Origin of the sequence: Dactylosporangium sp. CA-139114 (assembly GCF_050955725.1) — a bacterium.
Taxonomy (GTDB): domain Bacteria; phylum Actinomycetota; class Actinomycetes; order Mycobacteriales; family Micromonosporaceae; genus Dactylosporangium.
In genome coordinates this window covers 5915595-6027336 of record NZ_CP192080.1, presented here as the reverse complement: position 1 = coordinate 6027336, position 111742 = coordinate 5915595, and the positions used below count along the sequence as shown (strand labels likewise).

Sequence of the window (111742 nt, the reverse complement as noted above, 5' to 3'; positions counted from 1 at the left end):
GGCTCTGCATCTTTCGGGTAGCCACACCGGATCACCTCGGTCCCCAGGCGGCGATCGCCTCCTGGGGAGACGTCGCGACCGCACACCCGGCGACGCGGTCCGTCCACGCGCGCACGATGTCGCGCAGCTGCGCCGGCTCCCGCACGACGAAGGGCAGTCCGAGCCCGGCCAGCACGCCGGGAATCCAGTCCAGGCGCTCCGCCCGCAGCCGGACGAGGACCCAGTCCGGGCCGGCGTCGGCATCGGGTTCGACGCCGGCGAGGCCGTGCGGCAGACGCGCCCGTACCTCGTCGGCGGTGCCCCGCACGGCGACGGTGACCTGATGCCGCCACGGCGTGCCGGCCAGGCTCGTCAGCACGACGTCGGCGGGCTGGAAGCCCTCGGGCACCGCGAAGGTGCCGTGCGCGATTCGTACCTCGGCGATGCGGTCGAGCCGGAAGGTCCGCAGTTCTCCGGACGCGGAGTCGGTGCCGGTCACGTACCAGCGCCCGGAGTGCGTCACGAGCCCGTAGGGATGCACGGTGCGCTCGCTGCGGCGTCCGGTGCGGTCGATGTAGCCGATGCGTGCGGGCCGGTGCTGCCGCGTCGCCTCCGCCAGCCGCAGCATGACCGAGGCCTCCGGCGTCGGCGCCTCACGCTCCGGTGCGGTGAAGTCGGTGCTCGCCAACAGGGCGTCGAGCCGGGAGGCCAGCCCTTTGGGCAGCACCCGGCGCACCTTGGCGGCTGCGGTTGCGGCCGCTTCCCGCGATGCCGGCACCAGGCCGGCTCGGCGGCCCGCCACCAGGCCGAGCAGGACGGCCAGGGCTTCCTCGTCGGTGAGCATGAGCGGTGGCATCCGGAATCCGGGCGCCAGCCGGTATCCGCCGTAGCGGCCGCGCACCGATTCGACCGGCACTTCCAGGTCGAGCAGATGTTCGGCGTAGCGGCGCACGGTGCGCTCGTCGACGCCGAGGCGTGCAGCCAGGCCGGAGACGGTGTGCGTGCCGCCGGCCTGCAGGATCTCGAGGAGGGCGAGCACTCGTGCGGTCGGCCGTGTCATGGTCGGATTCTTCCTCAATACCGGGCGGATCGTGCCCGGTATCGGGCCTAGCGTCTTGCCTACCAACCCGCGAGGAGGAGCAACGTCATGAAATTCGCGTCGGTTCGCATCATCACCGGCCAGCTCGACCGTCTCGTCGAGTTCTACGAGCAGGTCACGGGCCGGACCGCCCGCCGGTACACACCCGACTTCGCCGAGATCGTCCTGCCCGGGGCGACGCTGGCGATCGGCAGCACCGCCACGGTCAAGCTCTTCGGCGAAGGCTCGGCCGAGCCGGCCGCCAACCGGACGGCGATCATCGAGTTCCGCGTGGACGACGTCGACGCCGAGTTCACCCGGCTGCGCGAGACGGTCGGCGAGTTCGTGCAGGAGCCGACCACAATGCCCTGGGGCAACCGATCGCTGCTGGTGCGCGACCCCGACGGAACGCTGGTCAACCTCTTCACACCGGTCAGCGCCGAGGCGATCGCCCGGCAGCAGCACTAGACCGTCGCCGCGCTCAGCGCCGGCGTTGCCGGTCGTCGGCAATCGCGGCGCCGTGAGGTTGCCGGCCGCGGCCCGTGCGCTCCGGCGGCCGGGCACCGATGCTGGAGGTTCCTTCTGGTACGGCGCACGGGGTGGTGACGATGACGACTGGCGCGACCGCAGGCCGCCGGGCCGTCGCCGCCCCGCCGCGACAGCCGGGCGGCCACCGTCCGCCTGCGGCGTCGAGCCGGTGGCGGCCGCGAACCGGCGGGCGAAGGAGCGCTGGCTCATCAGCGCCCGGCCGGCCAGCGTCTGCACGGTCAGCGGGCGGTCGAGGTTGTCGCGGGCCCACGCCAGCACCCCGGCCAGCCGCTCGTCGTCGCAGTCGACCGGCACCGGCGCCGTCACGTACTGCGCCTGCCCGCCGTCGCGGTGCGGCGGCACGACCATGTCCCGGGCGATCTCGTTGGCCACCGCGGCGCCGTACTCGCGGCGCAGCAGGTACAGGCACATGTCGACCCCGGCCGCGCCGCCCGCGCCCGTGACGATGCGGCCCTCGTCGACGTACAGCACCTCCGGCAGCACCGTGACGGCGGGGAACCGCTCGGCCATGGCCGGGGCCCACCGCCAGTGCGTGGTGGCCCGCCGCCCGTCCAGCAGCCCGGCCGCGGCGAGCACGTAGGAGCCGGTGCAGTAGCCGGCGACGGTCGCGCCCCGCTCGTACGCCGCGCGGATCGCGGCCAGCGCCTCCGGGGCCGGCTCCAGCTCGAACGCGTCCCAGGAGGTCACGAGCACGAGATCGGCGCGGGCGAGCCGGTCCAGGCCGTGCTCGACCACCACCTGGAGCCCGCTGTCGGTCCGCACCGGGCCGGGCCGGTCGGCACAGACGGCGAAGTCGAACCCGGGGCTGCCCCGATGCCGGCGGTCGAAGCCGAAGATCTCGCTGACGATGCCGATGCCCAGCGCGCCGGTGCCGTCGGCCACATACGAGGCGACGCTCGTGAACGGGGTACCCACGCCACCCATGATGGCAGAAATCCAGCGATCCCATGCAGGTCTGCCACTGTTGGCGGGCGGCGGCCGGGCGCAGGCTGAAACCATGTTCGTCATCGATTGCCCCGCCCACCGATCCCGCATGCTGCTGTCCGAGCGCCGCATCCGCAGCCTGCGCAACACCGACACCGGCGTGCTGCTCGACCTCGAGTGCTACTGCGGCCACATCGAACGCATACGAACCGGCCGCGCGAGCCGGTGAAGCTCAGACGCTGCGGTTGGCGCGGCGCGGCGTCACCAGTGCGCGGCTTCGAGGAGGTCGTCGAGGATCGCCCCGGCGTCCTGGAGCAGGGACAGGTGGCCCGCCTCCGGGTCGAGGCGGGCCCGGGCGCCGGGGATGTGCGCGGCGAGCCAGGCGCCGTGCGACGGCGGCACCATGCGATCCTGGCCGCCCTGCCGGACCCGCACCGGCGTGGCGATGGCGAAGAGGTCGAAGCCCCACGGGCGCACGAACGCGAGGTCGTCGTCGCGCCAGCCGGCCGTACCGCTGGAGACGGCCGAACGAAATCCGGCGGCGACGGACTCGGCCAGCTCGCCGGTGAGGGCGGCGGCGTCGACCGGCGCGATGAGGTCGCCCAGCGCCGCGGCGACCTCGGACCCGGTCACCCTCGCCAGGGCGGACGCCTCGCGGCCGAGGAACGTCTCGAGCGTCTCGGGCCCGGCGATGGCCGCGCCGAACTCGACGATGTTCTCCGTGCCCATGCCGGCCATCCAGTCGAGTCCGGTCGCGTCGTGCGGCGCGAGGCCGGCCAGGGTGGCCGCGGCGGCGCACCGGGCCGGCAGCAGCGCCGCGCAGGCGAGGGCGTGCGGGCCGCCGCCGGACCAGCCGAGGGTGACGAACTCGTCGTGCCCGAGCCGGTCCAGCACCTGCGCCACGTCCCCGGCCGCGTCGGCGACCCGCCGGCCCGGCCGCGGCGTGGAGCCCGCGTAGCCGGGGCGGCCGCAGACGATCGTGCGCAGGCCGCGCTCGGCGGCCGGCTCCGTCAGCGACGGCATCGTGTGAGGCCCTGAGGGCGTCCCGAGGTGCAGCACGAGCGGGCGCCCGTCCCGCGGCCCGGCCACGGCGATCTCCAGTGATCGCCCGTCCGCCAACTCGATGAGCACCCCGCCATCGTAGAGCGGCTCAGCGGCAGGCCCAGCGGAAGGCCGCGCGCTGGTCGCTGTCGATCGCGATGCCGACCAGCGTGCCGCGCTGCGAGGCGCCGGTCACCAGCCAGCGCCCGACGTCCTCCGGCGCCGGCACGGGCGTGGTGCCCGCCTCCGTCCACAGGGTGACGGTCCGGGTATCGGAGAACACCACTGTGCCGTCGGTGAGCAGACCGGCCGTGCCCACGGTCGGCGGGCTCTGCTCGATCGGCACGACCTCGCCGGTGCGCAGGTTCCAGCGCGCCCAGGTCATCGGCGGCCTCGCGGCTCGCCGGCCGTTCGGCTGCAGCACCGAGTTGGCGACGTAGTTGACGGGGCCGGCCGCCCAGTCCCCGGCGATGTCGACCGCCATGCCGCCGGGCTTGCCCGTGGGCGCGGGCAGGGGCCTGGCGGTGCCGTCGGGCGACCACAGGTACGGCTGCGGCGTGGCGCCCACGCTGCCCACGATGCGGCCGTCGGCGGCGATGCCGTACGCGGAGGACTGCTCGCCGCCCGGCGTCGGCAGCAGCTGCGGGCGGCTCCACTGCCCGTGCCGCCACACGACGGCGTGGAAGGTGTTGCCGGGCATGCGGGCGTCGCCCACCACGTCGCCGGTGTCGTTCACCGCCTGGGCCCGGACGTTCAGGGCGCCCTTGGGGCGGCCGAGCGCGACGGTGGTGCCGGCGTCGATGACGTACCCGTCGGCGTCGCTGTCGTTCTCGACGTTGCCGACCACCGTGCCGCTGCCGTTGACGGCGGCGACGAAGATCCTGGGCACGGCGGTGAACGTGCGCGTCCCGCCCGGCCCGGACACGACCACCGGCATGTCGCCGGTGGAGTGGCTGGCGGCGATGTACCGCCCGGAGCCGTCGACCACCACCCACGCCGCCGGGCCGAGATCGGGCAGCGGCTCCGCCCCGCACGCGGAGACCGACGGCGAGGGCGTCGGGCCCACCGGGGTGGGCCGGGGTTGCGGGCGCGGCTGGGCGAGGGCGACGGCGCCGATGACGATCGCGACGGCGAGGCCGGCCCCGGCGGCGGTCAGGGCCCGGCGGCGGCGCACCCGCGCCCGGCCGCGCGCGATCACGGCGTGCTCGTCGACGCGGCTGTCCGGGACCGGCTCCCGGGTCAGGATCGTGAACGGGTTCTCGTTCATGCCAGGCTCCTCGTCGTCGCGGTGTCCAGGCGGCGGCGCAGGGCGTCGAGGCCCTTGGCGGTGTGCGCCTTCACGGTGCCCTCGGCGAGACCGAGGAGGTCGGCGACCTCGAGTACCGGAAGATCGCACAGGAATCGCAGCACGAGCACGGTCCGCTGCCGGTCGGGCAGCTCCCGCAGCGCCGCCCGCAGGAGCATCCGCTGCTCGATCTCGGGGTCGGCGGCCGCGACCGGGACGTCGGGCGGCGCGGCCCGCAGGTGCACGCGCGCGAGCCAGCGCCTGCGGTCCCGCAGGCACTCGCGGACGACCATGGTGTGGACATACCCGTCGAGGTTGCCGACCTCGTGCATGCGCGGCCAGCGCTGGTAGAGCACGGTCAGCGTGTGCTGCACCGCGTCGTCGGCCCGGTCCCGGTCGCCGAGCAGGTGATACGCGACGCGATGGAGCCGTTGTTTGCGGCTCGTGACGTACTGCAGAAACGCTTGTTCCCTGTCCGGGTGCACGTGGTGGGTCCCCTTCCCTGGGCCGATCCACCCCCTTCGAGTCCGGCGGCCCGGAAAAGGTTTACCCGCCAGGGTCACGTGCCGGAGGTGACCGTCGCCATCCGGGCCAGGGTCTCGCGCATGGTCGCGGCGAGGTCGCTCGGCTCGGGCCGGCTCACCCAGGTGCCGAAGGCGACCCGCACCACGACGATCCCCGTCTCCGCGGTCAGCGTCGCGTCGGGCTCGGGCACGCCGCGGCGGCGCAGCCCGTCGGCGAGGGCCGCCGCCAGGGTCGCCATCTTGATGAGCTCCCGCTCGTACAGCTCCGGGTTCGCCATGATCACGCAGTGCCGCCGCCGCGCGTGGGCGTGGTGGCGCCCGAGGAACTCGGCCGCCGTGTCCAGAGCGGCCACGACCGCCTCGAGCGGCGTCGCCGACGCCGGGGCCGACTCCAGCGCCTCCACCAGACCCCGCTGCAGCCGCTCGGAGCCCGCGAAGAGCACCTCGCGCTTGTCCGCGAAGTGGCGGAAGAAGGTGCGCGCGGTGACCCCGGCGCGGGCGGCGATCTCGGCGACGGTCGTCTGCTCGAAACCGCGCTCGACGTACAGCTGCAAAGCCGCCTCCCCGAGGCGGCCCCGCGCATCCGGCTCCCAGCGTCCCACGTCACACATCCTAAGCCATGTCACACGATGACATGACTGTGCTAGCGTTCTGATGTCATCAAGTGACATCGTCTCGTAAGGGGACTGCCATGCGCATCTTCGTCACCGGCGCCAGCGGCTGGATCGGCTCCGCCGTCACCGCCGAGCTCCTCGGGGCCGGCCACCAGGTCGTCGGCCTGGCCCGCTCCGACGCGGCCGCCGCGACCGTCGCGAACCTGGGCGCCGAGGTGCGCCGGGGCACGCTCGACGACCTCGACGCCCTGCGTGCCGGCGCCGCCGACTCCGACGGGGTCGTCCACCTCGGCTACAACCACGACTTCTCCCGCATGGCGGACGCCACGCGGACCGACCTCGCCGCGATCACCGCGCTCGGCGAGACCCTGGCCGGCTCGGACCGCCCGCTGCTCATCGCCTCCGGCGTCGCCGGCCTGCCCGGCAACCCCGCGACGGAGCGCGACTTCGCGGACCCGGTCGGCCACCCGCGCATGGCGAACGCGCAGGCCGCCCTGGCCTTCGCCGAGCGCGGCGTGCGCAGCGGCGTCATCCGCTTCGCCCCGACCGTGCACGGCGACGGCGACCACGGCTTCGTGTCCGTCCTGGTGGGCGTGGCCCGCGAGCGGGGCGTCTCGGCCTACATCGGCGAGGGCGGCAGCTGGCCGGCCGTCCACCGCCTCGACGCCGCCGCGCTGGTCCGCCTGGCCCTCGACAAGGCGCCGGCCGCATCGGTGCTGCACGCCGTCGCCGAGCAGGGCGTGCCCACGAGGGAGATCGCCGGGGCGATCGGCCGCGGCCTGGACCTGCCGGTGAAGTCGATCCCGGCCGAGGAGGCGGCCGCACACTTCGGCTGGATCGGCGCGTTCTTCGGCCTCGACTCCCACGCGTCCAGCGACGCCACGCGGGAGCTACTCGGCTGGACCCCGACCCACCCCGGCCTGCTCGCCGACCTCGACGCCGGCTCCTACTTGCGCCGCTGACCCGCTCGGTTTGCGGTTTCCGGAGTCGGATCGGTGGCTGTCCAGCGGTTCTTACGCCGGGTGAGCGTCGCCAGGCTGTTCTCCGTCCGTGAGCCGGGCCGTGACTCGCCGTCGGCGTCCAGCGCCGCGTTCGCGCGCCGGCCGGGCCGGCACGGCACCGGCACGGCCGGACCGGGCTGACCGGGTCGCGGCCGTTGCTCCTACGCCTGGAAGTCGCAGATCTTCCAGGCCCGGTTCTCCTTGACGAGATCCAGGGCGAGCTGCCCGTCCGTCGTGCGGCCGCTGCTCCCGGCCGACGTGATCGTGTAGCTGGTGTAGACGACCGCCGTGTCCCCGCTGACGGTTTCGCCGGTCACGTGCCAGTCGAGGATGCGGTTCCGCCCCGGTGCGGTGCCCGACGCGCCGGTGTCGGTCTGCCGCTTCAGCTTGTCCGACTCGCTCTTGCACAGCATGCCGGCGATCCTGTCGCGGTCCGGGTGGTCCTTGCGGGCCTCGTCGATGTACGCCTGGACGACCTCGGTGGGGGTGTCGACGAAAAGCTTCTGGAAGACGAAGTAGCCGCCGACCACGAGCACGATGACCGCGAGGAGGCCGCCGATGCCGATGAGCGCGACCGTGCCGCCGCGCTGCTGCGTCGCCGGGGGCGGCAGCGGCGTCGCCCATGGGACCGGCGGCTGGTACTGCTGCGTCAGCGGGTCCCGCACCGGCTGCTCGTAGGGTTGCGGGTAGGGCTGCTGCGGGTAGGGCTGCGGTTCGGGCGGTCCCCCCGGGTGCGTCACCGGCACATCGTATACAGCCGATCGACCGGCGGGACTTTGCGCGGCGACCGTCGGCGCCCCGCGCCGGCCGTGCGGGGCGGGACGCCGACGGGCCGGGCGACGTGCTATCCTTCCAGGTGTTGCCTGGCAGGCATCTGGTCCCCAGGCACTTCCGCCGGTGTAGTGTCCCGGCCACCCTTCACGTTCGGAGACTGTATGGCGGCCCGCCGCCCGAAGCTTACGCAAGCCCCCACAGCGCCCGCAGCCACGACGTTCGCAGAACTCGGCGTGCCGGCCACCCTCAGCGGTATCCTCGCCGACGCCGGGATCACCCGGCCGACGCCGATCCAGGCGGCCACGCTGCCGGACTCCCTGGCCGGGCGCAACGTGCTCGGCCGCGGCCGGACCGGCTCGGGCAAGACCTACGCGTTCGTCCTGCCGCTGCTGACCCGGCTGGCCGCCCAGCGCTCCCGGCCGCAGCCCGGCCGGCCGCGCGCCCTCATCCTCGCGCCCACCCGGGAGCTCGTCACCCAGATCCAGGCGGCGATGGCCCCGCTGGCCGAGGCGCTGGGCCTGCGCACGCTGATCATCTTCGGCGGCGTGAAGCCGAACCCGCAGATCGCGGGCCTGCGCGCCGGCGTCGACATCGTCGTGGCCTGCCCCGGGCGGCTCGCCGACCACGTGCGCGCCGGTCACGCGCGCCTCGACGCGGTGGAGATCACCGTGCTCGACGAGGCCGACCATATGGCCGATCTCGGGTTCCTGCCCGAGGTGCGGCGCCTGCTCGACCTGACCCCGCCGCGCGCCCAGCGCCTGCTGTTCTCGGCCACCCTGGACGCCGGCGTCGACGTGCTCGTGCGGCGGTACATGACCGACCCGGTCACCCACTCCGCCGACTCGGCGCTGTCCCCGGTCAGCGCCATGGAGCACCACGTGCTGCACGTGCGCGCCGACGAACGGTTCGAGGTCCTGGCCGACCTCGCCGCGGCGCCCGGCCGCACCGTCGTGTTCACCCGCACCAAGCGCGGCGCGAAGGTGCTGACCCGCCGGCTCGTCGCCGCCGGGGTGCGCGCCGTCGAGCTGCACGGCGACCTCGGCCAGCCGACCCGCAACCGCAACCTGACCGCGTTCTCCGACGGCACCGTGTCGACCCTGGTCGCGACGGACATCGCGGCCCGCGGCATCCACGTCGACGACGTCAGGCTGGTCATCCACGCCGACCCGCCGGTGGAGCACAAGGCCTACCTGCACCGCTCCGGGCGCACCGCCCGTGCCGGCGCCCAGGGCACGGTCGTGACCCTCATGACCGACAACCAGGTCGACGAGGTGCGGGAGCTGACGCGCAAGGCCGGCATCTCCGCCGCCACGGTGCGCCTGCGCCCGGGCGATCCGCACCTGGTCCGGCTGGCCCCGGGCGATCGGACCTTCGCGCCGCCACCGCCCCCACCGGCCGAGACGCCCTCGGCCGCGGCGCAGTCGCGGCCGCGCCGCGGCCCGCGCCGCCCCAACACCGGCGCCAACACCGGCGCCAAGACCGCCACCAAGGCCCGCACCACGGCCCGGGACACCGCCCCGAAGACGGCGGCAACCGGTCGCGGCGGCGGCAACCGCGCCACGGCGACCGCCGCGCCCTCGAGCGCCGCGGCGTTCTCCGCACGGTCCCGGGTCGGCGGGCGGCGCGGCGGGCGCTGACGGCCCTGGTCCCGGCGCCCGGCTGAGCGCCGGTCAGTCGGCCGTCACCGCCGGGAACGAGGCCCAGATGTGCTTGGCGTCGTCGGTGGCGTACCAGCCGACGTCCAGCGACAGCTGACGGGCCAGGTGCAGGCCGCGGCCGCCCGAGTCCAGCGGCTCGACGTCACGCAGCTGCGGGAACGCCTGCATGTCGTGGTCGGCGATGTCGAGCACGAAGCAGCCGTCGGCGAGCAGGAGGCGTACGACGCTCGGCGGCAGGCCGTGCACGAGCGCGTTCGTCGCCAGCTCCGACGCGACGAGCAGCACGCGGTCGGCCCGGTCGTCGAGCGCGGGGGCCGTGATGAGGTGCCGGGTCGTCAGCGTGTCCAGCAGCGCCTGGCGCAGCGCCTGCAGCTCGGCCACATCGGCGATGACCCACCGGCGCAGCTCCGTCGTCACCGGCGGTGGCGGGGACACAGTCAAGGTCGTCACCAGGCGGGAATACCCAGCGCGGCCGGGGTTCTACCCTTCGATCGACCACGCTGTTCGCTCCCCCGGGGGTTCACTCCGGCCGGGCGAGGGGCCGCGGTGCCGGGTCGCCGAGCGTGGACGTGTGAAGTCCTGGTGGCTGGTCGCGGCCGGCGCGGCCACGGTGGTGTTCGGGGCGGCGGTGCTCGCCTGGCCCCACGCGACGCTGCGGCTGCTCGGCATCCTGGCCGGCCTGTGGCTGCTGCTGATCGGGCTGCTGCACATCGCCGGGGCGCTGCGGGCCGCGGGACCGTCGCGGCGGGCCGGCGTGCGGCGGGTCGTCGACGGGTTCTTCGGCGTGCTGCTGGTGGTGCTCGCGATCGCGTCGCTGGGCTCGGCCCGCGCCGGCCTGCTGACGATGTCGGCGCTGATCGGGCTGGCGTGGCTGATCATCGGCTTCGGCGCGGTGCTGCTCGGCCTGGCCGCGACGGGCCGGACGCACGTGGGGCTGTGCGGGCTCGGCGCGGCGGCGGTCCTGCTCGGGCTCGCGTTCGTCACGTGGCCCGGCCTGTCGCTGCGCGTGCTGGTGCTGCTGACCGGCATCAGCGCGGTCGCCCTCGGCGCGGCCGAGATCACGATCGGGGTCCAGGCCCGCCGTCGCGCGTAGCCGGCGGCAAGCTCCTGCGGTCGCGGCGGTGCGATCGATGACCTCTGACGTCACCGCCTGGCGAGCCACCATGTGCGGGCGATCGCGGCCAGGGGCGGGGCCAGGAAGACGCCGCAGAGGCCGCCCAGGGCCGCGCCCACCACGGTCGCCGCCAGCACCGCGACCGGGTGCAGGTTGAGCGCGCGTCCGAACACCAGCGGGCGCAGGACGCCCTCGAGGATGTTCTGGGTGACGAGCACGACGACGATCATCCACACGGCCGTGGTGACCCCGCTGGAGCCGAGCGCGAGCAGGACCGCGAAGATCGCCGAGACCCAGGCGCCGAGGTACGGCACGAACGCCGCCACGAACGTGATGACGGCGATGGTGAGCAGGAACGGCACCCGCAACACGGCCGCGCCGAGCGTGATCACGGCCGCGTCCATGGCCGCGACGAGGGTGGTCCCGACCATGTACCGCCGCAGCTGCGTGGCCGCCCGCCGCACGAGCCGGTGCTCCGGGTCGGCCCACTCCGGCCGTCGCTCGATCGCCGCGACGAGGCGGGGGCCGTCGCGCAGGAGGTAGTACAACAGGTACGAGCCGGCCAGCAGTCCGACCGCGACCTGCCCGATGACGACCACCCCGCTGGCCACCGCCGAGCCGATGCCGAGCAGGGCCGTGCGCCACGGTGCCGAGCGCAGCACGGTCTGCACCGGGTCGGTGCCGAGCGCGCCGCGCAGCCGCCGCCCGGCCTCGGCCAGGGCCGGCTGCCACTGCGCCGCCTGCAGCGTGAGCACCCACACCAGCAGCGCGGCGACGAGCATGAGGCACAGCGGGACGACGAGCGCGCCGAGCAGCGTCGCCGCCGTGGGCGCGAGGCCGAGCCGGCGCACCCGGCCGACGAGCGGCTGCACCGTGACGGCGATGACGACCATGAGCAGCAGGGGCATCAGCAGCGGTACCAGCATCCCGATCACGAGCACGGCCAGCGCCACGCCCACGATGACCCCCGCGACCGACCATCCGGTCCGCCCGAGCCGCCGAACCCGTCCCTCGGCGGCGCTCACCCGCCCACCTCGTCCCACCGCGCGGTGATGAGCAGCATGCGCCGGGCGCTACCCGCGGCAACGCGTCTCAGCCCTCCCCAGGGCGCGACCACTCGGCGGCCTCACCCGTTCCGGCCGCACAGGATATGTGGAGTAGCCATGATCGAAAATGTGTGATCATGGGGGCCGTTGTCACGGAAGCCTCGCGGGAAGCGCGAGTTCTGTCACGACATGACACGACCCCGGCTTCCGCTGCCGAAGCCGACGTCCCGCGCCTCACGAATCAACGAATTTCAACGTTGCAACGCCATCGAAACCGCTTCGTAATCGCAGCGGGGATTGACATTTCTCAGTGAAGGCGCTTTCGTGACGTTTGGTTTCGTTGGGAGATGTTGGGTTTTCGGAGGTACTGATGGCACAAACGCTCAGCCGCCGCACCGCACTCAAGGGCCTGTTCGGGGCCGCGGCCGCGGGCACCCTCCTCGCCGCCTGCGGTGACGACTCCTCCGGCCAGCCGGCAACGGGCGGCGACAACGGCACGGGGCCGGTCACCTTCGGCTCGAACTACTCCGACGCCGCGCCGAAGACCGCGTTCGCCGCGCTCATGTCCCAGGCGACCGGCAGCACGAGCGTCCCGGTCACGGTGAACACGACCGACCACAACACGTTCCAGAACAACATCAGCAACTACCTGCAGGGCACCCCGGACTCCCTCGCGACCTGGTTCGCCGGCTACCGGCTGCAGTTCTTCGCCGCCCAGGGCCTGCTGACGCCCATCGACGACGTGTGGGAGAAGATCGGCGGCACCTTCAACGACGCCGCGAAGAACCTCTCGAAGGGCCTCGACGGCCACTACTACATGGTTCCGCTCTACAACTACCCGTGGGTCGTCTTCTACAACAAGAGCGTCTTCCGGTCCAAGGGCTACGAGGTCCCCGCCACCTGGGACGCCTTCATCACGCTGTCGAAGAAGATGCAGACCGACGGGCTCGTGCCGCTCGCGTTCGCCGACAAGGACGGCTGGCCCGCGCTGGGCACCTTCGACATCCTCAACCTGCGCATCAACGGCTACGAGTACCACATCAAGCTGATGAAGCACGAGGTGCCGTGGACCGACGCCGGCGTCAAGGCCGTCTTCGACCAGTGGCGTGAGCTCGCGCCCTACCAGCAGAAGGGCGCCAACGGCCGCACCTGGCAGGACGCGGCCAAGGCGCTGGAGAACAAGCAGGCCGGCATGATGTTCCAGGGCTCCAACCAGGTCGCGGCCAACTACGACGCCGCGAACCTGGCCGACCTCGACTTCTTCGTCTTCCCCTCGATCAACCCGAGCTACGGCACCGACTTCATGGACGCCCCGACCGACGGCTTCATCCTGCCCAAGAAGGGCAAGAACTCCGCGTCGGCGAAGAAGATCCTCGAGTACATCGGCACCTCCGACGCCGAGGCGAAGTTCCTCGAGACCGATCACTGGGACGTCGGTCTGGCCAAGGGCCTCGTCGCGCCGACGTACAACGACATCCAGAAGAAGTCCGTCGCCGAGATCGGCAAGTGCAAGAACGTCTCCCAGTTCATGGACCGCGACACCGTGCCGGACATGGCCACCGCGATGATCAAGCTCATCCAGCAGTTCATCGACAGCCCGACCCCCGACACCATCGCCACGATCCAGAAGAGCGCCGAAGACCAGGCGAAGACCATCTTCAGCTGATGACGCTCACGACACCCCGCAAGAGCGCACCGGCGCCGGCCTCCGCACCCCGGCGCCGGGGTCGCACCCGCACCCTCACCCGCCGGGACGTCGGCGTCGCGACCGCGATGCTCGGCGTCCCGCTCCTGCTCGCCGCCGCGTTCGTGTGGATCCCGGCCCTCGGGTCGGTGCTGCTGTCCTTCACGAAGTGGACCGGCGTCGGCCCGGTCCGGATGCGCTCCTGCGACAACTTTCCGTCCGCGCCCGGGATTCCGCAGCCCGGCTGCCTCAACGGGGTCAAGAACTACGAGCAGGCGTTCACGAACTATCCGGACTTCTGGCCGGCCGTACAGCACAACGCGATCTGGCTCGGCGTGTTCATCGTCTTCGCCACCCCGCTGGGCATGCTCTTCGCCGTGGTGCTGGACCGTGGCATCCGCGGCAGCCGGTTCTACCAGAGCGTGCTGTTCCTGCCGGTGATGCTCTCCCTCGCGCTCATCGGCATCATCTGGGAGCTCATCTACTCCCCGAACTTCGGGCTCATCAACACCCTGACGGGGCACAACCACAACGACAACCTCATCGACTGGCTCGGCGACCCGAAGCTCAACCTGTGGGCGCTGCTCGTCGAGGCCAGCTGGCGGCAGGCGCCGTACGTCATGGTGCTGTACCTCGCCGGCCTCAAGGCCGTGGACCCGGCGCTGCGCGAGGCCGCCGTCGTCGACGGGGCCAACGGCTGGCAGACGTTCTGGCGGGTGGTGTTCCCGGCGATGCGCCCGATCAACATCGTCGTGCTCGTGGTGACCGTCATCGAGTCGCTGCGCGCGTTCGACCTCGTCTACATCACCAGCAACGGCAACCCGCTGCGCGGCCTGGAGCTGCTGTCGGTCGCGGTGACCCAGAACATCGTCGGCGAGACCCAGCGCATCGGCTTCGGCTCGACCCTCGGCGTCGTGCTGCTGGTCATCTCGCTCATCCCGATCTCCCTGTTCCTGTGGCAGGCCTTCCGACGAGAGGAACAGCGATGACCCGCCGGGCCGCCTCCACCGCCTTCATGGTCGTGATGTCCGCGCTGTGGGTGACCCCGATCCTGTTCGCGTTGTACGTCGCGCTGCGGCCGATCAGCGAGACCAACAAGTACGGCTACGTCTCCCTGCCGCACACGCTGACCCTGAGCAACTTCGCCGACGCGTGGGCCCAGTCGGACATGTGGAAGTTCTTCCTGAACTCGGTGTGGGTCACGGTGCCGGCCGTGCTGGTGACCCTGTTCCTGGCCTCCACCGCGGCGTACGTGCTGTCCCGGCTCAGCTTCAAGCTCAACGTGGCGCTGCTGATCCTGTTCACCGCCGGCAACCTGCTGCCGCAGCAGGTCATCATCACGCCGCTGTACCGCATCTATCTCGCCCTGGGCATCTACAACTCCTACCTCGGGCTCATCGTCATCAACGTGGCGTTCCAGCTCGGCTTCTGCGTCTTCGTGCTCAGCAACTACATGAAGACGCTGCCCGCCGGCATCGACGAGGCCGCGCTGATCGACGGTGCCTCGCTGTGGACGCGGTACTGGCGGCTCACGATGCCCCTGTGCCGCCCCGCGCTGGCCGCGCTCGCGACGCTGCTCACGACGTGGATCTACAACGACTTCTTCTGGGCCATCACGCTGATCTCCACCGGCGACCGGCGGCCGATCACGTCCGCCCTGGCCAACCTCCAGGGCCAGTTCGTGTCCAACCAGAACCTGATCGCGGCGGCCGCCCTCATCGCGGCGATGCCGACCCTGATCGTCTACGTGTTGCTGCAGAAGCAGTTCATCGCCGGTCTGTCCCTGGGCTCCTCCAAGGGCTGACGCGGTTGCGGGCGCCTCAGCGGTCGGTGAAGTCGCCCGACTCGGCCGCGGGGCCGCTCGCGTCGCTCGTGGTGCCCTCGGCGGGGGAGCGCATGCCGCCGGTCGTCGCGTCGCCCGTGGTGGCCGGCGCGGCGCCCGGGCGGGCGCGGCGCTGCGGGGCGCGCCCGGACCCGCCCGGCCCCGCGCTGGAGCCCGTCGTGGTGCGCAGTCCTCCGCTGCGCGTCGGGCCGCCGTTGCGCCGGGTCTGCTCGCTGGCGGCCTCGTCGGCGCGCTCCTCCGGTGACGTCATACGGCGCCGTTTACCCGGCCCGCAACCCGCCTAACGCGTGACAAAGCGGGTAGGGGCGCGAGTATGAACGTGTCCTTCCTACGCCCGTTGTACGAGCGTCCCGGACCGTGGGCGTCGGTCTATCTCGACGGGACGCGGAACAACGAAGATCCGGCCGGCACCGTCGAACTGCGCTGGCGGGTCGCCCGGGAGGCGCTGCGGGACGCTCTCTGCGAGCCGGAGACCATCGAGGCGCTCGAGCGGGCGCTGCTCGCGCACACCGAGGAGGGCGGGCCGTACGGGCTCGCCGCGTTCGCCGCCGGCGGCGAGGTGGCGATGCTGCGGGTGCTGCCCGCGCCGCCGCGGCGCGCCATCGCGGCGTTCGGGCCGCTCCCGCACGTCATGCCGCTGCTGGCGCAGATGGGGGAGTCGATCCCGTACGTGCGGGTCCTGGCCGACCGCACCGGCGGGCGGATCGAGGCGGTGGACGCGGCCCGGCTCGTGCGCGGCGAGGCCGTCACGGGCGCCAAGCAGTGGCCCCTGCACCGGTTCAAGCCCGGCGGATGGTCGCAGTCGCGGTACCAGCGCGCCGCCCACGTCACGTGGGAGCGCAACGCCGGCGAGGTCGCCGCGGCGGTCGCGCAGGCCGCCGAGCACTGCGGCGCCGAGGTCATCGTGGTGGCCGGCGACCCGCAGGCGCGCCCCCTGCTCGTCGCGCACCTGCCGGAGCACTGGTCGGAGCGGGTCGTGGAGACCAACTCCGGCACCGGGGCCGCCGCGCTCGAGGACGTGACGGTGCAGGCGATTGCCGATCGCGCGACCGGGAAGGCGCGGGCGGTCGTCGACCACTACCGCAGCCGGCGGGGCAACGACGCGGCCGGGGACGGGCTGCCGGCCGTGGTGACCGCCCTGCAGCGGGGGCAGGTCGACACGCTGCTGCTCGTGGACGACCCGAGCTCGACCACGCAGCTGTGGATCGGGCCGGAGCCGGAGCAGTTGTCCTTCGACCGCGCCGAGCTGCTGGCGATGGGCGTGCGGGACACCCGGCGGGTGCGGGCCGACGCGGCGCTCGTGCGCGCGGTGGTGTGCACCGAGGCCGACCTGCTCTTCGCCGCGCCGGACGAGCTGCCGGTGGAGGGTGGGGTCGGCGCGCTGCTGCGGTACGCCGACGCGGGCACGCGCCGCCGCTGAGGGTCCCCCGATGCGATGGGGACATCGGCTGGATCCTGACGGCGTACCGGCTGTCGGCCTCGGTCCTCACGCCGATCCTGGGCCGCCTCGGCAAGTCGGTCCCGGCCTCGCGGTCCCGCCCTCCAGCATCCGCTGGTCCGCCCGCGCCTCGGTCCGGCCGGCCCGCGCGTGCTCCCGGTGCCGCGCGGCCTGCCGCCGGTGCTCCCCGACGTCGCCCAGCCCGGAGGCCGCCGAGCGGTCGTGCAGGTCCGCCGCGGTCTCGTGCGCTTCGGCGGCGGCCAGCGCGGCCGACGCCGCCCTTTCGGTGGCCCGGGTCGCGAGCCGCTGCGACTCCTGCGCCAGTTCGGCGGCCCGCGGGCACATCGCGGTGGCCGACTCGTCCGGCTCTCCCAGGGATCCTTCCGGCTCGATCCACTCGTGCCGCAGCTCCGCCAGCCGCGCCGCGGCCTGCTCGGCCCGCTCGCCGGCCTCCACGCCGCGCCGCTGCCCGCGCTCACCCGCCCTCGTGTCGCTCATGCGCCCCCACTACCCGCGTACGCTGGGCGAAATCGAACGCGGCAGGCGGAGGTGAGCGGGTGCACCCGGTGTAGCGACGGCCCCGGCCCGGGGCGTCACGGAGCCGGAAGGTGCCCGTGCATGAGCAGGACCGACAAGACCCGCCCCTGGTGGGTCCAGATGGCCGACGCGCCGATGCGCGCGTGCCGGCCGCGCCACGACCACCGATTCGGCCCCTGCACCCTCGCCGACGCCGTCACCGCCGCCACGGCGTCGCTGGGGGAGCGCCGCGACGGCTGCCACTGGGGCGCCACGGCGAGCTCCTGGTTCCGCCGGGTGGAGAGCCACGGCCACCGCGAGTGGGCGCAGTGGTGCCGCGAGGACCGCCGTCGCAGCCGCCACACCGCCCGCCGCGCCCTGCGCGACCATCGCCGCGACCGGCCGCGGCGCCCGCAATCGGTCACGGTCGATGACGTGGCCGCGCCCTGAGCCGCGCGAGCACGGCGTCGGGATCGTGCTGGACGACATCGGCGCGGCACCACCCGAGCCTGCCCGCCCCGGCCGACCACCGCAGCGCCGTTCCCCTGCCCAGCGGGGTCTGACCGGCTGTCGGCCAGGTCTTTCGCGACTTCCCGGGGGTCGATCGTGCCAAGTCGCGGCAGTTCGATGCCAGAAAGGTTTGATGTCGCGACTGATCGGTCACTAGGGGCGCCTGCTTCTCCGTACCGTTCGCGTTCATGAATCTGTAACTTCAGCGTTCCCGATTGATTGGAGGAACGTATGCCCGCCGACCTCGTGCTCGTGCTGGCCGAGCGCGACTACATGTACGGTGTCGGCGACCTGACCCTGCGTATCCGCCGCGTCGAGCGCGAGGCCCCGATCTCCTACGACGACGAGTGGTGGTACTACGTCCACGGCATGCAGCTCGGGCATGAGGGCCGCGAAGTCGGCGAGCGCGTCGTGGTCGTCCGCGGCCGCCGCCTGGTGCAGGCCGGGCTTCCGGTGGAATAGAGCGGTATGGACGCGTAGGCTCCGACCTGTGGCCGTCCCGACGTTCGCGGTGCGTCGCGACGACGTGCGCGATGCGGTCGTGCTCGCACTGACCGGCGCGCTCGACGCCTTCGGCGCGACCGATCTCGACGCGGCCGTCGACGCGGGGATCACCCCCGGCCACGAGCTGGTGCTCGACCCGCGCGAGCTGGAGCTTCTCGCCGCCGGTGGCGTCCGCGCGCTGTTGCGGGCCGTCGAGCCGGCCGACCGGGCCGGGGTCGCGCGGATGCTCGTGGGCGACGCGCAGGACGCCCGCCTCGTCATCGATCGCCTCGTCATCGATCGCCTCGGCATCGACGGCCGCCTCCCGCTCGCGGCATGACCGGCCACCACGTCCTGCGCTACGACGACGCCGACGAGCTGCGGGCCGCCCTCGCCGACCGGCCCGACGGCGCCTTCGTGGTGCTCGCCTGCCGCCCCGAGCACCACGCGCTGCTGCCCGACGGCCTGCGGCTGCCCCGCCCGGCCGTGCACCACCGGCCCGCCGCCGTGCTCGCCGCCCTGCGCCGGCTGCCGCGCCACCCGGCCCGACCGCTCGGCGCCCCGATCTGGCTGCTCGCCGAGCCCGACGTCGGCGCGACGCGCGCGGACCTGGCCCGGGCCGCGGCCTTCGAGGCCGCCCGTCCCGTCACGCTCGCGGGTGAACCGATGACGACGATCACCGCCTACCCTCGCGCCGAGACCCCCGCCCGGGTTTTCGCACCGCCGATGCCCGACGCGCCGGTGCCGGTGCCGGACGCGGCGGCGGCGCTGCGCCTGCCCCCCTCCCACGATCGCCGCGACATCGTCGGCATCCGCGCCCGGCTCAGCGCGTCGCTCGCCGACCTGCCGATCCTCGTGCGCACCGACTTCATCGCCGCCGTGAACGAGGTGCTGACCAACGCCTACGTGCACGGCGCCCCGCCCGTCGACGTCGCCGTCTGGGTGACCCGCGGCCGGGTCGAGTGCCGCGTCACCGACCGCGGCCCTGGCTTCCGCGACCCGCTGACCGGCTACCGCCCGGGCCCCGGCGGCACCCGCTCCGGCACCGGCCTGTGGCTGGCCCGGCAGGCCTGCGACGAGGTCACCGCCTGGCCGGGACTCGACGGCTTCACCGTGCGGCTCGCCACCGCGGTCGCACCCGGGCCGGCCCTGCAGACCCAGGGCGCCCTGGCCCGCGCCGAGGTCGCCGCCGCCCGCGTGCGGTTGCGGCAGTCCGGCCACCGCCGCCCCCGCTGACGCCGCGCGCCCGCCGGGTCCCGCCGCGGCCCCGGCGACGGACCAGGCCTGCGCGGTCGCGACGGGTGTCGCGATGTTCACGCGCGCCGCCTTGGCCCTCGCCGCGCCGCGGCTCCTACGCTGATCGGATGCTGACCGTACGCCCGGCCGCGCCGGACGACCTCGCCGCCGTCGCCGCGATCTACGCGCACTACGTCACCGAGACGGTCGCGACCTTCGACGAGACCCCGCCCTCCCTGGACGCCTGGCACACCCGCCTGGCCGACCTGGCCGCGCGCGGGCTGCCGTTCCTCGTCGGCGAGGCCGAGGGGCGCATCGCCGGGTACTCCTACGCCGCCCCCTGGCGCGCGAAGCCCGCCTACCGGCACTCGGTGGAGGACTCGGTGTACCTGGGGCCGCAGTGGGCCGGCCGCGGCTACGGCACGGTGCTGCTGCGGGCCGTGCTGGACGCCTGCGCGAGGGCGGGGCTGCGCCAGGTCGTCGCGGTGATCGCCGACACGGGCAGCGACGCGTCCGCGGCCCTGCACCGCAAGGCCGGCTTCACCGAGGCGGGGCGGCTGACCGGCGTCGGTTTCAAGCACGGCCGATGGATCGACACCCTCCTTATGCAGCACACGCTGCCGCAGCACCCCGCGGCGGACCCGGACCGCCGCTGACCGCTGCGGTGCGGCGCGTGATCGGCGGCACAAGGCTGCTGTTCCTATCTGGGTGGTAGCTATGATCGCCGCCATGCGTCCCGTGAACCTTCTCGTCGCGGCCGGGCTCGCCGGGGCCTTGGCCGTGCTGGCCGGCTGCGCGCCCGCCGACGAAGACACCGCGGCACCCGCCGCCTCCGCCGGGGCGAGCGCCGCCGGCTCCTGCGCCCCGGCCCAGCTCAAGACCGTCGCCGCGGGCAAGCTCACGGTCGGCACCGACGACCCGGTCTACCCGCCGTGGTTCGCCGACAACAAGCCCGAGTCCGGGCAGGGCTTCGAGTCCGCGGTCGCCTACGCCGTGGCGGAGAAGCTCGGCTACGGCAAGGACCAGGTCGCCTGGGCGCGGGTCACCTTCAACAACGCGATCGCGCCCGGGAAGAAGGCGTTCGACTTCGACATCAACGAGTTCTCCATCACCGACGAGCGCAAGCAGGCGGTCGACTTCTCCTCGCCGTACTACGACGTCACGCAGACCGTCATCGCGCTCAAGAGCTCGAAGATCGCGGGGGCCAAGAGCCTCGCGGACCTCAAGGGCGCCAGGCTCGGGGCCCAGGTCGGCACCACCAGCTACCGCTCCATCACCGAGGTGGTCAAGCCGGCGCAGCAGCCCTCGGTGTACAACAACAACGACGACGCCAAGAAGGCGCTGCAGAACGGCCAGATCGACGGGCTCGTGGTCGACCTGCCGACCGCTTTCTACATCACCGGCGCCGAGATCGACGACGCGGTCATCGTCGGGCAGCTGCCGCAGGTCTCGGGCACGCCGGAGCAGTTCGGGCTCGTGCTCGACAAGGGCTCGCCGCTCACCGGCTGCGTCAGCGGCGCCGTCGACGCGCTGCGGGCCGACGGCACGCTCAAGAAGCTGGAGCAGCAGTGGCTGTCGGCGACCCAGGGCGCACCGACGCTGGCGTGATGGAGCTGTTCGAGAAGTCTCCCGTGCAGCGGGAGCGGGAGGCGTACCGCCGCCGGCAGACGATCCTGTCGGTGGCGGCCGCCGCCGTCTCCACCGGCGTCGTCGGCGTGCTCCTGCTCGCCGGCATCACCGGCGCGCCCGGCTGGAAGCGGGTGCGGGAGAGCTTCTTCGACCCGCACACCGCCCGCACCGCGCTGCCCGCGGTGCTCGACGGGCTGTGGCTCAACATCGAGCTGCTGGTGTTCTGCGCGGCCGGCGCGCTGGTGCTCGGGCTTGGCATCGCGTCGCTGCGCACGCTGCGGCGGCCCGTGTTCTTCCCGCTGCGGGCCCTGGCCAACGGCTACACGTACACCTTCCGGGGCCTGCCCCTGATCATCACCATCTACGTGTTCGCGTTCGGGGTGCCGGGGCTGCGCCTGAGCGGCACGCCCTCCGTCCTCGTGCTCGGCGGCGCGGCGCTGGTGCTGACCTACGGCGCCTACATCGCCGAGGTGTTCCGGGCCGGGATCGAGTCGGTCCATCCGTCGCAGCGCGCGGCGGCGCGCTCGCTCGGGCTGACGTACCGCCAGACGATGCGCCACGTCGTGCTGCCCCAGGCCGTCCGGCGCGTCGCCCCGCCGCTGCTCAACGACCTCGTCGCGATGCAGAAGGACGTCGGGCTCATCTCCCTGGCCGGGCCGGTCGACGCCATCCGCGCCGCGCAGATCCAGACTTCGGTGTCGTACGACTACACGCCGTACATCGTCGCCGGTGTGCTCTTCGTCCTGCTGGCGATCCCGCTCGTCGCCGTGACCGACTGGGTGACCGTCCGGGCCGCCCGCCGCCAGTCCGGGGAGGTGACCCTGTGACCGCGGTCCTGTCCGTCGCCGGGGTGCACAAGGTGTTCGGCGACCGGCACGTGCTGCGCGGCGTCTCGCTCGACGTCGCCGAGCACGAGGTCGTCGCGCTCATCGGGGCCAGCGGCTCCGGCAAGTCGACGCTCCTGCGCTGCGTCAACCTGCTCGAACCGGTCGACGACGGCGTCATCCGCCTCGACGGCGAGGACGTGACCGACCCGCGGGCCGATCCGGACCGCGTCCGGCGCCGCATCGGCATGGTGTTCCAGGCGTTCAACCTGTTCCCGCACATGACGGTGCTGGCCAACGTGACCCTCGCCCCGCGGCGCGTGCACCGGGTTCCGGCGGCCGAGGCCCGCGACCGGGCGATGGCGCTGCTGGGCCGCATCGGCCTGGCCGACCTCGCGGGCGCCTACCCGGACCGCCTCTCCGGCGGCCAGCAGCAGCGCGTCGCGATCGTGCGCGCCCTCATGAACGCCCCGCGGCTGCTGCTGCTCGACGAGGTCACCTCGGCCCTGGACCCCGAGCTCGTCGGCGAGGTGCTGGCGCTCGTGCGGGAGCTGCGCGGCGACGGGATGACGATGCTGCTGGCGACGCACGAGATGGGCTTCGCCCGGCAGGTCGCCGACCGCGTGTGCTTCCTCGACGGCGGCGCGCTGGTCGAGCAGGGGCCGCCGGAGCAGGTCCTCGGCGACCCGCGCGAGCCGCGGACCCGCCAGTTCCTCGCCCGGGTCATCGCATCGGGGCGGCTCTAGGCCGTGTGTCATAAGTGCTTCGCGAGGCGGCGCAGCCAGATGTCGATGATGCTGATGGTTGTGGTGGTCTCGTACCGCACGGCGAGCTTTTCGTAGCGGGTGGCTACCGCTCGATGGGCTTTGAGCAGGTTGATCCCGCACTCCACGGCGTGGCGCTGCCGGTAGGCCACCAGGTCGAACGCTGGTGGCCTACCGCCCCGCGAACCGCGTGCGCGGCGGTGGGCGGCCTGATCAACTTTGATCGGGATGACGCACCGGATCGACCGCCGCCGCAGGTACTCCCGGTTCGCGCGGCTGCTGTACGCCTTGTCAGCCAGGACCCGGTCCGGGCGGACCCGCGGCCGGCCACCACCGGCACGGACCACCCGGATCCGGCGCAGCACCGTAGTGAACTGCGGGCTGTCCCCGCGCTGCCCGGCAGTCAGTACCAGCGCCAGGACTTTGCGGCCCTGCTCACAGGCCAGATGCAGCTTCGTGGTCCAGCCGCCCCGGGACCGGCCCAGCGCGTGATCACCCGGCTCCGCCGCGCCGTCCCCACCCGGCGGCTCGACCTGCAGATCGGGCCGCTTGCGGGCACCGGCGGCGTGCTGGTGCGCCCGGGTGATCGTCGAATCCACGCTCACGTCCCAGCCGATCAGACCCGCCGCGTCGGCGCGGCCCTGCACCACCGACAGGATCCGCGCCCAGGTACCGTCGCGCTGCCACAGCCGGTACCTGCCATAGATCGTGCGCCAGTGCCCGTAGCACTCCGGCACGTCCCGCCACGGCGACCCGACCCGGATCCGCCACCGAATCCCGTCAATAAGCTGCCGCTTACTCCACCTCGGCGGCCGGCCTGACTTCTTCCCCGTGGGCAGCAGCGGTTCCAGCAGCGCCCACTGCGCGTCGGTCAGGTCGAACCGCCTCGTCACCGCTACGCTGGCCACGAGGTCTCCGTGCAGATGGTTGTCTTGGTCGATAACCCATCTACCGGAGACCTCGCCACATATCGATCACCGACACGCCCGACCAGTCAACTCGCCACCACCACTACACGACCCACTTCTGACACACGGCCTAGCCGTACACCGGCGGCGTCGGAACGGCGTCGAGCAGCCGGCGCGTGCAGGGGTGGGCGGGCCGCTCGTACTGCGTCGTGGCCGAGTCACGGCTCGCTCCAGGCACCGGTTCTCCTCCCGCGGGGTTCGACGGCGCGAGTGTCGGCATCCCGCCGCCGGGCGCCTCCGGTCGGGCGGCGGCACGCAACTCGGCGGATCCCAGGTCGGCGCGTTAGGCTGGCGCGCAGCGCAGGGCAAGATGGGGGACGACGAGGACGTACATGGCCGAGAACTCGCAGGCGACGCTGACCGTGACCGCCGCGGACGACGCGGCCGGGGGCGTCGTGCTCACCGTGGCCGGCGCCCTCGACTACCACACCGCGGCGCGCTTCGGCGCCGCCGTCCAGCGCGCCTACGACGAGGGCGCGACGGCCGTCACGGCCGACATGTCACGCGTCGGCTTCACGGACTCGTCGGGGCTGGCGTCGCTGATCCGCGCGCACAAGGCGGCACACCTGATGGGCCGGCGCTTCAACCTGCGCGGCCCGGACCACAACCTGCGCCGCATCCTGGCCGTGACCGGCCTCGACACCGTCCTGAACATCACCGAGGACTGAACCGCGACCCGCGCCGGGATCCCGGGACTCGGGCGGCCGGGTCAGCGGCGGCGGCTGCGCAGCGCGAACACCGCGACGGCGGCCGTGGCGGCCGCGGCCGTCCCGACGGCGGCCATGGGCACCGGCCGGCGCAGCCTCGCCCGCAGCTCGGGATCGCGGACCGCGGCGTTGACGGTGCCGGCGGTCCGGCCCGCGCGCCCGGCCACCTCGCCCGCGACGTGCGACGCCTGAGCCCGCACCCGGACGGCGACGACACCGGCCCGGGTCTGCGCCCGCCCCGCGAGGGCCCGGACGCGGTCCCGCGCACGGCCCTTGACGTCGTTCGCCTTCTCCTTGAGGTGAGCGCTGACGCGCGCCTTGACGTCGGCCTTGGCCGCGAGCGCCTCCACCGTCTCGCCGAGCGCGGCGCGGGTGCGAGCGATCTCCGCGCGCAGCTCCTGCGCGTCCGGGCGGGGGGCGACGGTGGTCATGCCGCGGTGATGCCCCGGCCGAGCGATCGGTAAACGTGCACGCGACCGCGGTGGTGCCCGTGTGCCCGACGCGACCGCGCACAGCCGGCGCCGACTCGCGGCGGGTCACGGGTGGCGGTTGCGGTCGCGGCGGCCGTGGGGGACGGCGATGACGACGTACGCGGTGTCGTGGCGACGGGTGTCGACTGTGGACTGACGGTGGCGGGCGTGCGGCGCTGGCATGACGGGTTCCTCGCGACGGTGGGACGGACGGCTGGAGGGTGGCGCGTCAGGCCGGACACGGGTCTCGACACATTGCTGTCTAGTCCAAAGGTTTTATAGGTATGACGCTCGTGCTTGCCGTGGAGATCGATGGCGACGGCTCTCACTCCGCCGCCTGGCGCCGGGCCGCGTATCCGCCCGCCGAGCTGCTCACCGCGCGTCGCGTGCGGCACGTCGCCGAGATCGCCGAGCGGGCCGGGTTCGGGCTCGTGACCCTCGACGACGACCTGCTCCCGCCCGCCGCCGGGGGGCCGGCCGGGCGGATGGGGGCGGTCGAGGGGCCGCGTTCGTCGCCGCCGCCACGAGTGTGCTCGGCGTCGCCCCGGTCGTGTCGACCACCTGCACGGAGCCGTTCCACGTCTCCTCGCAGCTCGCCTCGCTCGACCACATCGCCGCGGGCCGGGCCGGCCGGGTCGTCGCCACCAGCCCCCGGCCCGAGGCGGCCGCGGCGTGGGGGCGTCCCGAGGCCGATCCCGTGCGGGAGGCCCTGGATGTGCTGCACGGCCGTCGGGCGCCGCTGAGGGGCGGTCGCACTCCTCGCGGCCGCCCGGCGGTGCCGAACGTCAGTCGCGCTCCTCGTCGCGGGCGGGCAGCTCGCTCAGCAGCGTGAACTCGAACTCGACCTGGGTGGTGTCCGGCGCGTCCTCGGGCGTGACCAGGTAGGACTCGACGCGGAAGCCGAGGTTGAGCACCTCGGCGGCGCGGATGTGCTCGACGAGCTCGTCGACGGCGGAGAAGTACGCGGTATACATCACGGCGGGCCCGGCGCCCGGCTCCTCGGCCGGCTCGGCGGACAGCGTCTCGGGGGTCTCAGCAGCGAATTCAATCGTCACGAGCCGCGAGCCTACGACACCCGCCCAAGATCCGCGACCGTTGTTGTCTATCAAACCAGTGGATAATATGGGGTATGGGCATGCATCTGCACTGGTATCTGCCGACCAACGGCGACAGCCGGGACATCGTCGGATCCGGGGACGGGTCGCAGCACACGCTCGGCGCCGTCGCCGACGGGTTGCGGCGGCCCGGCATCGACTACCTCGGGCAGATCGCGCGCTCGGCCGAGCAGCTCGGCTTCGAGGCGGTGCTCACCCCGACCGGCACCTGGTGCGAGGACGCCTGGATCACCACCGCCGCGCTCACCCAGGTGACGAGGACGCTCAAGTTCCTCGTCGCCTTCCGCCCCGGCCTGATCACGCCCACCCTCGCCGCGCACCAGGCCGCCACCTTCCAGCGGATCTCCGGCGGGCGGCTGCTGCTCAACATCGTCACCGGCGGCGACCCCGTCGAGCAGCGGCGCTTCGGCGACCACCTCGACCACGACCAGCGCTACGCCCGCACCGACGACTTCCTCGCCGTGCTGCGCGGGGTCAGCGACGCCCCGGAGCCGTTCGGCTTCGCCGGCGAGCACTACCGGGTCGAGCAGGCCCGGATCCCGTTCGAGCCGTGGCGGCCGCCGGCGATTTTCTTCGGCGGGGCGAGCCCGGCGGCGGAGCGGGTCGCGGCCCGGCACGTCGACACCTACCTCGCATGGGGTGAGACGCCGCCGCAGATCGCCGAGCGGCTCGAACGGATGCGCAAGCTCGCCGCCGAGGCGGGGCGCACGCTGTCCTTCGGCATCCGCTTCCACGTCCTGAGCCGCGACACCGCCGAGGCCGCGTGGGCCGAGGCCGGGCGCCTGCTCGACCGCATCGACGACGACCGGGTGGCGCAGGTGCAGCACGGGTTCGCCGCGGGGGAGTCGGTCGGCCAGCAGCGCATGGCGGCCCTGCACGGCGGCCGGCGCGACCGCCTCGAGGTGTACCCGAACGTCTGGGCCGGCTACGGGCTCGTGCGCGGCGGGGCCGGGACCGCGCTCGTGGGCAGCCACGCGGAGGTCGCCGAGCGCATCCGCGAGTACCATGACCTCGGCATCGATCACTTCATCCTGTCCGGGCAGCCACACCTGGAAGAGGCGTACCACTTCGGCGAGGGCGTCCTGCCGATCCTGCGCCGGGCCGGGTTGCTCGCGCACTGACGGGGTAGGGAGAACCGCATGGCTCTGCGCTGGATCGCGCCCGACTACGGCGGCCCCGAGGTGCTCACGCTCGTCGAGACCGAGGTCCCGCCCCCGCGAGCGGGCGAGGTGACGATCGACGTGCGGGCCGCGGGGGTGAACCCGGCCGACTACAAGCACATCGCCGCCGCCCACGGGGCCGGCCGCGAGCTGCCGCTGCCGATCGGCTACGAGGTCGCCGGGGTGCTCAGCGCGATCGGGCCGGACACCGAGATCGCGTCCGGGGGCGGCGCGCCCGGCGACGCGGTCGTCGCGTTCCGGATCAACGGGGGGTACGCCTCCCAGGTCACCGTCCCCGCGAAGGACGTCTTCGCCAAGCCCGAGGCGCTGGACTTCCCGGCCGCGGCGAACCTGCTGCTCGCCGGGACCACGGCGGCGGAGGCCCTGCACGTCGTGCGCGCCGCGCCGGGCGAGACGGTGCTCGTGCACGGCGCGTCCGGCGCGGTCGGGATCAGCGTGCTGCAGCAGGCTCGCCTCAAGGGCATCTCCGTCATCGGTACCGCGAGCGAGCACAACTTCGGCCTGCTCCGCCAGGCCGGGGCGCAGGCGATCGCCTACGGTCCCGGGCTCGTCGACCGGGTGCGGGCGGCCGCGCCCGACGGGGTCGCGGCGGTCATCGACACCGTCGGCACCGACGAGGCCGTCGACTCCGTGGCGCAGCTGCTGCCGGACGCGAGCCGGGCGGTCACGATCGTCGCGTCGGACCGGTCGCGGGACGCCGGCATCCGGGCGATCGCCGGGGCGTTGCCGGACAGCGCCGCGTACCGTGACAGCGTCCGCGCCCGCCTGCTCGGCTGGGCCGGCGAGGGCCGCCTCGTCGTGCCGGTGGCCAGGACGTTCCCGCTGACCGAGGCCCTCGCGGCGATCGAGCTGGTGCGCAGCGGCCACCCGGGCGGCAAAGTCGCCCTGGAGCCGTGACACCCGACCGGGCGGCGCTCGCGCGGCTGCGGCAGCGGCCGCCCTCGACGCCCCGCCGCTCGTCGCGCCGCTGCGGGACGCCGGCCCGGCACCGCAACTCACACCGCGTCCGGGAGCTGGCCGTCCCCGAGGCGGATCGTCGCCGAGCAGCCCCCGCCCGGGCGTGAAACGGATGGCGAGCGTGCCGCCCGCGGCCGCGACGGCCTGGGCGGTGAGGGCGAGCCCGAAGTGGCCCGGCCTCGCCGGCTGCCGCGGGTCGAAGCGGGCGCCGTCGTCGCGGACGCTCAGCCGCGGCGGCCCGTCGAGGGCGACCGTGCTCGGGCGGCCGTGCCGCACGACATTGCGGATCAGCTCGCGGGCGCCGCGGGCGAGCAGCAGGGCGCGCTCGCCCGGGCCACGAGGCCGAGCCGGTCAGCGGCCAACCGCGTCGAGCTGGGACTGGACGCCGAGCTCGGCGCGGGTGGCCTTGAGGTAGTCGCGCACGGCGTGCACGGACAGCTCCGGCACCTCCGACTCGCGCGGGCTGAGGCGGGGGACCGGTTCCGGCGCCGCGCCGTTGCCGCGGATCGCGTCTTGCGCTGAAGTGCACTTGAGCTCCTAGCCTCCGCGGCATGACCTACGTGATCGCGTTGCCGTGCGTGGATGTGTTGGACAAGGCTTGCCTCGACGAGTGCCCGATCGACTGCATCTACGAGGGGGAGCGGATGCTGTACGTCCAGCCGGACGAGTGCATCGACTGCGGCGCCTGCGAACCGGCGTGCCCCGTCGAGGCCATCTACTTCGAGGACGACCTCCCCGCCGGGCTCGGCGGGTACGTCGCCGTCAACGCCGAGTTCTTCGCGGCGATCGGCTCGCCCGGCGGGGCCCCGAAGGGAGTCTCCGTCGCGGGCGACCACGCGGTCGTCGCGGCCCTGCCGCCGCAGGTCCACGGGGACGGCCCCGCCTGAGGTCATGCGGGGTCGTCCCGCCCGCCCGGCTCGTGCAGCCGGACCGGACCCGGGCCGCGCGTGCGCAGGCGGTCGTCGGGATTGAGCAGGTCGCACAGGCGCATCGACAGGCAGCCGCAGCCGATGCAGGCGGTGAGCTGGCGCTCGAGGTTCATGATGTACCGCCGCCGGTCCTCCAGCTCGCGCTTCCACAGCCGCGACACCCGCACCCACTCCCGGTGGCTCGGCGCCTCGTCGGCGGGCAGGGTCGTGAAGATCTCCGCGACGTCGGCGAGGGAGATGCCGAGCCGCCGGGCCGCGAGGATGATCGCGATGCGCCGCAGCATGTGCCGCCGGTACAGCCGCTGGTTGCCGCGGTTGCGCTCGGCCGTGATGAGCCCCTCCGCCTCATAGAACCGCAGCGCGGAAGGGGCGACGCCGGTGCGGGCGGCGACCTCCCCGACGGTGAGCAGGTCATTCGGGTGCGCGATCGGCTCCCTTGACACCCGTGGACCGTAGAACCTCAAGCGGGGTTGAGATCAAGACCGGTCTCGTGGCCAGCGTACGCACGACGATCCGGTGCCCGCGGGCGGCGAGCTCGAGCAGGATCGCGGTCATCGGGAAGACGTGACCCCTTGGCGGGCGAGGTGCAGGCAGTGCTCGACCAGCACCCGCACGGCGGGCCGGACGTCATCTTCAGCACGCTGGACAAGGCGATGCAGTCCCTGACACAGCCTTGTGGAGCTGGCAGGTACGGTGAAGTCCGCCTATCCAGGGAGCGGCCATGGGCTCGTTCGAGTGGCTCGGAACGGCAACGACTGCGCTGGTCGGGGCGGCCGGCATCGGCGCGACGCTCTGGATCTCGATCAGCACCCGAAGGCTCGGCGGACGTCAGACGCTGGAGGCTGAGAAGCGGCAGACGTACACGGAGATGTTCGTTCGGGGCGATCAGGTCACGGCCGCGATCAAGCGTCTGGAGGTCCTGCGGCACACCTGCGGTGACGATGCCGGCGAGGCGGTCATCGAACTGGACACCCGCCGCATGGAGCTGAACACCGCCCTCTATCAGCTGCTGCTCGTGGCGCCCCCGGATGTCAGCGCCGCGGCCGTCGACCTGTACTACCGGTACCTCGACGAGGTGGAGCGCTTCCGCGCCGGCGAGGAAGGCCATCGGCCGGCGGGGTTGGCCGCGCTTCGCCGGCGGCTGCTCTATGCGATGCGCGTCGATCTCGGCAGATCCCCCCTCATCGTGGCGGACGCCCCGTCCATGCGCGAGGGCGCCTCGCCGGTCGCCGCGGCGTTCGAGCGCCGGACGTCGACGGAGGGGAAGAGTCCATCGTGACCGGGCGCCGCCGTGACACGGTCCTCGCGCTGCTGCGCCCCTGGCACGACGGGTCCGCGTCGCTGGTGTCGGAGGCGTCGCTCGGGCACGACTGGGCCCCGGTGACGCGGCTGACGTTCGACCGCGACCTGCCCGGCATCGGCCGGACCGCGGTGGTCAAGACCCGCCGGACGGACGGGGCCGGTCACGGCGGCCCCGCTCACCTGCGACGCGAGGAGGCCGCGCTGCGCACGGCCGCGCCCGCCGGGGTCACCGCGCGGCTGATCGCCGCCGACCAGGCGGACGGCGTCGTGGTCACCACCGATCTGGGGGACTGGCCGACACTGGAAGCCGTCCTGCTCGGCGCCGATGCGGACGCCGCCGCGCGGGCCGTGGTGGAGTTCGGCATCGCCGTCGGGCGGCTGCACGCCGGCACCGGTTCCGCGGGCGAACGGTACCGGCAGGCGCTGGCCGATCTCGGCGCGCCGGAGACGGATGCCGGCCCTGGACTGCCCTGGCCCGGCGTGGACCGGTGGCAGGAACCCTACAGCACCCACTGGGCGACGCTGCCCGCCGCCGTGGTGGACGAGGCCGATCGCGCCTATCGCCGCGAGCTGGCCGCGACCATGCCCGCTGACGTCCTCGTCCACCTTGACGAGGCGCTCGCGGTCGGCGCCGCGGCGGCGCTCGCCGTCCGGGTCCAGCGGCTGCCACTCCTGGCCGCCGCCGGACAGCCCTCGCCCACCCGCCGGCGCCGGCGAGCGCAGCTCGTGCAGCAGATCGGGGTGTTCACCCGGCTCGCCGAGCGGGCCGGGACGCTGCCGGCGATGGCGGAGTGGTTCGCCCGGCTGGCCTCGGCGATGACCGCCCGCTGGCGGGACGCGACAACCCCGCCGCCGGCGACGTTCCCCGCCTTCCGGTCAGCCCGGAACGGATGACCGACCGGTCACGCCGCCTCGATCTCGCGCAGGTGGTCGGCCAGCTCCGGGACGGTCGCGAGCACCTGGGGCTCGACGCTCGCCCGGATCAGGCCGGCCTCCTCGTCGCCCCGTTGCCCTTCGAGGATGACGACGAGGAAGTCGGGCGGGAGCGAGCGGTGGACGCGGCCCTGGCGAGCGGTCGCGGTCATCGCCTTGCAGACTCGGGCCATGGCGGCGTCGTGCGCCGCGTCGAGCGCGTCCAGCGCCGCGTCGCGCTCGGCGGCATCGCTCGCGGGCGTGAGGTATTCGTCGGTGATGCGCTGGTACCACGGGCCCATCGCCTCGCTCGCGGCGTCCAGGACGTCCCACCGCCACTCCGGCGGGGCGAACCGCGTCGAGTACCCGTGGCGCTGGTCCACCGCCGCCTCGGTGTTGGCGGCGAGGGCCGGCGGGAGCATCCTGTCGCGGTCGCTGTAGAAGAGATGGAAGGCCGCGGCGTACAGCCGCTCGCCCGGATGTGCCGCGGCGAGACCGGCCAGGGTGTCGCATCCGATGTCGTGCCAAGCCGTCTCGAAGGCGTCCCAGTCCACCGGCGCACGCTACCGCGTCTTCGCCGGCCGATGGCACGATCCGCCCGCGGGCCGGGAGAATTACCTGCATATCCAGCAGATCCGGGCACGTGGTCAAGCGGTCGGTACGCCTTGAACGGTCCAGGTCAGCGCCGTTCGAGCCATGCCTGGTAGTCGCGGATCCTGACGATCGCGGCATCGAGTTCGGCGAGGATGTTCGCTTCGGCTGTCGCGGCGCGAGCGGTGTCGAGCAGACGCAGCGGTGCATCGCCTGCCATCCACGCCTCGACGCGTCCGAGCTCGTCGCAAACAGGTACCACGTAGTACGCGACGAACGACGCCAGGTGCCGGGCGGCGGTCGTGGAAGGCGTAGCGGACCAGATATCGAGGTAGGGCTGCAGATCCTCGTCAAATCCGCTCAACGCCTCGACCATGTCGTCCGCGGCCATCGCGGTGGGCCAGCCGGCCAGGAAATCTCGCCACAAGGCGAACCGATACGCCTCGACGGCGGCCCGATCCTCAGCCCGCCAGCCGGCCGCAGCCGCCTTGAGCCGGCTGAGCGTCTTGTCCAGCAGCGTGGGGTCATCGAACGCGCCGAGCGCGAACAGCTCCAGGATTCGCGGCGCGAAGTGCAGCCAGTCCCGCTCGTCGCCCCACGTCCCGCCGGCCTTCCACGCTAACCGGCGCAGCTGCCCGGCCGACAGGTCCTGCAGCGGGACCACCTGCAGCACCCGGACCTCGTCCTCGTCCACGCAGTGCCGGCAGTACGACATGTCCGGATTCAACGGGTACCGGGCGCAGATCCGGTACAGCGCGGCCAGTGCCTGACGCACGCCCGGCTGCATGCACCCCCCGTCCCGCAACACCACCATCGCAGACCGGTCAACGATCTCCTCGCCCATCATGTTCCAACGGCGACACGCGCGCTGTCCAGCGTGACGGGGTTGCCACGAGACACCGACGCATCGGATACACGCCGGCCCAGGAGGGTTCCGATCGTCCAGTTCGGCGCCCGGCTCGCGGCTGCTTGTGGTGGCTAGCGCAAGATGATCGCGTCAATCATGAGCGACAAGATGTCTGAGGCGCCCGGAGCGTCGAGGTCGGTGAAGACGAACGCGAGCACGGCGCCGTGGCCGGCCCAGATGCACGTCGTACCGCGCTGGCCCTGGCTGGTGAATTACGAGCACCGTATGTGCGGGCTCGGTCGGCAGGAGCGACCTCGGCAGACCGCTGCCGGCCTGGTAGCCGCCCCCGGCTGCCGCCGCTGCCTGAACGGCTGACCGCACCGCGTCATCGACTACCCAGTCGATCCCGGTGTCAACGGGCAGGTTCCGCGTCAAGGCCGGCGAGATCGACGTCGAACGCGGTGCCGGCGGAGCTCGCCATCCCGACGTGGAGCAGGAAGGCTGCGGCGTGAGCGGAAGGCGCGAGGACTCAGCGGGCGGAGACCGGCTCGGACGACGGCCGCCATTCCCGCTTGATGAGCCCGTAGACCCACGAGTCGGAGACCTCACCGTCCACGATGCAGTCCTCCCGCAGCGTCCCCTCCCGCACGAACCCGAGCTTCTCCAGCACGCGGGCAGACGCCACGTTGCGCGTATCGGTCTCGGCCTGGACGCGATTCAGGTCCAGCGTGTCGAAGGCCCACCGCAGCAGGGCGTGCGCGGCCTCCGTCGCGTAGCCGTGGCCCCACGCGGCATCGTCGAGGCAGTAGCTCAGCGCCGCGCTGCGGTAGTCCGGATTCCACCCGCTCAAGCCGCACCAGCCGATGAACGCCCCGTCGGGGACACGATCCACGGCCAGCCGCGCCCCGGTGCCGTCCTCCGCCATCTGCCGGCAAGCCGTGATGAACCGCTCGGCGCGTGCGCGGTCGCTCCACGGCGGCGCGTCCCAGTAGCGCAGCACGTGGGCGCTGCTGTGCAGCCTGAAGAGGTCGTTGGCGTCCGCGTCGTCGAAGGGACGCAGCCGAAGGCGAGCGGTGTGCAGCGTAGGCGTGGGCAGCGACTCGCGCGTCATGGTCCCTCCGATTGGTGGCCGGACATGCATCAGTGCCGCTCTGTGCCGGCAGCATCCGCGAAGTTCCAGTGTGCGGGCGGGGCGCCGGTCGTGCGGGTGCCGACCAGTTCGTACTCGACCACGATCACCTCCGGGCCGGTGGGCTCGTGCACGACCACGATGCGACAGTTGTCGAAGCGTACCGGGAACGCCGCCCGGCCCGCCGCCGTGAACGCCGGGACCCGTCCGGTAGCCGCGAGGTACCGGCGTCGTAGCGGCCGCTCCTACGCTCGGGCGCGACTCGCGCGTCGCGCGCGGGCGAACCACGGGAGGACGCATGAACAAGGCGCTGCGGATCGCGCTCGCGACCGCCACCGCGGCCGCGATGAGCGGGATCACCCTCGTCGGCACGGGCGGGGCGGCCTGGGCCGCGGGCACGTGCAGCACGACCTACACGTTCCGGACCGACTACGGTTCCCAGACGGTCACGGTGTACGTCCCGTCGACGGGCAGCACCGCGGCGAGCACGACGTGCGACATGGGCCAGGGCGCCCAGAGCGCGGCCGTGAAGACCCTCCAGCGCACGCTCAACAACTGCTACTACGAGAGCCTGTCCGTCGACGGCATCTTCGGCGCCAACACGAAGGCGGCGCTCAAGCGGGCCCAGGCCTCGGAGGAGCTGCGGGGCAACGACGTCGACGGCGTCTACGGCCCGATCACCCGCGACTCCATCATGCACTACACCAGCCTCGGCGGGCACGCCTGCAAGTACTGGAACGGCCCGGGCGGGCTGTAACAGCGCCGGGCGCGGCGCCCGTGGGCCGGCGGGCGCCGCGCGGCACCGGTACGGGGCCGCAGTGACGCGCAGGCGCGCCTGGCGACGGCGTGGCCGGCGAGTCCGACGGCCGGGGCGGGCGGTAGCGTTGAAGATCGGATGGGGATAATCGCATACTCAACCGATCGGGAATATGCGCCGTGCGTCCAGTGAGGGTGGGGCCGTGAGTGATGTCGATGTCGCGATCGTCGGCGGGGGAGCGGCCGGCGCGCTGGTCCTCGCGCACCTCTCGCGGCTCGCGGCGGCCCGGCTGCGGGTCGCGCTGATCGACCGCGGCCCGGGGGACTTCGGCAGCGGCACCGCCTACCGCACGCAGGACCCCGCCCACTTGCTCAACGTGCGCGCCGCGGCGATGAGCGCGTGGCCCGGCGAGCCCGGCCACTTCACCCGCTGGCTCGCCGCCAACGGGTGGGACGGCGTGACCGGCGACGACTTCGCGCCCCGCGCCGCCTTCGGTGCCTACCTCGCCGCGCTCACCGCCGAGGCGGCCGGCGGCGAGCACGCCGACGTGCGCCTGATCCGCGGCCGGGCCAACGGCGTGCACCGCCATCCCGAAGGGTGGACGATCACCATCGACGGGGCCGCCCCGGTGGTCGCGACCGAGGTCGTGCTCGCCATCGGCATCGAGCCGCCGGCCCTGGCGTGGGTACCGCGCCGCCTGCGCGTGCAGCCCCGCTTCGTCGCCGACCCGTGGCGGCCCGGCGCGCTCGACGGCGTCGGCCCCGACGACCCCGTCCTCATCGTCGGCACCGGCCTGACCGCGGTCGACGTCGCCGTGTCGCTGTCGGCCCGCACCGGGCGCCCGATCACCGCCACGTCCCGCAACGGCCTGCTGCCCTTCGCCCACACCCGCGAGGTCCGCCCGCCGATGCCGCTGGAGGGGACCGAGCGGCCCGCCACCGTCAAGCAGCTGCGGCGGCTGGTGCACCGCCGCGTCCGCGAGTCGATCGCGGCGTGCGGCGACTGGCGCCCGGCGATCGACGGCCTGCGCCCCCACACCCAGGCGATCTGGGCCGGGCTGCCCGTGGCCGAGCGGCGCGAGTTCCTGCGCCGGGACCTGCGCCGCTGGGACAACGCCCGGCACCGCATGGCGCCCGACGTCGCCGACGCGATCGCCGGGCTGCGGGCCGAGGGGCGGCTCGCGATCACGACCGAGCACCCGTCGGTCGCCATCGCCGGCGCCGACCCCGGCACCTGGATCGTCAACACCACCGGCCCCGACCCCGACCTCGCCGGCTCGACGAACCCGCTCATCCAGCAGCTGTTCGCCGAGGGCTACGTCACCAGCGGCGCCCTCGGGATGGGCTGGGCCACCACCGACGACGGGCAGCTGCGCGACGCCTACGGCAACCGGGTCCCGGGGCTGTGGACGCTCGGCAGCACGCGCCGCGGTCAGCTGCTGGAGACCACCGCGGTGCCGGAGATCCGGGCCCAGGCGCTCGCCCTCGCCGAGCGGCTGGGCGACACTCCGTCGCCGCGGCGCGCTCCCGCCCGCCGGGTCCGCCGCGACCAGTACGGGCTGCCGGTCCTCACCACCGCGCGGGCCGCCGAGCACTTCGACGACGCCGTGCGGCGGGTGCTGCGCGTCCAGCGCGGCGCGGAGGAGGCCCTGGACGCGGCGACGGCGGAGGATCCGTCGTTCGCGCTCGCGCACACCGTCCGGGCGTTGCTGGCCGTCGAGGGGGTCATCGACGCCGACGCCGGCGCCGCTTTGGCCGAGGCCGAGCGGGCCGCCCGGGCGCGCACCGACGGCCGCACCGCCAGCCTGCTGGAGGCCGTCGCCGCCCGCGTCCGGGACAACGACCCGGCCGGGCTGCTCGCGCACATCGACGAGTTCCCCCGCGACGCCCTCGTCGTCAACGCGTCCGTCCCGACGATCGCGTTCGGCGGTGCCACGCAGGTGCCGCAGCACGCCTGGGCCATCGTCGAGCGGCTGGCTCCGGTGTACGGCGAGGACTGGTGGTACCTCGGCCTCCTCGCGTTCGTACGGCAGGAACAGCACCGGTGGGCCCAGAGCGCCGACCTCGCCGAGCGGGCCCTCGCCGCCGACCCGGCCGGGGGCCACGCCGCGCACGCCCGCAGCCACGTGTACTACGAGACCGGCGAGCACCGCGCCGGCCTCGAGTGGCTCGACGGCTGGATCGCGGGCCCGGGCCGCGACGCGTTCCAGGGCGCGCACTACTCCTGGCACGCGGCCCTGCACGAGGTGGCCCTGCAGCGCTGGAGCGAGGTCGCGGCCCGGCTGCGGGGACCGCTGTCGCCGCAGGCGGTCAGCGGCGTGCGGGCCCTCGTCGACTCCGCGTCGCTGCTGTGGCGGTGCCAGGTGCTCGGCGCCCCGCCGTCGCCGGTGCCGATCGAGGCGGTGCTCGGGGCCGTGCCCGGCCGGCTGCTGCGCGAGCCCCGGACCGCGTTCATCGCCTGGCACGCCGCCCTCGCGCTGGCCGCCGCCGGGGACCTCGACGGGCTGGAGGCCCTGCGCCGGTACGCCACCGCCCGCACCGAGCCGGCCTTCGACCTCGTCGCCGTGCTCGTGCGTGCGCTGAGCGCCTACCTCGCCGGGGACTACGCGCTGACCGTCGAGCTGATCTCCCGCCGCACGGGCGAGTGGGTGCGGCTCGGAGGCAGCGACGCCCAGCGCGAGAGCATCGACGACACGCTGCTCAGCGCCCTGGCGGCCCGGGACCGGCTCAGGCCGAGGGGGCCGAGGGGCTCCGCAGCACCGTGAACGGCAGCGTGCGCCGCCGCGCGAAGCCGAGCGACTCGTAGAGCCGGATGGCGCCGACGTTGTCGGCGGCCGCGTGCAGGAACGGCGTCTCGCCGCGCTCGCGGATGCCGTGCGCCACCGCGCGGACCAGCCGGGTGCCGAGGCCCTTGCCGCGGTGCCCGGGGTCCGTGCACACGGCGCTGATCTCGGTCCAGCCCGGCGGGTGCATGCGCTCGCCGGCCATCGCGACGAGGGCGCCGTCGTGACGTACACCCACATAATTGCCCAGCCGGTAGGTCCCGGGCTCCAGCGGGCCCGGCTTGGTGCGGGCCACCAGGTCGAGCATCTCCGGCACGTCGGCCGCGCCCAGCCGCACGGCACCAAAATCCGGCGCGGTCGTCAGGGCGGCGGTGGCGACGAGCTGGACGCCGTCGAGCTGGGCCACGACCGTCCAGCCGGGCGGCGGGGTCGCGAGGTCGCCCGCGAGCAGGACGGTCGCCCCGGGGCCGACGAGGGCGTGCAGGTCGGCCCAGACCGCCTCGTCCTGCACCGGTGGCACCGCGGCGAAGGGCGAGACGTCGGCCGGGTAGCGCCGGGCCCGGCCGGAGCCGAGCGCGAAGTGCGCGTGCGGGCCGGTCAGCGAGGCCCACGCGGCCCGGTCCAGCACGTGGACGCCGGCGTCGAGATCGGCGCTGACGCCGGCATTGACGCCGGCACTCGCCAGGATGTCGCTCACCCGGGAATCGTAGTCGGCGGGGGAGTGCTGCTCATGCGGGCTCCGATCAGCGGGTCGAGGCGAAGCGGCGGTCCGGGCGCGGGCCGTCCAGGGCGAGGTCGGCCAGGACCCGGCCGATCGCGGGCGTGAACTTGAAGCCGGCAGCGGGACCAGGCCGCCGACGAGCTTGGCGCCCAGGCGTTCACGGCGGCGACGACCCGGCGGGCGCAGTACGTCTCGCCCTCGGTGTGCACGAGCACCTTGTCCTCGCCGAAGACCTCGATCGCGCTCACCTTGGCCGAGTGCCGCACGACGGCGCCGCGCGCGGCCGCATCGTGCTGGAGCGCCGCGACCGCCCGGTCGGCGTGCAGGCGGCCGCTGCCGGGGAAGCGCAGCGCGCGTGTCTCGAACCGGATGCCGGGCCAGCGCCCGGCGGCCGCCCGGGCCACCGGGCGGCCATGCGGTCAGCAGCAGCGCTCGGCGATGGCGTCGACGACCTTCGGGTCCTCGGTGAAGACCGGGTCGCCCGGGCGCGGGTCGTGGAACACGATGTCGGTGAAGCCGAGCCGCTCGTAGCGGCCGACGAAGTCCTCGAACGCGTCGACGCTCGCCAGGGGGCGCTCCGCCGTGTTGCCGACGAGGAAGTAGCGCTCGAGCGCCCGGGCCGGCCGGCCGTGCGCGGCCAGCCGCTCGTCGAGGATCGCGGCCTGCCGGCGCACCGCCGCCTCGGTCGCGGCCGCGGACTGGTCGGCGGCGTTGGGCTCGCCGTAGGTGATCCAGCCCTCGCCGATGCGGGCGGTCAGATCGAGCGCCCGGGGGCCGGCGGCGGCGATGGCGAGCGGCACCCGGGGGCGCTGGACGCAGCCGGGGTAGGTGCGGGCCTCGTCGGCGGTGTAGTGCCGGCCCCGGTGGCTGTGGGCGGGCTCGCGCAGCACGGCGTCGAGCACCTCCGTGAACTCGACGAACCTGGCCGTGCGCTCCTTCGGCGTCGGTGCCTCGCCGCCGAGGACGGTCGCGTCGAAGCCGGTGCCGCCCGCGCCGACGCCGAGGGTGAGCCGCCCCGCGCTGATGTGGTCGAGGGTCATCGCGTCCTTGGCGAGCGTCACCGGGTGGCGGAAGTTCGGCGACGTCACCATCGTGCCGAGCCGGACGCGGGAGGTGGCCGCGGCGAGCCCGGTCAGCCAGGGGACCGTCGCGTGCCAGGGCTCGTCACGGTACCGCCGCCAGGAAAGATGATCGTAGGTCCACAGGTGCGCGTAGCCCAGCGACTCCAGATGCCGCGCCCGGGCGACGGTCTGCGGCCAGGGATCGGCGGGCAACAGCAGGACTCCGATGCGCACCCGGCGATTCTAGTCAGCGCGTGATGCCGAGCGTGGCGACGAGGTCCTCGTGCAGCTCGAACCACACGCGGTGGCACGAGTCCACCTCGATGCCGGTGATCCAGGCCGGGTCGGCGGCCGAGCGGTCCAGCGCCGTGGCGAACCGCTCGTGGTAGCCCGCGAACCGGTCCAGGCGCGCGGTGAGCGCGCGCTCCAGGCCGCGCAGCTGCCCGGCGAGCGCGTGGAACGTGTCCGTGCCCCGGTCGGTCCCGAGCTGCCACGCGGTGAACGCCGCGTTCGCGTGCGCGTTGAGCGGCACGAAGCGGTCGTGGACGTCGCCGACGGCATCGCGCGCGCCCGCCCCGTCGAGCTCGTCGCGCAGCTGGGCCTCGTTGTGCCGGCGCCCGCGCTCGGTGAGCGACCAGCCGCTCAGGCCGGCGAACGCGGACCGCGACACGTGGCCGTAGGCCTCGGCGTCGAGCAGGTCGTCCTCGGTGCGGCCGGGGTCGAGGCCGAACCGGGCCGCGACGGCCGCGGTGTCGGCGAACCCCTTGAGCCGCACGGCGTGCAGCACCAGCATCATGGCCGCTCCTCGGTGATGGTGCCCGCGGCGCCGTCGACCGTCACGACGGTGCCGTCGGCGAATCGGCGAATCGAAGGGCCCACGCCCACGACGGCGGGGATGCCGAACTCGCGGGCCACGATCGCCGCGTGGCACAGCACCCCGCCGGTCTCGGTGACGACCGCGGCCACGATCCGCAACAGTGGCGTCCAGGCCGGGTCGGTGGTCCGGCACACCAGCACGTCGCCGGGCCGGACGCGGCCGAAGTCGTCCACCGAGCGCACGATCCGCACCGGCCCGATCGCCCGGCCCGGGCCGGCGCCCAGCGCGGTGATCGGGCGCGACTGCAGCACCCAGACGCGGCCGTCCGCGATCGCCCACTCGACGTCCTGCGGCGCGCCGAAGAACTCCGCGCAGCGGCGGCCCAGGGCGGCGAGGCGTTCGCGTTCGGCGGGGGAGAGGCAGTCGTCGTCGGGCTGGACGCGCCCGGAGACGAGGGCGTCGCCGAGGCCCCGGGCCGCGTCGATGACCACGGTGTCGCGGCCGTCGCGGGGGTCGCGGGTGAACAGCACCCCGGCGGTGTCGGCGTCGACCATCTCCTGCACGAGCACGGGGACCGGCCGCTCGGCGATGCCGAGGTGGCGGCCGTAGTCGCGCGCCCGCCCGGTGCCGGCCGCGCACCGTGCGACCGCGTCCGGGACGTCGTGCCCGCGGACGTTCAGCAGGGTTTCGTACTGCCCGGCGAACGAGGCCCCCGCCGAGTCCTCGGCGAGCCCCGACGAGCGCACCGCGACGGGCCGGTCGCCGAGGCGCGACGCGATCGTCCCGGCGGCGACCGGCCCGACGACCACGAACCCGTCCGGCACCGGGAACCCGGCCCGCAGCAGGCGGCCGAGCGCGTGGGCCTTGCCGCCGCACTCCGCCCCGGCGTCGGCGAGCGCGACGATGCTCACGAGTCGAGCCGGCCGAGGACGCGCTCGTGCCGCTGCTGCGCCGCCTGCGCGGTGCGCAGCCCGAGCGGGCGCGCGATCTGCGTCCAGGTGAGCCCCTCGGCGCGGGCGACGAAGAGCAGCCCGGACTCGAGCTGGTCGAGCTCGGCCCGGGCCGCGGCAAGCAGGGCGATGGCGGCGAGCAGGTCCTCGGGCAGCTCCAGCGCGTCGCGGTCGGTGTTCGCCCGCCACAGCGCCTGCCGGATCAGCGTGTGGGCGTCGTGGGGCTGCCCGTCGGCGAGCCACGGCAGTCGCGGCAGGTCCCGCCCGCCGCGCTCGGTCAGCCGCCGCCGCGCCTCCTGTTCCTCGTGCACCCGCCCAGCCTGGACTTCAACAATCTGTTTGTCAACAAGCTGTTGAAGCCAGGCCGTGGTGGAGGGCCGCGAACAGCCGCTCGAAGCGCGCCCGATGCGCGTCGAGCAGCTCACTCCGCGGCTCGCCGGCGACGAGGCGGCGGGCGGTTCCGACGAGGATGGTGCTGTACCCCGCGATGAAGAATGCCGCGAACAGCGCCGCGTCGCCCGTGAAGCCCGCATCGCGCTCCAGCTCGTCCGCCAGCGTCTCCTGCAGCTCGGCGGCGATCTCCCGCGCCCGGGCGATCAGCGTCGGCGAGCCCGCGACGGTCGCGAAGAACGGGGTCGACCGCTCGTCGAGCCCGCCGAGCGGGTCGCGGGCGTCAAGGAGCCCGAGCGTGCGCTCGCGCAGGGACGCCACGACGTCCACGCCCGCGGCCCGGTCGCGGACCGCGGAGCGCAGCAGCTCGGCGGCCTCGGCCGTGCGGTCCAGGAACAGGTCCTCCTTGCGCGGGAAGTGCTTGAAGACCGTGACGCTGGAGACCCCGGCCTCCCGCGCGACCTCGGCGACGGTCACCGCGTCGAAGCCGCGCTCGAGGAACAGCCGGGCCGCGACCTCGGCGATCCTCGCCCGTGTCAGCGGTCCGCCGCGCTCGCCGGTCCTGGGCATCCGACCCCTCCACTATGTTGTGTGACTAAGCTTAGTCACTTAACTTAGACGCATGACCTCCCGTGCATTCGACCACGCCCCGCGATCGCTGCGGGAAGCGTGGACGGCCCTGGCCGGGTTGTCCGCGGTGTTCCTGTTCGAGATGCTCGACAACTCGATCCTCAACGTCGCGCTGCCCACCATCGGCCGTGACCTGCACGCCTCGACCACCGCCCTGCAGTGGGTCACCGGCTCCTACGCCGTCGCCTTCGGCGGCCTGATGCTCGTCTTCGGCGCGCTGGCCGACCGCTTCGGCCGCCGCCGCGTCATGCTCGCCGGGCTCGTCCTGCTCGGCGTCGCCGGCCTGGCCACCGCGTTCGTGAGCTCGGTCGAGCAGCTCCTCGCCGTGCGCGTGGCCATGGGCGTCGCGGCCGCGATGACGACCCCCGGCTCGCTGGCCCTGGCCTTCCGGCTCTTCGCCGACGACGGCCTGCGCGTCCGCGCGACGACCCTCATCTGCACCGTCGGCCTGATCGGGCTCGCGATCGGCCCGACGGCCGGCGGCTTCCTGCTCGCCGTCGCCCCCTGGCCGGTCCTGCTCCTGGTCAACGTCCCGGTCGCGGCGCTCGCGTTCCTCGGCGTGCGCTTCGGCATCGCCCCCGACGACCCGGCCGACCTGCACCGCGACCCGATCGACGTCGCCGGCGCCGTCCTCGGTACCGCGGCGATCGTCCTCGCCCTCCTCGCGCCCACCCTGTTCGTCGGCGACGGCGCCGGTGACTGGCGGCCGTGGACCCTCACGGCCGCCGCGATCGCCGCGGCGGTGCTCTTCGTGCTGCGCGAGCGCTCGGCCCGGCACCCGCTGCTGGACCTCAGGCTCGTCGCGCACCCGCTGGTCTCCAGCGGCCTCGCGTTCAAGGCCGCCGCCGGGCTCGCGACGGCCGGCCTCGGATACCTGGTGACCCTGCAGCTGCAGCTCGACTGGGGCTGGACCCCGGCGCTCGCCTCGCTCGGCATGCTGCCCCAGGTCGTCGTCCTCATCGCCGGCGGCGCGCTCATCCGCCCGTTCGTGGACCGCGTCGGCCTCGGCCGCGCCGCCTGGATGAGCGCCGCCGCGGTCGTGTCCGGCCTCGCCGTCTTCGGCGTGCTGGGCCGCCACGGCTACGCCTGGGTCGCCCTGGCCCTGGTCCTCGTGGCCGCGGGCATGCGCGTCGTCGGTGTCGTCGCCGGGGTGAACGTCCTGCGCGGCCTGCCGCGGGAGCGCACCACGATCGGCGCGGCGCTGACCGACACGGCGACCGAGGTGACCTCGGGGGCGGGGATCGCGGTGACCGGCACGATCCTCGCCGCGCTGTTCACGGGCGACATCGCCACGACGGGCTGGACGGCCCACCAGACGGCGCAGTTCCGGCAGGCCTCGACCGTCGCCGGCCTCACCCTGGCCGCCGTGGCCGCGGCCCTGGTCGTCTGGGGCTTCCTGCGCGCCCGCCGCGCCGCCCCCGTGGCGCCCGGCGCCGGGCCGGTCCTCGCGCCCGCCTGACCGGGCCGGTGCGCCCCCGCGCCGCGGTGCGGCGGGAGCCGGCCGCCGGGCGCTGAGCCGCGCGTGCGGCCCGGCGCCCCGGTCACGCCGCCTCGGCCCCGATCATCCGCAGCGCCAGGCCGGCGTATTCGCGGGCGATCTCGGCCGGGCTCGTCGGGCCGGCGGGGTCGAACCACTGCGGCAGCGAGGTGCACATCGTGGCGATCGCCCGCCCGGTCTCCAGCGGCATGGCGGTGTGCGCGTCGCCGCGCTCGACGGCGTGGGTGATCTCCTGGTCGATGCGGTGCTGCACCGCGTCCCGCCGGGCCGCGACGCGGCCGCGGTCGGGCTCGTCGATGCTGCGCATCTCGCTGGCCCCGATGAAGGCCAGCTCGGGCCGCGACGTGTGGAAGAGCGCGAGCGCCTCGACGAGGCGCGCCAGGCGGGTGAGGGGGCCGTCGGCGTCGGCGGTGGCCTCCCGGATGCGCCAGTCGAGCTCGTCCATCGTGAGATCCAGGATGCGGACCAGGAGCGCCTGCTTGCTCTCGTAGTGGTGGTAGATGCCGGGGATGCTCATCCCGGCCCGGGCCGCGATCGTGCGCATGGTCGTGCCGTGGTAGCCGGCGCGGACGAACTCCTCGATCGCCGCGGCCAGCACCGGGTCGACCTCCGAGGGCCCGAAGACCCGCCAGGCCCTCGGGGCCTCGGAAGCCTGGGCGGCGGGCGCGTTGTGCAGCAGGAACCCGGTGGACACGTCCAGCGCCGCGGCGAGCTGGAGCAGCCGCTGCACCGAGACGCCGGTCCGGTCGTTCTCGATCGCGCTGATCGTCGCCGCGCTGACGCCGAGCCGGTCCGCCAGCGCGCGCACCGACAGCCCGCGGCGCTGTCGTGCCGCCCGCATCCGGGTTCCCAGCGTGACCGCCACGTGTTCAGGATAGCTGAACAGCGACCAATCCCACATCCGCGTTCGCCAACAGAATCAATAGCCAGCACCGAGCGACCGTTCTATAGTGCTGCCGTGGACGTCACCGACCTGATCCGCCCGGGCCGGCTGGGGCCGCTCCTCGCGGGCGTGACCGGCGACGAGCGGTGGGGCCGCCTCGAGGCGCGGCTCATCACCGGCGGCAAGTCCAACCTCACCTTCGAGCTCACCAGCGCCGCCGGCTCGCTGATCCTGCGCCGGCCGCCGACGGGGCACCTGCTCCCGCGCGCGCACGACATGGGCCGCGAGGCGCGGGTGCAGCGGGCGCTGGCCGCGACCGGCGTGCCCGTGGCGGCGATCGTCCTCGAGCAGCGCGAGCCCGACCTGCTCGAGGTGCCCTTCTACGTGATGGAGAAGGTGCCGGGCGTCGTGATGACTGACGCCGCCCTGGAGGCGCACGTCGCCACCGCGGCCGAGCGGATCGCCGTCGCCGACGCGCTCGTCGACACCCTCGCCGTGCTCCACGAGGTCGAGCCCGAGGAGGTCGGGCTCGGTGACTACGGGCGGCCGCAGCAGTTCGTGGCCCGGCAGGTGCGCACCTGGACCCGGCAGTGGGAGTCCGCCAAGACGCACGACGTCGCGGCCGTCGACGCGCTCGCCGCGCGGCTGGCCGGGCACGAGTGGCCCGAGCCGGCGCGCGCCGCGATCGTGCACGGCGACTACCGGCTCGACAACTGCATCTTCGACGCGGCGGACCCGTCGCGGATCAACGCCGTGCTGGACTGGGAGCTCTCCACCCTCGGTGACCCGCTCGCCGACCTGGGCATGACCCTGTTCTACTGGGTGGAGCGCGGCGAGCCCCGGCTCAGCCTGACGCCGGGCCTGACCGCGGAGCCGGGCTTCCCCGGCCGCGACCACGTCGCCGCGCGCTACGGGCGCGCCTCGGGCCGCGACCTGGCCCAGCTGCACTGGTACGTCGCGTTCGCCCACTTCAAGTTCGCCGGCATCGCCCAGGGGATCGCCGCGCGCGCCGCCGGCGGCCAGATGGCCGGGCAGGAGTTCGGCGACCTCGACGCCGAGATCGAACGCATCGCGAGCCGCGGACTCGCCATCCTCGACGAAGGGACGCCGTGATGGACTTCGAGCTGTCGGCCAAGGCCCGCGACGCGTGCGAGCGCATGTGGGACTTCATGAACGAGGAGATCCTCCCGGCCGAGCGGGAGTGGCACGAGCACCTGCGCGAGCACGGCGAGCACTCCTACCCCCCGGTCATGCAGCGGCTCAAGGCCTCGGCCCGCCGGCGTGGCCTGTGGAACCTCTTCCTGCCCAGGCTCAGCGGCATGACGAACCTGGAGTACGCCTCGGTGGCCGAGATCACCGGGTGGTCGCCGGTGATCGCGCCGGAGGCGATCAACTGCCAGGCGCCCGACACCGGCAACATGGAGACCCTGGAGCTCTTCGCCACCGAGCGGCAGCGCGAGCAGTGGCTCGAGCCGCTGCTCGCGGGCGAGATCCGCTCGGCGTTCGCGATGACCGAGCCGCAGGTCGCCTCCTCCGACGCCACCAACATCGAGCTGTCGATCGTGCGTGACGGGGACGAGTACGTCATCAACGGCCGCAAGTGGTGGATCACCGGCGTGGCGGACGAGCGCTGCAAGATCTTCATCGTCATGGGCAAGACCGACCCGCGGGCGGCCTCGCACCGCCAGCAGTCGATGGTGCTCGTGCCGCGCGACACGCCCGGCCTGCAGATCGTGCGCCACCTGCCGATCTTCGGCTACCAGGACCAGCACGGCCACTCCGAGCTGGCGTTCACCGACGTCCGCGTCCCCGTCGCCAACCGGCTGGCCGAGGAGGGCGACGGCTTCCTGATCGCGCAGGCGCGGCTCGGCCCCGGCCGCATCCACCACGCGATGCGCGCGATCGGCATGGCCGAGCGTGCCCTCGCCCTGATGGTGCGCCGCTGCAAGCAGCGGGTCGCGTTCGGCACCACCCTGGCCGAGCAGGGCGTGGTGCAGGAGCTGCTCGCCAAGTCCCGCATCGAGATCGACCAGGTGCGGCTGTACGTCCAGCGCACCGCGTGGCTCATCGACCGGCACGGTGCCAGTGGCGCCCGCTCGGAGATCGCCGGCATCAAGGTCGCCGCGCCCGCGGTCGCGACGGCCGTCATCGACCGGGCGATCGAGGTCTTCGGGGCCGCGGGGGTGAGCGACGACTTCCCGCTCGCCTACTTCTACGCCTGGGCGCGGGTCCTGCGCATCGTCGACGGCCCCGATGCCGTGCACCGGCGCACCGTCGCGCGCGCCGAGCTCAAGCGCGAGTCCCCGGCCCAGCACTGAGGTTGACCCACGGATCAGGAGAGGCAGTCATGAGCACAACCCACGCGGGCAAGGCGGCGATCGTCACCGGCGCCAGCCGCGGCATCGGCCTGGCGGTCGCCGAGCGGCTCGTCGCGGACGGGGCGAAGGTCGTCATCACCGCGCGCAAGCCCGAGGCGCTCGCCGCGGCCGTGGCGAAGCTGGGCCCGGACAATGCCGCCTCCGTCGCCGGCGGCGCGGACGACCCGGCCTGCCAGGAGGAGGTCGTCGCCACGGCCCTGCAGCGGTACGGCCGCATCGACTACCTGGTCAACAACACCGGCATCAACCCGGCGTACGGGTCGCTGCTCGACCTCGACCCGGCGGCGAGCGCGAAGATCTTCGGGGTCAACGTGATCGCCGCCCTGGAGTGGGTGAAGAAGGTCCACGCGGCCTGGATGGGGGCCAACGGCGGCGCGGTCGTGAACGTCGCGTCGGTGGCCGGGCTGCGCGCCGCGCCCAACATCGCGATGTACGGGGCGTCGAAGGCCGCCCTGATCCACCTCACCGAGGAGCTCGCCCACGAGCTCGGCCCGGACATCCGGGTCAACGCCGTCGCCCCGGCGGTCGTGAAGACCCGCTTCGCCACGGCGCTCTTCGAGGGCCGGGAGGAGCAGGTGGTGCGCGGCTACCCGCTCAAGCGCCTCGGCGCCCCCGAGGACATCGCCGGCGCCGTCAGCTTCCTGCTCTCCGGCGACGCCGCCTGGATCACGGGCCACACCCTGACCGTCGACGGCGGGCTCACCCTCGGCGGCGGCGTGTAGGCCGGCCGGTCAGCCGGCCCGTGTCCAGCGGACCAGGTCCAGCGCCAGGTCCCCGTACTGCGCGCCGATCTCGTCGGGTCCCCACGCCCCGTCCGGCCGGTACCAGCGCGCCACGTCGATGCCCAGCGAGAGGATGGCGAGCGCGGCCAGGCGCGGGTTCGCCACGCCGAAGACACCGGCGTCGCGCCCGTCGGTCACCAGCCGGCGCATGAGCGACTCGATCTCGCGCCGCAGCCCGGCGATCTCGGTCGCGTGCTGCGGGCTGAGCGCCGCCATCTCGTACTGCACCACGCGCGCGTGGATCTGAGCGCGGGCGTGCCACGAGGTGAACGCCCGGACCACGTCGCGCAGCCGCCGGGCCGGGTCCGCCGGTCCGGCCTCGGCCGAGCTGCCGGTCAAGGCCTCGTCCATCACCTGCCGGACCTGGCGGTGCCCGGCCAGCGAGAGCTCGAAGAGCAGCTCCTCCTTGGTGCGGTAGTGCACGTAGACCGCGGCCGGGCTCATCCCCGCGGCCTCGGCGATGTCGCGTGTCCCGGTGCCGTGGAAGCCGCGGCGGGCGAAGGACTGCAGGGCGGCGTCCAGCAGCCGGGCGCGGGCCAGCTCGCCGCGGGCGTTGCCGGTGGTGCCACGGGTCATTGCGAGATCCTCCACAGTCCATTGACGCGCGCCCGGGTCCGCATGTTACCTGTTCACCAGAACTTTCTAAGCGGTCGCTTAGTTTGGAGCGGAGCATGACCGACGACAAGATCGTGGTGCTGGACGGGGCGAGGACCCCGATCGGCGACTTCGGCGGCGCATTGCGGGACGTCCCGGCGCACGAGCTCGGCGCGATCGCCGCGCGCGCCGCACTCCAGCGCAGCGGCGTCGCCGGCGCGGACATCGACGAGGTCGTGATGGGCTGCATCGGCCAGGTCGGCGGCGACGCCTTCAACGCCCGGCGGGTCGCCCTCGCCGCCGGGCTGCCGGCCGCCGTCCCGGCGTACACGGTGAACCGGCTCTGCGGGTCCGGACTGCAGGCGATCTGGTCCGCCGCCATGCAGATCCGCTGCGGCTCGGCGGACATCGCGCTCGCCGGCGGCGACGAGAGCATGAGCCGGATGCCGTTCTACGACTTCGGGGTCCGCGGCTCCTGGAAGCTGGGCGACCGGCGGCTGGTCGACGGCACGCTGATGATGCTCACCGACCCCGTGCACGACATCCACATGGGCGTCACCGCCGAGAACGTCGCCGCCCGCTACGGGGTCGGCCGGGCCGAGCAGGACGAGTTCGCGCTGCGCTCGCAGCGGCGGGCCGGGGCCGCCGCGGCGCGCGCGGCCTTCGCGGAGGAGATCGTCCCCGTCGAGGTGCGCACCCGCCGGGCCGTGACGGTCGTGTCCGAGGACGAGCACCCCCGCCCCGACACGACGCTGGAGGCGCTGGCGGCGCTGCGTCCGGCGTTCCGGGAGGGCGGCACGGTCACCGCCGGGAACTCCTCGGGGATCAACGACGGCGCGGCGGCGGTCGTGCTCACCCGGGCGTCGCTCGCCGCCGCCCGCGGGCTCGAGGCCAAGGTGGCGGTCGAGGCCGTGGTGACCGCGGCGATGGAGCCCGAGCTCATGGGCTACGCGCCGGTGCTCGCGCTGCGCAAGCTCTTCGAGCGCACCGGCACCGCGCCCTCCGACATCGGCACCGTCGAGCTCAACGAGGCCTTCGCGGCCCAGGCCGTCGCCGTCATCCGCGACGCCAAGCTCGATCCGGACACGGTGAACCCGTACGGCGGTGCCATCGCGCTCGGGCACCCCGTCGGCGCGTCCGGCGCGATCCTGACCCTGCGCGTCGCCCGGGACCTCGTCCGCCGCGACCTCGAACTGGGCGTCGTCACCATGTGCATCGGCGGCGGCCAGGCGCTCGCGGCGCTGCTGCGGCGGGTCGGCTGATGCCGCGCCGCCCGGGATCCCCGGCCGCTGCGCCCGGCCGCACGGCGGCCGCGGGCACATGGCCGGCCGGCTCCGACGAGATCATGAGCTGATCGCCCGGGAGCTCGGCTTCTGACACCAACCAGCCACGAGATCAGCCCACGAGAAAGGACCGACCGATGAGCGTCTCCTTCGACTTCACCGGGCGCACCGCGATCGTGACCGGCGCCGCGCGCGGCATCGGCCTCGAGATCGCCCGTCACCTGCGGCACGCGGGCGCCCGCGTGTACCTGCTCGACCACGACGCCGAGGAGGTCGCCAAGGCCGCCGCCGACGTCGGCGCGGACGGCGTGCCGACCGACGTGACCAGCACCGAGGCCGTGCAGGCCGCGGTGCGGCGCGCGGTCGACGACACCGGCCGGATCGACATCGTGGTCAACAACGCCGGCATCCTGCGCGACCGGGTGCTGTGGAAGCTCACCGACGAGGACTGGGACGCCGTGCTCGCGGTGCACCTGGGCGGCACGTTCCGGCTCACCCGGGCCGCCGTCGCCCACTTCCGCGCCCAGCAGTACGGGCGGGTCGTCAACGTCACCTCCTACACCGGCCTGCGCGGCAACGTCGGCCAGGCGAACTACGCCGCGGCCAAGGCGGGCATCATCGGGTTCACGAAGACGGCCGCCAAGGAGCTGGCCGGGTTCGGCGTGACGGTCAACGCCGTGTCGCCCAACGCCGAGACCCGCATGGTCTCCTCGATCCCGCCGGAGAAGAAGCAGGAGCTGGCCGCCGCCATCCCGATGGGCCGCTTCGCCGCGCCGAGCGAGATGTGCGCGGCCGTCGCCTTCCTGGCCTCGGCCGAGGCCGGGTACATCACCGGCACGGTCCTGCCCGTCGACGGCGGGATATCGATGTGATTGCCGCCGGAATGCAGGGCCTGTTCGAGCACTGAGCCGGGGCTGCGGAGAACATCGCGGGAACTTCACGGGCGGTCCCGTGTGCGCCGTGGCGACCGTCGGCTTCACGGTGACGGCGGCCTTCCTGCTGCCCGGCGACGGGCGGCTGCTCGGCCCGGCGGCGTACCGGATGCTGCGCCGCGCGAGCGGGTGGGCGGCCGGCTGGGCCGTCGCCTCCCTCGCGCTGCTGCCGCTGACGCTCTCGGACCTGCTCGGCCGGCCGGCGTCGCGGGTGACGTTCGCCGGGGTGCACAGCCTCGCGTGGTCGGTCTCGCAGGGACAGTCCGCCCTCGCGCAGGCGGTCCTCGCCGCCGCCGTGGCGGTCGCGGCCGGCTCGTGCTCACGCACACCGGCACGGCCGTCGTCGCCCTCGTCGCCGCCGTGCTGTGGGCCGGCGGCCTTGCCGCGCTCGTCACGCTGCGCGGCGACACGGTGCTCGCCACCACCGTGCGCGGCTACAGCCGGCTGGTGCTGGGCTGCCGGGTCGCCGTCGCGGCCGGCGCCGCATCCGGGCGGAGCTCGAGACGTGGGACGCGGCGGACACGGTGGGCAAGGAGTTCGCCGTCGGCCGCCGCCTCGCCGACGGCGCCCCGCTCACCGGACGGCACGAGCACGACCCGCTGGACCTGCGGGCGACGAACGCGCTCGGCTTCCCGGTCATCTCCGAGTTCTCCCACGCGGCCCGGGCGCACGTGCTCAGCGACCGGCAGTTCCTGCCCATCCAGCGCAACCTCGCCGAGGCGGACCTGCTCAACGAGCGGGTCACCCCGATCGGGTCGGCCGTGTTCGCGATCCCGCCCGGCTGCGAGGAGGGCGGCTGGATCGGCCAGTCCCTCCTCGGCTGACCGCGCCGAACGCGGCCGGCCGGCGCCCCGGGGCCGCGCGCCGCAGTGCATAGGCCGCGGGCGCGGGGGTAGCGCGCCGTGTGGTTCCCATCCGGGACGAGCACCACTCGTTCGCCGAGCCGACGCGACCGGTCGGACGGCGCTACGTCGTCTGGCTCATCATCGCCCAGTTCGTGTTCTACGTCGCGCTGCTCGGGCCCGCGATCGTCGGTATCGGCATCAAGGTGCAGCAGATCGTGCCCGGCACCGAGAAGACCTCCGCGCTCGGGACCGTCGCCGGCTTCGGGGCGCTGTTCGCGGTCGTCGGCAACGTGCTCTTCGGCCGGCTCTCCGACCGCACCATGTCACGGTGGGGGCGGCGGCGGCCGTGGATCGTGGCCGGGACCGTCGTCATGACCCTGGCCCTGCTCGTCATGGCGCTCGGCCGGTCGGTCGCGGTCGTCACGGCCGGCTGGTGCCTGGCCCAGCTCGGCGCCAACGCGACCCTCGCCCCGTTCATCGCCACCCTCGCCGACCAGGTGCCGACCTTCCAGCGCGGCAGCGTCTCGGCGCTGCTCGGCATCGCCCAGAACGTCGGCATCCTCGGCGGCACCTACGTGGCCCAGCGCTTCCAGCACCAGATCGTGATCATGTTCGTGGCGCCGGCCGTGGTCTCGGTCGGGGCCATGCTGGTGTTCGCCGTCGTCCTGCCCGACCAGCGGCTGCGCATCCGGCCGCCGCCGGCCCCGATCAAGGACTGGTTCTGGGTGAACCCGCTCGAGCACCGGGACTTCGCGCTCGCGTGGGCCTCGCGGTTCCTCATCACGCTGGCCACCTACATGTTCACCACGTTCCGGCTCTACTTCCTGCAGGACCGGGTCGGGCTGTCCCCCGGGGCCGCGCCCGCCGCCGTGACCGTCGGCGTGCTGATCTACACGGTCGCCCTGATCGCGTGCGGCTGGATCGCCGGGCGCATCTCCGACCGCACCGGGCGCCGCAAGATCCTCGTCGCCGGCTCGACGCTGCTGTTCGGCGCCGGCACCGCGGCGCTGTCGCACGTCACGACGCTCGGGCAGTTCTACGGCGTCGAGGCCGTGCTCGGCGTGGCCTCCGGCATCTACGTGGGGGTGGACCTGGCCCTCGTCATCGACGTGCTGCCCAATCCGGACGACGCCGGCAAGGACCTCGGCGTGTTCAACATCGCCAATGCCCTGCCGCAGACCGTCGCGCCGGTGCTCGGCGCGGCGCTGCTGGCGCTGGCGAGCGCCACGAACCAGAATTACACCCTGCTGTTGTACAGCGCCGGTGCCGCGTCGCTCCTCGGTGCACTGGTCGTACTGCCGATCAGAAAGGTGAAGTAGGCCGCGATGACCGACGAGCGGATCGAGACGCTCCTGGCCGGCATGTCGCCGGAGGAAAAGGCCGGGCAGCTGACCCAGTACTTCTACTTCAAGCTCCCCGGCGAGGCCGACCCGGCGCTGGGCTTCGACGCCGACGAGCAGCCGCGGGCGGCCGAGGCGGCGCTCGGGCGCGGCGGGGCGGGCGCGCTGCTGTTCGTCACCGACCCGGCCGAGGTCAACCGGCTCCAGCGGCTCGCGATCGACGGCAACCCGCAGGGCATCCCGGTGCTGTTCGGCTTCGACGTCATCCACGGCCTGCGGACGATCTTCCCGGTGCCGATCGCGATGGCCGCCTCCTGGGACCCGGAGACGATCGAGCGCGGCCAGACGATCGCGGGCCGGGAGGCGCGGGCCGTCGGCATCCACTGGACGTTCGCGCCGATGGTCGACATCACCCGCGACCCGCGCTGGGGCCGCATCATCGAGGGCGCCGGCGAGGACCCGTTCCTGGGTGCCGCCGTGGCCGCGGCGCAGGTCCGCGGCTTCCAGGGCGGCGGGATCATCGCCGGTCCCAAGCACTTCGCGGGGTACGGCGCCTCCCTGGGCGGCCGCGACTACGACGAGGCCAACATCTCCGAGTACGAGCTGTGGAACACCTACCTGCCCCCGTTCCAGGCCGCCGTCGAGGCCGGGGCGGGCAACATCATGACCGCGTACATGGACCTCAACGGCATCCCCGCCTCCGGCAGCCACTGGCTGCTGACGAAGGTGCTGCGGGACACGTGGGGCTTCACCGGGTTCGTGGTCAGCGACGCCAACGCGGTCAAGAACTTGCAGACGCACGGGTTCGCCGCCGACCCGGCGGACGCGGCGGCCCGCGCGGTCACGGCCGGCGTCGACCTCGAGATGGCCTTCTCGGAGCCCGCCTACGACCATCTGCCGGCGGTCCCGGCGGCGCGGGACGCGGTCGAGGTGAGCGTGCGGCGCATCCTGGAGGCGAAGCTGCGGCTCGGGCTGCTCGACGAGCCGTTCGTGGACGAGGACCGGGCCCGGGAGGTGCTGGCCGACCCGGAGCATCGTGCCGTGGCGCGCGAGGCGGCGCGGCGCAGTGCGGTCCTGCTGAAGAACGACGGCGACCTCCTGCCGCTCGACCCCGGGGCGTTCGGCTCGATCGCCGTGCTCGGGCCGCTCGCCGACTCCCGGCGCGACACGCTCGGCCCGTGGGTGTTCGACTTCGACCTCGCCGAGACGGTCACGGTGCTCGAGGGCATCCGGCGCGCGACCGGTGCCGAGGTCGCCTACGCCCAGGGCGTGCCCGTGACCCAGCGCGAGTTCCCGTCGATGTTCGACCAGTTCGGCGGCAACCGCCCGGAGGACCCCGAGGGGTTCGACGCCGACGCCGAGTTCGCCCGTGCCGTCGCGCTCGCCGAGTCCTCGGACGTCGCGATCGTGGTGCTGGGGGAGCACCAGAACATGATCGGCGAGGCCGCGTCCCGCTCCTCGCTGGACCTGCCGGGCCGCCAGCTGGAGCTGCTGCGGGCGGTCGCGGCCACCGGCACGCCGACGGTCCTGCTGCTGATGAACGGCCGCCCGCTCGACCTGCGCTGGCCGGCCGAGCACGTGCCGGCGATCATGGACATCTGGTACCCCGGCAGCCAGGGCGGCAACGCCGTCGCCGACCTGCTCTTCGGCGCCGCGTCCCCGGGCGGGAAGCTGCCGTTCACCTGGCCGCGCACGGTGGGCCAGGTGCCGATCCACTACGGGCACACGCGCTCGCACGAGCCGCAGAACCAGGGCCGCCGCTACTGGGACGAGGCGAGCACGCCCCTGTTCCCGTTCGGCCACGGCCTGAGCTACGGCCGGTTCGCCTACGAGAACCTGTTCGTCTCCGCCGACACCGTCGCCCCGGACGCCGAGGTCACCGTGTCGGTCGACGTCACCAACACCGGAGCGCGGCCCGCGCCGGAGGTCGTTCAGCTGTACCTCCACCAGCGCCACGGCCGCGCCTCCCGCCCGGTCCGGGAGCTGAAGGGCTTCTCGCGGGTCGAGCTGGCGCCGGGGGAGACCCGCCGCGTGGCGTTCACGATCGGGCCGCAGCAGCGGCGGTACTGGCACGCCGCCGTCCGCGACTGGGTCCTCGACACCACGACGTTCGACGTGTGGGTGGGCGGCAGCTCGGCCGCCGAGCTCGCCACGACCTTCGAGGTCCGCGACGTGTGACGGCCGTCACCGTCCGGTGGATGCCCCGGTTTGCGTACCGGGCGGAACGGGAACAGACGTCGGCAAGGCAACACCCCGGAACAATGGAGGCGTGACATGACTGTCGGCGGCATCATCTCCGCGCTCGTCGTCGGCTTGATCATCGGCGCGTTGGGGCGCCTGGTCGTGCCCGGCAAGCAGCACATCCCGATCTGGCTCACCATCGTCATCGGCATCGTCGCCGCGCTCATCGGCACGGCGATCGCCCGCGGTCTCGGCTGGGCCAACACGCCCGGCGTCGACTGGCTCGAGATCGTCATCCAGGTCGTGCTGGCCGCGATCGGCGTCTGGGCCGTCGCCGGTCTCTACGGTCGGCGCAGCGTTCGCTGACCCGACGACACCCGATGGCGCGGACCGGCTCCGGTCCGCGCCATCGCCGTGTCCGGCGTGGGGCCGACGCCGCCTCAGGGTGCGGACCCGCGTGCGCGGGACCCCGGCGTACGCGAGGCTGACCAGCACCGGCCGGGCGGCGGGGCGCCGGGCCGCGAGCAGGCCGGCCGTCACCAGCAGCAGCGCCGCGAACGTGCCGGCGGGGATGAGCCGCGGCAGGCGCGCGAGGCCCGCGGCGCCGGTGCCGGCGCTCAGAGCAGGGCATCCAGGAGCAGCCGCAGTCCCGCGGTGCCCGCGACCGCGGCGGCGATGCAGGTCAGGTGGGAGCGGCCGAGCGCGCGCAGGCCGGCGGCGAGGCTGAGGCCGGGCAGCAGCGTCCAGTCGAAGTCGCGCCAGCCCGGACCGAGCACGTCGACGGCGAGCAGGGCGGCGAGCAGCACGACCGGCAGCGCGTCGGCCACGGCCCGCAGGCGGGGCGGGAAGGCGCGGCCGCCGAGCAGTGCCGGCCCGATCGCCTTGTAGAGCGCATTGAGCAGGGCGAGGGCGACGGTCGCGACGATCATCGTGGTCACGGCTGAGGCTCCTCGGCGGGGGCCGGTGACCGCAGGGCGAGCGCGGCCGCGGTCCCCGCCAGGGCGAGGGCCACGCCGGAGGGCAGGAACCGGCAGGTGGCGGCGATGGCGGCCGCGACCGTGCCGGCCGGGGCCAGGCGCGGGCTCGCGCGCAGCGCGTCGAAGAGCAGCAGGCCGAAGAAGCCCGGGAAGACGACGTCGAGGCCGGTGGCCCGCAGCGCGGATCCGCCGGGCACGAGCACGGCGCCCAGGGCGGTGCCGAGGATCCACGCCGGCCACTGCACCAGGGTCGCGCCGAGCATGAGTCGCCGGTCGAGCTCGCCGCCGGGGCGCTGGGCGGCGACCCATGAGCCGTCGACGACCGCCTGGCCCTGCACCGCCCGGCGCAGCGGGCCGCCCGGCAGGAAGCGCGCGGTGGCCGCGGCCATCGGCACGAACCGCAGGTTCATCAGCGCCGCGCCGGCGAGCGCCGGGCCGAGGCCGCCCCCGCCGGCGAGCGCGGTGACGAGCGCGAACTGGGCCGAGCCGGAGAACACGACCGCCGACATGGCGATCGCCAGCCAGGCCGGCCAGCCGTGCGTCACCGCGAACGCGCCGAACCCGACCGCGAGCAGGAACGAGCCCGCCGCGAGCCCGACGCCGACTCGCAGCCCCCGGGACCAGCCGCCACCGTTGTCCATGCACCCTTCATCTCCGCCGCCTACATGGTCTAAACGGCTTTAGGGCATGTAGGCTGGCGGGCGTGTACCAATGGCGCTACATCGGCGGGCACCTGGCGCTCGACCTGTGCAACACCGTGTCCTGGCGGCTGGACCCAGCGCGCAGCGTCGACCGGCTCGGCACGGCCGCGCTGTTCGCCGACTGGTTCCGGACCGCGACGGGCCTGCCGACCGAGGCGGACCACGTGATGCTGGACCGGGTGCGCGTCCTGCGCGACGAGACCATCCGGGTCGTGGACGCGCACCTCGCGGGGGAACGGCCGGATCTCCGATTCGTCTACGACGCCTGGCTCGAGGCCCTGCGCCACGCCCGCCCGTCCGAGCGGCTGCCGGTCACCGTGACCGCCGACGAGCCGGTGCACCATCTCGCGCTCGCCGTGGCGGAGCTGCTGCGGCGGCCCGACCTGTCGGCGCTGCGCCGGTGCGACGGCGAGGGCTGCGGGTGGCTGTTCCTGGACACCACCCGCAACCACAGCCGCCGCTGGTGCGACTCCGCGGACTGCGGCAACCGGGCGCGCGTGCGCGCCTACAGCCGCCGCCGGGCGTGACCTACCTGGTCCACCCGGTGTCCACGTACTGCCGCTCACTGCGCAGCCCGAACGCCCCGAAGTTCGCCAGCCCCGGGCGCACGGCCGAGATCTGCGGCGTCTGGAACAGCGGCACGGAGTGCCCGGCCTTCCACAGCAGCGCGTCGGCCTGGTTGAGCAGCTCCACCGCCTTGCCCCGGTCCGTCTCCGCGCCCGCGCGGTCGAGCAGCCGGTCGATCTCCGGCGTGCCGACGCCGCCGTAGTTCTGGTCGCCGCCGGTGCGGTACACCGGGTCGAGCAGCGACGGGAACACGTTGTCGACCTGGCGGAACGAGGCCAGGTCGAAGGCGCCGACGTTGACGTACTTCGCGAAGTAGTCGTTCCCGGGCACCTTGCGCAGCTCGACGGTGACGCCCGCCTGGCCGAGCATGTTCTGCACGAGCTGCGGCAGGTCCGTGCTGCCGTTGCCGTTGACGACGTAGACGAGCTTGAGCGGCGCGCCGTCCTTGGCCCGGGTCCGGCCGTCGGCCGAGGCCTTCCAGCCGGCCTCGTCGAGCAGGCGCCTGGCCCGCTCGAGGTCGAACTTCCCGAACTCGGCGCTGGTGTCGCGGTACCCCTCCTGGCTCGGCATGAAGAAGTGGCTGCCGAGCGTGTTCACCTTGAACGGCAGCCCGGCGGACTGGGCCGCGGCGATCGCGCCGCGGTCCACCGCGTTCTGGACCGCCTGGCGGACCCGCTCGTCGGCGAGCGCCCCCGTGTGCCCGAGCGTCAGCTGCGTCTCGTCCCAGCGCCCGCCGGTGCGGATGACGGTGTTCGCGGCCCCGGCGAGGCGCTGGTAGGCCTCGGGCTGGCGGCCGGGCGCCTGGTCGATCTCGTTGTTGAGGTACGCCTCGGTGATCGCGGTGCTGTCCAGCGCCCGGTACACGATGGAGTCGAGCAGCGGCTTCGTGCCCCAGTACGACGGGTTCGGCACCATGGTGATCGTCTGGCCGGTCTTGTCGGCCGAGCCGATCTTCCACGGGCCGCCCCAGACCGGGATCTTCTCGATCCAGCCGGTGTTGAACTCCTCGGGCGTGTCGATCGCGCTGCCGGGCAGCAGCGGGTCGAAGAGCGTCTGCCAGTCGGCGTACGGCGTCTTGAAGGTCACCTTCACGGTGCGGTCGTCGGCGCCGCGCTCGACGTTCGCGATGGCGTCGTAGCCGGTCGTGCCCGAGAGCTGGAACCGCTCGTCGGAGCCGTTGCGGGTCTTCCAGTTGGTGGCGAAGTCCTGCCAGGTGATCGGCGTCGAGTCGCTCCAGGCGGCCTTGGGGTTCAGCTTGTACGTCACGATCTGTGTGCCCCCGGCGGTGCTCACGTCCGCCGCGGCGAGCACGTCGGGGTTGGCCGCCGGCACCCCGTTGTCATCGGCGAACCACAGCTTCGGCTCGGCCAGCGCCAGGATCGACGAGCCGTCGCCCTGGGTGCCGTCGACCTGCCCGACGTTGTACTGCGTGATCCACTGCTGGATCGAGAGCTTCAGCGTGCCGCCCTGCCGCAGGCTCTCGCGCGGCTGCGGGTTGATGTCGGCGCTGCCGGTCTTCGGCGCCGCGCCCTGCTGGCCCGGCCCGCTGCCGCCGCCGCAGCCCGCGGTCAGCCCGACCCCGGCCAGCAGCGCGACGAGGCCCAGCGCCGTGGAGTTCCGCATCGAACCCGCCTCCCTCATCCATACTTCGCAGACCGTCTATATATACATCTTCTGCTACCTTCATCAATACGATAGCCGTCAATGGGAGGTTCGGTGCTCGCGTTCCTCGCCCGCCGCGTCGCCTACTACCTGGTCCTGCTGGTCTCGGCCGCCTTCCTGTCCTACATCCTGGCGGCGACCGCCCTGTCGCCCCGCGCGTACTTCCAGGCCCGGCTGCCCCCGCCGCCGGCCGAGCAGGTGGACCGGCAACTGCACGCCATCGGGCTCGACGACCGCCGGCCGGTCACCGAGCGCTTCGCGGGCTGGGCCGGCCGGGCGGCCCGGGGCGACCTCGGCACGAGCATCACCGGCACGTCCGTCAACGCCGAGTTCGGCCGCCGGGTCGGGGTGAGCCTGCGGCTGCTCGCGCTCGGCACCACGCTCGGCATCGCCGCCGGGGTGGCGGCCGGCGCGTGGAGCGCCGTGCGCCAGCACCGGCTCTCCGACCGCTCGTTCACGGTGCTCGCGTTCCTGCTGCTGTCCACGCCGACGTTTCTGATCGCCCTGCTGCTCAAGATCGGCGCGCTGGCCGCGAACCGGGCCGCCGGGCGGCAGGTCGTCGCCTTCACCGGGGAGCGCTCGCCGGGGCTGACCGGCTCGGCGCTGACCCTGCTCGCCGACCGGGCCGGGCACCTGCTGCTGCCGACGCTGTCGATCGGGCTGGTCACGGTGGCCACCTACAGCCGCTACCAGCGCAGCGCCATGCTCGACGTGCTCGGCGCCGACTACCTGCGCACCGCGGCGGCCAAGGGCCTGCCCCGCCGCAGCGTCCTGGTCAAGCACGGCCTGCGCACCGCGCTCATCCCGATGTCGACGTTCTTCTCGTTCGGCTTCCTCGGCGTGCTCACCGGCGCCACCTTCACCGAGAAGATCTTCGGCTGGCACGGCATGGGGGAGTGGTTCATCGACTCGGTCAACAACAACGACGTCAACGCGGTCGTGGCGGTCAACCTCTTCGCCGCCGTGACCGTCCTGTTCGCCGGGCTCCTCGCCGACGTCCTGCACGCCGTCCTCGACCCGCGCGTGCGCCTCGGCGGCCGCCGTGGCTGACACGCTCGCCGCCGAGGTCGCCGACGAGGCCCGCCAGGCGTCGCCGACCCGGCTGCGGGTCGTCGCCGGGCGCCTGCGCCGCGACCGGGCCGCCTGGTCCGGCGCCGCCGTCGTCGCGCTGCTGTTCCTGCTCGCGTTCGCCGGCCCGCTGGTGACCCGCTGGTCGTACACCGACATCGACTACACCGCCCTGCGCGCCGCCCCCTCCGCGGCGCACTGGTGGGGCACCAACGGCATCGGCCAGGACGTGTTCGCCCAGACCGTCCGCGGGCTGCAGAAGTCGCTGCTCATCGGCCTCGCCGTGGCCGTCGTCGCCACGGCCCTGGCCGCCGCCGTCGGCGCGGTCGCCGGGTATGTCGGCGGCTGGACCGAGCGCGCCCTCGTCCTCGTCGTCGACCTGCTCCTGGTCTTCCCGTCGTTCCTGGTCATCGCCGTGGTGTCGCCCCGGCTGCGGGCCGGCGGCTGGGTCGCCTTCGTCGGCCTGCTCGCGATCTTCGGCTGGATGATCTCCGCGCGCGTCGTGCGGTCCCTGACGATCTCGCTCAAGGATCTGCCGTTCGTCCGCGCGGCCCGGTTCATGGGCGTCTCCACGCCGCGGATCATCGTCCGCCACGTCCTGCCGAGCACCGCCTCCTTCCTCGTCATCGACGCCACCCTCGCCGTCGGCGCCGCCGTCATGACCGAGACGTCCCTGTCGTACTTCGGCTTCGGCGTCCAGCCCCCCGACGTGTCGCTGGGCACCCTGATCGCGGCCGGCACCGCCTCGGCGGTCACCTACCCGTGGATGTTCTTCTTCCCGGCCGGTCTGCTGGTCGTCTTCGTGCTGGCGGTGAACCTGGTCGGCGACGCCCTGCGCGACGCCGTGGACCCGCGCTCCGGCCCGGCCCGGCGCCGGGCCCCGCACCCGATCGCGGCGCCGCCCCCGCCCGACGGTGCCGTCCTGGCCGTGCGGGGCCTGACGGTCCGCTTCGGCGACGCCCCGCCCGCGGTGCACGGCATCGACCTGACCGTTCGCCGCGGGCAGGTCCTGGGCCTCGTCGGGGAGTCCGGCTCCGGCAAGTCCGTGACCGTCATGGCCGCCCTGGGGCTGCTCCCGGCCGGCGCGGCGGTGTCCGGCAGCATCGTGCTGGGCGGCACCGAGGTCGTCGGCGCCACCGCGAGCACCCTGCGCCGCCTGCGCGGCCGGGTCGCCGCCGTCGTCTTCCAGGACTCGCTCTCCGCCCTGACCCCCGTGTACCGGGTGGGGGACCAGCTGGCCGAGGCGGTGCGAGCCCACCGCGACGTGTCCCGGGCGCAGGCGCGCCGCCGCGCCGTGGAGCTGCTGCGCCTGGTCGGCATCCCGTCGCCGGAGTTGCGCGCGCGGGCGTTCCCGGACGAGCTCTCGGGCGGCATGCGTCAGCGCGTGATGATCGCCATGGCCATCGCCAACGACCCCGACCTGATCCTCGCCGACGAGCCGACGACGGCGCTGGATGTGACCGTCCAGGCCCAGATCCTGCAGGTCCTGCGCGACGTGCGCGAGGCCACCGGCGCCGCGCTGGTCTTCGTGAGCCATGACCTCGGCGTCGTGGCCGGCATCGCCGACACGGTGGCCGTCATGCGCGGCGGGCGGGTCGTCGAAGAGGCCGAGGTGCGGCAGCTGTACCACCACCCGCGCGACCCGTACACCCGCGAGCTGCTGGCCGCCCGGCCGCGCCTCGACCGCCCGCGCGCCGCGCGTGAGCGCCCGCCCGGCCCGCCCGTGCTGCGGGTCACCGGCCTGCGGCGCACCTTCCCCGTGTACCGCGGCCGCGTCCTGCGCCGCCGGGCCACCGCGATCCACGCCGTCGACGGCGTCGACCTGACCGTCGAGCGGGGCCGGACCCATGCGCTGGTGGGGGAGTCGGGCAGCGGGAAGTCCACGACGCTGCTGGAGGTGCTGGCCCTGCGGCCGCCGGAGGCCGGCACCGTGGAACTGTTCGGCCGCACGGTCGGCGCGCGCCTGAGCGCCGCCGATCGCTCGGCGCTGCGCCGCCGGATGCAGCTGGTGTTCCAGGACCCGTTCGCCAGCCTGGATCCGAGGCTCCCGGTCGGCGACGTCATCGCCGAGCCGATGCTGGCGCAGGGACGTGCCCCGGCGCCGGCCCGGGCCCGGGTGGCCGAGGTCCTGCGGCTCGTCGGGCTGGACCCGGCGCTGGCCGCACGCTTCCCCCACGAGTTCTCCGGCGGCCAGCGGCAGCGGATCGCGATCGCGCGGGCCGTCGCCGTCGAGCCGGACCTGCTCGTGCTGGACGAGCCGGTCTCCTCGCTGGACGTGACCGTGCAGGCCGCGGTGCTGGAGCTGCTGGCCCGGCTGCAGGAGCGCCTCGGCCTCGCCTACCTGGTCGTGACCCACGACCTCGCCGTCGTGGCCGGCATCGCGGACGTGGTCAGCGTGATGTACCGGGGCCGGATCGTGGAGACCGGACCGGCGGGCGCGGTGCTGGGCCGGCCGTCGCACCCGTACACGCGGGCGCTGGTGTCCGCGGTGCCGGTGCCCGACCCGGACGCCGAGCGCGGCCGGGAGCGCATCCTGCTCGCCGGCGACCTGCCCGCGGCCGACGAGCGACCGGTGGGCTGCCGGTTCCGGGGCCGGTGCCCGTTGTACGCCCGGCTCGAACCCCTGCCGCGCACCCACTGCGAGACGCAGGAGCCGGCGATGACCGGCGGCGAGCACCGGGCCGCCTGCCACCACACGGCCCCGGGCTGAGCGCCGGGCGAGTTCAGCCCCGGGCCGAGTGCCAGCGCACCGGGGTGTCCGCCGACGGCCGCACGGCGCCGAGGGCGGACAGGTGCTCCAGGTGGGCCAGGGTCTCGGCCAGCGCCAGCCGGCGCAGCAGGCCCTGCAGGGCGTCCCAGCCGCGCGACCACGTGATCGCGGCCGCGATCGCCCAGCCCGTCGGCGACGCGAGGGTGCCGATGGCGTGCATGATCTCGGCGCCGCGCTCGTCGTGGTGGCGCACGAGGTCGGCGGCGCGGGCGTCGAGGGCGCGGAAGCGGTACTCGTGGGCCGGCAGCGCCTCGTCCGTGCCGAACTTGGCAACCAGCTCCAGCGAGTCCAGGTAGGTGCCGAGCGGGTTGCCGTCCGTGATCGCGTGCACGCCGATGTTGGGGCTGATCCGCGGCAGGAGGTGGTCGCCGGTCAGCAGCACGCCCGCGCCCGCCTCGTGCAGGCAGAGGTGGCCGGGCGTGTGGCCGGGCGTCCAGATCGCGCGCAGCTCGTGGCGGGCCAGGGGCAGCAGGTCGCCGTCCTCGATCGCGCGGTCGGGCTCGGCCATGCCCATCAGCTCTTCGACGCGCTCCGCCGGCATGACCAGCTCGTCGACCTCGGACTCGGGCGCCCCGTGGCGCAGGAGCCAGTCGCGGTCGGTCGCCGGGGCGCGGCCGCGGTCGCGCCACGAGCGGGCGGGCAGCGTCGCCGCCTCGGCCGGGTGCATGCCGATCCAGGCGCCGGAGCGCTCGCGCAGCCAGCCGCTCATGGCATGGTGGTCGGGGTGGACGTGGGTGACGACGACGCCGGTGACGTCGTCGAGGCTCGCGCCGGCCGCGCCGAGCCCGGCCGTGATCGCGGCGCGCCCCGCGTCCGAGTCCCAGCCCGGGTCGACCAGCAGCACGCCGGCGTCGTCGAGGAAGAGGTAGCTCAGCGTGTACCGCAGCGGGCTGTTCGGAATCGGCACGGGAACCGACCACAGGCCGGGGCGCACCCGCTCGACCGGCGGCAAGACCCGCCGCTGCCACGCCTCGTGCTGGTCCGTTCCGGTGATGATCACGAGTTGCCCCCGGTGTGCAGCAGGAAGTCGACCAGTCGCGCCGCGTCCGCCGGAATCGGGCCGCGCTTGTCCGCCGGTGTGCTCAGCGCGTGCATCATCGCGCCGCCGACCAGCGTGTCGAGCAGCAGCGTGACCGACACCGTGGCGGGCAGCTCCCCGCGGTCGATGCCGCGGCGCACGATGGCCCGGGCGGCGACGATCTGGGCCATGCGCAGCGCCTCGTACTGCTCCGCCACCCCCGCGATCGTCCCGACCTCGAGCGGCAGGCGCAGCGCCGCACGGCTGGACGGGCCGGTGTAGCGGTCGAGCACCTGCGTGGCCAGCTCGATCAGGTCGCCGCGCAGCGTGCCCGTGTCCACGTCGCTGACCCGGACGAGCCCGGCCGCCAGCGCGTCGGCGAGCAGCGCCTCCTTGGTGCTCCACCGCAGATACAGCGAGGCCTTGCCGACACCGGCCCGCCGCGCGACGGTCTCCATGGCGAAGCCGGCCCACCCGCTGTCGCCGAACACGTCGAGGGCGGCCCGCAGAATCCGCCGGTCGACCTGCGGATCGCGGGGCCTGCCCGGCGGTGCTGCGGTCGGCGCGCTCATCGGCACCATGGTATCTGAACGATCAGCGTTCAGATTGTCCATTGGATCACACGCGTGGCTCGCTCGAGCGTGCGGCCATTCCGTAGGCGCTGGTCTAGGTTCGAGGCGTGGACGATCCCCTGTTCGCCGCCGCCGGCGCGGGCCTGCGCGAGGCCTACGCGCGGGTCGACTGGGCCGCGACCCCGCTCGGGCCGGTGGCGTCGTGGGGACCGGCCCTGCGCACGGCCGTCGACCTGGCACTGCGAACGCGGTTCGCGGTCACGCTGTTCTGGGGCCCGCAGTCGGTGATGGTCTACAACGAGGCCTACGTGCCGATGATCGCCGACAAGCACCCGGCCGCCCTCGGCGCCCCGGCCCGGGAGGTCTTCGCCGAGGTCTGGGACGACATCGGCCCCATGATCGAGCAGGTCCTCGGCGGCGGCGGCGCCACCTGGGTCGAGGACCTCCGCCTGGAGATGCGCCGGCACGGCTTCCTCGAGGAGTGCTACTTCACGTTCTCCTACTCCCCGGTCATGGGCGAGGACGGCCGGGTCGAGGGCGTCTTCGACATCGCCTCCGAGACCACCACGCAGATCCTGGCCACCCGCCGGCTCCGGCTGCTCAACGCGCTGCACGACCGGCTCGCCGCCGTCGACCACCGCGGCGAGGTGCTCCAGCGGGCGCTGCCGGTGCTGCGCGCCGACCCGCACGACCTGCCCGGCGTGGAGATCGTGGCCGCGGACGGCAGCGATGCCGTCGTGCGCCCGACGGCGGACGGGAAGGTCGCGACGGTACGGCTGAGCACCCGCCGGTACGCGGCCGGCGACCTGATGCTGCGCACGACGCTCAACCCGCGCCTGCTCGCCGACGAGACCTACCTGATCTTCGTCCGGCTGGTCGGCGCCACGATCAGCCAGGCGCTGGACCGGGCGCGGCTGCGCGAGGCCGAGCGGCGGGCCACCGCGATCGAGCGGGAGATCTCCGAGACGATCCAGCGCAGCCTGCTCACGCCGCCGCCGGTGAGCCGGCATTACCACATCGCGGCGCGCTACGAGCCCGCCGTCGCGCACGCCCGGGTGGGCGGCGACTGGTACGACGCGTTCCCGCTGCCCGACGGCACCATGACCGTCGTCGTGGGCGACATCAGCGGCCACGACCGGTTCGCGGCGGCGGCCATGGCGCAGGTCCGCAGCATCCTGCGGGGCATCGCGCACACCCTGCTCGGGCCGCCCTCACGCATCCTGGCCGCGATGGACGAGGCCATGTCCGGCTTCGGCCTGAACACCTTCGCGACGGTCGTGCTGGCCCAGGTCAGCGCGAATCCCGAGCCGGGCGCCCCAGCCCCCTACACGCTGCGCTGGTCCAACGCCGGCCACCCGCCTCCGATCCTGCTCACCCCCGACGGCGCGGCGACCCTGCTGCGCCACCCGTCGGAACTCCTGCTCGGCACCGGCCTGCCCGCGACGCGCAGCGACCACTCGCTGACGCTGGAGCCGGGCAGCCACGTGGTCCTCTACACCGACGGCCTCATCGAGCGCCCGGGCCAGGCCCTCGACGAGGGCCTGCGCGGCCTCGCCGACCTGCTCACCGGCCGGCACGACCTGACCGCCGAGCAGCTGTGCGACCATCTGCTGGCCGCGTCCCGGGCCGGCGCCGGCGACGACATCGTCGTCACCGTGCTGCAGACGGGCCGTTGATGCGCCCCCGCTGCACCACCGGCTGATCAAGCCTGGCAGAGCCGCGTTAAAAAAACGTTGTACCGCGAGCGCCGCGCGTCAGCCGCGTTCGGTCTCCCGGTAACCGGGGCTCATGCCCTGGAGCGCGGCCAGGATCTGCACCGCCAGATACTTCGAGTTGCCGCGGCAGGCCGCGAGGCTGCCGGCGTTGAACCACAGGCCGCGCTGGGCCGTGGGGCGCCACACGTTGCGCATCTCGCCGCCGTCGTCCACGCCCCAGATCAGGCCCACCTTGTCCGCCACGGCGTCGCCGAAGAAGGCGCGGACCTCCTCCTGCTGGTTGCGGTACCCGGTCGCCAGCACGACGAGGTCGTACTCCCGGGTGCTCCCGTCGACCAGTTCGAGCCCCTGTGGGGTGAACGTCGCGATCTGGTCCGCCTGCAGCAGGCCGATCTCGCCGTCGGCGATCAGGTCGGAGCAGCCGACGTTGATGTAGTAGCCGCCGCCGCGGCGGTTGTACTTCAGGTGGAAGCCGGTGCCGTCCTCCCCGATGTCCGTGCGGAACCCGACGGCGTGCAGGCGGTCGAGGATGTCCTTGTCGGCCTCGAGCATGCGCTGGGCGAGGATCTGGTTGGCCTTGATCAGGGTCGGGAACGAGTTCGCCGCCGCGATGAGGTCGACGTCCTCGGTCGGGGTGCCCTCGGAGTAGAGGGCGTACACCATGATCCCGCTCGGTTCCAGGCTCACCACCGTCGTGGGCTGCCGCTGCACGATGTCCACCTCGCAGCCCAGGGCGTGCAGGTCCTGCGCCACGTCGTGCCCGCTCGTGCCCGTCCCGACGACCAGGGCCTTGCGGTTCTCGAAGCGGGCTCCGGAGGTGTACTGGGTGGAGTGCAGCACGTCGCCGCGGAAGTCCTCGAGCCCGGCAAGCCGCGGGCGGTTCGGTACGCCGCTCACGCCGCCGGTCGCGATGACGACGTGCCGGGGCCGCAGGACGCGCTCGGCGCCCTCGCGCCGCACGGTGACCGTCCAGATCTGCTCGTCCTCGTCGTAGGTGCCCCCGACGAACTCGGTCGAGGTCCAGACGTTGAGCTCCATGATGTCGGCGTAGTGCTCGAACCAGTTGCCCAGCTTGTCCTTCGGGATGTAGGTGGGCCACGTGTCGGGGTAGGGCACGTAGGGCAGGCTCGCGACCCAGGACTCGTTGTGCAGGGTGAGCGAGTGGTAGCGCTTGCGCCAGACGTCCCCGACGCGTTCGTGCTTGTCCACGATCAGGGCGTCGACGCCGATGGTGCGCAGCCGCGCCGCGATCGACAGGCCCGCCTGGCCCGCGCCGACGATCAGCACCTCGGGGGAGCGGTCGTCGTAGCGCTGCTCCTCCTGGCGCAGGTCGAGCCAGTTCTTGCCGCCGAAGGTCCGCGAGTAGGCCGTGCCGTGCGGCCGGTTGGCGCCGCGGCGCTCCTCGAAGCCGGTCAGCTCCTGCAGGGTGGTCAGCAGGGTGCGGGCGCGCAGCGGCTCCCCGGCGGCCAGGTCGAGCCGGACCACGCCTTCGCCGTGACCGAACGCGGTTTCGAAGGTGAAGAAGCCCTCGACCACGTCGTCTCCAGCGCGGACGGCGACCCGGGGTGCCGTGCGTGCGGGGGCCAGGGCGAAGCCGGACGCCTTCACGTCGTGATTGCGCGCGATGAGCTCGGCGGCGGCCTCCCGGGCACCGAGCGTGGTGCGGATGTCCCAGGTGAACGAGACGAGATCGCGCCAGTCGGCCTCGGGCAGGAAGAGATCGGCCAGCCGGTCCGGATCCTGGGCGTCCAGCGCGATGTCGAGCTTCTGAAGCCATTCGGTGACGGCGCTGAGGCACGCTGGTGCGGACATGTCTGAGCGGGACATCGGCCCTCCCGGAACCTTCATTGGTAGCCTTGGACACAGTAAGTTGAACATGGCGCCAGAGTCAACTTTTTGGTGCTACGCTGTCGCTTCGACCACGTCGATCGATATGGGATGGGGCTGTGCCAGCGACGGAGCAAGCCTTTCCGGTGAGTGCGCGGGGCCGCCGGACGATGAGCAAGCTGGTCGATGCGGCCGCTGTGGTGTTCGGGCGCAAGGGCTTCCTGGACACCAAGATCACCGACATCACGACCGAGGCCGGCGTCGCCAACGGGAGCTTCTACACCTACTTCGAGTCGAAGGAGGCGATCTTCCGCGCGGTCATCGACGAGGTGAACGAGCGGATGTTCACGAAGTCCCGGGTGCCCGCCGAAGCCGGCTCCAGCGCCTACCAGCGCATCGAGCACGCCACGCGGGCCTACGTGCGGGCCTACCGCGAGGAGGCCAGCCTGCTGATGATCCTGGAGCAGGTCGCGAGCTTCAGCCCGGAGTTCCGGGAGATGCGGCGGGAGACGCGGAAGGTCTTCCGCGCCCGCACCGAGCGCGGCATCCGCCGCTTCCAGGAGTCGGGCCTGGTCTCGCCGAGCCTGCCGGCGGACTACGCCGCGGCCGCGCTGACGTCGATGGTCAGCAACTTCTGTTACATGTGGCTGGTCCTGGACGAGGACTACGACGAGGAGACGGCCATCCTCACGCTGAGCCGGCTCTGGGCTCAGGCGCTGGGCATCGAGGTCGAACTGCGCGACCCCGAGCCCAACGCCTCCTAGGGATTCCTCCCGCACCGCGGCACCGCCCGCCCGGAGTTCAGCCGAGAATCCGGGCGGGGTTGGTCACGAGCATCGTGTGGATCTGCTCGGGCGTCACGCCCCGCTGCAGCAGCGCGGGCAGGACGTCCTCGTGCAGATGGTTGTAGTGCCAGTTCGGCAGCAGGCGGGCCTTGTCGGCGACGTCGAAGTTGTGCGTGAAGCACGACGCGTCGTGCGACAGCACCATCTGGTCGGCATAGCCCAGCGCGCAGAGGTCGGCGACGGTCTGCACCCGCGCCTCGAACGGCAGCATGAGGTCCAGTCCGAAGCGGTCCATGCCGATGAAGGACCCGGCGTCCATGAGTGAGCGCAGATAGTCGAGGTCGGTCGTGTCACCGCTGTGGCCGATCACCACGCGTTCGAGGTCCACCCCCTCCTTGCGGAAGACCGCCTGCTGGTCGGTGCCGCGCCGGGTGCCGGCGTGGGTGTGGGTGGAGATCGGTGCCCCGGTCTCGCGGTGCGCCAGCGCCGCGGCCCGCAGCACCCGTTCGACACCGGGGGTCAGGCCGCTCTCGTCGGTGGCGCACTTGATGATGCCCGCGCGGATGCCGGTGTCCGCGATCCCGGTCGTGAGGTCCCTGATGAAGAACTCGGTCAGCAGCTCCGGGCCGTCGATCAGCTTGCCGGGGCCGCGGAACTTGAAGAACATCGGGACGTCGTCGTAGGTGTAGAGGCCGGTGGCGACCACGATGTTCACGCGGACCTCCCGGGCGACCTCGGCCACCCGCGCCACGTCGCGGCCCAGGCCGATCACGGTGAGGTCGACGATGGTCCGCACGCCGAGCTCGTAGGCGCGCTCCAGCTTCTGGACGGCGTCGGCCCGGCGGGCCGCCTCGTCCCAGCGGCCCGGGTAGTTGCGCTCGACCTCGGTGTCGAGCACGAAGACATGTTCGTGCATCAGCGTCTGGCCGAGCTCACCCGAGTCGACGGGGCCGCGGATGGTGGGGACGGTGCTCATGGACGGCGCTCCTGTCAGGCGAAGGCGGGGAGGGTGCTGGAGCCGAGCTCGGCGATGGTTCGTTCCAGCCCGGGCGCGGCCAGGGTCTGCGCGGGCACCAGGACCCGGTCGACGCCGAGATCCTGCAGGAACCGGAGGGCATCGTGGTCCCCGAGCCGGCCGGGGTCCTTCGTCCACCGGGCCGTGATCTCCAGGCGGCCGTCGCGTCCGGACGCTTCGAACTCCGTGCGGGCGAAGTCGACCAGCGGCGCCACCGCCTCGCGGTCGTAGCCGCCCGGGAAGAACCCGTCGCCGATGCGGCCGGCCCGGCGCGCGGCCACCTTGGTCGAACCGCCGATGTGGATCGGCACCGAGCCCCGGGGCGGTGAGGGCTCGCAGTGGACGAGCTCGAAGGAGAAGAACCTTCCGCGGTACGTGCGGGGACCCGGCCGCCACAGCTCGCGCATCACGGCGATCGACTCGTCCATCACCGCGCCGCGCTGGTCGAAGTCGGCGCCCAGGGCCTCGAACTCCTCCCGGAGCCAGCCCACCCCGACGCCGATCTCGACGCGACCCCGGCTGAGCCGGTCGAGGGTCGCGATCTCCTTCGCCGTGATCAACGGGTTGCGCTGCGGGACGGTGATGATCCCGGTGCCGAGGTGCAGCCGCGTGGTCGCGGCCGCGACGAACGCCATCCAGATCAGGGGGTCGGTGAGCGGCAGGTCGTGGCCGAACCAGAAGCGGCCGTCGGGCGTCTCGGGGTACCGCGGCTCGTAGACCTCCGGGATGATCACGTGCTCGACGGTCCAGAGGGACTCGAAGCCGGCCTCTTCGGCCCGGCGCGCGAGATCGAGTGCGCGCTCTGGCTCGGCGAACTCGCCGACGTTGCAGTGGCTGATGCCGAATTTCATGCTTCGCTCCCGGCCTCGGATTATGTCTGGCACCACTTGACTCTGGCGCCAAGTTCAACTTAGCTGTGACTGCCACCACACTGTCAAGGCTTTCGGCTCGACCAGAAGGAGGGGACGTGCGAGATCCGCTCGGGCGACCACGCGACCGCAACGGACCGCATGGGGGCCTGGATGCGCTCTTCCACCCGCGAGCGGTCGCCGTCCTCGGCGCCTCCGGCCGGGAGGCGAACCCGTTCGCCCGCCCCCTGCACTACCTGGCGCAGTTCGGGTTCACCGGCGAGCTCTACCCGGTCAACCCCGGATACGCGGAGCTCGCCGGCCGGCGATGCTACCCCTCGCTGGCCGAGCTGCCCGGCCCGGTCGACCTGGTGCTGATGCTGATTCCGGCGGCGCGGGTGCTGCAGGAGCTGCCCGCGGTCGCCGCGGCGGGTGCGCGCGCCGCCGTCGTCTTCGCCTCCGGCTTCGGGGAGTTGCGGGAGGGCCAGGCGCTGCAGGCCCAGCTGCGGGAGACCGCGCACAGCCTGGGCGTGCGGTTGCTCGGCCCCAACTGCCAGGGCGTGGTGCACACCGGCGAGGCCATGTTCGCAACGTTCACCGCCGCCCTCGAGTCCGGCCCGGTCGCGGCCGGCGGCCTGGCCTACGTCGGGCAGAGCGGCGCGGTCGGCGGCTCGATCCTCAGCCTGGCCCGCGAGCGCGGCCTCGGCATCGCGGCCTGGGCGAGCACCGGCAACCAGGTCGACCTCACCGCGGTCGAGCTCGGCCGCTACCTGCTGGAGGAGGACGAGGTCCGGGTCCTCTCCATGTACCTCGAGGCCGCGGTGGACGACGACGACTTCCGCGAGCTCGCGCGAAGGGCCGTCGAGCTGGACAAGAAGCTGATCGTCCTGCGCTCCGCGGTCAGCGCCGCCGGTGCCCGCGCCGCGGCCTCGCACACTGGCGCGATCGTCGGCGACGACGCCGGCTACCGGGTGACGGTCCGCGAGTTCGGCGTGGTCGAGGCCGAGGACGTCGACGACTTCGTGGCGCTCGCGCACGGCCTGACCCTCTCCCCGCCGATCGCCGGCGAGCGGGTCGCCATCGTCACCACCTCGGGCGGAGCCGGCAGCCTCGCCGCGGACCAGCTCTCGGCCGCCGGCTTCGCCGTCGACGACCTCCCCGAGCCGACCCGGGCCGAGCTGCGCGGCCTGGTGCCCAGCTTCGGTGCCGTCGACAACCCGGTCGACGTCACGGCGCAGATCTTCCGCGACAGCGACCCCTCGGACTTCGTGGACGTCTGCGACCGGGTGTACCGCTCGGACGGGATCGACGCCGTGATGATCACGCTCACGCTCGTCACCGGCACGCTGGCCACCCGCATGGCCGAGTCGTTCGTGAAGACCTGGCGCGACCTGGCCAAGCCCATGGTCCTGGTCTGGATGGCGGCCCGCGAGCAGACCGCCGAGGCGCGCGACATCCTGCGGGACGCGGGCTGGCCGATCTTCGACTCGACCCGCCAGGCGGCACGGGTGCTGTCCGCGCTGCGCCGCCCGGCCGCGACGGAGCACGGCTTCACCGCGCCGGAGTTCCCGGTCGCCGAGATCCAGCGGGCGATGGCCGGGACCGGTGCGGTGGTCACCGAGTCCGAGGGGGACGCGCTGCTCGGGCTCGCCGGGATCGCCCGGCCCTCCTCGGTCCTGGTGCGTTCGGTGGACGAGGCGCGGGCGCTCGCCGCCGAGGTCGCCGGGCCGAGTGTGCTGAAGATCCAGGCGAGCGGCGTGCTGCACAAGTCCGAGCGCGGCGGCGTGCGCCTGGCCGTCCCGGCGGATCAGCTCGTGGCGACCTACCGCGACCTGATGACGGCGTTCGCGGCCGAGCAGCCCGCGGGCGTGCTGGTCCAGCATATGGCGCCGGCGGGCGTGGAGCTGATCGTGGGTGTGACCCGTTCCGCGGGCGGCCTGCCGATCGTCACCGTGGGCCTGGGCGGGTACGCCACCGAGATCTACCGGGACGCGGTCTCGGCGTTCGCCCCGGTGTCCCCGCAGCGGGCCGAGCAGATGGTGCGCTCGCTGACCGCCGCCCCGCTGCTGACCGGTTTCCGCGGCAGTCCTCCGGTCGACCTGTCCGACACCGCACAGGCCATCTCCCGGATCAGTCTCCTGGCGGTCGCGGCCGGCGGGCGCCTGAGCGACCTGGAGGTGAACCCGCTGCGGGTGACCCCCGACGGCCGGGCGATCGCCCTGGACTTCCTGCTGCTCAACCGGCCGGACCCCGCGCACGTTCCATCCAACGGACCCCGTGAAGGAGAAGCCCGATGACCCCCTCGGTCACCTATGAGCGGCACGGCAACGTCGCGCTCGTGACCATCTCCAACCCGGCGATCAAGAACGCGCTGACCATGGACATGGCCCAGCAGCTGGCGGATTGCTGCGAGCGGATCGACCGGGACGACACGCTCGGGGCGGCGGTGATCCGGGGCGACGGCGGGACGTTCTGCTCGGGAGCGGACACGAACTCGTGGCGGGACTCCTACGCCGAGGACGCCGTGAGCGACCGCGCGTACGCCGAGACGGACCAGATGTACGGCTCATTCGTCCGGGTAGGACAGCTGCGGGTCCCCACGGTCGCCGCGGTGCGCGGCGCCGCCGTCGGCGCGGGGCTCAACCTGGCGCTCGCCACCGACCTTCGGATCGTGTCCCGCGACGCGCGGCTCATGGCCGGATTCCTGCGCGCGGGCATCCACCCGGGCGGCGGCTTCTTCACGATCCTGAGCCGGCTGGCCGGCCGGGAGGCCGCCGCCGGCATGGGCTTGTTCAGCGACGAGATCGACGGCGACCGGGCCCGCGAACTCGGCCTGGCCTGGCGATCGGTGCCGGACGACGAGGTCGAGTCCACGGCACTGGAGCTCGCCGGGCGCATCGCCGCCGACCCGCTCCTGGCGACGCGGGTCGTGCGCTCGTTCCGGCTCGAGACCTCCGACCAGCGGCTTCCGTGGCCGGTCGCCCTGGAGCTCGAACGCGGGGTCCAGCTCTGGACGCAGAACCGCCGGCTCAAGCGCCTGGCGGCCGCCGAGCACACCGAGGCGGGCACGTCATGATCGATTTTACGGCCTCCCGGCTGACGGAGGCGGAGATGACGCTCCGCGACGAGGTGCGTGCGTTCATCGCCGCCGCGCGGCGGGAGAACCGCTTCTCGGTCGGCCTGGGCATCAACGCGGAGGCGAACACCGAGTTCAGCCGCGAGGTCGCCCGTCGCGGCTGGGTCGGGATGGTGGTGCCCAAGGAGTACGGCGGCCCGGGCCGCAGCGCGGTCGACCGCTTCGTGGTGGCCGAGGAGATGCTGGCCGCCGGGGCCCCGATCAGCGCCCACTGGGTCGGCGACCGGCAGACCGCGCAGATCATTCTGCGGTTCGGAACCGAGGAGCAGAAGCGGCGGTTCCTGCCCGCGATCGTCCAGGGCGACGTCTGGTTCTGCCTGGGCATGAGCGAGCCCGGCAGCGGCTCGGACCTCGCGTCCGTGCGCACCCGGGCCACCCGGACGGACGGTGGCTGGCTGCTGAACGGGCAGAAGGTGTGGACCTCGGGCGCGCACTACGCGGACTTCGCCGTGACCCTCTGCCGGACCTCGGCCGAGGGCAAGCACGCCGGGCTCAGCCAGCTCATCGTCGACCTGCGGGCCGACGGCGTCACCATCCGCCCGATCCACCTGCTCAACGGCTTCCACCACTTCAACGAGGTCTACTTCGACGACGTCTTCGTCCCCGACGACATGGTGCTGGGCGAGATCGGTGACGGGTGGCTCCAGGTCACGTCCGAGCTGGCGCACGAGCGGTCCGGCCCCGACCGGTTCATGTCGGTGGTCCCGGTGCTGGAACTGGTCTACGCGGCCCTGGCCGAGACCAGCCCGCCGGAGGAGACGGAGCACCTCATCGGGCTGGTCACCGCGCGCTACTGGACCCTGCGCAACCTGTCGCTGTCCATCGCCCGGGCCCTCGACCGGGGCGAGACCCCCGCCGTGGAGGCGGCCCTCGTCAAGGACATCAGCACGCAGTTCGAGAACGAGGTCGTCGAGATCCTGCGCAGGCTCGTGCCGGACGAGCTCGATCCCTCGGCCGGAGGGCTGCGGTCCCTGCTCGCGGACGCCGTGGTGACGGCCCCGACCTTCACGCTGCGCGGCGGCACCAACGAGGTGCTGCGCACCGTCATCGCCAAGCACCTGGCCCGCTCGTCGAGGAGTGACTGATGTCGGAGACGTCCGAGATGCTCGACCAGGCGCTCGCCGCCATCCTCACCCGGTCCGGCTCGGGGCCCGCGCAGCGGGGCGCGCCGTGGCCGCAGGCCACCTGGTCGGCCGTGGAGGCCAGCGGATTCGCCTACCTCGACCTCGACGAGCACGGCATCGGGCTGGAGGAGGCGGTCCGCATCGCGATCTGCGTCGGCCGGCACGCCGTCGCGATACCCCTGGTCGAGACCGCCGGCCTGGTGTCCTGGCTGCTGGCCCGGTCCGGCCTGCAGCGCCCGGAGGGCCTGACCCTCAGCGCCGTGTCGCATCCCCTGGACGACCTCCGGGTGACGCCGCTGCCCGGCGGTGACGCCGAGGTCTCCGGGACGCTGCACCGGGTCCCGTGGGGACGCAGGGCGGAGCACCTGATGGCGGTGGCGGACTTCGGCGGGACTCCGCGCACGGTGCTGCTGCCGCGCCCGGCCGAGGTCCGGGCCGGGGAGAACCTGGCCGGGGAGCCCCGCGACACCGTGCTGTTCGACCGGCAGCGGCTGCCCGCCGCGGCGATCGCGCAGGGCGCCGGGCCGTCGCCCACGGAGCTGCGCGCCCGCGGCGTCCTGCTGCGTGCCGCGTCCGCCGCCGGCGCGATGCAGCGGGTCCTCGCCGTGGTGGTGGCCTACGCCGACACCCGCGAGCAGTTCGGCAAGCCGATCCGGACGTTCCAGGCGGTGCAGCACCACATGGTCGACGTGGCCGAGGCCGCGGCCGCCACGATGCTCGCGGTCAACGCCGCGGTGCTGGCCGATCCGGGGGAGCGGCTGCTGGCCGCCGCCTCCGCGGGCGTGACCGCCAAGGAGGACACCCGCAGGCTGAACCGGTCGGCCCACCAGGTCCTCGGCGCGATCGGCGTGACCGGCGAGCACGAGCTGCCGGCCTTCACCACGCGGCTGTGGAGCTGGCAGGCGGAGTTCGGCAGCAGCCGGGACTGGTCGGTCTTCATCGGCCGTGCGGCGCTGAACAAGAGCCTGCCAAGCCTCTGGAGCCTGATCTCCTCGACCGAGGAGGCCCACGCCGGGCGCGCCCTGGGCGAGGCGGTCCCGTGGTAGAGCACCGATCCGATCTCCTGGTCGACGTCGGCGCCGACGGCGTCGCCGTCGTCCGCCTGAACCGACCCGAACGCCGCAACGCCCTGAGCCGCGGGCTGCTGAGCGACATCACGGCCGCCTTCACCGACCTCGACCGGCGTCGCGACGTCCGGGTGGTGGTGCTGCGCGGCACTGGTGGGCAGGCGTTCTCCGTCGGCGCCGATCTCAAGGAGATGCACGACCGGGACACGGCCGAGCACCTGCCCTACGAGCCGATGCGCGAAGCCACCCGCAACCCGTACGAGACGGTGCTGGAGTGCCGCAAGCCGACCATCGCGGTCCTGGAAGGCTGGGTCGTCGGCGGCGGGCTCGAGCTGGCGATGGCGTGCGACCTGCGGGTCGCCGCGGACACCGCGCGGTTCCTGATGCCCGAGTCCAAGGTGGGCCTCGGCGCCAACTTCGGCAGTCAGATGCTGCCGCGGCTGGTGCCCGCGGGCTTCGCCTTCGAGGTGCTGTACCTCGCCGAGCCGTTCGACGCCGCCACCGCCCTGCGGATGGGGCTGCTCAACCGGGTCACGCCGCCCGAGGAGCTCGACGCGACGGTGGACGCCCTGGCCGCGACCCTCGTGTCCCGGGCACCGATCACCCTGCAGCGGTACAAGGCGATGGTCCACCTCGGCTCGTCGCTGCCGATCGCCACCGCGCTGCGCCTGGACCCCGGTCCCAGCCCCTACCTGAGCGAGGACCGCGCGGAGGGCACCGCAGCCTTCAGCCAGAAGCGAGCTCCCCAGTGGTCCGGCCGCTGAACGCACGGATCGCGACACCCCGCAACACCCCGGTTCCACTGCTGTGAAGGGAACAGCCATGAAGACACCCCAACGGTTCCGCGCCATACCCCGCACCGCCGCCATGGCCATGGCCGTGGCCGCCAGTCTCGTCCTCGCCGCCTGCGGGGGCGGCTCCTCGGGCAGCGGCAAGGGCGGCGGCGACATCAAGGTCGGCGTGATCGCCGCGCTGACCGGCATCGCCGCGCCCTACGGCGTCCAGAGCGTGAACTCGTTCCAGATGGGCGTCGCCGATCTCAACGCCGCCGGCGGGATCAACGGGCGCAAGGTCACGGTGGAGGTGCTCGACAACCGCTCGAAGCCCGAAGAGGTGCCCGCGCTGATGCGCCGGCTCGTGTCCGGCGGTGCGAACGTCATCGTCGGCGCGTCGTCCAGCCCGGTCACCGTCACCGCGGCGCAGACCGCCGACCAGCTCAAGGTGCCGCTGATCGTGCCGATGGAGGCGGCCGACAGCATCATCGGCACCGGGCGCAAGTACGTCTTCAAGCTGGCCCCCTCGATCCTCGCCGACAACGGCTGGGCGGCGCAGTCGGTCCGTGCCGTGATGCAGGGCGCGCAGAAGAAGGGCGAGACGCCGAAGACGGCGATGCTGATCTACGCCAGCGCCGGGGCCTACCCCGACGCCGAGAAGGCGTGGACCGGCACCTTCCAGAAGGAGTACCCGGGCGTGAAGGTGCTCGACTCCATCTCCTACGACGAGGCCACGACGACGGACTTCGCCCCGCTGGTCAGCCAGGCCAAGAACGCGAACCCCGACATCCTGCTGTTCGGCGGCAACCCGCAGGGCGTGTTCCTGTTCTATCCGGCGCTCGCCCGTTCCGGCTGGAAGCCCAAGGCGACCGTCGGCGTGCTGGGCGGGAACACCAACGCGCAGTTCATCCCGACGGTCGGTGCGATCTCGGACGGCGACGTCGCCGGCAACTACTGGACCTCGCTGCTCAAGTCCGCCGACGGTGCCAAGCACACGCCGCAGAGCTACTCCGAGGACTACAAGGCCAAGTACAACGGGCAGACGCCCGACGGGGTCGGCGCCTACTACTACGCCTCGGTCGGTGTGCTGGCGGACGCCCTCGCCTCGGCGAGCAACCCGGACGACAAGGAGTCGATCACGTCGGCCCTGCGGTCGGTGGACATCTCCGGCATCAACGGCGACAAGCACGGGCTGTGGATCATCAGCCACGGCGTGAAGTTCGACGCCAAGGGCACGAACGAGCGGGCGACCGGCCTGGTCACCCAGATCCAGGGCGGCAAGTACGTCCCGGTGTTCCCGGCGGACGCGGCCGCGAGCGCGACCGTCTACCCGAGGCCGTAGGCGGATCGGGGGACCATGATGAAGACGGCCCTGTCGGTCGAAGGATTCAGTGTCTGGCGCGGACGGTCGCAGATCGTGCGGTCCGTCGACCTCGAGGTCGGCCAGGGTGAGCTCGTCTGTCTGCTCGGCTCCAACGGAGCGGGCAAGACGACCCTCACCGAGGGGCTGCTCGGCATCATCCCCGCCCGCGCCGGCAAGCTGGAGTTCGACGGTCGCCCGATCGCCGGCCTCCGGCCCTGGCACCGGGTGCGGGCGGGACTCGTCCTGGTCCCGCAGGAGCGTTCGCTGTTCGTCGGCATGACGGTCGAGGAGAACCTCCTCGTCGGCGCGGGACCGCGGGCCAAGGCGGGCCCCTTCGACCTGGCGGCCATGTACGAGCTGTTCCCGCGCCTGAAGGATCGGGCCGGCCAGCTCGCGGGGACCCTGAGCGGTGGCGAGCGCAGCATGCTCGCCATCGCCAGGGGTCTCATGCTCCAGCCCCGCACGCTCGTGCTCGACGAGCCCTCGCTGGGCCTGGCCCCGGTGATCGTGCAGATCATCATGAAGACGATCGGCGAGATCAACGCCGCCGGTGTCGGCGTGCTGCTGATCGAGCAGAACGTCCACCAGGCCCTCGCGCTGGCCTCCCGCGGCTACGTGCTGGAGGGCGGAACGATCGTCGCGGCCGGCACCGCGGAGTCGCTGCTCGCCTCCAGCCTGCTGGAGAGCGGATATCTCGGAACCACGACCAGCACACGAGAGGAGGCCAGGTGATGGCCGTTGTCCAGATCGCCGTTACCGGGGTGCTCCAGGGGCTGATCTACGCCCTGATCGGGCTCGGCCTCTACCTGATATTCAACGTCATGCGCGTGGTGAACTTCGCCCATGGCTACTTCGTCCTGATCGGCATGTACGGTGTGCTGTCGCTCAAGCCCAGTTCGCTCGCCGACTTCGTCGTGGCCCTGCTCTTCGTCGCCGCGATCGGGGCCGCCTTCGGCTATCTCGTCGAGCGCTTCCTCATCGAGTCGACCCTCGACAAGTCCGGCCACGCGCAGCTGGTGATCACCCTCAGCATCGGCGTGGCCCTGCAGTACGTCTTCCAGGTGCTCTTTCCCGAGCCGTACCAGACCATCCGCAACCCCTGGCCGATGGAGGCCATCAACACCCTCGGCATCACGATCAGCTTCGCCCGGCTGGCGGCCGGAACCGTCAGCCTCGTCCTGGCCCTCGCCCTGTCGTGGCTGATCTACCGCACGCGCCTGGGCGTCTACATGCGGGCGTGTGCCGAGAGCCTGCACGGTGCCATGCTGGTCGGCGTCAACGTCCGCCGGGTGTACCGCTCGACCTTCGCGCTCGGCGCGGCCGCCGCGGCGGTGGCCGGCGGGCTGCTGATCCCGTTCCAGCCGGTGTCGCCCCTGTACGGCCTGGAGCTGACGGTCAAGGCCTTCATCGTCGTCGTGGTCGGCGGCAGCGGGGCGCTGTGGGGGACGGTGACGGCAGGCATCCTGCTCGGGGTGGCCGAGGCGGCCAGCAGCGTCTACGTCAGCGGCTCGCTGGCCTCGTCGGTGATCTACGGCGTCTTCCTGCTGGTCATCCTGTTCCGCCCGCAGGGCCTGGCCCGGAAGCGGGTGGCCCGGACATGAGATCCCTGCGTGCACTCGTCTCCACCCCGCTGAACCGGGCGAACACCCTCGTCGTGGCCGTCGCGCTCGTCGTGGCGGTGACCTTCCCGCTGTTCGCCGACGAGCCGATGATCGGTGTCGGCTTCGTCGCCCTGGTCTTCGCGATGCGCAACCTCACCTGGAACATCGCCGGCGGCTTCACCGGGCTGCTGTCGCTCGCGCACGCCAGCGCCTTCGGCATCGGCGCGTTCTCGGTCGCGGTGCTGACCTGGGGCCACGGCATCAACATCTGGCTGGCGATCGCCGTGGGCATCCTGCTCTCGGCGGTCATCGGCGCGGCGGTCAGCCTGGTCATGAGCCGGTTCGGCGTCAACGCGCTGTTCTTCACGCTCGGGACCCTGGCCCTGGCGGTCGCCATCTCCGGCATCGCGGCCACGTGGAGCGTCACGGGCGGCGTGAACGGCCTGCAGAACCTCACCACGGAAGAGGGCCTGCTGCACCTGCAGTGGTTCACGGACGCCGCTCCGTTGTACTACGTCGCCCTCGTCGTCCTCGTGCTCCTCACCGGCGGGGTGGCGTGGATGACGCGCCGCACCCGCTTCGGCCGTTCGCTGCCGTTCATCCGCGAGGATCCGGTGCTCGCCGCGAGCATGGGCGTCGCGGTGATCCGCAACCAGGCGATCGCCATGGGTATCAGCATGGGGCTGACCGCGATTCCGGGTGCGCTCATCGCGCAGTACACGAACTTCGTCAGCTACGACTCCGTGCTGTCGGTGGAGGTCGGCGTCGCGATGCTCGTGGGTGCGATCATCGGCGGCTCGGCCACGCTGGCCGGGCCGATCGTGGCCGGGATCGGCATCGCGGTGCTCGAGGAGCTGCTGCGCATGTTCGCGGTGTCCAGCTCCAACGTCTCCAGCTACACCCAGATCGCGTACGCCATCTGCGTCATTCTGATCCTGCGGTTCGGCGGTTCGGGCATCGTCGCGCTGTGGAACCGGTTGATCGTCCGCCTGTTCGGCACGGGCCGGGCGCACGACCCGGAGTCCGAGACCCCGTCCGGCCGGTCGACGCCCGACCGTGCCCCGGCCCCCGAGGTGGTGAGCGAGCATGCTTGAGGTCCGGGCGATCGCCAAGAACTTCGGCGGTCTCAAGGTGCTGCAGGACGTCTCCTTCACGGCCGGGCCCGGGATGGTGACCGCCCTGATCGGTCCCAACGGCGCGGGCAAGTCGACGCTGGTGAACCTGATCGCCGGCGTGCTGCGCCCGACGAACGGGACGGTGCTGCTGGACGGCGGCGACATCACCGGGATGTCGCCGGCGAAGGTGTTCGAGGCGGGCGTCGCCCGGACCTTCCAGGTGTCGGGGAACGTGGCCGAGCTCAACGTCTTCGAGTGCGTCGCGCTGGCGGCCTACCGGCGCGCCCGCGGCTACCGGGAGGCGAACCGGCTGGCTCGCGAGCAGCTCGAGCGGTTCGGCCTCTGGCAGTACCGGTGCGAGGCGATCGGGGACATCCCGTCGGCGATGGTCCGGATCGTCGACTTCGCCCGGGGCCTGGTGTCCCAGCCGAAGGTGCTGCTGCTCGACGAGGTGATGGCCGGCCTGACCCCGCACGAGGTGGACATCGTCATCGAGCGCGTGCGGGAGTGCCGCGCGGAAGGCATCGCCATCGTGATGATCGAGCACGTGATGCAGGCGGTGAACGCGCTCGCGGACAAGGCCGTGGTGCTCAACCACGGCCGGATCGTCACCGAGGGGGCCCTGGCCGAGGTGACCGCCCACCCCGACGTTCGTGAGGCGTACCTGGGCGCCGCGTGACCCGCGACCCGCGCCCCGTGACCCGCGGGTCACGGGGCGCGGGTCACGGGTCACGCTGCCGCGCAAGCGAATGGGGTCGGGCGTGCTGTTGCGCGACCCGGCCGGCCGGGTGCGGCGGTGAGCCGCTCGCGTGCGGCCGGTCAGGCGCGCAGGCCCGCCTCGCGCAGCAGGGCTTCCCGCTGCGGCTCGGGCAGCCGGTCCACGTACAGCACCCCGTTGAGGTGGTCGGTCTCGTGCTGCAGGCAGCGGGCGAAGTAGCCGGTGCCGGTGACCGTGATCGGGTTGCCGTCCCGGTCCTGCCCGGTGACGGTCGCGACCGCCGCCCGCGGCAGCGCTCCGCGCGGGCCGGGCACGGACAGGCAGCCCTCGTCGCCGTCGGCCGGCTCCGACAGCGGCTGCAGCACCGGGTTCACGATGTGCCCGACCTGCCGCACGTCGTCGGCGTCCGGGCAGTCGTAGACGAACACCTGCCGGTCGACGCCGATCTGGTTGGCCGCGAGCCCCACGCCGCGCGCCGCGTACATCGAGGCGAACATGTCGTCGATGAGCTCCCGCAGCTCGTCGTCGAACACGGTCACGTCGGCGCAGCGGCGGTGCAGGACAGGGTCGCCGTAGGACACGATCGGGCGGGCGGTCGGCATTGATCAACCGTACCGCGCGCCCGGCCTCGCTCACGGCCGCGCCCGGTCACGGGAGCACGGTCACCGGCCGGCGGCCGCAGCGCACGAGTCGCACCGTGACCGACCCGGCGATGCGGTGCGGGGCGCCGGCCGAGCGGCCCGCGACGACCGCCGTCCGCCTGGGATACGGCGCTCGGCGGCGTCGCGGATCACACGGGAAAGCATAACGCCAGAATATAAGTACATGATATAAAAGTGGTGTGTCCAAGATCCTTGACGGGGTGGCGCTCGCCAGCAGCCTCGAGCGGGTCGTCTCGCTCCTGCGGCGGCTGGCCCCCTCGGACCAGGTGTCGCTGACGAAGGCCGCCACGCTGCGGACGCTCGACGTCCACGGCCCGTGCCGCATCTCCGAGCTCGCGGCCCGCGAGGGCATCACGCAGCCGGCCATGACCCAGCTCGTCTCCCGGCTGGAGCAGGACGGCTACGCCGAGCGCCGCTCCTGGGCCGACGACGCCCGGGTCGTGATGGTGCACCTCACCCCCGACGGCGCCGACGTGCTGCGGCACCGCCGCGACACCCGGGCCCGGCTCCTGGCCGACCTCGCCGATCGCCTCGGCGACGAGGACCGCGCCGCGCTCGCCGCCGCCCTGCCCGCCTTGGACCGGCTCGTCACCACATATCAGACCCTCCCCGGGAGCACCTCGGTATGAATCAGCACACTCCGGCGGCCAGCCCGTTCCGCCAGCCGAAGGCGGTGTGGGCCGTCGCGTTCGCCTGCGTCGTGTCGTTCATGGGCATCGGCCTCGTCGACCCGATCCTGCCCGCGCTGTCGACCAAGCTGCACGCCTCGCCCAGCCAGGTGTCGCTGCTGTTCACCAGCTACCTGCTCGTGACCGCGGTCGCGATGCTCATCACTAACATGGTGTCCAGCCGCATCGGCCCGAAGCGGACCCTCATCGCCGGCCTCGTGATCATCGTCGTGTTCGCGGGCCTCGCGGGCACCTCGGACTCGATCGGCGGCATCGTCGGCTTCCGTGCCGGCTGGGGCCTGGGCAATGCGCTGTTCATCGCCACCTCGCTGGCCGTCATCGTCGCGTCCGCGAGCGGCGGCTTCGGCGGGGCGATCATCCTCTACGAGACGGCGCTGGGCGTCGGCATCGCGGTCGGCCCGCTGCTCGGCGGCACGCTCGGCGGGATCAGCTGGCGCGGCCCGTTCTACGGCGTGAGCGTGCTGATGTTCATCGCGCTCCTCGCGACCATCTTCCTGGTGCCCAAGACGCCGAAGCCGGCCGAGCGCACCTCCGTCGCGGCCCCGCTCGCCGCGCTGCGCCACCGCGGGCTGCTCATCATGAGCCTGACCGCCGTGCTGTACAACTGGGGCTTCTTCACCATGCTCGGCTACGCCCCCTACCCGATGCACCTCAACGAGCACAAGCTCGGCCTCGTCTTCACCGGCTGGGGCCTGCTCGTCGCGATCTTCAGCGTCGCCGTCGCCCCGCGGCTGCAGCGACGCTTCGGCACGGCCAAGACGCTGTACGCCAACCTCTTCCTGCTCGGCGTCGTGATGACCGTCATCGCCGCGTTCACCGACTCGCCCGCGACGGTCATCGTCGCGGTCATCGTGTGCGGCGCCTTCATCGGCATCAACAACACCCTGACCACCCAGGCGGTCATGACGGTGGCCCCGGTGCCGCGGCCGGTCGCCTCCGCCTCCTACGGCTTCGTGCGCTTCATCGGCGGCGGCCTCGCCCCGTTCGTGGCCGGCAAGCTCGCCGACCACTACAACATCCACGTGCCGTTCTACCTCGGCGCCGCGACGTTCGTCCTCGCCATCTTCGTGCTGGCCACCGGCCACCGGATCCTCACCGACGCCGAGAACGCGGCGGCCGGGGCCGGCGAGTCCGAGCCCACCGGCGAGATCATCGCCGTCGGCCGCATCGGCGCGGCCAACGGCAACCGGCCCGTCGTCGTGGCCGTCGACGCCGGGCAGTCCGCGCCCGCCGTCCTCGCCGCCGCGGCCGAGCGCGCCGCCGAGCTGCACGCGCCGCTGGAGCTGCTGCACGTCCACGAGATCGCGGTCGTCGGCGACGAGGCGGTGGATCGGGAGACGTACGAGCAGGCCCGCACCCGGGTCGAGACCCTGCTGGCCGAGCTGGCCACCCGCGGGGTCGCCGCATCCGGGCACGTGCTGCGCAGCGTCGCCGACCACGGCAACGCCGGCAGCCTGATCGCCCGCCACGCCAGGGCCGTCGACGCCCAGCTGGTCGCGATCGGCGGCTCGTCGCACGGCGGCGTCGCCCACCTGCTCGACGGCAGCGCGAGCGAGCGCATCGTCGCGGAGTCGGGCTGTGAGGTGCTGGTCGTCCCGCCGGTCACGCTTGCGGGGTAGTCCTCGCGGCTGGTCGGTGCTCCTCCGTCCGGGGTGCGTATTTCGTGCCCCGGACGGTTTGCGGGTCACTTGTTTCGTTTTACGGTTACTCCATGATGACCGTCGAGTCCCGGCACGACCTCGAACGGGAAGTGACCTGGATCACCGTCGCCGGGGAACTGACCGTCGAACGCAAGCACCGCCTCCGCACGACCATCGGCAAGGCGCTCGTCGCCTGCCCCCGCGCCGTCATCGTCGACCTCAGCGGCTTCGACGACCCGACCGGCACCGCCGCGCCGCTGTTCCACGCGGCCCAGGGACGAGCCCTCCGCGACCACGGCGTGTGCCTGCTGTGGGTGCTGCCGCGCCGGGGCGTGCTGCGCGCCCGGCTCGCCAACCCGTTCTGGCACCGCGTCCTGCGGCTCTACGACACCATCGCCGAGGCCGAGGCGGCCGTCGAGCTCGGCCCGCCGCCCCCGAGCCGGTTCACCGAACTGCTCGAGCCCGACGGCTTCGCCCCGAGCCGCGCCCGCCTGGTCGTCCACGACGCCTGCATGGCCTGGAACCTGCCGCACCTGGCCACCGTCGCGCGCCGGATCGTCTTCGAGCTCGTGCACAACGCCGCGACCCACGCGGCCACCCCGCTCGTCCTGGTCGTCAGCCGGCGCGGCGGCTTCCTGCACCTCTCGGTGCGCGACGGGGACCCTCGGCCTCCGACGGTGCTGCCGAACACCCGTCGCGCGGGCCTGCGCGGCGACGGCCTGCGCATCGTCGAGCGCAACGCCACCGCATGGGGCTGCCTGCGCGGCGCCACCGGCAAGACCGTCTGGGCCGCGCTGTGGCTTCCGCCCGCGTCGCGAGGTTGACCGATATGTTCGGTAGGCCGGGCTGATGGGTATCGGAGTGGTCGGTCAGCAGCCACTCCCAGGGAGCCCCCCATGCCTACCGAGCTGCAAACGCTGGGCCGTCACGCCCGCCCGCTGCACGGCGTCCTCGGCTGGTGGGCCGTGACGAGCTTCGGCCTGCTGAGCGTGCTGGTCGCGACCCTGGCCGCGCTCTGGCCGTCGCCCCTGCGTGCGGTCGGCGCCGCCGTGCTGGGCGCCTGGCTGCTCTTCACCGCCTTCGGCCGGGCCGGCGGCGGTCTGCTCCTGCGCGCCCGCTACGGCGGCCCGCTCCTGCCGCTGGCCGGCCCCGCCCTGCTGGCGCTGGCCGGCGTCATCCTGCTCCGCCTGCCGGCGCGGGACCCGTCCGTCGGCGTCTCGGTGGCCGCCCTGGCGTTCGGCATCGCCGCGGCCGTCGACGGCGCCGCCGCGCAGCCCCTGCCGAGCCTGCCCCGCACCTGCCTGCGCGTGCGCGCGGCGAGCGGCCTGGTCGCCGCCATCGCGGTCGCCGCGGCGCCGGTGGTGGGCCTGATCATCGCCGCGGCCGTCATCGGCGTCGGCGAGCTCGTCCTGGCGGTGCGGCTCATGCCCGAGGCGGAGCGCCTGGCGCAGATGCTGGACCGAACGGAATCCCCGGCGGACGGCGAGCCCCTGCTGGCCCTGGACGACGACTGATCCCGGAAACCGCCAACGGGGCCGCACAGCGCCATCGGCCGGTAGCGGACGCCTCGTCGACGACCGCCTCAGCCGAGGCGTCCACCTCCGGTGTCTTCGTCGAACACGGTGATCTCGACCCGCGCGGAGTTCCGGTGCTGTACCTTCTCATCGAATGGTTGATCACACCAACTCTTGATGATATAAAGAGTTGGTGGACGATGAAACGACGGGAGACGCGTTCTTCCGCCTGTTCGGGGAAACGGCCACCCAGCTCAAGCAGGGATTTGCCCGCTCAATCGGGAGCAGTGCGCAGCGGGTGCAGATCCTTGTCCGCCTGCACCGCCACGGCGAAACCAGCCACAGCGAACTACGTCAAGCGCTCGGCGTCGACGGAGCGAGCATTACGCGGCTGGTCAAGGAGCTCGAACGCGACGGGCTGGTAGTTCGCCGCCTCGACCCGACCGACAACCGCTACACGCTCGCTGCACTCACCCCGGCCGGCACGCGGTTCGCCGGTGACTTGCGGCAGCGGCACCAGAGGTATCAGAAGCGGTTGCTCGACGGCATCAGCGACCAGGATCAGCAACGCGTGCTGCAAGTGCTGGAGCGGCTGCGCGACAACCTCGTACAGGAGGACACGTGACAGACCAGGCGCGGGCAGTGGCGATGGGCATGTACACCGCGTTCAACAACCACGACTATGCTGCGGCACTGGAGATCCTCACCGACGACTTCTACAGTCATCCGCTAGGAACTACCGGGCCACGAAGCATCGTTGAATCCTGGCAGCGATTCCACGACGCGTTCCCCGAAGCCCGCGTCGAGGTCGAGGACATGGTCGTCGACGGCGACAGCGTCGCCACGCGGTTGAGCGTGCATGGGATACCTGACCAGGCACCAATGATGCTCGAGATGTACCGGATCCGCGACGGTCGGATCGCCGAGCTCTGGGCGTTGACGTCACTGCGACGCGACGCCTGAGCCTCCGCCTCGACCGGTGAGAGGACGGGAACCTCCCAGGGCGAAGATCTTCTGAAGTTCCGGAACTCGGCATGATCGCATGCACGCTCATCGGCAGATCCACGCGCCGAACCGCCAGCCGGGCCGTCGCGGTCCTCAGCGCGCGGATTGCGGCTATGTGCGGAGGCCCGATCGGACGCGCCCACGAGCTAGGGCCGTCGTGGAGTGCGGTTCCGCGCGCATCAAGGTGCGATCGTCGCGGGCAGCTCGTACCGTTCGCGGCGTGCATGTGGTGACGCTGGTCTGCGGTGACCCGGGCGGTCCGTGCCCGATGTGCGGCGCCGCGGCGGCATTCCATGTTGCGGAGGCGGTCGAAGCGGGCCGGGTCGTGTGGACGACGACGTCGCGGTGCACCGACTGCGACTACGTCGGCCAGGACCGTGCTACGCCGGCGGTGTTCGACCGCGTTGACGCCGTCGTCCGGCAGACCCTCCTTGCCCGGGTCGGGCTCACCCGGCTTCGCGCGGACCCAGGCCAGAACCGAGACCAACGGCGGCGAACTCTCACGGTGTTCCGTCGGCAGGGAGCAACGATCGCCGAGGTCGCCGACGTGTACGCCGCCCTCACCGGCCCGGGACTTGCCGGAACGCCCGCCGAGATGGCGGTCCTGGCCGGACACCTGACCGCCGAAGGCATCCAGGTGACACTGGAGCACTCCAACGAGGACCACGACGGAATCACGTAACCCTCCGGCCCTTGCGAACAGGCCCAACAACGCACGATCGGCGGAGATACGGATGTCGGCCGGTCGGATGACGCCGGTGCGGTGATGGATGTCTAGGCTGCGTCGGGTGTCGGCTGTGTCGGTGAGGGTTCTGGCCACGGTGCTCGGGGCGGGAGCGTTCGCGGCGGGGGTGCTCGACAGTTTCGTGCTGCAACCGCTGTCGTGGCGGATCGAGCCCTTTGGGCTCGGCGTGGCGCTGGGGTTGTTCGGACTGCTGGTCGCGGTCGGCGGCGCGCCGCTGCTGTTCCTGCTGCTGACCCGGCGCCTACGGCACCCGCCGGCGGCGTTCGGGGCCGGCCCCGACGGCGGGTTCACGGTGGCGACGGCGTCGCGGTATCCGGCCGCGACCGGTGTGCTGCTGCTGATGGCGGCCGGGACGCAGGTGCTGGCCGAGCGGGTGCCGGACACCGACCAGGTCCGGCCGACCGCGTTGTTCGGGTCGGCGTGGGCATCCGGTGCGCTCGTGGTGACGCTGGCCGCCGTCGGCCTGGCGTACATCTGGCTGCTGCGCTACGGCCTGACGCTGACCCCGGACGGCATTACGGTGCACACGACGCTCGGCTCGTGCCGGGTGCCGTGGCCGCAGTTGTGCCCGGACGCCCCGCTGGTGCCGGGACGTCGTGCGCGGACGATGACGGTGCGGTACCGGCGCTCCGACGGCCGGACGCGCACCCTCCGTCTGTCGCCGTCCTACCTGGACGTGGACCCGGTGTTCCTCGGCTCCGTCATCCGTCACTACGCCGAACAGCCCCAGCATCGCGCCCGGATCGGCACCCGCCAGGAGCTCGAACGCCTCCAGGCCGGCTTCGCCGCATGGCACGGCATGCCGTACTACTGGCGGTCGACCCTCACCGCCGCGGAGTCTTGAGGGAGTACACCGCCAGGCACGCTTGAGGCTGGATCCCGTCGACGTTCACGCCGTCTCGTCCGACTCTGGCGCAGGCCGTCCTGCTGCTCGCGGGCGCAAACAAAGTTCGCCCGCCTGCGACCGGCAGATCATGAGGTGATGGCGTGATGACCGACATGCTGCGTGACAGGATCCGCTGCGTGTATCCGGCCCACGAGAACCGTCGAATCGTGGTCAACGAACGAGGTCTGGCGCTCGTCGAGAACGGCGCAGGCGAATGGCTCATCTACGGCGCGGCGGACGGGCCGGTCCACTCCGCCGCCGATCACCTGGCGTGGCTGCTGCCACTGCTCGAAGGTCGGCCGGCCGATGTCGTCGCCACACTGTCCTCGGCCAGCTCCAGGAGCGAGACGCTGCTCTCGCCCTGCTGCGGTTCGCCCTGACCCCGTGGGGCCGCCACTGGCCGGGCCTTGCCCCTCACGTGGCTCGAAGCCGGCTGGCCAAGCACCGGTCTGCTCGATGTGCTCGCCGAGATACGTAGCAATCCGCAGCTGCCCCAGCCGTTACGTCACCGCGCTTTGCGCCCGTGACGGCAGGCCAGGACCGAAGTGTGACTTTCCGACAACGCTCATGCTCGGCGGCGTGACCGGACACCTGGTCGAGGTGCCCCCATGCCAGAGTGTCGAACAAAAGCAGTCACCGAGCGTTAGGAATCCGTCATGTCGTTGAACCTTCGAGCCTCGGTCCGCGCGATCATCCTCGACGAGGACGACCGGGTCCTGCTGTGCCGATTCGTTCCGCCTCACCCGGCGGTTCCGAACGGGGCACACGCCGTCTGGGCTGCTCCAGGCGGCGGCCTAGAACCAGGCGAGGACGGGCTGTCCGCGCTGCGCCGTGAGCTGCGAGAGGAAACCGGCTTGGTCGCCGTCATCGATCCGCCGCACGTCTGGCATCAAGTAGTCGTTGCCGCAGATCATGCGCCCGGCTTCGACGGTATCGTGAACGACTATTTTCTCGTCCGCACCAAGCATTTCGAGCCTCGAGGCGAGTTCACCGCGGACCAACTCGCTGCTGAGCACCTCGCCGCCTTTCGATGGTGGCAGCTCTCGGAGATCGCCAGCTACACCGGACCTGACCTGTTCTCGCCCCGTGACCTTGCCACGCAGCTGACCGAGTTGTTCACGTCCGGCATACCCTCCGATCCGGTCACGCTCGGTCTCTGACGGCGGATCCCGCCACGTCACAGCGGATGCGGCATGAGCCCTGCTCACCACCCTCGCCAAGCAGTTCACCGTCCGTGATGAGCACCGGCCGGCCGACATGCACCGACGGCGGCAGCGGTGCGCACGTGGCGTGGTCCATGATGTTGGTCGTGGAGATCGAGCTCGTCACCGGAGACATCACCGCCGAGCGGGTGGACGCGATCGTCAACGCCGCGAACTCGTCGCTGCTCGGTGGTGGCGGGGTGGACGGTGCGATTCACCGCAGGGGTGGCCCGGCGATCCTGGAGGAGTGCCGGGCCTTGCGGGCGAGCCGGTACGGCCGGGGACTGCCGGTCGGGCAGGCCGTGGCGACGACCGCGGGGCGGCTCCCGGCGCGCTGGGTCGTCCACACCGTCGGGCCGGTGTGGAGCGCCACCGAGGACCGCTCCGCGTTGCTGCGCGACTGCTACCGCAACTCGCTGGGCGTCGCGGCCGGGCTCGGCGCGGCGTCGATCGCGTTTCCGCTGATCTCCTCCGGCGTGTACCGCTGGCCGAAGGAGGACGCCGTCATCCAGGCGTTGACCGTGCTGCGGACGCCGCCGCCGGCCTTTGCGCGCATACGTCTTGTGCTCTTCGACGACGACACCCGCCAGGCCGCCGAACGAGCCAGACTGACGCTGCATGGTCCGCTCACCCCGCCGCTGGCCCAGGACTCCGACGAGCATTGAACGCGGCGGCCGTACACCTCATTCACTGGCCGGGCGGGAAGTCGGCGGCGCGGGCGGCGGCCTCGGACCGGGCGATGTCGCGCATCGTCTCGCGCAGCGCCGACGTCACCCTGTCGTACGCGTCGCTGCCCAGCACCAGCCGGCGCGGCGGCGGGTCCTCGGCCATCGCGGCGATGACCGCGCGGACCCCCCGGACCGGGTCGCCGGGCTGCTTGCCGTCCTGGCCGATCATCTCGGACCGCACGTCGTCCAGCATCCGGCGGTAGGCCGGCACGGTCTCGGTGAGCGGCTCGTGGGCGAACCCGGCAAACGCGTTGGTGCGGAAGGACCCCGGCTCGACCGCCAGGACGCGGATGCCCAGCGGCGCGACCTCCTCGCGCAGGACCGCCGTCGCCGCCTCGACCGCGTGCTTCGCGGCGCTGTAGGCGCCGAATCCGGTCACGGCGCGCAGGCCGGCGAGCGAGGACATGTTGACGATCCAACCGCGGCGCCGCTCGCGCATGCCGGGCAGCACCGCACGGGTCACCGACAGCAGCGCGAAGAAGTTCAGGTCGAACGTGCGGCGTACCGCATCCTCGGGCATGCCCTCGATGGAGCCGTACCATCCGCGCCCGGCGTTGTTGACCAGCACGTCGATCCCGTCGAAGCGCTGCTCGGCCGCGGCCACCGCGGCGCGCACCTGCGCCGTGTCGGTGACGTCCAGCGGCAGGACCAGCACGCGGTCGCCGTGCGGCCGCGCCCATTCCCGCAGCTCCTCGGGGCGCCGCGTGGTCAGCGCCACCCGGTCGCCCGTCTCGAGCGCGGCGTCGGCGTAGGCCATCCCGAAGCCGCCCGGCGTCCCGCCGGTGATGAACCACGTCCTCATGGCTCGATGATGAGCCGGACGATGGAGGAGCCGCGCAGGGTGAACCGGTAGTGCAGGTCGACCACCCCGCCCGGAAAGTCGCCCTCCAGGCGCTGCGTCACGTCATACCGCTCCTCCCCGAGCCGGGTGGCGTGGAGCAGTTCGGTGGTGTACGTGTACTCGGCCGCCGCGCCGGCCAGCCACGCGCGGATCTCGGCGGTGCCGTGGTGGCCGCGGCCGTCGTCGGTCACGACGGCGTCGGGTGCGAACGAGGCGATCGCGCCCTCGACGTCCCGGGCGTCGTGCGCGGCCAGATATGTCATGATCACGGGGGGAAGGTCCATGAGTGCAACGGTGGAGTCTCGCGCAGGGGGAGGGTCAAGACTGCAAGCCATGCGCCGAGGACTGACCATCGGGGAGTTCGCCACGCTGACGCACCTGAGCGTGCGGACGTTGCGCCGGTACCACGAGGCCGCCCTGCTCGTGCCCGCCGCCGTCGACCCGTTCACCGGCTACCGCTACTACGCCGCCGAACAGATCCCGGCCGCGCAGGTCATCCACCGGCTGCGCGAACTCGACGTGCCGCTGGCCGAGGTGAAGTCCATCCTCGCCGCCGACCCCGAGCGGCGCGCGGAGCTCATCGCCGGGCACCTGCGCCGGCTGGAGGCGGAGCTCGATCGCACCCGGGCCGCCGTCGTGTCGCTGCGGCGGCTGCTGCGCCCCGACGCGCAGGACCTTCGGGTCGAGCTGCGCTCGGTGCCCGCCCGGACCGTCGCCGCCGTCCGCGGGCACGTCACGCTCGAGGACTCGACGCGGTGGTACGACGCGGCGATGGCCGAGCTCGATGCCGCCTTCGGCCCGGCCGGCCGCACCGGCCCACCCGGCGGCCGCTACGCCAACGAGCTGTTCACCGCGGGCGCCGGGGCGATGACGGTGTACCGCCCGGTGCGTGAACCCCGCGCGAGCGGCCGCATCGAGGTCGTCGAGCTGCCACCGTCCGACCTCGCCGTCGTCGTGCACTGCGGCGGGCACGACGACATCGACGTGACGTACGGCCGCCTGGGATCGTGGGTGGTCGAGCACGCCCTGGCCGTCGACGGCCCGATCGACGAGACCTACCTGGTCGGCCCCCGCGACACCCCGACCCCGGCCGACTGGCGCACCGAGATCGGCTGGCCGGTGTTCCGCCTCGGCCCCGGGGGACTGGCTTAGGATGCCGTAGGACACCGGCAGGGGAGCTGAGATGGCGTTCGTTTCCGGACGGGCCACGGCGGTCCGGGCCGTCGCGGCGTTGCTCGGCATCGGAGCGCTCGAACTGCGCGCGCTCGCGAGCGACCTGCGCCAGGGGGCGATCGCCGCGCACGAGGTGGCCGACGCCATCGCGCGGATGCAGATGATCGCCGACGTCACCCACGACTTTCCGCTGCTGCTCATCCGGCCCGGGTTGCTCGGTCGCGAGCGAGCCGCCCGCGAGGCGCTCGTGTGGCGCTGGGGTGTCTCGACCGACGCCGCCCGCGGGTGGATCGAGGCCGCGCTGGCCGATGCCGGGCCGCAGTTCCGCCGCTACCCGGCGATGCTCGAGCGCGAGCACCAGAGATGGATGGCCAAGAATCCCCTCCGGCGCGTGCTGCGGTGACAGCTCTCGGCCGGTGAGATTCTTCACATTGACGGAGTCGGATACGACCGACCGTTAAGGCGCCTGCCCAGGTGACCAGGGCTCCGTTGCCGGGTGGTCACATCGAGTAGCCGCGATGAGTAAGCGTATCCACCGGGATCAGCGCCCGGGGCCGTTGACCGGATTCCCAGCGAACTCCTAGCCTTCCCTCCGCACCGTCCAACTGATCACGGGGGAGTGGCCGGCGTGGATATTCGTCTGCCCATTTGTCGTGCGCACGTGCGGCCGCACAAGGCCTTCGGCGTCCTGTCCGCGCTGCTCAGCCTCATCGTGACGCTCCTCGTCGCGCCGCCATTCGCCGGGCCGGCGCACGCCGCGCCCAAGACCCCCGCCTGCCCGGCGACCGCGCCCGACGCGAAGACCGCGCGGGACCGGGCGGCGGCGTGCAAGGGCCGCGTCGAGGTGCTCGGCGGCCGCACCGAGCGGGCCCAGGTCTTCGCCAACCCGAACGGCACCTTCACGTCGAACGAGGCGATGGTCGTGCAGCGGGTGCGCACCGCCGGCGGCGGCTGGACGGCCCCGGACCCGACGCTGCGCAAGACCTCCTCCGGCGGCTACGCGCCCGCGGCGAGCTGGCTCGGCACCACGTTCTCCGGCGGCGGCACCGGCCCGCTGGTGACGCTGCGCCGCGGCTCCGGCGAGCTCTCGCTGTCGTGGCCGTCCGCGCTGCCGGAGCCGAAGGTCGCGGGGAGCACCGCCACCTACGCCGAGGTGCTGCCCGGCGTCGACCTGCGGCTGACCGCCGAGGTCGAGGGCTACTCCGAGGTGCTGGTCGTCAAGACGCCCGAGGCCGCCAGGCAGCCGGCCCTGGAGAACGTGCGGTTCCGCACCGCGACCAAGGGGCTCAAGGTCAAGACCGGCGACTCCGGCTCCGTGTCGTACCTCGACGGCAGCGGCTCGCCGATGTTCGCCTCCGGCACCCCGGCGATGTGGGACTCCTCCGGCGCCATCCCGGCCGACGCGCGCAACGCGACCGCGCAGAGCCGCAGCGCGCGGATGCCCGTGACGGTCGAGGGCGGCGACGTCGTCGTCCGGCCCGATCTGCAGGTGCTGCGCGGCGGCGCGACGAAGTTCCCGGTCTTCATCGACCCGGCCTTCAACGCGAGCGCCTGGACGATGATCAACAGCCGCTTCACCACGCAGTCGTACTGGAGCTACGACCGCAACGGCTGCCCCGCGCCCTTCAAGAGCGTCCCCTGCGCCAAGGTCGGGTACACCGACGAGGGCCAGACGATGATCTACCGCTCGATCTTCCTGCTCCCGACGGCCTCGTACGTCGGCAAGCACGTGCTGGACGCCAAGTTCTCGATGGACCTGCTGCACTCGTGGACCTGCAGCGACACCCGCACGAGCCTGTGGTGGGTCGGCGGGATCGACGCCAACACCACGTGGAGCAACCACGCGGGCAGCTGGAGCTCGCTGCAGTCGTTCGTGGACAACCACACGTGCAACCTGACCCGGGTGCGCAGCGAGTGGGGCATCACCGGGCTGATCCAGTCGGCGGCCGGGCAGTACTGGAACGGCGTCACCATCGGCCTGCGGGCCGGGGACGAGGCCAACCACAACGCGTGGAAGAAGTTCGACGCGGGCACGGCGCTGCTGACCGTCACCTACAACTCCTACCCGAACGCGCCCGACCAGCTGACCGTCTCCGGCAGCGCGTGCGCGACGGGCACGGGCCGGCCGGTGGTGAAGACGGTGACGCCGGAGTTGCGCGCCCGCACCAGCGACGCCGACGGTACCGCCCAGACCCACCGGGTGTCGTTCTGGTGGTGGCCCGTCGGGGGCACCCGCAACGACAACGACAAGGTCACGCAGACGGCCGTCACGCCCGGCACCACCGCCATCGTCAGCATCCCGCCGGGCAAGCTCGTCAACGACGGGGTGTACCAGTTCCAGGCCCGCTCCTACGACGGCACCGACGACGGCCAGTTCTCGCAGGTGTGCGAGTTCAAAGTGGACACCGCGCCACCCGGCCCACCGTCGCAGGTGACCTCCACCGACTACCCCAGCGACGGGCAGCGCCACGGCGGCGCGGGCATCGGCGGCACCTTCAAGTTCTTCCCGCCCGCGACCGTGCCGTCGGACTTCGCCGGCTACGCCTACACCCTCGACACCGGCACGACGCCGCCGAACGCCAAGCGGGTCGTCGCGGCCGCGGACAACACGGCGACGGTGAGCATCACGCCGCCGACCGATGACGCGTTCACGCTGCGCGTGTGGACCAAGGACACGGGCGGCAGCTACTCCACGCCGACCACGTACACCTTCAGCGTCAAGGCCGGCGCCGGCCCCGACGCCCGCTGGCAGCTCGACGAGGGCACCGGCACGAGCGCCGCGGACTCGACCGGGCACGGCAACCCGATGACCCTGTCCAACCCGTCGTGGATCGCGAGCCGCGGCGGCACCGGCAAGGCGCTCGCGTTCAACGGCACCAACACCACCGGCGCGACCGGCGGCCCGATCAACACCAAGTCGCCGACCACGAACACGGCCACGACGGTGCACACCAACGCCAACTTCACCGTCACCGCGTGGCTGAAGGTCGACGCGCTCGATCCCGGCGGCAAGAACTACGCCGCGGTGGCCCAGGAAGGCACGCGAACCTCGGCGTGGGCGCTGGGCTACAACGGCCCCGTGGACCGCTGGCGGTTCGCGATGAACGGCTCCGACGTGGACGCGCCCACCGTGTACTCGGTGCTGTCGGACGCCCCTCCGACGCCGGGGAAGTGGACGTACCTCGTCGCCACGTACGACGCCTCGACCCACACCACGCGGCTGTACGTCGACGGTGTCCTGCAGTCGGCCACCGGGACGATCAGCGCCGCGTTCGACCCCAGCGGCCCGGTGGTGCTCGGCCGGCGCAAATGGGCCGGCAATGCCGACAGCTTCTTCAAGGGCGGCGTCGACGACGTGCGCATCTACGCCCGGGTCGTGCCCGCGGCCGATCCCGAGCTCACCAGCCAGCTCAACCCCGAGAAGCCGACCATCACCATCCCGGCCGGCCAGACCCCGACGATGAACCAGCCGCTGCAGGTCACCTTCAGCGGCGGGGGCGACCCGGCCGTGACGGCGATCAAGTACAGCCTCGGCGCCGCCGGGCTCGGCTCGACCGCGACCCTGCCCACGCCGGGCGGCCAGGTCACGGTCACCGTCACCCCGCCCGCCACGGGCCAGGTCACGCTGTTCGCCGCGGCCGTCGCGGGCACCCACCAGAGCGACATCGCCACCGCGTTCATCACGGTCGGCACGCCGCCGGCGATCACCGGCACGGTCGTCGACCCGGTCAGCGGCAACGCGGTCTCCGGGGCGACGGTGACGCTGCGCCCGAGCGGCACCACCCGGGTGACCGACGCGTTCGGCGTCTACGAGTTCACCGGCCTGACGCCGGGCACCTACACCGTGTCGACCGCGGTCGGTGACGCGTGCGGGCTGTACGCCAGCACCGAGGTCGTCGTCACCGGGCAGACGTATGTGGACCTGCTGCTCTACCCGCAGTCCGACGTGTTCGGGTACACCTGCCTCGCCCAGACCCAGGCGTTCGAGCCCGGTGACACGCTGCTCGGCCTGAGCGGCGACGACTCGACGACCCAGGTGTCCGTGCCGTTCGCGATGCCCTTCTACGGGCACAGCTCGTCCACCGCCTGGGTGTCGACGAACGGCTTCCTGGCCTTCGCCGACCCGAGCGCGGCGGGTGACGCGGCGACCGGCGCCGCCATCCCGCAGTCGGCCGCCCCGAACGCGCTCGTCGCGCCGTTCTGGACCGACCTGGTCGTCGACGGCAGCGCGAGCGTCCGCACGAAGACCGACGGGGCCTTCCCGAACCGGCGCTTCATCGTCGAGTGGCGCAACGTGGCGCTCTTCGCCAGCAGCAAGCGGGTCACGTTCGAGGTGATCCTGTCCGAGAACGGCGACATCGCCTTCAACTACGCCGACATCGACGCCGACGACGCCGAGCGTGGCGGCGAGGCGACGGTCGGCATCGAGAGCACCGGCGGCGAGTACGGCCTGCAGTACGCCTTCCACCAGCCGATACTCCAGTCCGGCAAGGCGGTGCTCATCGACTACCCGCTCGACGCCCAGCCGATCGGCACCGGCTACGTCACCGGCACCGTGACCCGCAACGGCGCCCCCGCCGCCGGCCTCACCGTGTCGCTGCAGCCGCAGGGGCTCACCACGACGACCGCGAACGACGGCACGTACGCCTTCGCCGCCGTCGAGGAGGGCGGGTTCAGCGTGTCCACGGTGGACGGTTGCGCCACGGCCGCCGCGAGCGGCCACGTGTCCGGCCCGACCGTCGCCAACCTGGCGCTGGCCGCGGTGCCGGACGAGTTCGGCTACACCTGCACCACGTCGACGCAGGCGTTCGTGCCGGCCAATACGACGGTGCTGCCGATCGTCGACGACGACGCGCACACCCCGGTGACGCTGCCCTTCCCGGTGACGTTCTACGGCCAGACGTACACCAGCGCCTGGGTCTCGGCCAACGGCTTCGTCAGCTTCACCGACCCGGGCTACGAGAACCCGGACGTGCGGGCCGCCCTGCCCAACGCGACCGGCCCGAACGCCGCGCTGTACCCGTTCTGGGACGACCTGGTCCTGGACGGCAGCTCCAGCGTCCGCACCGCCGTCGTCGGCTCCGCACCGAACCGCAGGTTCGTGGTCGAGTGGCGCGACATGTACCTCTTCGGCAACACGTCGCGCCGGGTCACCGTCGAGGCGATCATCGCCGAGAACGGCACCATCACCTTCAACTACGCCGGGCTGGACAACGCCTATGAGCGCGGCCTCGGCACGGTCGTCGGCATCGAGAACGCCGATGGCACCATCGGCCAGACCTACTCCGCCTTCCGTGATGCGCTGGCCGACGGCCGCGCCATCACCTACACCCCGCCGGCCGCGTGACCGCCGTGCCCGTCGTCGAATCCCGGAGGAAGCCGGTGTACCCCTCGCTGCCCTCGTCCGTCCCGGTGCGCCACCGCGCCCGCAACGGCCTGCTGTTCACCCTCTCGGCGCTGCTCGTCGTGCTCGTTGCCGGGCAGCAGCCGGTGTTCGCCGCTCCGGCCAGGCCGTTCACGCCGGCGGCCGCGGCCAAGGTGCCCAGCGTCAAGACGAAGGCGGTCACGGCCGGCAAGCCGGTCAAGGACACCACGAAGAAGGCCCAGGACAGCCCGGCGCCGGTCTGGCCGGGCGCGTCCGCGGTCGACGTCGGCGTCGGCGCCACGGCGGCGGCCGCCTCCGGCCCGGTCACCATCACGACCCCGGCCACGACGAAGCAGGCCAGGACGATCGGCGCGGCCGGCATCGCGATCCCGGCGAAGGTGCACGTCGAGGTCCTTGACCAGCAGGCGTCGCGCAAGGCGAACGTCCGGGGCCTGCTGCTCAAGGTCGGCCGGGCCGACGGCGGCAGCTCGGCGAGCGCCGTGGGCGTGAAGGTCGACTACAGCCGGTTCGCCACGGCCTACGGCGCCGACTGGTCGAGCCGCCTCAAGCTCGTCGAGCTGCCCGAGTGCGCGCAGACGACCCCGGACCGGCCCGAGTGCGCCGCCACCGACGTGCCCAGCCACAACGACGCCCGCACGAAGACGGTCAGCGGCGACGTCGTGCTCGCCGCCGGCGCGAAGACGCTCGCGCTCACCGCCGGCTCGTCGGGCGCCTCCGGCAGCTACGGCGCGACCAGCCTCTCGGCGTCGAGCACCTGGTCGGCGGGCGGATCGGCCGGCGACTTCTCGTGGTCGTTCCCGATGCGCACCCCGCCGTCGCTGGGCGGCCCGTCGCCGACGCTGCAGATCACGTACTCCGCCCAGTCCGTCGACGGCCGCATGGTCACCTCGAACAACCAGCCGTCGATCGTCGGCGAGGGCTTCGAGCTGTCCACGAGCGGCTACATCGAGCGCCGGTACAAGACGTGCGCCGAGGACCCGAAGACGGGCGGCAACCAGGCCGCGAAGACCGGCGACATGTGCTGGGCGACCGACAACGCCACCATGAGCCTCAACGGCAGCGGCTCCGAGCTCATCAAGGACGGCTCGGACCCCAACCGCTGGCACCCGCGCAACGACGACGGCTCCCGCATCGAGCACAAGACCGGGGCGTCCAACGGGGACAACGACGGCGAGTGGTGGGTCGTCACCACCGTGAACGGCACGCAGTACTGGTTCGGCCGCAACCAGCTGCCCGGCGCGCCCGCGGGCACCACGACCCAGTCGACGTGGACCGAGCCGGTGTTCGGCAACGACACCGGCGAGCCGTGCCACGGCGCCACCTTCGCGGCGTCGTCGTGCACGCAGGCGTACCGCTGGAACCTCGACTACGTCGTGGACCCGCACGGCAACACGATGTCGTACTGGTACGGCATCGACCGCAACTTCTACAAGAAGAACAACAGCACCGCGACGCAGTACGACCGCGCGGGCTACCTCGACCACGTCGACTACGGCACCCGCGACGAGAACCTCACCACCGCGGGGGACTGGACCACCGGCACCGACACCGCGTTCAGCGGGCACGCGGCGGCCCGGATCAGCTACGCCTACGCGGACCGTTGTCTGGCCACATGCGGTACCAAGGACAAAGCCCACTGGCCGGACACGCCCTGGGACCTCAACTGCGACAGCGGGGCCTCCTGCTCGCAGACCTCCCCGTCGTTCTGGACCACCCGCCGCCTGGCCTCCATCACCACCAAGGTGTGGGAGGCGACGACCTCGCAGATGCGCGACGTCGAGCGGTGGACGCTGACCCACACGTTCCCGGACCCGCAGGACGGCACCCGCGCCGGCCTGTGGCTGGACAAGGTCTCGCACAGCGGCCTCGTCGGGCCGCCCGGCACCTCGACGGACCTGCCCGACGTGAGCTTCGTGCCGACCCAGATGCCCAACCGCGTCGACGGCGTGGACGCGTCGCCCTCGATGAACTGGAGCCGGCTGACCGCCATCAACACCGAGACCGGCGGCCAGATCCAGATCGTGTACTCCGCACCGGACTGCTTCGTCGGCACCCGCATGCCCGCCGCGCCCGAGAACAACACGCTGCGCTGCTACCCGGTGCGATGGACCCCGGACCCGATCACCGGCGAGATCACCGACTACTTCCACAAGTACGTCGTGGACAAGGTCATCGAGAACGACCTGACCGGCGGCTCCAAGCGGGTGCTGCACCAGTACACGTACATCGGCGACCCGGCCTGGCACTACGCCGACGACGACGGCCTCATCTCCAGCGACCAGAAGACCTGGAACGTCTGGCGCGGCTACGCGAAGGTCGGCACCTCGGCCGGCGAGGCCCCGACCGCACCCGGCAACCCGGACGAGCGCACGTACAGCGAGACGCTGTACTTCCGCGGCATGAACGGCGACCACCTGCCGTCGGGCACCCGCACGGTGAACGTGGTCGACTCCGAGGGCGGCAGCGTCCCCGACGACGACGCCTACTCCGGCATGATCCGCGAGTCCCGCACCTTCAACGGCGTCGGCGGCGCCGAGGTGACGGGCGCCATCAACGACCCGTGGCAGTCGGCCGCGACCGCGACCCGCACGATCAACGGCGTCACGACGACGGCGAAGTTCACCAACACCGCCGCGGTGCACAGCCGCACCGCCCTGGACGCGGGCCGCGGCTACCGCCGCTCGTCGACGAAGAACACCTTCGACTCGCTGGGCATGGTCGTCACCGCGACGGATTATGGCGACGACGCGGTGACGGGCGACGAGCAGTGCACGACGACGTCGTTCGAGCCGCGCAACACGACGGTCTGGCTGATGACGGCGCAGCAGCGCACCCAGACCTTCGCGCTCGACTGCGACAAGGTCGCGACCGGTCCGATCACCGAGGCCGACGTGATCGGCGACAGCCGCCTGTACTACGACGGCGCGACGACCTTCGGCACCGCCCCGACGAAGGGCGACGTGACGAAGAGCGAGGCGCTAAGCGTGTGGAGCGCGACGAGCCCGCAGTATTACCAGCTGAGCCGCTCGGCGTACGACGCTCTGGGCCGCGTCCACGAGTCCTGGGACGCGATGGACTACCACTCGCAGACGGACTACACGCCGGCGACGACGGGCCCGGTCACCCAGACGGTCGACACCAACCCCCGCGGCTGGACGACCACGACGACCCTCGAGCCCGCCTGGGGCCTGGCGACGTCCACCGTGGACCCGAACAGCCGCCGCACCGACATGACCTATGACGGCCTCGGCCGCATGACGGGCGTGTGGCTGCCGGACCGCTCGAAGGCCGCGAACGACTCGGCCAACATGACGTACGACTACCTGATCCGCACGAACGGCGCGAACGCGGTCACCACGAAGACCCTGAACCCGTCGGGCGGCTACACCACGTCCTACTCGTTGTACGACGGCCTGGTGCGCGAGCGCCAGACCCAGACGGACTCGCCGTCGGGCGGCCGCCTGCTGACCGATGTCTTCTACGACACGGCCGGGCGCCGGTCGCGCAGCTTCGGCGTGTACCACGACGCCTCGGCCGCCCCCGGCACGACAATCGTCGCCCCGGTCGACGAGGGCCTGACGATCCCGACCCAGTCACGGATGCTGTACGACGGAGCGGGCCGGGAGATCGCCGAGATCTTCCAGCCGTACAACGCGGAACGCTGGCGCACGTCGACCTACTACGGCGGCGACTACACTGCGATCACCCCGCCGTCAGGCGGTACCGGCAGCCTGACGCGCACCGACGAGAGCGGCCGCACGACCGAGCTGTGGCAGTTCGCCACGCAGATCCCGGGCAACCTGAACGCGAACCCGAGCACGTACGACAAGACGACGTACAGCTACAACCGCCGCGGCCTGATGTCGAAGGTGGTCGACCCGGCCGGCTTCGAATGGACCTACGACTACGACCTGCGTGGCCGCAACACCTCCTCGAAGGACCCGGACAGCGGCACCACGACCAAGGAGTACGACAACGCCGCCCGCCTGACGAAGACCACCGACAGCCGCGGCAAGATTCTGGTCACCACCTACGACAACCTGAGCCGCAAGACGGGCCTCTACCAGAACTCGGTGACCGCGGCCAACCAGCTCGCAGGCTGGACCTACGACACGACGAAGCTCGAGGACGGCGTCACCAACGCCAAGGGCTACGCGACGGCGTCGATCCGCTACGTGAGCGGCCAGCAGTACAAGACAACGGCCGTGCAGTACAACAACCGGTATCAGACGACCGTCGCCACCGTCAGCATCCCCGCGTCGGAGACCGGGCTGGCGGGCGACTACACGTACTACACCGGCTACAACGCCGACGGCACGGTCAACAGCGCCAGCTCGCCCGGAGTGGGCGACCTACAGTCCGAGACCACGATGTTCGGCTACAACGCGCTGGGCATGGTCGACAACCTGAGCTCCTTCTACGGTGCCGACCAGCGCCGCTGGCTGGTGGAGCGCACGTCGTTCAACGCGCTGGCCCAGCCGACGCAGTACAGCCTGTTCAACGGCACGGTGACGACGGACGACAACGACAGCGGCGACCCGCGCACGTACCTCAGCCGCTCCTACGAGCTCGAGACCGGCCGCCTGGCCGGCCTGAAGACCGACCGCGACCAGGTCTCCCCGAACACGGTCGCCGACCTGCATTACTCGTACAACGACTTCGGGACCATCACGAAGATCGCAGACACCCCGGCGGGCGGGACGGCGGACAACCAGTGCTTCACGCACGACCGCTACGAGCGCCTTACGGACGCCTGGACCCCGAACTCGGGCGACTGCTCGACCGGCCCGACCGCGACGACGGGCGGCCCGGCCCCGTACCGGGTCCACTACGACTACGACACCATCGGCCGGCGCACGGGCCAGACCCAGTACGGCACGGTCGCAGGCACGAAGACCACGACCTACACGTACCCGACGGGCACCGTCCCGGCGGACATCGTTCGCCCGCACACCCTGACGGGCGCGAGCACGACGGACAACACCGGGACGCACACCGCGTCGTATACCTACGACAACGCCGGCAATACGACGGGCCGTCCGGGCGCCAACGGCAACCAGACCCTCCAGTGGGACGCCGAGGGCAACCTGACGAGCGTCACGGACACCGCGGGCAGCACGACCTTCCTGTACGGCGCGGACGGCAATCGCCTGATCCGCAAGGACGTGACGGGCAAGACGCTCTACCTGCCGGACATGGAGGTGAAGTACAACACCCAGACGGCGGGGAAGAGCTGCACACGGTACTACTCCTTCGGTGGCACGGTTGTCGGTCAGCGAAACTCGAACGGATTGACCTGGCTGAGCAGCGACGGCCAGGGCACGGCAGACGTGTCCGTGGTAGCGGCGACGCAAACCGTGACAGTGCGCCGCCAGCAGCCCTTCGGCGAGCAGCGCGGCGCCTTGGTGACGTGGCCCAACGAGAGGGGCTTCGTCGGCGGCACCAACGACCCGACGGGCCTGGAGCAGGTCGGCGCCCGCTACTACGACGCCACGATCGGCCGCTTCATCTCTACGGACCCGGTGGTCGACAACACGGATCCGCAGCAACTCCAGAGCTACGCATACTCGGAAAACAGCCCGGTCACGCACAGCGATCCGACCGGCGAGCGCACCGACGAGCAGTACTACGGCAAGAGTGGCGCCGCCAACATGGAGCGCTACGTCGACCCGGCCGAAATGGAGCGACTCCGTCAACAGGAGCTCGACCGGCAGAAGCGCGCCAAGGAGGCCCAGCAGAAGGCCTACTGCAAGGCTCATCCCATCAAATGCGGTCTCAAGAAAGCCGTGACCTCCACGGTCAACTGGGTCGACGAGCACAAGGCCGAAATTATCGGCAATATCGCCGGGTTCGCGGTCGGGCTCGGCTGTGGGGCGCTGATCGGCGCAACCGGGGTGGGCGCGGTCGCCTGCGGCGCCCTTGCCGGGGCCGTCACGAACATGGTGACGTACGCGATCCAGACGAAGGTTGAGCACAAGGGCAACTTCTCGTGGGGAGGAATGCTCAAAACCGGTGCTCAGGGCGCCATCGTCGGCGGCCTCATGGGCGGGCTGGGGCAGATTGCCGGTCCGGCATTGAAGGCGGGTAAGGCGGCCCTGATGAGCGGTGGGGGTTTGAAGGCTGCCGCACAGGCCGGCGGTAAGGCTGCCGCGGCCGAATCCCGCGCGATCGCCCAGGGTGCGAAGAACATGTTCAAGGGCGGCACGCCGAAGACCGGTAGCCCGCGCGGCTGCAGCTTCACCGCCGACACCAGGGTCCGGATGGCGGATGGCAGTCGGAAGGCCATCAAGGACGTCCGGGCCGGTGACAGCGTCTCTTCCACCGATCCGCGGACCGGCAAGACCGTGCCGCACCAGGTGGTCGCGGTATACCTCAATCACGACAACGCGTTGACGGATCTGAAGGTCAAGTCATCCGACGGTTCGATCGCCACGGTGAGGACTTCGCAGAACCACCCGTTCTGGGACAGCGGTCGCCAGGTTTGGGTAAGTGCCGGGGATCTGCTTCCAGGCGCAACATTGAACGACGGAAGCGCTGCACCGCCCGAGATCGTGGACGTCCACAGCTACGTCGGATCGCGCAACATGTATGACCTCACCGTCGCGGACGTCCACACCTACTACGTCGAAGCCGGTGGCGTTTCGGTCCTGGTGCACAACTGCGGTCCGGATGATGAATTTGTCATTGAGGACCATGTCATGCCGCGGCACACGGCGGGCGGCGCCGAGAATGGACCCGGAGTGGCCACGTTCGCACCTGGCCTCAGCACAAAAGAGGCTCTGGTCAACCTTGCTTCGAACTCGAAAAGATTTATCGGCAAGGTCCAGCCGGCGACCGGGCGGGCACGTTGGATTATCAACACCGGAATGCACATGGGCATGGACGAGAAGGGCTTGCCGACTCAGCTTTTGACGATCATTCGAGAGACCCCGGGCGCATGGACTCCGGGTGACCTGGTAACAATGCATCCCGGCTTGCCGCGGGACCTGATGCATTAGTTCGGCTGGCCTGATTTCTCGTTGGACGGCCAGGTCTTGCGTTTGCCGTCGCCTTGCGCGGTATCATGGCGATCGTTGGGACCTGGCTCGTTGGGATGGCAATGATCGCGGTTGAGTGTAGAAACGCCCGGGGAGAAGTCATCTCCCGGATCAGTGTGGACTCGTTCTTCAATCCAGTCCTCCTCGGTGTTGATCAAACGGATTTTCCGATGCTCGCTGGAATAGACCCGTACGGGGACACCTTCTTCAATTATCTCCAAGTCAAGCGGTTGCTGTTGGAGCTCGACGTGTATGCACCTGAACACAGTGAATCGGCAGCGTTCTTTGCCCAATTGACCGACGTGTGCAATGAGGCGCTGGCGAAGCCCCACCGCTTCTTGCGCTTCGTCGGTGACTGAACGTCCCGTGGTTGCCACCTGGAAGCGACTAGGTCAGGAACTGCGGAACGCGGGGCTGCCGGTCACCGGCGTCTGGCAGGTCGTCAAGATGCGGACTCTCGTGCCGGCGTTGCGGCGGATCGCCAAGGCGAGTCCGTGAACGATTCCCGTCCTCCGGGCCGCGATCGATGACGACACCGTCGCGATTCAGGCGATGGACGCCTTGGCCGGCGTTGATCCGCAAGACTCCGTCGAGCTGCTGGAAGCCAAGCAGCGGCATGCCGATGCGGCCATTGCCGCTGCTGCCCGTAAGGCGGTCGAGTCGTCGAGTGCTAAGGCCAAGTCTTGAGTATCCAACGCGCCGATGCGATCGGTGTCAGCGACGGGCGGCGGTTTCACCTGCTCGACTATCGACATGGAGACAGCCAGGCGCTGGTCCGCAGCCTGCCTGAGCCGGACGAGGGCGACGGCGATGGCGGCGCGCCGATTCGGGTCATCGACTTCCTCTTTGCCGGGGTCGTGGGCGGAGTTTGAGATCGGGGGCGGGGCGCCGAGCCCGTTGGGCTCGGAGGACGCGTCCCATCGGGAACTCCACCCGCCGGTTGGCGGCATCGTCCAATCCGCGGACTGACGTGCTGTGGAACGCTGATGCCCGGCGGCGCCGTTGCCACCGTCGAGACCTGGCGGCTGATGAGGGGTGGTTCGGTGCCGATCATCTCCGGCAGGGCGACGGCGGTGCGCGCCGCGGCTGCCCTGCTGAGCATCGGAACGTTGGAGATCCGCTTGCTGGCCCGCGATCTTGACCGGGACGAGGACGGGGGGACGCGCCGCGCGGATCCGCATGATCGCCGAGATCCTGCACGGGTTCCCGCTGTTGCCGGTGCTGCACGCGTGGCCGTTCGGCCGCGAGCGCAACGCGAAGCGGGAACTCGTCTGGCGCTGGGGCGCCTCGCCGCCGCAGGCCCGCGAGTGGATCGTCGCCGCACTGCAGGAGGCGGGGCCGCAGTTCAGCGGATACCCGCAGATGCTCGAACGCGAGCACCGGCGCTGGGCCGCCGAACACCCATCGCAGCGGACACCGGAACCACAGGAGTCCGCGGCGCCGACGCGCGAGTGGCGCGACGAGCAACTCGCGATGGTGCACGGCGCGGACCTCGACATCGCGACCGATGCCCTGCTCGAGCTCGCGCATCGCGAGCCGGACCGCGGCTGGACCGAACGGCTGCTGCTCCAGATCATCGACGGCGACGCCGACGCCCAGCTGCGAGCACTGGCGGTCACCTGCCTCGGACATGTCGCGCGGCGGCACCGGGCGATCGACCGGGAGACGGTGCTGCCGGTGTTGCGCGAACTCCTGGACGATCCGACGCTCGGCGACCGCGCCCGGGAGACGATCGACGACATCGAGACCTTCGCCTCCGGCGCCTGACCCTTCGCGGTCCTCGCCCGCGGACCAGCGAGCGCGCGGCCTACAGCAGGCCGTCGAGTACGGATTCGATGCCGTTGCGGATTCGCGTCGGGCTCAGATCCAGGGTCCGGCGCTGGTGCTCCAGCACGTTCGGCTGGAGCAGGGCCAGCAGCGCGCTCGCCAGATAAGGCGCGTCCAGGTCGCGATCCAAAGACTCCAGCAGGCGTACCAGATGCAGGTGGTACGTCGGGTAAGGGCCGCTCCCGTGCCCCTGCGCCGCCTTCTTCGCGGCCAGCAGGCGCAGGTCCCACTGCTCCTCCTGCAAGTCCAGCAACGCGAACACGAACGCGCGGATTCGCGCGGCCGGCGGTGCGCCCGGGCCCAGCGGTGGCGGGCCGGTCAGGAAGGCCTCCTGGAAGCGCACCTCGTGGTCCTCCAGCAGCGCGTACGCGAGTGCCCCCACGTCGCCGAAGCGGCGATAGGCCGTACCGACGCCGACGCCCGCCTCCCGGGCGACCTCGTCGAGCGCCAGCGCCGCCACGCCCCGCGCGGACACGATCCGCGATGCCGCCTCCACCAGCCGCTGCCGGTTGCGCGCGGCGTCCGCCCGCTCGGCCGGGGGCTGGTCGATGAGCGGCAGGGGGGTCGGCTTGCGGCGGGTCACGTGACGATCCTCGCATCCCTTGTAAGTGGAAGAAGTTCCACTTAGGCTCCGAGTGTAACCGGAAAGAGTTCCACTTCTTGGAGGCGTCATGGGTGCGAAGGTCGCCGTCATCTACTACTCAGCCACGGGAAACGTGCACGCGCTGGCCGAGGCGGTCGCGGAAGGGGCGCTCGAGGCCGGCGCCGAGGTGCGGCTCCGGCGGGTGCCCGAGCTTGCGCCGGACGCCGCCATTGACGCCAATCCGGCCTGGCGGGCGCACATTCAGGCGAATTCGCACGTCGAGGTCGCCACGCACGACGATCTGACCTGGGCGGACGCCTACGCGTTCGGCTCACCGACGCGGTTCGGCAACGTCGCCGCGCAGCTCAAGCAGTTCATCGACACGACCGGCGGGCTGTGGGCGGCCGGGCGGCTCGCGGACAAGGCGGCCACCGCGTTCACCAGTGCGGCCAACGCCCAGGGTGGGAATGAATCCACGCTCCTCGCGCTCTATAACACGTTCTACCACTGGGGCGCGTTCATTGTTCCGCCCGGATACACCGATCCGGCAATTCACGCCGCCCGCGGCAACCCGTACGGTGCCGGGCACCCCGGAACGGACGGCGCGCCCTCCGTGGCGACCCTCGCGGCTGCCCGCTACCAGGGGAAACGGCTCGCGACCGTCGCCGCCCGGCTGCGCGAAAGTGTGCTCAGCCTAAGCTAATCGTCCAGTGTCACGTACCAATGGAGAATTGCGTCTCCTACGCAATGTAAGATCAAGAAGACTTGATGTTTATCGCGGTGAATGAGTCAATCAGGCGTGAATGCGCCGGCCACCGACGACCGGCGCACGGTTCTGGAGGGAGCCGGCCTTGCCGCGACTTCGGCATCGACGTCTGCTCATCACCGCGGGACTCTCCGCGTTAGCGCTCACCATTGCCGGAGCGCCGGCCACCGCCGCACCCGGCACGCCGCGTCCGGCCAGGTTCAACGACCTGGCGAACACCGCGCACCGCACCGGCACCGTCCACAGCTTCGCGGCCGCACCGGGCGAGGACGACGAAGAGGGCTCCAGCGACATCATGGAGCAGGCCGACCAGTGGAACGAGGCCCGCAGCGCGCCCGGGGTCGTGGCCCCGGGCGCGTACTCGGCCGCCTGGGCGCAACTGCGGGCCCTGCCCCGCACCGGCGGGAACTGGACCGACGAGACCGGCCTTCCGTACAACTCCGACGACCCGCGGTACCGCGACATCAACTCGAACTCGTCCGGCGGCGCCGGCAACGTGACGGGCCGCGTGGTCGGCATGGCGGCGGACGACCACGGCTACGTGTACGCCGGCTCGGCCAACGGCGGCGTCTGGCGCTCCTCCACCGGCGGCGGCCGGTGGCAGCCGATCTCCGACAAGCTCCCGGCCCCGGCCACCGGCGACCTGCGCCTCGACGGGCGCGGCCGGCTGTGGTTCGCGACCGGCGAGGCGAACACGAGCGCGACGAGCTTCGTCGGCACCGGCGTGTACGTCCTCGCCGACCCGCGCCACGGCGAGTTCCGGGCGAGCGACCGTGTCGGCGGTACCGAACTGGAGAACACCACCATCCGGGCGCTGCGCTTCGGCGGCGACACCGTGTGGGCGGCCACGAGCCGCGGCGTCTGGACCCACTCCACCACGAACCTCGCGGGCCCCTGGCACCTCGAGTTCGCGCCGAACCCGTCGTTCCTGCCCGGCGGCGCCGACGCGGCCGACGAGGAGGCGCCGTACAAGAACATCGCCAACGACATCGCGATCGACCCCCGCGATCCGTCGAAGGTCGTGCTCGCGATCGGCTGGCGCAGCGGCGACGACTACAACGGCTTCTACGTTCGCAGCGGCGGCACCTGGCAGAGGACCACGCTCGCCGGGGACATCGCGAGCGACCCGGACAACCTCGGCGCGGTGACGTTCGGCCGCTCCGCCGACGGCAGCAAGTACTACGCGATCGAGCAGTCGCCCGAGATGCTCGCGACGAACGGGGACTCCAACCTCTTCGGCATCTTCGTCTCGAACAACGGCAACCCGCTCGGCCCGTGGACCCGGGTCGCGGACTACCACAAGCTGGCCGCGTCGGGCTCCGCGAACACCTCGCCGGGCTACATGCCGGGCATCCAGGCCTGGTACAACCAGTTCGTCCAGGTCGACCCGGCCGACCCGCGGCACCTGTACGTCGGGCTGGAGGAGGTCTTCGAGTCCAAGGACGCGGGCGCGACGTGGACGACCCCGGGACCGTACTGGAACTTCAACTTCCCGTGCTGGAACATCGACCCGTCGAAGCAGACCGGCGACTGCCACCAGACCGTCCACGCCGACCAGCACGCGGCCGCGATCGGCAGCAACGGCGGCAAGCCGTACCTCGTCGTCGGCGACGACGGCGGCATCTACCGCCGGCCGGCGAACGGCAAGGCGGACGCATCGGGGCACGCGACCGACTGGGTGTCGCTCAACGACGGCAGCATGGACGTCCTGCAGTACTACTCCGTGGGCGTCGGCACCGACCGGCAGGGGCGCAACGCGGGCGTGGCGATCAGCGGCGGCCTGCAGGACAACGGCGAGTCGATCCTGCGCCCGGGCGACAGGGTGATGGGCTCGAACTTCGGCGGCGACGGCGGCGACACCATCGTCGACCCGAACAACGGCTGCAACATCGCGGCGGAGTACGTGTACCTCGCCCTGTCCGTGACGAACAACTGCGCGGTCAACGACGGCTCCTGGACGACCGACCCGAGCAAGGTCTCCAGCCGCAACGTCGCCCCGCCCGACAACGCCCTCGGTTCGGCCGGCGCGCGGTTCATCGCCCCGATCGCGGCCGACCCGGGCAACGTCAACGACTGGGTGGCCGGCGGCACCCACGTGTGGGTCCAGCACAAGGGCTTCGCGATCCAGTCCGGCGCGGACTGGGTCAACGTGTTCGACCTGGGCGCGGGCCACGTCGCGACCGGCGTGTCCATCTCCGGCGGCACGGTCTACGCCGGCTGGTGCGGCCCGTGCAACAACCAGGGCTTCACGCGCGGCATCGCGGTCGGCAAGGCGGACGGGACGGGCTGGCACCAGCTGAGCCTGCCGGCCGACGGGGTGATCCCGAACCGGTACGTCTCCGGCTTCGACGTCGACCCGGCGAACCCGAACCACGTGTACGTCGCGATGAACGGCTACTCCCGCAAGTGGACCGAGGGCCCCGGCGCCGGCGTCGGGCACGTCTTCGAGTCGCGTGACGCGGGCGCCCACTGGGCCGACATCTCCGCGAACCTGCCGGACATCCCGGCCAACGCGCTGAAGGTCGTGTGGGGCGGCGGCCTGGTCGTCGGCACGGACCTCGGGGTGCTGTACCGCGCGCCGGGCCAGACGGGCTGGAAGGTCCTCGGCCGCAACCTGCCGACGACCACCACGATGGAGCTGCGGACCGGCCTCTACGGCCTGCGCCTCTACGCCGCCACCCACGGCCGCGGCATCCGCTCCTACGACCTGTGGCAGCTGCTGCTGTTCGGCTGAGTGTTGCCAGGCGAGGGCGGCCCTGGTTGCGCCGGGGCCGCCCCCGCCTCAGCGGTTGCTATAGACGCGCGCCGGGTCGACCAGCACGACCGTGCGGCGCTGCTCGGCCATCACCCGGTCGTACTCGTCCCAGTCGTCGTGATCCCCGCCCGCCGCGGTGAAGACCTCGCGCAGCAGCAGCCGCAGCCGGTCCGCGTCGACGCCCGGCGCGGGGTCGTCCGGGCCGATCAGCGTCGCGGTGCCCTCGACCGAGGCCCACTCCCAGCCGGCCCGGGCCGTCAGGGTCAGGTGAGGCCGGGCGCGCAGGTTGGCCAGCTTCACCTTCCCGTACGTCACGAAGGCGAGCGCCGGCGCCCCGGTCAGCGGGTTCGTCATCGCGCCCGCGTTCACCACCGACGCCTGGACCGTGCCGTCGGCCCGCACCGTCGAGACGACCACGAGGCCGTGCTCCCGCGCGGCGAGCCCGGCGAAATCCTCCAGCGTTGTCATGGTGAAAGCCTACGGGCTGCGCAGCTCGTCGAAGATGAGCACCGTCTCGGTCGAGGTGATCTCCGGCATGCCCTGCAGCTGGGTCAGCACCAGCTCGCGCAGGGAGGTGGTGTCGCGGGTGCGCACGAGCAGCACCAGGTCGTGCGAGCCGGACACGAGGGCCGCATGGTCGACCTCCGGCAGGGCCAGGATCCGCGACCGTACGGCCTTCCAGGAGTGCTGCGAGATGTTCACGTAGACGTAGGCGGCCACGCCCAGGCCGTACCGCTGCGGGTCGATCGTCGCCGTGTAGCCCGTGATCACGCCGTCGGCCTCGAGGCGCTGGACGCGCGCGTAGACGTTCGCGCGCGAGATGTGCAGCGCCTCGGCCAGGGCGCGCATCGACGCCCGGCCGTCGGCCCGCAGCGCCTGGACGATCCGGCGGTCGACGTCGTCGAGCTCGGCCATCCGTCTCCTCACACACCGTCGCCGGGCCGTCGAAATGAACGTTTGGCGCCCGCCGACCGTACCAGAGCGCCATTCGTCTTTGAATGGAGTCCTGAGCTGGACCGATGGCCGGGCGGGGGCCGAAAATCTGGACGGTGACCACCATCGAGGCGCTGCTGCCGAGCACCACCCCGCTCGGCCTGATCGACGCCGAGGGCCAAGCATGCCCAGGCGAACTCGCCATGCCCGATGCGGCCGTCCTGCTGGAGCTGTACCGCCGGATGACGATCGGCCGCCGCTTCGACGCCCAGGCGACCGCGCTCACCAAGCAGGGCCGCCTCGCGGTGTACCCGTCCTCGCACGGGCAGGAGGCGTGCCAGATCGGCGCCGTCCTCGCGCTGCGTGAGCAGGACTGGCTGTTCCCGACCTACCGCGACTGCGTGGCGATCGTGTCCCGCGCCGTCCCGCCGGCCGAGGTGCTCTCCCTCCTGCGCGGCGACTGGCACTGCGGCTACGACCCGCACGAGCACCGCGTCGCCCC

The 111742-nt window shown here is 72.6% G+C and carries 112 protein-coding genes and 1 pseudogene (1 of these 113 running past the window's edge); 72 read left to right on the top strand and 41 right to left on the bottom strand.

The features are described from left to right. Positions 1 to 31: 31 nt before the first annotated feature. Positions 32 to 2521 (bottom strand): WYL domain-containing protein, encoded by a 2490-nt coding sequence (locus ACQP2P_RS26630; RefSeq protein WP_433605176.1) that lies wholly within the window; start codon positions 2519 to 2521, stop codon positions 32 to 34. Between the two features lie 7 nt (positions 2522 to 2528). Here ACQP2P_RS26630 and ACQP2P_RS26625 point away from each other — a divergent pair, with 7 nt between their 5' ends. Further along, entirely contained in the window at positions 2529 to 2759 is a 231-nt protein-coding gene (locus tag ACQP2P_RS26625) for a hypothetical protein (protein WP_433605174.1), read from the top strand. 32 nt (positions 2760 to 2791) lie between these two features. Here ACQP2P_RS26625 and ACQP2P_RS26620 read toward each other — a convergent pair whose 3' ends face one another. The 4 genes from ACQP2P_RS26620 to ACQP2P_RS26605 form a co-directional block, all read right to left on the bottom strand. Further along, complete coding sequence (locus ACQP2P_RS26620; protein WP_433605172.1) at positions 2792 to 3661, bottom strand: alpha/beta fold hydrolase; 870 nt, start codon at positions 3659 to 3661, stop codon at positions 2792 to 2794. A 19-nt stretch (positions 3662 to 3680) separates the two neighbouring features. Next, complete coding sequence (locus ACQP2P_RS26615; RefSeq protein WP_433605170.1) at positions 3681 to 4838, bottom strand: hypothetical protein; 1158 nt, start codon at positions 4836 to 4838, stop codon at positions 3681 to 3683. Continuing rightward, entirely contained in the window at positions 4835 to 5341 is a 507-nt protein-coding gene (locus ACQP2P_RS26610) for a SigE family RNA polymerase sigma factor (protein ID WP_433605168.1), read from the bottom strand. Before ACQP2P_RS26610 ends, ACQP2P_RS26615 begins: the two co-directional genes overlap by 4 nt. A gap of 74 nt (positions 5342 to 5415) precedes the next feature. After that, complete coding sequence (locus tag ACQP2P_RS26605; protein ID WP_433605166.1) at positions 5416 to 5982, bottom strand: TetR/AcrR family transcriptional regulator; 567 nt, start codon at positions 5980 to 5982, stop codon at positions 5416 to 5418. 89 nt (positions 5983 to 6071) lie between these two features. Here ACQP2P_RS26605 and ACQP2P_RS26600 point away from each other — a divergent pair, with 89 nt between their 5' ends. Further along, positions 6072 to 6956: an SDR family oxidoreductase gene (locus ACQP2P_RS26600; RefSeq protein WP_433605164.1), complete on the top strand. Its 885-nt coding sequence runs from the start codon at positions 6072 to 6074 to the stop codon at positions 6954 to 6956. Between the two features lie 200 nt (positions 6957 to 7156). Here the strand turns inward: ACQP2P_RS26600 and ACQP2P_RS26595 are convergent, their stop codons facing one another. Continuing rightward, entirely contained in the window at positions 7157 to 7735 is a 579-nt protein-coding gene (locus tag ACQP2P_RS26595) for an Rv0361 family membrane protein (protein ID WP_433605162.1), read from the bottom strand. 195 nt (positions 7736 to 7930) lie between these two features. On the opposite strand from ACQP2P_RS26595, the gene ACQP2P_RS26590 reads away from it, so the two are divergent. Continuing rightward, positions 7931 to 9406, top strand: a complete 1476-nt coding sequence (locus ACQP2P_RS26590; RefSeq protein ID WP_433605160.1) for a DEAD/DEAH box helicase — start codon at positions 7931 to 7933, stop codon at positions 9404 to 9406. A gap of 33 nt (positions 9407 to 9439) precedes the next feature. Here the strand turns inward: ACQP2P_RS26590 and ACQP2P_RS26585 are convergent, their stop codons facing one another. Beyond that, entirely contained in the window at positions 9440 to 9877 is a 438-nt protein-coding gene (locus ACQP2P_RS26585) for an ATP-binding protein (protein WP_433605158.1), read from the bottom strand. 121 nt (positions 9878 to 9998) lie between these two features. Between ACQP2P_RS26585 and ACQP2P_RS26580 the strand changes: the two genes are divergently transcribed. After that, complete coding sequence (locus ACQP2P_RS26580; protein ID WP_433605156.1) at positions 9999 to 10520, top strand: DUF308 domain-containing protein; 522 nt, start codon at positions 9999 to 10001, stop codon at positions 10518 to 10520. Positions 10521 to 10570: 50 nt separating this feature from the next. On the opposite strand, the gene ACQP2P_RS26575 is transcribed toward ACQP2P_RS26580, so the two are convergent. Further along, positions 10571 to 11566 carry an AI-2E family transporter gene (locus ACQP2P_RS26575; RefSeq protein ID WP_433605154.1) on the bottom strand — a complete coding sequence of 332 codons (996 nt, stop codon included), beginning with the start codon at positions 11564 to 11566 and terminating at the stop codon, positions 10571 to 10573. A 391-nt stretch (positions 11567 to 11957) separates the two neighbouring features. Between ACQP2P_RS26575 and ACQP2P_RS26570 the strand changes: the two genes are divergently transcribed. Genes ACQP2P_RS26570 through ACQP2P_RS26560 form a run of 3 tightly spaced genes read left to right on the top strand, consistent with a single transcriptional unit; the run spans position 11958 to position 15075 of the window. Then, a complete protein-coding gene (locus ACQP2P_RS26570) occupies positions 11958 to 13253 on the top strand; it encodes an ABC transporter substrate-binding protein (protein ID WP_433605152.1) in 1296 nt (431 codons plus the stop codon). Beyond that, the gene (locus ACQP2P_RS26565; RefSeq protein ID WP_433605150.1) at positions 13253 to 14260 is read left to right on the top strand and encodes a carbohydrate ABC transporter permease; all 1008 of its coding nucleotides are present in this window, start codon (positions 13253 to 13255) and stop codon (positions 14258 to 14260) included. The genes ACQP2P_RS26570 and ACQP2P_RS26565 overlap by 1 nt, the downstream gene beginning before the upstream one ends. After that, entirely contained in the window at positions 14257 to 15075 is an 819-nt protein-coding gene (locus tag ACQP2P_RS26560; protein ID WP_433605148.1) for a carbohydrate ABC transporter permease, read from the top strand. Before ACQP2P_RS26565 ends, ACQP2P_RS26560 begins: the two co-directional genes overlap by 4 nt. A gap of 16 nt (positions 15076 to 15091) precedes the next feature. Here the strand turns inward: ACQP2P_RS26560 and ACQP2P_RS26555 are convergent, their stop codons facing one another. Next, entirely contained in the window at positions 15092 to 15364 is a 273-nt protein-coding gene (locus ACQP2P_RS26555; RefSeq protein ID WP_433605146.1) for a hypothetical protein, read from the bottom strand. Between the two features lie 63 nt (positions 15365 to 15427). Between ACQP2P_RS26555 and ACQP2P_RS26550 the strand changes: the two genes are divergently transcribed. Beyond that, a complete protein-coding gene (locus ACQP2P_RS26550) occupies positions 15428 to 16534 on the top strand; it encodes a Vms1/Ankzf1 family peptidyl-tRNA hydrolase (protein WP_433605144.1) in 1107 nt (368 codons plus the stop codon). 66 nt (positions 16535 to 16600) lie between these two features. Here ACQP2P_RS26550 and ACQP2P_RS26545 read toward each other — a convergent pair whose 3' ends face one another. Beyond that, positions 16601 to 17050 carry a hypothetical protein gene (locus tag ACQP2P_RS26545; RefSeq protein ID WP_433605142.1) on the bottom strand — a complete coding sequence of 150 codons (450 nt, stop codon included), beginning with the start codon at positions 17048 to 17050 and terminating at the stop codon, positions 16601 to 16603. 120 nt (positions 17051 to 17170) lie between these two features. On the opposite strand from ACQP2P_RS26545, the gene ACQP2P_RS26540 reads away from it, so the two are divergent. The 8 genes from ACQP2P_RS26540 to ACQP2P_RS26505 all read left to right on the top strand — a co-directional run bounded on the left by ACQP2P_RS26540 (position 17171) and on the right by ACQP2P_RS26505 (position 22496). Further along, positions 17171 to 17518: a hypothetical protein gene (locus ACQP2P_RS26540; RefSeq protein WP_433605140.1), complete on the top strand. Its 348-nt coding sequence runs from the start codon at positions 17171 to 17173 to the stop codon at positions 17516 to 17518. Between the two features lie 291 nt (positions 17519 to 17809). After that, a complete protein-coding gene (locus ACQP2P_RS26535) occupies positions 17810 to 18040 on the top strand; it encodes a hypothetical protein (RefSeq protein ID WP_433605138.1) in 231 nt (76 codons plus the stop codon). Positions 18041 to 18068: 28 nt separating this feature from the next. Continuing rightward, positions 18069 to 18401: a hypothetical protein gene (locus ACQP2P_RS26530; RefSeq protein WP_433605136.1), complete on the top strand. Its 333-nt coding sequence runs from the start codon at positions 18069 to 18071 to the stop codon at positions 18399 to 18401. Next, the gene (locus ACQP2P_RS26525) at positions 18398 to 19297 is read left to right on the top strand and encodes an ATP-binding protein (protein ID WP_433605134.1); all 900 of its coding nucleotides are present in this window, start codon (positions 18398 to 18400) and stop codon (positions 19295 to 19297) included. Before ACQP2P_RS26530 ends, ACQP2P_RS26525 begins: the two co-directional genes overlap by 4 nt. Before the next feature lie 128 nt (positions 19298 to 19425). Continuing rightward, complete coding sequence (locus ACQP2P_RS26520; RefSeq protein WP_433605132.1) at positions 19426 to 19953, top strand: N-acetyltransferase family protein; 528 nt, start codon at positions 19426 to 19428, stop codon at positions 19951 to 19953. 73 nt (positions 19954 to 20026) lie between these two features. Then, a complete protein-coding gene (locus ACQP2P_RS26515; protein ID WP_433605130.1) occupies positions 20027 to 20905 on the top strand; it encodes an ABC transporter substrate-binding protein in 879 nt (292 codons plus the stop codon). Continuing rightward, positions 20905 to 21753 (top strand): amino acid ABC transporter permease, encoded by an 849-nt coding sequence (locus tag ACQP2P_RS26510; RefSeq protein WP_433605128.1) that lies wholly within the window; start codon positions 20905 to 20907, stop codon positions 21751 to 21753. The genes ACQP2P_RS26515 and ACQP2P_RS26510 overlap by 1 nt, the downstream gene beginning before the upstream one ends. Continuing rightward, a complete protein-coding gene (locus ACQP2P_RS26505) occupies positions 21750 to 22496 on the top strand; it encodes an amino acid ABC transporter ATP-binding protein (RefSeq protein ID WP_433605126.1) in 747 nt (248 codons plus the stop codon). Before ACQP2P_RS26510 ends, ACQP2P_RS26505 begins: the two co-directional genes overlap by 4 nt. 8 nt (positions 22497 to 22504) lie before the next feature. Here ACQP2P_RS26505 and ACQP2P_RS26500 read toward each other — a convergent pair whose 3' ends face one another. Next, on the bottom strand, positions 22505 to 23422 hold the full coding sequence (locus ACQP2P_RS26500) for an IS5 family transposase (RefSeq protein WP_433604667.1): 918 nt from the start codon (positions 23420 to 23422) through the stop codon (positions 22505 to 22507). Between the two features lie 392 nt (positions 23423 to 23814). Between ACQP2P_RS26500 and ACQP2P_RS26495 the strand changes: the two genes are divergently transcribed. Then, on the top strand, positions 23815 to 24150 hold the full coding sequence (locus ACQP2P_RS26495; protein ID WP_433605124.1) for an STAS domain-containing protein: 336 nt from the start codon (positions 23815 to 23817) through the stop codon (positions 24148 to 24150). 41 nt (positions 24151 to 24191) lie between these two features. Here ACQP2P_RS26495 and ACQP2P_RS26490 read toward each other — a convergent pair whose 3' ends face one another. Then, positions 24192 to 24620, bottom strand: coding sequence for a DUF3618 domain-containing protein (locus ACQP2P_RS26490; protein WP_433605122.1), 429 nt, complete (start codon positions 24618 to 24620; stop codon positions 24192 to 24194). 220 nt (positions 24621 to 24840) lie between these two features. On the opposite strand from ACQP2P_RS26490, the gene ACQP2P_RS26485 reads away from it, so the two are divergent. After that, the gene (locus ACQP2P_RS26485; protein ID WP_433605120.1) at positions 24841 to 25491 is read left to right on the top strand and encodes an LLM class flavin-dependent oxidoreductase; all 651 of its coding nucleotides are present in this window, start codon (positions 24841 to 24843) and stop codon (positions 25489 to 25491) included. Here the strand turns inward: ACQP2P_RS26485 and ACQP2P_RS26480 are convergent. Then, positions 25445 to 25714 carry a hypothetical protein gene (locus ACQP2P_RS26480; RefSeq protein ID WP_433605118.1) on the bottom strand — a complete coding sequence of 90 codons (270 nt, stop codon included), beginning with the start codon at positions 25712 to 25714 and terminating at the stop codon, positions 25445 to 25447. The two genes, ACQP2P_RS26485 and ACQP2P_RS26480, sit on opposite strands and share 47 nt — an antisense overlap. A 74-nt stretch (positions 25715 to 25788) precedes the next feature. On the opposite strand from ACQP2P_RS26480, the gene ACQP2P_RS26475 reads away from it, so the two are divergent. The 3 genes from ACQP2P_RS26475 to fdxA all read left to right on the top strand — a co-directional run bounded on the left by ACQP2P_RS26475 (position 25789) and on the right by fdxA (position 28799). Continuing rightward, positions 25789 to 26895 (top strand): LLM class flavin-dependent oxidoreductase, encoded by a 1107-nt coding sequence (locus tag ACQP2P_RS26475; RefSeq protein WP_433605116.1) that lies wholly within the window; start codon positions 25789 to 25791, stop codon positions 26893 to 26895. A gap of 18 nt (positions 26896 to 26913) precedes the next feature. Beyond that, positions 26914 to 27852, top strand: coding sequence for a quinone oxidoreductase family protein (locus tag ACQP2P_RS26470; protein WP_433605114.1), 939 nt, complete (start codon positions 26914 to 26916; stop codon positions 27850 to 27852). A gap of 611 nt (positions 27853 to 28463) precedes the next feature. Further along, a complete protein-coding gene (gene fdxA / locus ACQP2P_RS26465) occupies positions 28464 to 28799 on the top strand; it encodes a ferredoxin (protein ID WP_433605112.1) in 336 nt (111 codons plus the stop codon). A gap of 2 nt (positions 28800 to 28801) precedes the next feature. Here the strand turns inward: fdxA and soxR are convergent, their stop codons facing one another. After that, complete coding sequence (gene soxR, locus ACQP2P_RS26460; protein ID WP_433605110.1) at positions 28802 to 29284, bottom strand: redox-sensitive transcriptional activator SoxR; 483 nt, start codon at positions 29282 to 29284, stop codon at positions 28802 to 28804. A gap of 278 nt (positions 29285 to 29562) precedes the next feature. On the opposite strand from soxR, the gene ACQP2P_RS26455 reads away from it, so the two are divergent. Then, a complete protein-coding gene (locus ACQP2P_RS26455) occupies positions 29563 to 30120 on the top strand; it encodes a hypothetical protein (RefSeq protein WP_433605108.1) in 558 nt (185 codons plus the stop codon). Beyond that, positions 30117 to 31037 carry a hypothetical protein gene (locus ACQP2P_RS26450; protein ID WP_433605106.1) on the top strand — a complete coding sequence of 307 codons (921 nt, stop codon included), beginning with the start codon at positions 30117 to 30119 and terminating at the stop codon, positions 31035 to 31037. The genes ACQP2P_RS26455 and ACQP2P_RS26450 overlap by 4 nt, the downstream gene beginning before the upstream one ends. Before the next feature lie 8 nt (positions 31038 to 31045). Here the strand turns inward: ACQP2P_RS26450 and ACQP2P_RS26445 are convergent, their stop codons facing one another. From ACQP2P_RS26445 to ACQP2P_RS26430, 4 genes are all read right to left on the bottom strand, one after another. Next, entirely contained in the window at positions 31046 to 31609 is a 564-nt protein-coding gene (locus tag ACQP2P_RS26445) for a hypothetical protein (RefSeq protein ID WP_433605104.1), read from the bottom strand. A gap of 125 nt (positions 31610 to 31734) precedes the next feature. Then, positions 31735 to 32493 carry a hypothetical protein gene (locus ACQP2P_RS26440; protein WP_433605102.1) on the bottom strand — a complete coding sequence of 253 codons (759 nt, stop codon included), beginning with the start codon at positions 32491 to 32493 and terminating at the stop codon, positions 31735 to 31737. Positions 32494 to 33022: 529 nt separating this feature from the next. Further along, entirely contained in the window at positions 33023 to 33604 is a 582-nt protein-coding gene (locus ACQP2P_RS26435; RefSeq protein ID WP_433605100.1) for a GNAT family N-acetyltransferase, read from the bottom strand. A gap of 29 nt (positions 33605 to 33633) precedes the next feature. Beyond that, positions 33634 to 33762, bottom strand: coding sequence for a hypothetical protein (locus tag ACQP2P_RS26430; protein ID WP_433605098.1), 129 nt, complete (start codon positions 33760 to 33762; stop codon positions 33634 to 33636). A gap of 158 nt (positions 33763 to 33920) precedes the next feature. Between ACQP2P_RS26430 and ACQP2P_RS26425 the strand changes: the two genes are divergently transcribed. Together ACQP2P_RS26425 and ACQP2P_RS26420 are read left to right on the top strand one after the other, a co-directional pair. Then, positions 33921 to 34379: a peptidoglycan-binding domain-containing protein gene (locus tag ACQP2P_RS26425; RefSeq protein WP_433605096.1), complete on the top strand. Its 459-nt coding sequence runs from the start codon at positions 33921 to 33923 to the stop codon at positions 34377 to 34379. Positions 34380 to 34581: 202 nt separating this feature from the next. After that, a complete protein-coding gene (locus tag ACQP2P_RS26420) occupies positions 34582 to 37143 on the top strand; it encodes an FAD/NAD(P)-binding protein (RefSeq protein ID WP_433605094.1) in 2562 nt (853 codons plus the stop codon). Here ACQP2P_RS26420 and ACQP2P_RS26415 read toward each other — a convergent pair. The 7 genes from ACQP2P_RS26415 to ACQP2P_RS26385 are packed head-to-tail and all read right to left on the bottom strand — an operon-like array spanning position 37106 to position 41670. Further along, positions 37106 to 37858: a GNAT family N-acetyltransferase gene (locus ACQP2P_RS26415; protein ID WP_433605092.1), complete on the bottom strand. Its 753-nt coding sequence runs from the start codon at positions 37856 to 37858 to the stop codon at positions 37106 to 37108. The genes ACQP2P_RS26420 and ACQP2P_RS26415 overlap by 38 nt on opposite strands. Next, on the bottom strand, positions 37855 to 38286 hold the full coding sequence (locus tag ACQP2P_RS26410) for an FAD-dependent oxidoreductase (RefSeq protein ID WP_433605090.1): 432 nt from the start codon (positions 38284 to 38286) through the stop codon (positions 37855 to 37857). The genes ACQP2P_RS26415 and ACQP2P_RS26410 overlap by 4 nt, the downstream gene beginning before the upstream one ends. A gap of 15 nt (positions 38287 to 38301) precedes the next feature. Then, positions 38302 to 39177, bottom strand: coding sequence for an LLM class flavin-dependent oxidoreductase (locus ACQP2P_RS26405; RefSeq protein WP_433605088.1), 876 nt, complete (start codon positions 39175 to 39177; stop codon positions 38302 to 38304). Positions 39178 to 39190: 13 nt separating this feature from the next. Next, entirely contained in the window at positions 39191 to 39739 is a 549-nt protein-coding gene (locus ACQP2P_RS26400) for a transcriptional regulator (protein ID WP_433605086.1), read from the bottom strand. Further along, on the bottom strand, positions 39736 to 40671 hold the full coding sequence (locus ACQP2P_RS26395; protein WP_433605084.1) for a PEP/pyruvate-binding domain-containing protein: 936 nt from the start codon (positions 40669 to 40671) through the stop codon (positions 39736 to 39738). Before ACQP2P_RS26395 ends, ACQP2P_RS26400 begins: the two co-directional genes overlap by 4 nt. After that, positions 40668 to 41021, bottom strand: coding sequence for a DNA-binding protein (locus ACQP2P_RS26390; protein WP_433605082.1), 354 nt, complete (start codon positions 41019 to 41021; stop codon positions 40668 to 40670). The genes ACQP2P_RS26395 and ACQP2P_RS26390 overlap by 4 nt, the downstream gene beginning before the upstream one ends. A gap of 31 nt (positions 41022 to 41052) precedes the next feature. Next, positions 41053 to 41670 (bottom strand): TetR/AcrR family transcriptional regulator, encoded by a 618-nt coding sequence (locus ACQP2P_RS26385; protein WP_433605080.1) that lies wholly within the window; start codon positions 41668 to 41670, stop codon positions 41053 to 41055. 52 nt (positions 41671 to 41722) lie between these two features. Here ACQP2P_RS26385 and ACQP2P_RS26380 point away from each other — a divergent pair, with 52 nt between their 5' ends. Continuing rightward, positions 41723 to 43189 carry an MFS transporter gene (locus ACQP2P_RS26380; protein WP_433605078.1) on the top strand — a complete coding sequence of 489 codons (1467 nt, stop codon included), beginning with the start codon at positions 41723 to 41725 and terminating at the stop codon, positions 43187 to 43189. 82 nt (positions 43190 to 43271) lie between these two features. On the opposite strand, the gene ACQP2P_RS26375 is transcribed toward ACQP2P_RS26380, so the two are convergent. After that, positions 43272 to 44093, bottom strand: a complete 822-nt coding sequence (locus ACQP2P_RS26375; RefSeq protein WP_433605076.1) for a TetR family transcriptional regulator — start codon at positions 44091 to 44093, stop codon at positions 43272 to 43274. A gap of 93 nt (positions 44094 to 44186) precedes the next feature. Between ACQP2P_RS26375 and ACQP2P_RS26370 the strand changes: the two genes are divergently transcribed. Genes ACQP2P_RS26370 through ACQP2P_RS26360 form a run of 3 tightly spaced genes read left to right on the top strand, consistent with a single transcriptional unit; the run spans position 44187 to position 47211 of the window. Then, positions 44187 to 45224, top strand: a complete 1038-nt coding sequence (locus tag ACQP2P_RS26370; RefSeq protein ID WP_433605074.1) for a phosphotransferase family protein — start codon at positions 44187 to 44189, stop codon at positions 45222 to 45224. Beyond that, entirely contained in the window at positions 45224 to 46429 is a 1206-nt protein-coding gene (locus tag ACQP2P_RS26365; protein WP_433605072.1) for an acyl-CoA dehydrogenase family protein, read from the top strand. The genes ACQP2P_RS26370 and ACQP2P_RS26365 overlap by 1 nt, the downstream gene beginning before the upstream one ends. Positions 46430 to 46458: 29 nt before the next feature. Further along, a complete protein-coding gene (locus ACQP2P_RS26360) occupies positions 46459 to 47211 on the top strand; it encodes an SDR family oxidoreductase (protein ID WP_433605070.1) in 753 nt (250 codons plus the stop codon). 9 nt (positions 47212 to 47220) lie between these two features. Here ACQP2P_RS26360 and ACQP2P_RS26355 read toward each other — a convergent pair whose 3' ends face one another. Next, a complete protein-coding gene (locus ACQP2P_RS26355; RefSeq protein WP_433605068.1) occupies positions 47221 to 47847 on the bottom strand; it encodes a TetR/AcrR family transcriptional regulator in 627 nt (208 codons plus the stop codon). Between the two features lie 95 nt (positions 47848 to 47942). Here ACQP2P_RS26355 and ACQP2P_RS26350 point away from each other — a divergent pair, with 95 nt between their 5' ends. The 6 genes and pseudogenes from ACQP2P_RS26350 to ACQP2P_RS26325 all read left to right on the top strand — a co-directional run bounded on the left by ACQP2P_RS26350 (position 47943) and on the right by ACQP2P_RS26325 (position 54812). Continuing rightward, positions 47943 to 49127, top strand: coding sequence for a thiolase family protein (locus ACQP2P_RS26350; RefSeq protein ID WP_433605066.1), 1185 nt, complete (start codon positions 47943 to 47945; stop codon positions 49125 to 49127). Positions 49128 to 49285: 158 nt separating this feature from the next. Further along, positions 49286 to 50020: an SDR family NAD(P)-dependent oxidoreductase gene (locus ACQP2P_RS26345; RefSeq protein ID WP_433605064.1), complete on the top strand. Its 735-nt coding sequence runs from the start codon at positions 49286 to 49288 to the stop codon at positions 50018 to 50020. 539 nt (positions 50021 to 50559) lie between these two features. Continuing rightward, a pseudogene (locus ACQP2P_RS26340) lies at positions 50560 to 50904 on the top strand (Dyp-type peroxidase); the annotation flags it as partial. Between the two features lie 80 nt (positions 50905 to 50984). Continuing rightward, a complete protein-coding gene (locus tag ACQP2P_RS26335; protein WP_433605062.1) occupies positions 50985 to 52244 on the top strand; it encodes an MFS transporter in 1260 nt (419 codons plus the stop codon). A gap of 6 nt (positions 52245 to 52250) precedes the next feature. Beyond that, the gene (locus tag ACQP2P_RS26330; protein ID WP_433605060.1) at positions 52251 to 54443 is read left to right on the top strand and encodes a glycoside hydrolase family 3 N-terminal domain-containing protein; all 2193 of its coding nucleotides are present in this window, start codon (positions 52251 to 52253) and stop codon (positions 54441 to 54443) included. 96 nt (positions 54444 to 54539) lie between these two features. After that, a complete protein-coding gene (locus ACQP2P_RS26325; RefSeq protein WP_433605058.1) occupies positions 54540 to 54812 on the top strand; it encodes a GlsB/YeaQ/YmgE family stress response membrane protein in 273 nt (90 codons plus the stop codon). A gap of 251 nt (positions 54813 to 55063) precedes the next feature. Here ACQP2P_RS26325 and ACQP2P_RS26320 read toward each other — a convergent pair whose 3' ends face one another. After that, positions 55064 to 55375, bottom strand: a complete 312-nt coding sequence (locus ACQP2P_RS26320; RefSeq protein ID WP_433619276.1) for an AzlD domain-containing protein — start codon at positions 55373 to 55375, stop codon at positions 55064 to 55066. 5 nt (positions 55376 to 55380) lie between these two features. Beyond that, positions 55381 to 56064, bottom strand: a complete 684-nt coding sequence (locus tag ACQP2P_RS26315) for an AzlC family ABC transporter permease (protein WP_433605056.1) — start codon at positions 56062 to 56064, stop codon at positions 55381 to 55383. A 62-nt stretch (positions 56065 to 56126) separates the two neighbouring features. Between ACQP2P_RS26315 and ACQP2P_RS26310 the strand changes: the two genes are divergently transcribed. Next, positions 56127 to 56651 carry a CGNR zinc finger domain-containing protein gene (locus ACQP2P_RS26310; RefSeq protein WP_433605054.1) on the top strand — a complete coding sequence of 175 codons (525 nt, stop codon included), beginning with the start codon at positions 56127 to 56129 and terminating at the stop codon, positions 56649 to 56651. Position 56652: 1 nt separating this feature from the next. On the opposite strand, the gene ACQP2P_RS26305 is transcribed toward ACQP2P_RS26310, so the two are convergent. Continuing rightward, positions 56653 to 58314, bottom strand: coding sequence for an ABC transporter family substrate-binding protein (locus ACQP2P_RS26305; RefSeq protein WP_433605051.1), 1662 nt, complete (start codon positions 58312 to 58314; stop codon positions 56653 to 56655). Between the two features lie 81 nt (positions 58315 to 58395). On the opposite strand from ACQP2P_RS26305, the gene ACQP2P_RS26300 reads away from it, so the two are divergent. Continuing rightward, complete coding sequence (locus tag ACQP2P_RS26300) at positions 58396 to 59403, top strand: ABC transporter permease (RefSeq protein WP_433605049.1); 1008 nt, start codon at positions 58396 to 58398, stop codon at positions 59401 to 59403. After that, a complete protein-coding gene (locus tag ACQP2P_RS26295) occupies positions 59396 to 62131 on the top strand; it encodes a dipeptide ABC transporter ATP-binding protein (RefSeq protein ID WP_433605047.1) in 2736 nt (911 codons plus the stop codon). Before ACQP2P_RS26300 ends, ACQP2P_RS26295 begins: the two co-directional genes overlap by 8 nt. A gap of 13 nt (positions 62132 to 62144) precedes the next feature. Here the strand turns inward: ACQP2P_RS26295 and ACQP2P_RS26290 are convergent, their stop codons facing one another. Together ACQP2P_RS26290 and ACQP2P_RS26285 are read right to left on the bottom strand one after the other, a co-directional pair. After that, a complete protein-coding gene (locus tag ACQP2P_RS26290) occupies positions 62145 to 63191 on the bottom strand; it encodes an MBL fold metallo-hydrolase (protein WP_433605045.1) in 1047 nt (348 codons plus the stop codon). Continuing rightward, positions 63188 to 63781 (bottom strand): TetR/AcrR family transcriptional regulator, encoded by a 594-nt coding sequence (locus tag ACQP2P_RS26285; protein ID WP_433605043.1) that lies wholly within the window; start codon positions 63779 to 63781, stop codon positions 63188 to 63190. Before ACQP2P_RS26285 ends, ACQP2P_RS26290 begins: the two co-directional genes overlap by 4 nt. 107 nt (positions 63782 to 63888) lie before the next feature. Here ACQP2P_RS26285 and ACQP2P_RS26280 point away from each other — a divergent pair, with 107 nt between their 5' ends. Beyond that, positions 63889 to 65457, top strand: coding sequence for a PP2C family protein-serine/threonine phosphatase (locus ACQP2P_RS26280; protein WP_433605041.1), 1569 nt, complete (start codon positions 63889 to 63891; stop codon positions 65455 to 65457). Positions 65458 to 65535: 78 nt separating this feature from the next. On the opposite strand, the gene ACQP2P_RS26275 is transcribed toward ACQP2P_RS26280, so the two are convergent. Further along, entirely contained in the window at positions 65536 to 67323 is a 1788-nt protein-coding gene (locus ACQP2P_RS26275; RefSeq protein ID WP_433605039.1) for a flavin-containing monooxygenase, read from the bottom strand. A gap of 170 nt (positions 67324 to 67493) precedes the next feature. On the opposite strand from ACQP2P_RS26275, the gene ACQP2P_RS26270 reads away from it, so the two are divergent. Beyond that, positions 67494 to 68087 (top strand): TetR/AcrR family transcriptional regulator, encoded by a 594-nt coding sequence (locus tag ACQP2P_RS26270; protein ID WP_433605037.1) that lies wholly within the window; start codon positions 67494 to 67496, stop codon positions 68085 to 68087. A 37-nt stretch (positions 68088 to 68124) separates the two neighbouring features. Here the strand turns inward: ACQP2P_RS26270 and ACQP2P_RS26265 are convergent, their stop codons facing one another. Next, positions 68125 to 69084, bottom strand: coding sequence for a phosphotriesterase family protein (locus ACQP2P_RS26265; protein WP_433605035.1), 960 nt, complete (start codon positions 69082 to 69084; stop codon positions 68125 to 68127). A 14-nt stretch (positions 69085 to 69098) separates the two neighbouring features. Beyond that, positions 69099 to 69974 carry an LLM class F420-dependent oxidoreductase gene (locus ACQP2P_RS26260; RefSeq protein ID WP_433605033.1) on the bottom strand — a complete coding sequence of 292 codons (876 nt, stop codon included), beginning with the start codon at positions 69972 to 69974 and terminating at the stop codon, positions 69099 to 69101. A gap of 116 nt (positions 69975 to 70090) precedes the next feature. Between ACQP2P_RS26260 and ACQP2P_RS26255 the strand changes: the two genes are divergently transcribed. The 10 genes from ACQP2P_RS26255 (at position 70091) to ACQP2P_RS26210 (ending at position 80829) form a co-directional block, all read left to right on the top strand. Continuing rightward, positions 70091 to 72268, top strand: coding sequence for an acetate--CoA ligase family protein (locus ACQP2P_RS26255; RefSeq protein WP_433605031.1), 2178 nt, complete (start codon positions 70091 to 70093; stop codon positions 72266 to 72268). Next, positions 72265 to 73047, top strand: a complete 783-nt coding sequence (locus tag ACQP2P_RS26250) for an enoyl-CoA hydratase/isomerase family protein (protein ID WP_433605029.1) — start codon at positions 72265 to 72267, stop codon at positions 73045 to 73047. Before ACQP2P_RS26255 ends, ACQP2P_RS26250 begins: the two co-directional genes overlap by 4 nt. A gap of 35 nt (positions 73048 to 73082) precedes the next feature. After that, positions 73083 to 74192, top strand: a complete 1110-nt coding sequence (locus ACQP2P_RS26245) for an acyl-CoA dehydrogenase family protein (RefSeq protein WP_433605027.1) — start codon at positions 73083 to 73085, stop codon at positions 74190 to 74192. Next, positions 74192 to 75277, top strand: a complete 1086-nt coding sequence (locus ACQP2P_RS26240; protein ID WP_433605025.1) for an acyl-CoA dehydrogenase family protein — start codon at positions 74192 to 74194, stop codon at positions 75275 to 75277. Before ACQP2P_RS26245 ends, ACQP2P_RS26240 begins: the two co-directional genes overlap by 1 nt. Next, positions 75271 to 76062, top strand: a complete 792-nt coding sequence (locus tag ACQP2P_RS26235; RefSeq protein WP_433605023.1) for an enoyl-CoA hydratase/isomerase family protein — start codon at positions 75271 to 75273, stop codon at positions 76060 to 76062. Before ACQP2P_RS26240 ends, ACQP2P_RS26235 begins: the two co-directional genes overlap by 7 nt. A gap of 58 nt (positions 76063 to 76120) precedes the next feature. Beyond that, positions 76121 to 77413 carry an ABC transporter substrate-binding protein gene (locus ACQP2P_RS26230; protein ID WP_433605021.1) on the top strand — a complete coding sequence of 431 codons (1293 nt, stop codon included), beginning with the start codon at positions 76121 to 76123 and terminating at the stop codon, positions 77411 to 77413. Positions 77414 to 77488: 75 nt separating this feature from the next. After that, a complete protein-coding gene (locus ACQP2P_RS26225; RefSeq protein WP_433605019.1) occupies positions 77489 to 78166 on the top strand; it encodes an ABC transporter ATP-binding protein in 678 nt (225 codons plus the stop codon). Next, positions 78166 to 79035 carry a branched-chain amino acid ABC transporter permease gene (locus tag ACQP2P_RS26220; protein WP_433619274.1) on the top strand — a complete coding sequence of 290 codons (870 nt, stop codon included), beginning with the start codon at positions 78166 to 78168 and terminating at the stop codon, positions 79033 to 79035. The genes ACQP2P_RS26225 and ACQP2P_RS26220 overlap by 1 nt, the downstream gene beginning before the upstream one ends. Beyond that, positions 79032 to 80129: a branched-chain amino acid ABC transporter permease gene (locus tag ACQP2P_RS26215; protein ID WP_433605017.1), complete on the top strand. Its 1098-nt coding sequence runs from the start codon at positions 79032 to 79034 to the stop codon at positions 80127 to 80129. Before ACQP2P_RS26220 ends, ACQP2P_RS26215 begins: the two co-directional genes overlap by 4 nt. Continuing rightward, a complete protein-coding gene (locus ACQP2P_RS26210; protein WP_433605015.1) occupies positions 80122 to 80829 on the top strand; it encodes an ABC transporter ATP-binding protein in 708 nt (235 codons plus the stop codon). The genes ACQP2P_RS26215 and ACQP2P_RS26210 overlap by 8 nt, the downstream gene beginning before the upstream one ends. A gap of 140 nt (positions 80830 to 80969) precedes the next feature. Here ACQP2P_RS26210 and def read toward each other — a convergent pair whose 3' ends face one another. After that, a complete protein-coding gene (def, locus tag ACQP2P_RS26205) occupies positions 80970 to 81470 on the bottom strand; it encodes a peptide deformylase (RefSeq protein ID WP_433605013.1) in 501 nt (166 codons plus the stop codon). A gap of 239 nt (positions 81471 to 81709) precedes the next feature. On the opposite strand from def, the gene ACQP2P_RS26200 reads away from it, so the two are divergent. From ACQP2P_RS26200 to ACQP2P_RS26150, 11 genes are all read left to right on the top strand, one after another. Further along, a complete protein-coding gene (locus tag ACQP2P_RS26200) occupies positions 81710 to 82159 on the top strand; it encodes a MarR family winged helix-turn-helix transcriptional regulator (RefSeq protein ID WP_433605011.1) in 450 nt (149 codons plus the stop codon). After that, positions 82156 to 83838 (top strand): MFS transporter, encoded by a 1683-nt coding sequence (locus ACQP2P_RS26195; protein ID WP_433605009.1) that lies wholly within the window; start codon positions 82156 to 82158, stop codon positions 83836 to 83838. Before ACQP2P_RS26200 ends, ACQP2P_RS26195 begins: the two co-directional genes overlap by 4 nt. Positions 83839 to 83930: 92 nt before the next feature. Next, a complete protein-coding gene (locus tag ACQP2P_RS26190) occupies positions 83931 to 84683 on the top strand; it encodes a hypothetical protein (RefSeq protein ID WP_433605007.1) in 753 nt (250 codons plus the stop codon). Positions 84684 to 84755: 72 nt separating this feature from the next. Then, a complete protein-coding gene (locus ACQP2P_RS26185) occupies positions 84756 to 85373 on the top strand; it encodes a hypothetical protein (RefSeq protein WP_433605005.1) in 618 nt (205 codons plus the stop codon). Between the two features lie 193 nt (positions 85374 to 85566). Beyond that, positions 85567 to 85998 carry a MarR family winged helix-turn-helix transcriptional regulator gene (locus ACQP2P_RS26180; protein ID WP_433605003.1) on the top strand — a complete coding sequence of 144 codons (432 nt, stop codon included), beginning with the start codon at positions 85567 to 85569 and terminating at the stop codon, positions 85996 to 85998. Further along, positions 85995 to 86336 (top strand): ester cyclase, encoded by a 342-nt coding sequence (locus ACQP2P_RS26175; RefSeq protein WP_433605001.1) that lies wholly within the window; start codon positions 85995 to 85997, stop codon positions 86334 to 86336. The genes ACQP2P_RS26180 and ACQP2P_RS26175 overlap by 4 nt, the downstream gene beginning before the upstream one ends. Positions 86337 to 86598: 262 nt before the next feature. Further along, on the top strand, positions 86599 to 87060 hold the full coding sequence (locus ACQP2P_RS26170) for a hypothetical protein (RefSeq protein ID WP_433604999.1): 462 nt from the start codon (positions 86599 to 86601) through the stop codon (positions 87058 to 87060). 115 nt (positions 87061 to 87175) lie between these two features. Beyond that, positions 87176 to 87967 carry a hypothetical protein gene (locus ACQP2P_RS26165; RefSeq protein WP_433604997.1) on the top strand — a complete coding sequence of 264 codons (792 nt, stop codon included), beginning with the start codon at positions 87176 to 87178 and terminating at the stop codon, positions 87965 to 87967. A gap of 146 nt (positions 87968 to 88113) precedes the next feature. Then, positions 88114 to 88389: a hypothetical protein gene (locus ACQP2P_RS26160; protein ID WP_433604995.1), complete on the top strand. Its 276-nt coding sequence runs from the start codon at positions 88114 to 88116 to the stop codon at positions 88387 to 88389. 276 nt (positions 88390 to 88665) lie between these two features. Next, positions 88666 to 89169 carry an NUDIX hydrolase gene (locus ACQP2P_RS26155; protein ID WP_433604993.1) on the top strand — a complete coding sequence of 168 codons (504 nt, stop codon included), beginning with the start codon at positions 88666 to 88668 and terminating at the stop codon, positions 89167 to 89169. A 149-nt stretch (positions 89170 to 89318) separates the two neighbouring features. After that, positions 89319 to 89876 carry an O-acetyl-ADP-ribose deacetylase gene (locus ACQP2P_RS26150; protein ID WP_433604991.1) on the top strand — a complete coding sequence of 186 codons (558 nt, stop codon included), beginning with the start codon at positions 89319 to 89321 and terminating at the stop codon, positions 89874 to 89876. Between the two features lie 22 nt (positions 89877 to 89898). On the opposite strand, the gene ACQP2P_RS26145 is transcribed toward ACQP2P_RS26150, so the two are convergent. Continuing rightward, positions 89899 to 90741: an SDR family NAD(P)-dependent oxidoreductase gene (locus ACQP2P_RS26145; protein WP_433604989.1), complete on the bottom strand. Its 843-nt coding sequence runs from the start codon at positions 90739 to 90741 to the stop codon at positions 89899 to 89901. Continuing rightward, positions 90738 to 91064: a nuclear transport factor 2 family protein gene (locus ACQP2P_RS26140; RefSeq protein ID WP_433604987.1), complete on the bottom strand. Its 327-nt coding sequence runs from the start codon at positions 91062 to 91064 to the stop codon at positions 90738 to 90740. Before ACQP2P_RS26140 ends, ACQP2P_RS26145 begins: the two co-directional genes overlap by 4 nt. A 49-nt stretch (positions 91065 to 91113) precedes the next feature. Here ACQP2P_RS26140 and ACQP2P_RS26135 point away from each other — a divergent pair, with 49 nt between their 5' ends. From ACQP2P_RS26135 to ACQP2P_RS26100, 8 genes are all read left to right on the top strand, one after another. Beyond that, complete coding sequence (locus tag ACQP2P_RS26135) at positions 91114 to 91932, top strand: MerR family transcriptional regulator (protein ID WP_433604985.1); 819 nt, start codon at positions 91114 to 91116, stop codon at positions 91930 to 91932. Between the two features lie 31 nt (positions 91933 to 91963). After that, complete coding sequence (locus ACQP2P_RS26130; RefSeq protein ID WP_433604983.1) at positions 91964 to 92356, top strand: hypothetical protein; 393 nt, start codon at positions 91964 to 91966, stop codon at positions 92354 to 92356. 258 nt (positions 92357 to 92614) lie between these two features. Further along, on the top strand, positions 92615 to 97300 hold the full coding sequence (locus ACQP2P_RS26125; protein ID WP_433604981.1) for a LamG-like jellyroll fold domain-containing protein: 4686 nt from the start codon (positions 92615 to 92617) through the stop codon (positions 97298 to 97300). Between the two features lie 5 nt (positions 97301 to 97305). Next, positions 97306 to 104337, top strand: coding sequence for a polymorphic toxin-type HINT domain-containing protein (locus tag ACQP2P_RS26120; RefSeq protein WP_433604979.1), 7032 nt, complete (start codon positions 97306 to 97308; stop codon positions 104335 to 104337). A gap of 65 nt (positions 104338 to 104402) precedes the next feature. Further along, entirely contained in the window at positions 104403 to 104735 is a 333-nt protein-coding gene (locus tag ACQP2P_RS26115) for a hypothetical protein (protein WP_433604977.1), read from the top strand. Positions 104736 to 104928: 193 nt separating this feature from the next. Continuing rightward, positions 104929 to 105063 carry a hypothetical protein gene (locus tag ACQP2P_RS26110; RefSeq protein WP_433604975.1) on the top strand — a complete coding sequence of 45 codons (135 nt, stop codon included), beginning with the start codon at positions 104929 to 104931 and terminating at the stop codon, positions 105061 to 105063. Beyond that, positions 105060 to 105248 carry a hypothetical protein gene (locus tag ACQP2P_RS26105; RefSeq protein WP_433604973.1) on the top strand — a complete coding sequence of 63 codons (189 nt, stop codon included), beginning with the start codon at positions 105060 to 105062 and terminating at the stop codon, positions 105246 to 105248. The genes ACQP2P_RS26110 and ACQP2P_RS26105 overlap by 4 nt, the downstream gene beginning before the upstream one ends. 307 nt (positions 105249 to 105555) lie before the next feature. Then, positions 105556 to 106143, top strand: a complete 588-nt coding sequence (locus tag ACQP2P_RS26100) for a hypothetical protein (RefSeq protein ID WP_433604971.1) — start codon at positions 105556 to 105558, stop codon at positions 106141 to 106143. Positions 106144 to 106183: 40 nt separating this feature from the next. Here the strand turns inward: ACQP2P_RS26100 and ACQP2P_RS26095 are convergent, their stop codons facing one another. Then, positions 106184 to 106786, bottom strand: a complete 603-nt coding sequence (locus ACQP2P_RS26095) for a TetR/AcrR family transcriptional regulator (RefSeq protein ID WP_433604969.1) — start codon at positions 106784 to 106786, stop codon at positions 106184 to 106186. Between the two features lie 88 nt (positions 106787 to 106874). On the opposite strand from ACQP2P_RS26095, the gene wrbA reads away from it, so the two are divergent. Beyond that, positions 106875 to 107489 (top strand): NAD(P)H:quinone oxidoreductase, encoded by a 615-nt coding sequence (wrbA, locus tag ACQP2P_RS26090; protein WP_433604967.1) that lies wholly within the window; start codon positions 106875 to 106877, stop codon positions 107487 to 107489. Positions 107490 to 107637: 148 nt separating this feature from the next. Beyond that, on the top strand, positions 107638 to 110286 hold the full coding sequence (locus ACQP2P_RS26085) for a glycosyl hydrolase (protein ID WP_433604965.1): 2649 nt from the start codon (positions 107638 to 107640) through the stop codon (positions 110284 to 110286). Between the two features lie 48 nt (positions 110287 to 110334). Here the strand turns inward: ACQP2P_RS26085 and ACQP2P_RS26080 are convergent, their stop codons facing one another. Next, on the bottom strand, positions 110335 to 110775 hold the full coding sequence (locus ACQP2P_RS26080; RefSeq protein ID WP_433604963.1) for a TIGR03618 family F420-dependent PPOX class oxidoreductase: 441 nt from the start codon (positions 110773 to 110775) through the stop codon (positions 110335 to 110337). Positions 110776 to 110784: 9 nt separating this feature from the next. Continuing rightward, the gene (locus ACQP2P_RS26075; protein WP_433089103.1) at positions 110785 to 111222 is read right to left on the bottom strand and encodes an Lrp/AsnC family transcriptional regulator; all 438 of its coding nucleotides are present in this window, start codon (positions 111220 to 111222) and stop codon (positions 110785 to 110787) included. A 134-nt stretch (positions 111223 to 111356) separates the two neighbouring features. Here ACQP2P_RS26075 and pdhA point away from each other — a divergent pair, with 134 nt between their 5' ends. After that, positions 111357 to 111742, top strand: partial view of a pyruvate dehydrogenase (acetyl-transferring) E1 component subunit alpha gene (gene pdhA, locus ACQP2P_RS26070; protein ID WP_433604960.1) — the 5' portion only. Its footprint extends 706 nt past the window's final position; 386 of the gene's 1092 nt are visible here — the first part of the coding sequence; its start codon is at positions 111357 to 111359; the stop codon falls past the right edge of the window.

Coding starts and splice junctions, on each gene's coding strand:
- ACQP2P_RS26625 (WP_433605174.1), top strand. CDS start 2,529: ATGATGGCAGAAATCCAGCGATCCCATGCAGGTCTGCCACTGTTGGCG.
- ACQP2P_RS26615 (WP_433605170.1), bottom strand. CDS start 4,838: ATGAACGAGAACCCGTTCACGATCCTGACCCGGGAGCCGGTCCCGGAC.
- ACQP2P_RS26600 (WP_433605164.1), top strand. CDS start 6,072: ATGCGCATCTTCGTCACCGGCGCCAGCGGCTGGATCGGCTCCGCCGTC.
- ACQP2P_RS26590 (WP_433605160.1), top strand. CDS start 7,931: ATGGCGGCCCGCCGCCCGAAGCTTACGCAAGCCCCCACAGCGCCCGCA.
- ACQP2P_RS26570 (WP_433605152.1), top strand. CDS start 11,958: ATGGCACAAACGCTCAGCCGCCGCACCGCACTCAAGGGCCTGTTCGGG.
- ACQP2P_RS26565 (WP_433605150.1), top strand. CDS start 13,253: ATGACGCTCACGACACCCCGCAAGAGCGCACCGGCGCCGGCCTCCGCA.
- ACQP2P_RS26560 (WP_433605148.1), top strand. CDS start 14,257: ATGACCCGCCGGGCCGCCTCCACCGCCTTCATGGTCGTGATGTCCGCG.
- ACQP2P_RS26555 (WP_433605146.1), bottom strand. CDS start 15,364: ATGACGTCACCGGAGGAGCGCGCCGACGAGGCCGCCAGCGAGCAGACC.
- ACQP2P_RS26550 (WP_433605144.1), top strand. CDS start 15,428: ATGAACGTGTCCTTCCTACGCCCGTTGTACGAGCGTCCCGGACCGTGG.
- ACQP2P_RS26545 (WP_433605142.1), bottom strand. CDS start 17,050: ATGAGCGACACGAGGGCGGGTGAGCGCGGGCAGCGGCGCGGCGTGGAG.
- ACQP2P_RS26540 (WP_433605140.1), top strand. CDS start 17,171: ATGAGCAGGACCGACAAGACCCGCCCCTGGTGGGTCCAGATGGCCGAC.
- ACQP2P_RS26535 (WP_433605138.1), top strand. CDS start 17,810: ATGCCCGCCGACCTCGTGCTCGTGCTGGCCGAGCGCGACTACATGTAC.
- ACQP2P_RS26525 (WP_433605134.1), top strand. CDS start 18,398: ATGACCGGCCACCACGTCCTGCGCTACGACGACGCCGACGAGCTGCGG.
- ACQP2P_RS26520 (WP_433605132.1), top strand. CDS start 19,426: ATGCTGACCGTACGCCCGGCCGCGCCGGACGACCTCGCCGCCGTCGCC.
- ACQP2P_RS26515 (WP_433605130.1), top strand. CDS start 20,027: ATGCGTCCCGTGAACCTTCTCGTCGCGGCCGGGCTCGCCGGGGCCTTG.
- ACQP2P_RS26510 (WP_433605128.1), top strand. CDS start 20,905: ATGGAGCTGTTCGAGAAGTCTCCCGTGCAGCGGGAGCGGGAGGCGTAC.
- ACQP2P_RS26495 (WP_433605124.1), top strand. CDS start 23,815: ATGGCCGAGAACTCGCAGGCGACGCTGACCGTGACCGCCGCGGACGAC.
- ACQP2P_RS26490 (WP_433605122.1), bottom strand. CDS start 24,620: ATGACCACCGTCGCCCCCCGCCCGGACGCGCAGGAGCTGCGCGCGGAG.
- ACQP2P_RS26485 (WP_433605120.1), top strand. CDS start 24,841: ATGACGGGTTCCTCGCGACGGTGGGACGGACGGCTGGAGGGTGGCGCG.
- ACQP2P_RS26475 (WP_433605116.1), top strand. CDS start 25,789: ATGGGCATGCATCTGCACTGGTATCTGCCGACCAACGGCGACAGCCGG.
- ACQP2P_RS26470 (WP_433605114.1), top strand. CDS start 26,914: ATGGCTCTGCGCTGGATCGCGCCCGACTACGGCGGCCCCGAGGTGCTC.
- fdxA (WP_433605112.1), top strand. CDS start 28,464: ATGACCTACGTGATCGCGTTGCCGTGCGTGGATGTGTTGGACAAGGCT.
- ACQP2P_RS26455 (WP_433605108.1), top strand. CDS start 29,563: ATGGGCTCGTTCGAGTGGCTCGGAACGGCAACGACTGCGCTGGTCGGG.
- ACQP2P_RS26440 (WP_433605102.1), bottom strand. CDS start 32,493: ATGATGGGCGAGGAGATCGTTGACCGGTCTGCGATGGTGGTGTTGCGG.
- ACQP2P_RS26435 (WP_433605100.1), bottom strand. CDS start 33,604: ATGACGCGCGAGTCGCTGCCCACGCCTACGCTGCACACCGCTCGCCTT.
- ACQP2P_RS26425 (WP_433605096.1), top strand. CDS start 33,921: ATGAACAAGGCGCTGCGGATCGCGCTCGCGACCGCCACCGCGGCCGCG.
- ACQP2P_RS26400 (WP_433605086.1), bottom strand. CDS start 39,739: ATGATGCTGGTGCTGCACGCCGTGCGGCTCAAGGGGTTCGCCGACACC.
- ACQP2P_RS26385 (WP_433605080.1), bottom strand. CDS start 41,670: ATGCCCAGGACCGGCGAGCGCGGCGGACCGCTGACACGGGCGAGGATC.
- ACQP2P_RS26380 (WP_433605078.1), top strand. CDS start 41,723: ATGACCTCCCGTGCATTCGACCACGCCCCGCGATCGCTGCGGGAAGCG.
- ACQP2P_RS26365 (WP_433605072.1), top strand. CDS start 45,224: ATGGACTTCGAGCTGTCGGCCAAGGCCCGCGACGCGTGCGAGCGCATG.
- ACQP2P_RS26360 (WP_433605070.1), top strand. CDS start 46,459: ATGAGCACAACCCACGCGGGCAAGGCGGCGATCGTCACCGGCGCCAGC.
- ACQP2P_RS26355 (WP_433605068.1), bottom strand. CDS start 47,847: ATGACCCGTGGCACCACCGGCAACGCCCGCGGCGAGCTGGCCCGCGCC.
- ACQP2P_RS26350 (WP_433605066.1), top strand. CDS start 47,943: ATGACCGACGACAAGATCGTGGTGCTGGACGGGGCGAGGACCCCGATC.
- ACQP2P_RS26345 (WP_433605064.1), top strand. CDS start 49,286: ATGAGCGTCTCCTTCGACTTCACCGGGCGCACCGCGATCGTGACCGGC.
- ACQP2P_RS26330 (WP_433605060.1), top strand. CDS start 52,251: ATGACCGACGAGCGGATCGAGACGCTCCTGGCCGGCATGTCGCCGGAG.
- ACQP2P_RS26325 (WP_433605058.1), top strand. CDS start 54,540: ATGACTGTCGGCGGCATCATCTCCGCGCTCGTCGTCGGCTTGATCATC.
- ACQP2P_RS26320 (WP_433619276.1), bottom strand. CDS start 55,375: ATGATCGTCGCGACCGTCGCCCTCGCCCTGCTCAATGCGCTCTACAAG.
- ACQP2P_RS26315 (WP_433605056.1), bottom strand. CDS start 56,064: ATGGACAACGGTGGCGGCTGGTCCCGGGGGCTGCGAGTCGGCGTCGGG.
- ACQP2P_RS26305 (WP_433605051.1), bottom strand. CDS start 58,314: ATGCGGAACTCCACGGCGCTGGGCCTCGTCGCGCTGCTGGCCGGGGTC.
- ACQP2P_RS26300 (WP_433605049.1), top strand. CDS start 58,396: ATGGGAGGTTCGGTGCTCGCGTTCCTCGCCCGCCGCGTCGCCTACTAC.
- ACQP2P_RS26285 (WP_433605043.1), bottom strand. CDS start 63,781: ATGAGCGCGCCGACCGCAGCACCGCCGGGCAGGCCCCGCGATCCGCAG.
- ACQP2P_RS26275 (WP_433605039.1), bottom strand. CDS start 67,323: ATGTCCCGCTCAGACATGTCCGCACCAGCGTGCCTCAGCGCCGTCACC.
- ACQP2P_RS26270 (WP_433605037.1), top strand. CDS start 67,494: ATGAGCAAGCTGGTCGATGCGGCCGCTGTGGTGTTCGGGCGCAAGGGC.
- ACQP2P_RS26265 (WP_433605035.1), bottom strand. CDS start 69,084: ATGAGCACCGTCCCCACCATCCGCGGCCCCGTCGACTCGGGTGAGCTC.
- ACQP2P_RS26260 (WP_433605033.1), bottom strand. CDS start 69,974: ATGAAATTCGGCATCAGCCACTGCAACGTCGGCGAGTTCGCCGAGCCA.
- ACQP2P_RS26250 (WP_433605029.1), top strand. CDS start 72,265: ATGACCCCCTCGGTCACCTATGAGCGGCACGGCAACGTCGCGCTCGTG.
- ACQP2P_RS26245 (WP_433605027.1), top strand. CDS start 73,083: ATGACGCTCCGCGACGAGGTGCGTGCGTTCATCGCCGCCGCGCGGCGG.
- ACQP2P_RS26240 (WP_433605025.1), top strand. CDS start 74,192: ATGTCGGAGACGTCCGAGATGCTCGACCAGGCGCTCGCCGCCATCCTC.
- ACQP2P_RS26230 (WP_433605021.1), top strand. CDS start 76,121: ATGAAGACACCCCAACGGTTCCGCGCCATACCCCGCACCGCCGCCATG.
- ACQP2P_RS26220 (WP_433619274.1), top strand. CDS start 78,166: ATGGCCGTTGTCCAGATCGCCGTTACCGGGGTGCTCCAGGGGCTGATC.
- ACQP2P_RS26215 (WP_433605017.1), top strand. CDS start 79,032: ATGAGATCCCTGCGTGCACTCGTCTCCACCCCGCTGAACCGGGCGAAC.
- ACQP2P_RS26210 (WP_433605015.1), top strand. CDS start 80,122: ATGCTTGAGGTCCGGGCGATCGCCAAGAACTTCGGCGGTCTCAAGGTG.
- def (WP_433605013.1), bottom strand. CDS start 81,470: ATGCCGACCGCCCGCCCGATCGTGTCCTACGGCGACCCTGTCCTGCAC.
- ACQP2P_RS26195 (WP_433605009.1), top strand. CDS start 82,156: ATGAATCAGCACACTCCGGCGGCCAGCCCGTTCCGCCAGCCGAAGGCG.
- ACQP2P_RS26190 (WP_433605007.1), top strand. CDS start 83,931: ATGATGACCGTCGAGTCCCGGCACGACCTCGAACGGGAAGTGACCTGG.
- ACQP2P_RS26185 (WP_433605005.1), top strand. CDS start 84,756: ATGCCTACCGAGCTGCAAACGCTGGGCCGTCACGCCCGCCCGCTGCAC.
- ACQP2P_RS26160 (WP_433604995.1), top strand. CDS start 88,114: ATGACCGACATGCTGCGTGACAGGATCCGCTGCGTGTATCCGGCCCAC.
- ACQP2P_RS26155 (WP_433604993.1), top strand. CDS start 88,666: ATGTCGTTGAACCTTCGAGCCTCGGTCCGCGCGATCATCCTCGACGAG.
- ACQP2P_RS26145 (WP_433604989.1), bottom strand. CDS start 90,741: ATGAGGACGTGGTTCATCACCGGCGGGACGCCGGGCGGCTTCGGGATG.
- ACQP2P_RS26140 (WP_433604987.1), bottom strand. CDS start 91,064: ATGGACCTTCCCCCCGTGATCATGACATATCTGGCCGCGCACGACGCC.
- ACQP2P_RS26135 (WP_433604985.1), top strand. CDS start 91,114: ATGCGCCGAGGACTGACCATCGGGGAGTTCGCCACGCTGACGCACCTG.
- ACQP2P_RS26130 (WP_433604983.1), top strand. CDS start 91,964: ATGGCGTTCGTTTCCGGACGGGCCACGGCGGTCCGGGCCGTCGCGGCG.
- ACQP2P_RS26115 (WP_433604977.1), top strand. CDS start 104,403: ATGGCGATCGTTGGGACCTGGCTCGTTGGGATGGCAATGATCGCGGTT.
- ACQP2P_RS26110 (WP_433604975.1), top strand. CDS start 104,929: ATGGACGCCTTGGCCGGCGTTGATCCGCAAGACTCCGTCGAGCTGCTG.
- ACQP2P_RS26100 (WP_433604971.1), top strand. CDS start 105,556: ATGATCGCCGAGATCCTGCACGGGTTCCCGCTGTTGCCGGTGCTGCAC.
- wrbA (WP_433604967.1), top strand. CDS start 106,875: ATGGGTGCGAAGGTCGCCGTCATCTACTACTCAGCCACGGGAAACGTG.
- ACQP2P_RS26080 (WP_433604963.1), bottom strand. CDS start 110,775: ATGACAACGCTGGAGGATTTCGCCGGGCTCGCCGCGCGGGAGCACGGC.
- ACQP2P_RS26075 (WP_433089103.1), bottom strand. CDS start 111,222: ATGGCCGAGCTCGACGACGTCGACCGCCGGATCGTCCAGGCGCTGCGG.